The 92,958-nt window shown below is 66.0% G+C and carries 78 protein-coding genes, 2 tRNA genes and 1 pseudogene (1 of these 81 cut by a window edge); 43 read left to right on the top strand and 38 right to left on the bottom strand.

From position 1 onward, the window contains the following. From LJE61_RS06090 to LJE61_RS06045, 10 genes are all read right to left on the bottom strand, one after another. On the bottom strand, window positions 1-539 hold a 539-nt coding region (locus LJE61_RS06090; protein ID WP_296917754.1), incomplete at its 3' end, for a DNA-formamidopyrimidine glycosylase family protein. Then, window positions 539-1,633: a hypothetical protein gene (locus tag LJE61_RS06085; protein ID WP_296913124.1), complete on the bottom strand. Its 1,095-nt coding sequence runs from the start codon at window positions 1,631-1,633 to the stop codon at window positions 539-541. The genes LJE61_RS06090 and LJE61_RS06085, both read right to left, overlap by 1 nt. Next, window positions 1,630-3,003, bottom strand: coding sequence for a GldG family protein (locus tag LJE61_RS06080; protein WP_296917752.1), 1,374 nt, complete (start codon window positions 3,001-3,003; stop codon window positions 1,630-1,632). Before LJE61_RS06080 ends, LJE61_RS06085 begins: the two co-directional genes overlap by 4 nt. Beyond that, window positions 3,000-3,737, bottom strand: a complete 738-nt coding sequence (locus LJE61_RS06075; protein ID WP_296915201.1) for an ABC transporter permease — start codon at window positions 3,735-3,737, stop codon at window positions 3,000-3,002. Before LJE61_RS06075 ends, LJE61_RS06080 begins: the two co-directional genes overlap by 4 nt. After that, complete coding sequence (locus tag LJE61_RS06070; protein WP_296915204.1) at window positions 3,734-4,651, bottom strand: ABC transporter ATP-binding protein; 918 nt, start codon at window positions 4,649-4,651, stop codon at window positions 3,734-3,736. The genes LJE61_RS06075 and LJE61_RS06070 overlap by 4 nt, the downstream gene beginning before the upstream one ends. Before the next feature lie 198 nt (window positions 4,652-4,849). Next, a complete protein-coding gene (locus LJE61_RS06065) occupies window positions 4,850-5,284 on the bottom strand; it encodes a PGPGW domain-containing protein (RefSeq protein ID WP_296915246.1) in 435 nt (144 codons plus the stop codon). A 34-nt stretch (window positions 5,285-5,318) separates the two neighbouring features. Beyond that, window positions 5,319-6,365 carry a hydrogenase expression/formation protein HypE gene (gene hypE, locus LJE61_RS06060; RefSeq protein WP_296915207.1) on the bottom strand — a complete coding sequence of 349 codons (1,047 nt, stop codon included), beginning with the start codon at window positions 6,363-6,365 and terminating at the stop codon, window positions 5,319-5,321. Beyond that, complete coding sequence (gene hypD, locus LJE61_RS06055; RefSeq protein ID WP_296915210.1) at window positions 6,362-7,501, bottom strand: hydrogenase formation protein HypD; 1,140 nt, start codon at window positions 7,499-7,501, stop codon at window positions 6,362-6,364. The genes hypE and hypD overlap by 4 nt, the downstream gene beginning before the upstream one ends. After that, window positions 7,498-7,782: a HypC/HybG/HupF family hydrogenase formation chaperone gene (locus LJE61_RS06050; protein ID WP_296915213.1), complete on the bottom strand. Its 285-nt coding sequence runs from the start codon at window positions 7,780-7,782 to the stop codon at window positions 7,498-7,500. Before LJE61_RS06050 ends, hypD begins: the two co-directional genes overlap by 4 nt. A gap of 38 nt (window positions 7,783-7,820) precedes the next feature. Beyond that, window positions 7,821-8,993 (bottom strand): nickel-dependent hydrogenase large subunit, encoded by a 1,173-nt coding sequence (locus LJE61_RS06045; RefSeq protein WP_296915215.1) that lies wholly within the window; start codon window positions 8,991-8,993, stop codon window positions 7,821-7,823. 396 nt (window positions 8,994-9,389) lie between these two features. Here LJE61_RS06045 and LJE61_RS06040 point away from each other — a divergent pair, with 396 nt between their 5' ends. The 8 genes from LJE61_RS06040 (at window position 9,390) to speE (ending at window position 18,219) form a co-directional block, all read left to right on the top strand. Continuing rightward, a complete protein-coding gene (locus tag LJE61_RS06040) occupies window positions 9,390-9,983 on the top strand; it encodes a class I SAM-dependent methyltransferase (RefSeq protein WP_296915218.1) in 594 nt (197 codons plus the stop codon). A 570-nt stretch (window positions 9,984-10,553) separates the two neighbouring features. Further along, entirely contained in the window at window positions 10,554-11,273 is a 720-nt protein-coding gene (locus LJE61_RS06035; protein WP_296915222.1) for a response regulator, read from the top strand. Next, window positions 11,270-12,637, top strand: a complete 1,368-nt coding sequence (locus tag LJE61_RS06030) for an ATP-binding protein (RefSeq protein ID WP_296915224.1) — start codon at window positions 11,270-11,272, stop codon at window positions 12,635-12,637. The genes LJE61_RS06035 and LJE61_RS06030 overlap by 4 nt, the downstream gene beginning before the upstream one ends. 38 nt (window positions 12,638-12,675) lie before the next feature. Continuing rightward, window positions 12,676-13,140: a peroxiredoxin gene (locus LJE61_RS06025; RefSeq protein WP_296915226.1), complete on the top strand. Its 465-nt coding sequence runs from the start codon at window positions 12,676-12,678 to the stop codon at window positions 13,138-13,140. 99 nt (window positions 13,141-13,239) lie between these two features. Beyond that, window positions 13,240-15,648, top strand: coding sequence for an ATP-binding protein (locus tag LJE61_RS06020; protein WP_296917750.1), 2,409 nt, complete (start codon window positions 13,240-13,242; stop codon window positions 15,646-15,648). 377 nt (window positions 15,649-16,025) lie between these two features. Continuing rightward, window positions 16,026-16,916, top strand: coding sequence for a response regulator (locus LJE61_RS06015; protein WP_296915230.1), 891 nt, complete (start codon window positions 16,026-16,028; stop codon window positions 16,914-16,916). Between the two features lie 32 nt (window positions 16,917-16,948). Beyond that, on the top strand, window positions 16,949-17,287 hold the full coding sequence (locus LJE61_RS06010) for an ArsR/SmtB family transcription factor (protein ID WP_519972676.1): 339 nt from the start codon (window positions 16,949-16,951) through the stop codon (window positions 17,285-17,287). Between the two features lie 68 nt (window positions 17,288-17,355). Then, window positions 17,356-18,219: a polyamine aminopropyltransferase gene (gene speE, locus LJE61_RS06005; RefSeq protein ID WP_296915232.1), complete on the top strand. Its 864-nt coding sequence runs from the start codon at window positions 17,356-17,358 to the stop codon at window positions 18,217-18,219. A 244-nt stretch (window positions 18,220-18,463) separates the two neighbouring features. On the opposite strand, the gene amtB is transcribed toward speE, so the two are convergent. From amtB to LJE61_RS05985, 4 genes are all read right to left on the bottom strand, one after another. Then, a complete protein-coding gene (gene amtB, locus LJE61_RS06000; protein ID WP_296915233.1) occupies window positions 18,464-19,726 on the bottom strand; it encodes an ammonium transporter AmtB in 1,263 nt (420 codons plus the stop codon). A 204-nt stretch (window positions 19,727-19,930) separates the two neighbouring features. Then, window positions 19,931-21,247 carry an ammonium transporter gene (locus LJE61_RS05995; RefSeq protein WP_296915252.1) on the bottom strand — a complete coding sequence of 439 codons (1,317 nt, stop codon included), beginning with the start codon at window positions 21,245-21,247 and terminating at the stop codon, window positions 19,931-19,933. A gap of 23 nt (window positions 21,248-21,270) precedes the next feature. Continuing rightward, window positions 21,271-21,609, bottom strand: coding sequence for a P-II family nitrogen regulator (locus LJE61_RS05990; RefSeq protein WP_296915234.1), 339 nt, complete (start codon window positions 21,607-21,609; stop codon window positions 21,271-21,273). Between the two features lie 79 nt (window positions 21,610-21,688). Further along, window positions 21,689-22,456 (bottom strand): TorF family putative porin, encoded by a 768-nt coding sequence (locus tag LJE61_RS05985; RefSeq protein WP_296915236.1) that lies wholly within the window; start codon window positions 22,454-22,456, stop codon window positions 21,689-21,691. A gap of 374 nt (window positions 22,457-22,830) precedes the next feature. On the opposite strand from LJE61_RS05985, the gene ubiK reads away from it, so the two are divergent. The 5 genes from ubiK (at window position 22,831) to LJE61_RS05960 (ending at window position 29,925) form a co-directional block, all read left to right on the top strand. Continuing rightward, window positions 22,831-23,097 (top strand): ubiquinone biosynthesis accessory factor UbiK, encoded by a 267-nt coding sequence (ubiK, locus tag LJE61_RS05980; protein ID WP_296915238.1) that lies wholly within the window; start codon window positions 22,831-22,833, stop codon window positions 23,095-23,097. A gap of 22 nt (window positions 23,098-23,119) precedes the next feature. After that, window positions 23,120-24,640: a YifB family Mg chelatase-like AAA ATPase gene (locus LJE61_RS05975; RefSeq protein WP_296915241.1), complete on the top strand. Its 1,521-nt coding sequence runs from the start codon at window positions 23,120-23,122 to the stop codon at window positions 24,638-24,640. 45 nt (window positions 24,641-24,685) lie between these two features. Further along, window positions 24,686-26,605 (top strand): ATP-binding cassette domain-containing protein, encoded by a 1,920-nt coding sequence (locus LJE61_RS05970; RefSeq protein ID WP_296917748.1) that lies wholly within the window; start codon window positions 24,686-24,688, stop codon window positions 26,603-26,605. Between the two features lie 103 nt (window positions 26,606-26,708). After that, the gene (locus LJE61_RS05965) at window positions 26,709-27,158 is read left to right on the top strand and encodes a DUF2939 domain-containing protein (RefSeq protein ID WP_296917747.1); all 450 of its coding nucleotides are present in this window, start codon (window positions 26,709-26,711) and stop codon (window positions 27,156-27,158) included. Window positions 27,159-27,411: 253 nt separating this feature from the next. Continuing rightward, entirely contained in the window at window positions 27,412-29,925 is a 2,514-nt protein-coding gene (locus tag LJE61_RS05960) for a glycogen/starch/alpha-glucan phosphorylase (protein WP_296912413.1), read from the top strand. A 181-nt stretch (window positions 29,926-30,106) separates the two neighbouring features. Here the strand turns inward: LJE61_RS05960 and LJE61_RS05955 are convergent, their stop codons facing one another. The 8 genes from LJE61_RS05955 to LJE61_RS05920 all read right to left on the bottom strand — a co-directional run bounded on the left by LJE61_RS05955 (window position 30,107) and on the right by LJE61_RS05920 (window position 39,273). Further along, a complete protein-coding gene (locus LJE61_RS05955) occupies window positions 30,107-31,561 on the bottom strand; it encodes a glycosyltransferase (protein WP_367114910.1) in 1,455 nt (484 codons plus the stop codon). Window positions 31,562-32,115: 554 nt separating this feature from the next. Next, on the bottom strand, window positions 32,116-33,048 hold the full coding sequence (locus LJE61_RS05950) for a Tim44 domain-containing protein (RefSeq protein WP_296912419.1): 933 nt from the start codon (window positions 33,046-33,048) through the stop codon (window positions 32,116-32,118). 120 nt (window positions 33,049-33,168) lie between these two features. Then, window positions 33,169-34,911: a gamma-glutamyltransferase gene (gene ggt, locus LJE61_RS05945; protein ID WP_296917745.1), complete on the bottom strand. Its 1,743-nt coding sequence runs from the start codon at window positions 34,909-34,911 to the stop codon at window positions 33,169-33,171. Next, window positions 34,886-35,137: a YfhL family 4Fe-4S dicluster ferredoxin gene (locus LJE61_RS05940; protein WP_296912432.1), complete on the bottom strand. Its 252-nt coding sequence runs from the start codon at window positions 35,135-35,137 to the stop codon at window positions 34,886-34,888. The genes ggt and LJE61_RS05940 overlap by 26 nt, the downstream gene beginning before the upstream one ends. A gap of 64 nt (window positions 35,138-35,201) precedes the next feature. Next, window positions 35,202-35,678, bottom strand: coding sequence for a pantetheine-phosphate adenylyltransferase (coaD, locus tag LJE61_RS05935; RefSeq protein WP_296912429.1), 477 nt, complete (start codon window positions 35,676-35,678; stop codon window positions 35,202-35,204). 284 nt (window positions 35,679-35,962) lie between these two features. Beyond that, window positions 35,963-36,565, bottom strand: a complete 603-nt coding sequence (rsmD, locus tag LJE61_RS05930) for a 16S rRNA (guanine(966)-N(2))-methyltransferase RsmD (RefSeq protein WP_296912426.1) — start codon at window positions 36,563-36,565, stop codon at window positions 35,963-35,965. After that, a complete protein-coding gene (locus tag LJE61_RS05925) occupies window positions 36,552-37,907 on the bottom strand; it encodes a M16 family metallopeptidase (protein WP_519972960.1) in 1,356 nt (451 codons plus the stop codon). The genes rsmD and LJE61_RS05925 overlap by 14 nt, the downstream gene beginning before the upstream one ends. Next, entirely contained in the window at window positions 37,897-39,273 is a 1,377-nt protein-coding gene (locus tag LJE61_RS05920; RefSeq protein ID WP_296912424.1) for a M16 family metallopeptidase, read from the bottom strand. Before LJE61_RS05920 ends, LJE61_RS05925 begins: the two co-directional genes overlap by 11 nt. Before the next feature lie 247 nt (window positions 39,274-39,520). On the opposite strand from LJE61_RS05920, the gene ftsY reads away from it, so the two are divergent. The 4 genes from ftsY to rpoH all read left to right on the top strand — a co-directional run bounded on the left by ftsY (window position 39,521) and on the right by rpoH (window position 43,928). Next, complete coding sequence (ftsY, locus tag LJE61_RS05915) at window positions 39,521-40,810, top strand: signal recognition particle-docking protein FtsY (RefSeq protein ID WP_296911028.1); 1,290 nt, start codon at window positions 39,521-39,523, stop codon at window positions 40,808-40,810. 12 nt (window positions 40,811-40,822) lie between these two features. Next, window positions 40,823-41,491, top strand: a complete 669-nt coding sequence (gene ftsE, locus LJE61_RS05910) for a cell division ATP-binding protein FtsE (RefSeq protein ID WP_296911024.1) — start codon at window positions 40,823-40,825, stop codon at window positions 41,489-41,491. 2 nt (window positions 41,492-41,493) lie between these two features. Further along, entirely contained in the window at window positions 41,494-42,459 is a 966-nt protein-coding gene (ftsX, locus tag LJE61_RS05905) for a permease-like cell division protein FtsX (RefSeq protein WP_296911022.1), read from the top strand. A 629-nt stretch (window positions 42,460-43,088) separates the two neighbouring features. Further along, window positions 43,089-43,928: an RNA polymerase sigma factor RpoH gene (gene rpoH / locus LJE61_RS05900; RefSeq protein WP_296911020.1), complete on the top strand. Its 840-nt coding sequence runs from the start codon at window positions 43,089-43,091 to the stop codon at window positions 43,926-43,928. 334 nt (window positions 43,929-44,262) lie between these two features. Here rpoH and LJE61_RS05895 read toward each other — a convergent pair. From LJE61_RS05895 to LJE61_RS05870, 6 genes are all read right to left on the bottom strand, one after another. Next, a tRNA-Phe gene (locus tag LJE61_RS05895) sits at window positions 44,263-44,338 on the bottom strand. 239 nt (window positions 44,339-44,577) lie between these two features. Further along, the gene (locus LJE61_RS05890) at window positions 44,578-44,850 is read right to left on the bottom strand and encodes an oxidative damage protection protein (RefSeq protein ID WP_296917742.1); all 273 of its coding nucleotides are present in this window, start codon (window positions 44,848-44,850) and stop codon (window positions 44,578-44,580) included. Further along, window positions 44,847-45,938 (bottom strand): A/G-specific adenine glycosylase, encoded by a 1,092-nt coding sequence (mutY, locus tag LJE61_RS05885; protein ID WP_296911016.1) that lies wholly within the window; start codon window positions 45,936-45,938, stop codon window positions 44,847-44,849. Before mutY ends, LJE61_RS05890 begins: the two co-directional genes overlap by 4 nt. Before the next feature lie 44 nt (window positions 45,939-45,982). Beyond that, window positions 45,983-46,306, bottom strand: coding sequence for a putative signal transducing protein (locus tag LJE61_RS05880; protein ID WP_296911014.1), 324 nt, complete (start codon window positions 46,304-46,306; stop codon window positions 45,983-45,985). Between the two features lie 21 nt (window positions 46,307-46,327). Then, a tRNA-Gly gene (locus LJE61_RS05875) sits at window positions 46,328-46,401 on the bottom strand. 60 nt (window positions 46,402-46,461) lie between these two features. Further along, the gene (locus LJE61_RS05870; protein ID WP_296911011.1) at window positions 46,462-48,279 is read right to left on the bottom strand and encodes an AMP-dependent synthetase/ligase; all 1,818 of its coding nucleotides are present in this window, start codon (window positions 48,277-48,279) and stop codon (window positions 46,462-46,464) included. A 425-nt stretch (window positions 48,280-48,704) separates the two neighbouring features. On the opposite strand from LJE61_RS05870, the gene LJE61_RS05865 reads away from it, so the two are divergent. Continuing rightward, window positions 48,705-49,772 carry an efflux RND transporter periplasmic adaptor subunit gene (locus LJE61_RS05865; protein ID WP_296911009.1) on the top strand — a complete coding sequence of 356 codons (1,068 nt, stop codon included), beginning with the start codon at window positions 48,705-48,707 and terminating at the stop codon, window positions 49,770-49,772. Further along, a complete protein-coding gene (locus LJE61_RS05860) occupies window positions 49,765-53,007 on the top strand; it encodes an efflux RND transporter permease subunit (protein ID WP_296911007.1) in 3,243 nt (1,080 codons plus the stop codon). The genes LJE61_RS05865 and LJE61_RS05860 overlap by 8 nt, the downstream gene beginning before the upstream one ends. Before the next feature lie 96 nt (window positions 53,008-53,103). On the opposite strand, the gene LJE61_RS05855 is transcribed toward LJE61_RS05860, so the two are convergent. Next, window positions 53,104-53,490: a thioredoxin family protein gene (locus LJE61_RS05855; protein WP_296911005.1), complete on the bottom strand. Its 387-nt coding sequence runs from the start codon at window positions 53,488-53,490 to the stop codon at window positions 53,104-53,106. A gap of 176 nt (window positions 53,491-53,666) precedes the next feature. Between LJE61_RS05855 and hemB the strand changes: the two genes are divergently transcribed. The 7 genes from hemB to LJE61_RS05820 all read left to right on the top strand — a co-directional run bounded on the left by hemB (window position 53,667) and on the right by LJE61_RS05820 (window position 61,162). Next, window positions 53,667-54,686 (top strand): porphobilinogen synthase, encoded by a 1,020-nt coding sequence (gene hemB, locus LJE61_RS05850; RefSeq protein WP_296911003.1) that lies wholly within the window; start codon window positions 53,667-53,669, stop codon window positions 54,684-54,686. Between the two features lie 255 nt (window positions 54,687-54,941). Continuing rightward, a complete protein-coding gene (gene aroE, locus LJE61_RS05845; RefSeq protein ID WP_296911001.1) occupies window positions 54,942-55,772 on the top strand; it encodes a shikimate dehydrogenase in 831 nt (276 codons plus the stop codon). A gap of 121 nt (window positions 55,773-55,893) precedes the next feature. Continuing rightward, entirely contained in the window at window positions 55,894-56,769 is an 876-nt protein-coding gene (locus LJE61_RS05840) for an NAD(P)-dependent oxidoreductase (RefSeq protein ID WP_296910999.1), read from the top strand. A gap of 247 nt (window positions 56,770-57,016) precedes the next feature. Next, window positions 57,017-57,703 carry a hypothetical protein gene (locus tag LJE61_RS05835; protein ID WP_296910997.1) on the top strand — a complete coding sequence of 229 codons (687 nt, stop codon included), beginning with the start codon at window positions 57,017-57,019 and terminating at the stop codon, window positions 57,701-57,703. A 17-nt stretch (window positions 57,704-57,720) separates the two neighbouring features. After that, complete coding sequence (locus LJE61_RS05830; protein ID WP_296910995.1) at window positions 57,721-58,371, top strand: NAD(P)H-dependent oxidoreductase; 651 nt, start codon at window positions 57,721-57,723, stop codon at window positions 58,369-58,371. Window positions 58,372-58,374: 3 nt separating this feature from the next. After that, entirely contained in the window at window positions 58,375-60,315 is a 1,941-nt protein-coding gene (locus LJE61_RS05825) for a monovalent cation:proton antiporter-2 (CPA2) family protein (RefSeq protein WP_296910993.1), read from the top strand. Continuing rightward, entirely contained in the window at window positions 60,290-61,162 is an 873-nt protein-coding gene (locus LJE61_RS05820; protein WP_296910991.1) for an HAD-IIA family hydrolase, read from the top strand. Before LJE61_RS05825 ends, LJE61_RS05820 begins: the two co-directional genes overlap by 26 nt. A 45-nt stretch (window positions 61,163-61,207) precedes the next feature. On the opposite strand, the gene LJE61_RS15315 is transcribed toward LJE61_RS05820, so the two are convergent. Continuing rightward, a complete protein-coding gene (locus LJE61_RS15315; protein WP_363306359.1) occupies window positions 61,208-61,402 on the bottom strand; it encodes an AraC family transcriptional regulator ligand-binding domain-containing protein in 195 nt (64 codons plus the stop codon). A 19-nt stretch (window positions 61,403-61,421) separates the two neighbouring features. On the opposite strand from LJE61_RS15315, the gene LJE61_RS05815 reads away from it, so the two are divergent. Further along, window positions 61,422-61,691, top strand: coding sequence for a hypothetical protein (locus LJE61_RS05815; protein ID WP_296917740.1), 270 nt, complete (start codon window positions 61,422-61,424; stop codon window positions 61,689-61,691). Continuing rightward, a complete protein-coding gene (locus LJE61_RS05810; RefSeq protein ID WP_296917738.1) occupies window positions 61,681-62,124 on the top strand; it encodes a hypothetical protein in 444 nt (147 codons plus the stop codon). The genes LJE61_RS05815 and LJE61_RS05810 overlap by 11 nt, the downstream gene beginning before the upstream one ends. A gap of 85 nt (window positions 62,125-62,209) precedes the next feature. Here the strand turns inward: LJE61_RS05810 and nifA are convergent, their stop codons facing one another. Then, window positions 62,210-63,790: a nif-specific transcriptional activator NifA gene (nifA, locus tag LJE61_RS05805; protein WP_296910985.1), complete on the bottom strand. Its 1,581-nt coding sequence runs from the start codon at window positions 63,788-63,790 to the stop codon at window positions 62,210-62,212. Window positions 63,791-63,807: 17 nt separating this feature from the next. Continuing rightward, a complete protein-coding gene (gene nifL, locus LJE61_RS05800; RefSeq protein ID WP_296910983.1) occupies window positions 63,808-65,448 on the bottom strand; it encodes a nitrogen fixation negative regulator NifL in 1,641 nt (546 codons plus the stop codon). A 373-nt stretch (window positions 65,449-65,821) separates the two neighbouring features. Between nifL and rsxA the strand changes: the two genes are divergently transcribed. The 14 genes from rsxA to LJE61_RS05730 all read left to right on the top strand — a co-directional run bounded on the left by rsxA (window position 65,822) and on the right by LJE61_RS05730 (window position 78,925). Further along, the gene (gene rsxA / locus LJE61_RS05795) at window positions 65,822-66,397 is read left to right on the top strand and encodes an electron transport complex subunit RsxA (protein ID WP_296910981.1); all 576 of its coding nucleotides are present in this window, start codon (window positions 65,822-65,824) and stop codon (window positions 66,395-66,397) included. Between the two features lie 88 nt (window positions 66,398-66,485). After that, window positions 66,486-67,019, top strand: a complete 534-nt coding sequence (rsxB, locus tag LJE61_RS05790) for an electron transport complex subunit RsxB (RefSeq protein ID WP_296910979.1) — start codon at window positions 66,486-66,488, stop codon at window positions 67,017-67,019. 133 nt (window positions 67,020-67,152) lie between these two features. Next, window positions 67,153-68,631 (top strand): electron transport complex subunit RsxC, encoded by a 1,479-nt coding sequence (gene rsxC / locus LJE61_RS05785; RefSeq protein WP_296910977.1) that lies wholly within the window; start codon window positions 67,153-67,155, stop codon window positions 68,629-68,631. A gap of 1 nt (window position 68,632) precedes the next feature. Continuing rightward, the gene (locus LJE61_RS05780; RefSeq protein WP_296910975.1) at window positions 68,633-69,724 is read left to right on the top strand and encodes an RnfABCDGE type electron transport complex subunit D; all 1,092 of its coding nucleotides are present in this window, start codon (window positions 68,633-68,635) and stop codon (window positions 69,722-69,724) included. After that, window positions 69,721-70,401: an RnfABCDGE type electron transport complex subunit G gene (locus tag LJE61_RS05775; RefSeq protein WP_296910973.1), complete on the top strand. Its 681-nt coding sequence runs from the start codon at window positions 69,721-69,723 to the stop codon at window positions 70,399-70,401. Before LJE61_RS05780 ends, LJE61_RS05775 begins: the two co-directional genes overlap by 4 nt. Window positions 70,402-70,604: 203 nt before the next feature. Further along, window positions 70,605-71,309 (top strand): electron transport complex subunit E, encoded by a 705-nt coding sequence (locus LJE61_RS05770; protein ID WP_296911026.1) that lies wholly within the window; start codon window positions 70,605-70,607, stop codon window positions 71,307-71,309. Between the two features lie 120 nt (window positions 71,310-71,429). Beyond that, the gene (locus LJE61_RS05765) at window positions 71,430-71,711 is read left to right on the top strand and encodes an RnfH family protein (RefSeq protein WP_296910971.1); all 282 of its coding nucleotides are present in this window, start codon (window positions 71,430-71,432) and stop codon (window positions 71,709-71,711) included. Window positions 71,712-72,036: 325 nt separating this feature from the next. Further along, window positions 72,037-72,702, top strand: a complete 666-nt coding sequence (gene phoU / locus LJE61_RS05760) for a phosphate signaling complex protein PhoU (RefSeq protein ID WP_296917736.1) — start codon at window positions 72,037-72,039, stop codon at window positions 72,700-72,702. 181 nt (window positions 72,703-72,883) lie between these two features. After that, entirely contained in the window at window positions 72,884-73,693 is an 810-nt protein-coding gene (locus LJE61_RS05755; RefSeq protein ID WP_296913151.1) for an MlaE family ABC transporter permease, read from the top strand. A 106-nt stretch (window positions 73,694-73,799) separates the two neighbouring features. Next, window positions 73,800-74,537 carry an ABC transporter ATP-binding protein gene (locus LJE61_RS05750; protein WP_296913154.1) on the top strand — a complete coding sequence of 246 codons (738 nt, stop codon included), beginning with the start codon at window positions 73,800-73,802 and terminating at the stop codon, window positions 74,535-74,537. Next, window positions 74,534-75,649, top strand: a complete 1,116-nt coding sequence (locus LJE61_RS05745; RefSeq protein ID WP_296913157.1) for an MlaD family protein — start codon at window positions 74,534-74,536, stop codon at window positions 75,647-75,649. The genes LJE61_RS05750 and LJE61_RS05745 overlap by 4 nt, the downstream gene beginning before the upstream one ends. 133 nt (window positions 75,650-75,782) lie before the next feature. Next, window positions 75,783-76,427 (top strand): ABC-type transport auxiliary lipoprotein family protein, encoded by a 645-nt coding sequence (locus tag LJE61_RS05740; protein ID WP_296917734.1) that lies wholly within the window; start codon window positions 75,783-75,785, stop codon window positions 76,425-76,427. A gap of 101 nt (window positions 76,428-76,528) precedes the next feature. Beyond that, window positions 76,529-77,806 (top strand): hypothetical protein, encoded by a 1,278-nt coding sequence (locus tag LJE61_RS05735; RefSeq protein WP_296913163.1) that lies wholly within the window; start codon window positions 76,529-76,531, stop codon window positions 77,804-77,806. A gap of 216 nt (window positions 77,807-78,022) precedes the next feature. Further along, complete coding sequence (locus tag LJE61_RS05730) at window positions 78,023-78,925, top strand: EamA family transporter (protein WP_296913166.1); 903 nt, start codon at window positions 78,023-78,025, stop codon at window positions 78,923-78,925. A gap of 56 nt (window positions 78,926-78,981) precedes the next feature. On the opposite strand, the gene LJE61_RS05725 is transcribed toward LJE61_RS05730, so the two are convergent. After that, the gene (locus LJE61_RS05725) at window positions 78,982-83,853 is read right to left on the bottom strand and encodes an nSTAND1 domain-containing NTPase (RefSeq protein WP_296917732.1); all 4,872 of its coding nucleotides are present in this window, start codon (window positions 83,851-83,853) and stop codon (window positions 78,982-78,984) included. A 555-nt stretch (window positions 83,854-84,408) separates the two neighbouring features. Here LJE61_RS05725 and LJE61_RS05720 point away from each other — a divergent pair. After that, window positions 84,409-86,370 carry an SEC-C metal-binding domain-containing protein gene (locus tag LJE61_RS05720; protein WP_296913323.1) on the top strand — a complete coding sequence of 654 codons (1,962 nt, stop codon included), beginning with the start codon at window positions 84,409-84,411 and terminating at the stop codon, window positions 86,368-86,370. A gap of 30 nt (window positions 86,371-86,400) precedes the next feature. Here the strand turns inward: LJE61_RS05720 and LJE61_RS05715 are convergent. From LJE61_RS05715 to LJE61_RS05695, 5 genes and pseudogenes are all read right to left on the bottom strand, one after another. After that, a pseudogene (locus LJE61_RS05715) lies at window positions 86,401-86,544 on the bottom strand (YgiQ N-terminal domain-containing protein); the annotation flags it as partial. Between the two features lie 85 nt (window positions 86,545-86,629). Further along, the gene (locus tag LJE61_RS05710) at window positions 86,630-88,636 is read right to left on the bottom strand and encodes a sodium-translocating pyrophosphatase (RefSeq protein WP_296913172.1); all 2,007 of its coding nucleotides are present in this window, start codon (window positions 88,634-88,636) and stop codon (window positions 86,630-86,632) included. A gap of 114 nt (window positions 88,637-88,750) precedes the next feature. After that, window positions 88,751-89,815: a UDP-3-O-(3-hydroxymyristoyl)glucosamine N-acyltransferase gene (lpxD, locus tag LJE61_RS05705; RefSeq protein WP_296913175.1), complete on the bottom strand. Its 1,065-nt coding sequence runs from the start codon at window positions 89,813-89,815 to the stop codon at window positions 88,751-88,753. A 186-nt stretch (window positions 89,816-90,001) separates the two neighbouring features. Beyond that, complete coding sequence (locus tag LJE61_RS05700) at window positions 90,002-91,489, bottom strand: RsmB/NOP family class I SAM-dependent RNA methyltransferase (protein ID WP_296913178.1); 1,488 nt, start codon at window positions 91,487-91,489, stop codon at window positions 90,002-90,004. A gap of 7 nt (window positions 91,490-91,496) precedes the next feature. Continuing rightward, window positions 91,497-92,958 carry the 3' portion of a RimK family ATP-grasp domain-containing protein gene (locus LJE61_RS05695; RefSeq protein WP_296917730.1) on the bottom strand. Its footprint extends 20 nt past the window's final position, so the window shows 1,462 of its 1,482 coding nt (coding positions 21-1,482); its start codon lies beyond the right edge, outside the window; its stop codon occupies window positions 91,497-91,499.

The raw sequence follows: 92,958 nt of genomic DNA, 5'->3' as shown, positions 1-92,958 counted from the left end.
TCGTTGGCGTAGATATTCCCGATCCCGACGACCACCGCCGCGTCCATCAGGAACGACTTGACCGCAACCCTTCGCTGCCGACTCAGGCGGTAGAGATGATCGCCGTCGAACGCCGCGTCCAATGGCTCGGGTCCCAACCGGCTGAGCAGTGGATGACGAAGTCCGGCGAGCTCCGGCGAATCCTCGCTCCAGAGGAGAAGCCCGAATCGGCGAGGATCGTGGAAACGAAGGCAGTGTCCGTCCGACAACGCCAGATCGACATGGTCGTGCCTCTTCGGCGGACTCTCGGCATCGACCACCCGCAGGCTGCCGGACATCCCCAGATGGAGGATCAGGCTCCCCCGATCGAGTCCGATCAGGAGATACTTGCTGCGTCTCGACAGAGACCCGACAGTCTGCCCGGCGACCAGGGCCGCGGTCTCGGGCGGGATCGGCTGACGCAGTCTGGGCTCTCTCACCAACAAGCGATCGATGCGCCGGCCCTCCAAACGGGGACGGATGCCTCGGAGGGTGGTCTCAACCTCGGGCAGCTCGGGCATCAGGGGACGTCAGGATCCGGCGCAAAGGGATCGAGACCGAAGCCCTCCGGCGGCTCCCTCTCCGGCCCTGCCTCGAACGGATCGTGATCGGACTCAGGGGGGGCCGCCGGAAGGACATCGAACGGACGCAGCCGGACCTCGGGCGCCGGACCCAGCGGAAGCTCGCCCGACAGCGGGGCCTCCGGGTCGATCAGCTGGCCCATGGGGGCATCCGGATCCAGGGGGGCGGCCGAGTCGGGGCCCTCGCCGGCAGCATCGAGCCACCCCTGCGTCTCGTCGGCAACGCCAGGTGCCGCATCCGGATGAGGGAGCGTCTCGGCGGGGGTGGGGTCGATCGCGTCCGGGTCCTCGACGAGCGCGGGTGCCTGCGGGAGCACATAGGTCAGGCCGAGATCCGGACGACTCCAGCGCCGGCCGTCTTCGGAAACCAGGTAGCGAAGCCGAGTGCCTTCCATCGTTCTCAGCTCGAGCGTCGAGCCGGTGAGCGCATCGGCCGCCGGCTCGACGCGCTCCGCCACCAAGGCCCCAAGCCGCGATAGGGTGTCACCGCTCAGCGGAACGTCATCGAGCAGACCGAACGCGGGATCCAATCCGCGCGGCAGGGGGGTGGGCGCCACATAGTCGATCGGGGGCGCGATCAGAAGATGCTGGAAGCGGTCCTCGATCAGGTGCACCAGCTGCTCGCTGCCCACATAGCGCAATTGCGAGACCGGGTCGGTCCCACCGAAGACGAAATCCCTGGCATCAAGACGCAGGCGCAGGCTGACCGGGTCCAGACCGAGCTCATCGAGGGCAGCCGCCCGCGCCGGCATGCTCCGCAGGACCGGCGCCTCGCGCAGCGCCAGCAGGGCCGCAACACGGTCCGGGTCTGCGTCCACGTCCCAGGGGCTGCGCATTCGCCATCCGGAGAGCAGGCGCTCCAGCTCAATGTCCGGCTCGCCCGCGCGCGCGATCTCGATCAGGTACGGCTCGGACGTGTCGTCCCCGCCCAGGGTGGGAGGGATCCGCGTCGCGGCGAGCTCGAGCCGGATCGCCCAGCCGAGCAGGAAGACGGTCAGCAGGAGCACCAGGTTCAGAATCCAGCGGGATCTCACGGGTGTCTCCAGCGCAACCAGCGCATCACGAGGCCGATCGCCAGGAAGATCGCCGGCACCACGACCAGCGACCCGAGGCCGATCGTGAGACGTTGGCGCTCGTCGAGGACGAGCGCCTCGGGTTCGCCCGGTGCCGGCGGCAGCTCGGCCAGCTCGCCCGGGGCGCTCAGCCATGCGATCAGGTTGAGCCCGAGCGCCCGATTGCCGTAAGCACCGATGTGGGCGTTGCTGATGAAGTCACCATCGCCGACCAAGATCACGCGCTGCTCGCGACCCTCTCCCGGGATCGGACGCGTCAGGGCCATGACCACCGGAAGGGGCCCGGGCCGCTCGCCGACGACCTCGTCGCGCTCGATCAGGCCGTCCAGACGGCCGGTCTCGTTCCAGCTCCGTGGGCCCGTGGTCAAATAGCTCTCCAGGGTCCACCCAGGGGCCAGCTCGGTGTCGAAGGCAAGGCTGCCCGGCAGCACGGACGCGGCCTCCAGACCGTCGGCCAAGGGGTGGTCCGGGTAGGAGGCGATCACCGCCACGGACGGCGTGGCGACGCCCAGGGCGGCCGCGTCCGCGTCGACCACGGTCCCGGGCAGGATGGTCAGTCCCAGATGCTCGACCAACGGCTCGAGCCCGTTCAGCGGGCCCGGGTCCAAGAGCCACAGCAGGTTGCCCCCGCGCTCGACATACTGGATGAGGCGCTCGACCACCCCCGGGAAAAGCGGGATGCGGGGGGTGGAGACGACGACGATCCGGGTGTTCAGCGGCACCTCGGCCACACGGCCCAGATCGAGCGGGCGGGCCAAAAACCCCCTTTCGGCGAGCTCGGCGCCAAGGTCCCCGAGGTCCGTGCCCCCCTCCCCCTGGATCGCACGCTCACCGTGACCCTCGATCGCTGCGACCCATGGGATGCGACTGGCTCCCAGCCGCGACAGGGCGGCGCTGATCGAGCGCTCGCTGATCGAGGCGAGGGTCTCGCGGCGCCCACGGTAGTCCAAGACGACCTGACCGGCCATGGTGACGCCTGCCTCCCGTGCACGCTCTGGAAAGAGCTGCGGGTCGACGAAGCCGATCTCCAGACCTGGCAGGGCCTGCCGGTAGCGCATCAGGAGTCGCTCGATGCCCTTGCCGAGGGGGCTTGCGGGGTCGGCAAACAGGGTTGCCCGCAAGGATCCGTCGAGCGTCGCGAGGATCGCCAGGCTCTCGGCGGTGAGGCTGTTGCTGCGCGCCGCCGTCCAGTCCCAGTAACGGTCATGGCGGGCGATCAGCCAGCCGCCGGCGACGACGACGGCGAGGAGCAGGACCAGAAACAGCCCGTCCGCGATCGCCCGGTTGATCCCACCAAGCTGGTCCAGTGTGCCTGACCTCGTCTCTCTCACTGCAGATACCGGTTGGACAGCCGACGATGGCTCAGGGCCAGAAATACGCCAGCAAAGGACAGAAAGTAGGCGATGTCGCTCGCGCGCACGGCCCCGGCCAGGAACCAGAACAGGTGCTCGTTCCAGGACAGCCAGCCGAACAGGGAGAGTCCCGGTGTGGCGAGCGATTCGGCACGGCCGATGATGGAGAAGACCAGCAGGATCGAGAAGGCGACGAGCACGGACGCACCCGGCTGGGTGCTCAGACTCGACGCATAGAGTCCGACCGAGCAGAACATCAGGCCGGCGAGCCAAAGGCCCAGGGTCGCTGCTGCGACCTGACCGGGATCCAGGTCGGCAATGCCCGCTATCCAAGCCAGGTTGAGGATCGGCAGGAGGCAAAGCGGTGTCATCAGGCCAACCAGCGCCAGGTACTTGCCGATCACCAGTTGGCCGATCCGCACCGGGGCCGCGGCGACCAGCTCGAAGCTACCGTCGCGGAGCTCGCCGCTGAGCATCCGCATCGCCATCAAGGGCGCCGCCAGCATCAGGATCACCGCCGCGAACCCGAAGAGATTGAGCGTCAGCTCCAGCGTCAGGCTTGCCACCCGCTCATCGGCCTCCAGGCCCGCGAAGTCATCGACGACCTTGAGAAAGATCCAGGACAGGACGACCTGGCCGCCCCCGAGGAGGATCCAGGGTAGCGGCGTGACGAGGGCGCTGCGCACCTCGCGCCCGGCGATGATCCCGATCATGCCGGATCCCCCGCGCCGATGAGGTCGAAGAACACCCGCTCGAGGTCGGGACGCTCGGGGCCGAGCTCATGCAGCTCCAGCCCGGCACCCACGATCTGACGCGCGAGATCGCCAGAGGTGGCGCCTTCGGTCAGGATCATGCGGTAGCGACCTTCGCCCAGCGCGATCGCGGCCTCGACGCAGGGCAGGCGCGCCATCTGCCCCGGGTCAACGGCCCCGGCGACTCGCACACGACAAAGACCGGCTCGAGGTGCGGCCGACAGGTGCTCGCTGCGCAGCAGACGGCCATGGTGCAGGACCAGGACACGGTCACAGACGGCCTGGACCTCCGGCAGGACGTGGCTCGAGAGGATGATGCCAGAGTCCTTCGACAGCTCGCGGATGAGGGCGCGGACCTCGCGGGTCTGGACCGGGTCGAGCCCCTCGGTGGGCTCGTCCAGGATCAGCAGCCGCGGGCGATGCAGGATTGCCTGGGCGATCCCGAGACGCTGGCGAAAGCCCTTGGAGAGCTTGGCGATCAGCTGGCGCCCGACCCCGTCCAGCCCACAGCGCCGTTTGGCCTCCGCCACCGCCTCCTTCACGCCTCTGCGCGGAACCCGATGCAGCCGGGCGCAGTGGCGCAGGTATTCGTCGACGCGCAGCTCCGGATAGAGGGGCGGACGCTCGGGGAGATAGCCCAGATGACGCTTGGCCGCGACCGGACGGCGGCTCAGATCGATCCCGAGGATCTCGATCTTGCCGCGGCTGGGATGGAGGCCGCCGCTGAGGAGCCGCAGACAGGTGGTCTTTCCGGCCCCGTTGGGACCGAGCAGACCCAGGACCTCGCCCTGCCGCAGCTCGAAGTCGAGTCCGGACAGCGCCGGATAGCGCCCGAACCGGCGGCTGAGGTCGATGGCGCGCGCGAGGATCTCCATGGCGACGGAACGATACCTCCTGCGAGGCTCCTTGCCAAACCCGAGTGGCCGCAATGGACGAGCGGAAGCCGACCCTCGACCCCGCCCTCCAGCGACATCGCCCGAGGAAGGGCTGCGATATCCAGCCTGGGTCGGCGCACCCCGGCCCAAACCCCTCCCTAAGGCGATCGAAAGACCGGGCCGCCCGAAAGCACGCCCTCAATGACCGCCCTCGCCCATCGGCATCCGCGGGGGAAGCAGCGGACGCCGGCCGCTGCGTCTGCGGATCCAGTTGATCGCGCCAAGGATCCGCGGTTTGCTGGCCAAGCGGCGTTCGAGCGCGAACTTGCCCGGAAAATCGCTCAGGACGAGTCCCATGATGATGGTCAGGATCCCTTGGCCGGGGAGCACCAGCATCAGGACGCCCGCGAGGACCAGGATCCACCCGAGCAGGTTCTTCAGCGCCCGCACGGTCACGTAGACCATGGGGTGCAAGCGCCTCAATCGGCTGGCATGGCGCTCTGGGTCGACGAAGTAGTCTTCCGGGATCCGCGCGAGCAGGAACGGAAGGGCGATCAGGGATCCGAAGAAGGTCAGCACCGAGAGGCCGGCCAATGAGAGGAGCCAGACTTGATGGCCCCCGACCCAGCTCATGTCGATCACGCGGGACTCCCCTGGGCGGCGAACCTTAACAGATCCGGGGCAGCTGCTCGCCGGCGAGCCAGTCGACGATCCGGCTGCCGCCGAATCGGGTCTCCATCTGCACGAATCGATGGGGATCCTCGACCACCTCTCCGATGATCGCAGAGTCGGCGCCGAGCGGATGGGCGCGCATGGCAGCGAGCAGGTCGTCGGCTCGGTCGGGCGGGCAGATGCCGATCAGCTTTCCCTCATTGGCGACGTACAGCGGGTCGAGCCCGAGCAGCTCGCAGGCGGCCGCCACCTCCGGGCGGAGCGGGATGGCATCCTCGCGGATCTGCATGCCGACCCCGGATTGCTGCGCCAGCTCGTTGAGCGTGGTGGCCAGGCCGCCGCGGGTCGGGTCACGAAGACAATGGATCTCGCCGACGGCCTCGACCATGGCGGCGACCAACCCGTGGAGGGCGGCGCTGTCGGAGTGGATCTCGGTCTCGAAGCCGAGGTTCTCTCGCTTGGACAGGATGGCGACACCATGGTCTCCGATGCTGCCGCTCACAAGGATGGCGTCCCCCGGCTCGGCCCGGTCCCCGGAGATCAGGATGCCTTCCGGGACCACACCGATCCCGGTCGTGGTGATGAAGACGCCGTCACCCTTGCCGCGCTCCACGACCTTGGTGTCGCCCGCGACGACCGGCACGCCGGCCGCGTTGGCGGCATTGGCCATGCTCTCGACGATGCGGGCCAGCTCGGCGAGCGGAAAACCCTCCTCGAGAATAAAGCCGGCGGCCAGATAGAGCGGGCGCGCACCGGCCATGGCGACGTCGTTGACCGTGCCGTGCACCGCGAGCGAACCGATGTCACCGCCCGGGAAGAAGAGTGGCGAGATGACGTGCCCGTCGGTGCTCATGACCAGACGTCCCGGGGGCGGGGCAAAGAGCGCCTGGTCGTTTCCTTGGGCGAGCAGCGCGTTGTCGAGATAGCGTCGAAAGAGCTCGCCGATGAGTTGCGCCATGGCGCGCCCGCCGGAGCCGTGACTCATGTCGACGGCGCCGTTCCTGACATCGAGCCGGACGGGGAAGCGCCGTTCGGACGTCATCCCGTCGCCGCCCCGGCCCGCGCCGGCTCCCTCAGCCGCCCGTAGCTCCAATAGGCCGCACAAGCCCCCTCGGACGACACCATACAGGAGCCCATGGGGTTCTCGGGCGTGCAGGGGTTGCCGAAGAGCCTGCAGTCCGTCGGTTGCTTGACGCCGCGCAGGATCGCCGGGCACTCGCAGCCCCTCACCTCCCTGGCCGCGGCGACCTGGGTCGGGAAACGCCGCTCGGCATCCAGGTCCGCATAGGCCTCACCCAGGGTCAGGGCGCTGTCCGGGAGGATGCCGAGCCCCCGCCACTCGAAGCGCGCACGCACTTGGAAGACCTCGTCCATCAGCGCTTGCGCCTTGCGATTACCCGCCTCGGTCACGGCGCGGGTGTATTGGTTCTCGACCTCGCAACGACCCTCGTTGAGCTGTCTCACCAGCATCAAGGCGGACTGCATGACGTCCAGGGGCTCGAAGCCGGCGATGACGACGGGGATGCCGAACTCCTGTGCAACGAACCAGTACGGGCGGCTGCCGATGAGCGTGCTGACATGAGAGGGGCCGAGGATGCCGTCGAGCCGAGCTCCCCGGGGTCCGGCGGCACTCAGGATGGTCCTGAGCGCCGGCGGGGTCAGAACATGGTTGCAGAAGACCGAGAAATTATCGAGCCCTTCGCTCCGTGCCACCTTGACGGCGACGGCGGTGGGCGGCGTGGTGGTCTCGAAGCCGATTGCGAAGAACACGACCTGGCGGTGCGGCTGGTGACGCGCAATCCGCAGGACATCCTGCGTGGAGTAGACCATGCGAATGTCCGCACCCTCGGCCTTGGCCTTGAGCAGGGTCTTGCGCTCGCTGGCCGGAACGCGCATCAGGTCGCCATAGGTGCAGAGCGTGACCGGGTGCTGGGTGGCGAGCGCAATCGCCTGGTCGATGCATGCCATCGGCAGAACACAGACCGGGCAGCCCGGACCATGGACGAAGCGCACGTTCGGCGGCATGAGGTGCTGCACGCCATAGCGGAAGATCGCATGGGTATGGCCGCCGCAGAACTCCATCAGCCGGTATTCGCGGCTTGGCTGGGCCTCGGCGGCGATGGTCTTCGCAAGCCGGCGGGCGAGCCGCTGATCGCGAAACTCGTCGATGTACCTCACGAGCGACCTCCGGTCCCCGAGGCAGGCGCCATCTCAGAGAGGCCGGTATCCTGCGCCGGCTCGAGCAGACCCATCTCGCCGATGATTCGAAGGGTACGCTCGGCTTCCTCCTCGCTGATCTTGTTGAGGGCGTACCCCACGTGCACCAGGACGTAGTCGCCCACTGCAGCGCCCTCGACCAGGGCCAAGGAGACATCCTTACTCACGCCGCCAAGCGCGACCTTGGCGGTGTCGGCGGCCACATCGATGGCGGTGATGCGGGCTGGGATGGCTAGACACATAGGGGACCTCGTAGAGATGGCGCGTCCATCGGCGGAGACTAGGACAGCGTCAGCGCGAACGCAACGCAGGGATCGATGGCGGTGATCAAAAGCTCGGCCTGGCGTCGCAGCGCCGTATCCGAACTGCCCGACAAGGCCACCAGGCCCTGCGCGACCAGGCCTCGGGGGTGAAAATTCCACTCGGTCGGCGCCAGGATCCGGTAGTCCCGGACCCGCCCGCCATCGACCCTGACCAGGTGGACCAGCTGCCCGCGCGCAGCGGGCGCACGGCCCAGACCAAGGCCGGCGGCACCCGCGGGTCGCGCGGGCGGATCGGGGTCGGGACCAGCGGGGTCCGGGGTGAGACGTCGCAGGCGGACCGCCACCTCGACCAGCTGGGCAGCCAGACGCGGGAGCAGGCCAGGTCCATGTCGCTCGACCAGCGACGCGATCAACGGCATGGCGAGCCGGCGGGTGAAAGGGCTGGTCTCGCAGGGATGACCGCGCCAAGTCGGCCGGGCAATGAAATCAGCCGCCGCGCTGCCGCTGAGACATGAGATCAGCTCCTCGTCGGGCATGCCCGGCAGAGGGGCGACCGGGGTTTGACCGAGTGATGCCTCGCCTGAATCAAGCAGGGATCGCAGGAGTCGCGCGGCTCGGGTGTCGCTGACACGGCACCAGCGCTCGAAGGCCGAGGCCTCCGCGACCTCGCTTAACCAGGACTCGGGGGACGCGCCATAGATTCGCCGAGTGAGCAGCTCCGTGAGATCGGCGACAAGCGCGCCGAGCTGCGGAGAGGCGGCGGCCGATTCCGCACCCGGCTCGAAGAGGTCGCCCGCGGGATCCAAAAGGCCGAGCACGCGGTTCGAAAGGCCCAGGACGGCGGCCATACCCGAGCGGTCCGGCGTCTCGCCGAGCAGCGCGGGCCAGTCGAGTAGAATGCGCCAGAGATGTTCACGGATCGTCTCGGCGGCAATCGCGGCCTGACGGCGAATCCTGGTGGTGGCGCTGGGGACAACGCCCTGTGCCTGCTCCAAGGCGCACGCGCACGCCCCGGCCTGCGCGCGCGCGCAGATCGCGTACAACAGCGGCAGGCGTTCAGCCGCCTCAGCGGGAGAGAGGCCGATGAAAGCGGATGCGGCGCCGATCGGGCGTGTCGAGCCGATGGCGCAGACGAGCCCACTGGCGCTTCGCCGCAGGTGAATGTCGAGACTTCCGGCCGGATCGGACATACGACTGATGTTCTCCGAAGGGGCATCAAGCGCATTCGGCCCGGCATTGGCGCTCGCAGCGCCGAGGCACATCGGCTCCGGGACCGCGGCCCCGGCCTCTGCCGTCGCGGACGGGCTCGGCGCGCTTCGACACGACTGAGCCTCGTCTCCGATTGCATCCTTGCCACCGTCGCGATCTCCCATGACCGAATCCCAGCTCAAGTCTAGCCGATCCGGGTGCCTGAATGGCCGGTACAGAGCAAGGTTGGCGCCAACGGCCGCGCGAAGGCAGGCCGGCCGGATTGGGGCCCGCCCGCGAGGACGGCGAGCCCCCCAGGACAAGCCCTTTGCGCGCCGGCGCGCGAGAGGGTACAAGGGATGGCGCCGACACCACCGACCTGATCAGATTCTCCTAACGTGCTGACACCGCAACAGCTCGCAGCATTGCGCTGCGACATCGTCTTCACTGCCGAGCTCGGCGGGCAAACCCGAACCTTGCATAGCACGTGGGGACTCTTCTCGCCGCGCGAGATCGACGAGGGCACCCGGCTCCTGCTCGCGCAGATGCGAATCCAACCCAGCGATGACTGCCTCGACCTGGGATGCGGCTACGGCGCCATCGGCCTGGCCCTCGCAACCTTGGCACCACAAGGGCGGACCCTGATGGTCGACAAGGATTTCGTCGCGGTGGAATACGCCGATCGCAACATCACGGAAAATGGTCTGGACAATGCGAGTGCGCAGCTCAGCAACGGGTTCGACCAAATCGACCCTGGGCTGCATTTCGATGTGATCGCGAGCAATATCCCGGCGAAGGTCGGCAAGGAGCTCCTGGCCCTCCTGCTGCACGACGCCCATGCCCGCTTGCGTCGAGGCGGTCGCCTCTACGTAGTCACGGTCAATGGGTTACGTCTCTATATGAAGCGGAACCTGACCGAGGTCTTCGGCAACTATGACAAGCTCAAACAGGGGGCGCATTATACGGTGGCCATGGCCGAGCGGCCGGCCTGAAGCCGGCGCCGGCAAGGTCTGCGGCGGCATGCATTGGAATCCAGCCAACGCCAGCGCAGGATGAGCAACGACCGACCCGGTCTCGGCCTGTCCATGGCCAGCCCGAGCCCGGAGCGCCTCGCCGCGTGCGCGCGCCAAAAAAACGGCCGCGACGGCAGCGGGAAGCGCTGCGGTTGCGGCCCAACTGGCTTGCTGCTCTTTACCCGCCCCGAATCAGCGCCAAGGCGCGTTGCCAAGAGTCTGATCGGAGCCGTCTGTGCGCCGGGGCCGACGCCAAACGCCGTCGTCGCGCTTTGTCAGAGCGATCAGAAATCCGCCGCAGAGCGTGGCGGCGATGAAACCAGTGATCGTGAGTGCGTCGAAGCTCATTCCATCGCCTCCGCTATCGCATGGTGCAAATCTGCTCATACAGAGCGTTCATGAGGCCGGGCATCCGCCCTCGCAGGATGCCTGACTTTCGGCTGTCGCCTATCTTGCACGCAGTTCACGAATAGAGTATTTCAGTTATTCCTAATGTTGTAACAAGTTGTTACAGTCTATTCACCTTCTCCCGGATAGCCTGCCCCCGATATGACTGAGAAGCCGGTCCGAATTTTGGTCGTCGACGATGACGGGGCCTTACGCGCCCTTCTCGGAGACTATCTCGCGAGCGAAGGCTTCAGCGTGGCGAGCGCTGCGGACGGCGTCGCGATGGATGCCTGGTTGGCGCAGAATGAAACGGATCTAATCATCCTCGACCTCATGCTTCCGGGCGAGGATGGCCTCACCCTTGCCCGGCGGCTGCGCGCGCGGACCAATGTGCCCATCATCATGCTGTCGGCGCGCGGAGACGACGTGGATCGGATCGTTGGTCTCGAGGTCGGTGCCGACGACTACATGCCCAAGCCGTTCAATCCGCGCGAGCTGTTGGCACGCATCCGAGCGGTGCTGCGCCGCCGGTCGCCAGACCATCGGCCGGGTGAGCCGGTTGACGCCGACGGAGGCATTCGGTTCGGACCCTACCGGCTGGACCTGAACCGACGCGAGCTGAGACGCGGCGATGAACCCGTGGTGCTCACCTCCGGGGAGTACGAGCTGTTGCGGATACTCGCCGAGCATCCCGATCGCGTCTTGGATCGGGACCGGCTGCTCGACCTCCTGAAGGGGTATGAACGGTCGCCCTTCGATCGCAGTATCGACGTCCAGATCGCGCGTCTGCGCGCGAAGGTCGAGCCGGATACCAAACAGCCGCGCTACATTCGCACCATCTGGGGCAAGGGTTACATGTTTACGCCGGCCGGCGACTCATGAGAATCGTGAAGCGTCTGATCCCGGCGACCTTGTTCGGGCGCGCGCTCTTGACCTTGATCTTCACCTTCGGCCTGTTCAGCGTCATCACCTTCTGGGTCATCGTCTCCTACGCCCTCGCGCCGGTGGCGCAGCGCTCCGCCTCGGATCTGGCAAGCATCATGGTGCTGTCGGCACGCACGCTGAGCCAGCTTCCGCCGGCGCTGCGCGAGGACTACCGGGCAAGGCTGGGTCGGGAGTACCAGATCCGGCTCACCGACGAACGCCCACTCGTCGATCCGAATCACTTCTTTTTCCCCTATCTGCGCCAGGTCACCCTGGCGCTCGAGGAGCGCCTCGGACATCCGATTGAGGTCGTCACCAGCGTCGCCAACAGCGACCGCTGGTTCTGGGTTGCCCTGGATACCGGAGGCGAGACGATCTGGACCGGTTTTCCTCGCAGCCGCGTGGAGACCAGACCGATCGAAGGACTGTCCGTCATCATCGGGGTCGCGGTCGCCCTGATCTTCGGCACGGCCGCGATCCTGGCCGGACGCATCACCGAGCCGCTTAACCGCCTCTCCGCCGCCGCCGAGCAGGTCGCACTTGGCCACTCGCCCAGCACGCTGTCGGAGAATGGCCCCAAGGAGCTTGCCCAGCTGGCCCGTCAGTTCAATGCGACCAGCCGCCAGATTCGCGAGCTCATCGCCAACCGCACCATGCTGTTGGCCGGCATCTCCCACGATCTCCGAACACCGCTCACCCGGCTGCGCTTGGCGGTCGAGATGCTGCCGCGCACGGTGACGCCCACCCTCGCGGCGCGAATGGAGCGCGACATCGACGAGATGAACGCGCTCATCACCCAGGCCGTCGAGTTCGGCAAGACCCTAGGGGCAGGGAACCCCGAGGATGTTGACCTCACCGCGCTGATCACAGATCTGGTCGGCGGCCGGCCCGATATCATCTGGCAGCGGGGACGCCCCTGCCCTTATCGGGTCGATGCGCTGGCCTTGCGCCGGATCGTCGGTAATCTCCTCGAGAACGCGCTGCGCTACAGCGAGGACCTGGTCGAGATCCATCTCGACTGCCAGGCACCCACACCGGTGATCTTCGTACTCGACCGTGGTCCGGGGATCCCGGGACCGGAGCGCGAGGCGGTATTTCGCCCCTACTACCGCTTGGAGGGGTCGCGAAACCGAATGACCGGTGGCACCGGCCTGGGTCTGGCAGTGGCCCGCCAGCTCGCGCTTGCCAACCAGATGGAGCTCCGACTCGACGCGCGTCGCGGCGGCGGAACGGCGGCCAGCGTGCGCCTTCCTCCGAGGGCGGCCGAGCTCGCGCCGCTGAGGACAGCCGCAATAGTTGACGATCCACCTGGGGGTGCCTAAATTCGCCCCTGTCGTCCCCATCACCCGGAGCTTCGGCAATGCTGCAACCAGGCGATCAAGCGCCCTTGTTCTCGCTTCCCAACGCGGACATGGAGCGGGTCAGTCTCGAACAGCTCGTCGGACAACGAAACCTCGTGATCTATTTTTATCCGAAGGACGACACCCCCGGCTGCACCATGGAGGCACTCGATTTCACCGACCTTCAACAGGAGTTCGAGGCGGCCGATGCCGATATCTTCGGCATCAGTCGCGATACCTGCACCAGTCACGGCGCCTTTCGGGACAAATACGGGTTGAGCGTACAACTGCTCGCGGATACCGACGGGGAAGCGTGCGAGGCCTATGGTGTATGGCGTGAGAAGGAAGCCCATGGCGAAAAGCGCATGGGGATCGTGCGCTCGACCTTTATCGTCGACAAGCTGGGTCTGATTCGACACGCGATCTATGACGTCAAGCCCAAGGGCCACGCCTCGCAGGTCCTGGAGCTGGTCAGGTTGCTCTGACCCCTGCAGGGAGCGGCAGATTCAGTGCTCCCAACACCAGCCAACGTGACGCGAGGCGCGCCGGCCGCAGATCGCTCTGAAAGCGGCTCGGTCCCGACCGTGAACAACCACAGCGCCCCACCGCCGCGCGGCGTCAAGCTGCGTGCCTATATCCTGATCTTTCTGCTGATCTTCGGGCTGACCCCCTTGGTGCTGGCCGTCCTGATCAACCTCCCCCTGGTGCTGGATCGCACCGCGATGTTCTACCAGCGCGCCTACCTGCAGAACTTACGCGCCGACTTCCGCGACCTGGACCAGCACCTGGCGAGCCGGCACGAGATGATCCGGCTGCTCTCGAAGCTGCCCGAGCCGGGGCTGATCCTGGGAGAGCAGGGAGATGCCGGGGAGATCGACGTTTCACGTGCGCGCTACACGTCCTGGATCAACCAGATCCTGGCCGATCAGCGCGACATCATCCAGATCCTGTTCGTGGGTGACGACGGTCTGGAGCGGTTCTGGCTGGCTCGCGACCCCCGGACCCAGGAATGGCGGCCCACTGCTTCGCCGCCCCAATTGCCGAACCGGGAATTCCTGTCGGCCGCACTCGAGCTGCAGCCGGGTGCGGTGATGGTCAGCCGCATTCGCATCGACCCGGCAGCGGGCGCCGAGGACCCGCGCCAGCTCATGACACTGAGCTTGACCAGCCGGATTGGCGGCGAGAAGCCTGAGGCCCCCCGGGGTGTGGTGGTCATGACCATCGATGTCGGCGGCCTGGCCCAGTTTTACCGGGATACCCTCTGGGTCAATCATGACGGGAGCTACCTGCGGCCTGGTCAACCGGCGAGCGGCCAACCCGAGGCATTCGAGGATTTTCCCGGACTGGCGGAGCTCTTTGCCGCCGGCAGCCTTGCCGTCTGGAAGGGGCGTCAGGGGCGTCAGCTGCTCTGGGTGCCCATGTTCCTGACCGAGGACGGCGTCCCGCTCTGGGTGGGTAGGCCGGTCGACTCATCCCCGATCGACGAGTTCCGCGACGCCCTGATGTTGCGGGTGCTCTCGATCATCTTCGTGCTGGTGGTGGTGGTGATGGTCCTGGCACGGTCGATCGCGGCGCGGGCCGAGCGTTTCGGCCAAGAGCTCAGAGGCGGTATCGGGCAGGTTCTGCGCGACGGTCGGCCGTTGCGCTTCAGTTGGCGGGGGCCGAGGGAGGTACGCGAGCTCGGCGAGCAGCTGAGCGCGCTGGCGCAGACCCATTCCGAGCACCTCCAGGCGGCCCGGGCGCACACCCGGGAGTTGGAAAAGTCCAACCATTACAAATCGGAGTTCCTCGCCAATGTGAGCCACGAGCTGCGCACGCCGCTCAACTCGATCCTCCTCTTATCGAAGATGCTCGCCGGCGAGACCAGTGGCCTCAATCCGGGCCAGCGGCGTCAGGCACAGGTGATCCATGAGGCAGGGCGCGACCTGCGGGCCATGATCGACAATATCCTCGACATCTCTCGGATCGAGGCCGGGCATGTCACCATGGCGCCCGCCTGGGTGGAGCTACGACCGATGCTCGAAGAGCTGCTCGAGCTAATCTCGCCTCTGGTGGCAGACAAACCGGTTGTGCTCGATTTGACGATCGACCCCCGCGCCGCCCCTAGGATCTACACGGATCGCGACAAGCTCAGACAGATTTTGAAGAATTTCCTGTCGAATGCGGTGAAGTTCACCGACGAGGGTCGGATCACACTCGCCGTCGAATCCACGGAAGCCCGGCCGCATCAGATCGCGCTCAGCGTCGCCGATACCGGGATCGGCATCCCACAAGACAAGCAGGAGATCATCTTCGAGGCATTCCAGCAGGCGGACGGCTCAACGCGACGCCGCTACGGGGGCACCGGCCTGGGACTCTCGATCAGCCGCGAGCTGGCGCACCTCCTGGGGGGACGTATCCTGGTCGAGAGCGCCCCGGGGGCTGGCGCCCGCTTCACCCTCCTTCTGCCGTTGTCGGCCGAGTCGGGCCAGCAAGAGGAGGCACCAGTCGCGCCACCCGCTGCCGCCACCGAGTCGATACAACCAGCGCTGGAGGCAGCTCCGAGCAGGCTCGCTGAGACAACGGTCGCGCGCTCCGAGGGCTGGGTCCTGATCGTGGAGCGCGATGTCAAGACCCTGGTCCAACTCGCGTCTGAGCTATCGCGGCGAGGCCTGCGGATACAGACCGCCGCCGATCTCGAAGAGGCGCTCGAGACCCTGCAGGAGGAGGGCGAAGGCTGCGAGCTGGTCCTGCTCGCGGCCGGGATGTCCGCCTCAACGACCTGTGCTACGATTCAGCGGATACTGAGCCAGAACATGGGGCCACACCCTGCCGTGGCCGTGCTCGGCGATCGCTCGGCCGAGGCCCAGGTCAGTGGTTGTCTGGGTGCTGGGGCCATCGGGTTTTTGTCGAAACCCATCGCTGACGAACAGCTGGAAGCGCTGCTCGCACAGGTCCTGCCAGGCAGGCCGGTCGCACAGGCGCCCAAGCCGATCGACGAGCCGGTCGCTTAAGCAGACGCCGGGTTGCCCCCCCGTCCCCTGGCCAAGGCATCGGCGCGGGACCTTCGTGGGCCTCCTCAGGACACGCTGACGTATTCAGCGTGCCCGGTTCGGGGCAGGAGGCCCCGGCATCTTCAGGCCCCCCAGCGCCTGAAGATGGAGCCTTTCGAGAGTCGCGCCTCTCGGGAGGCGAGCTGATGATGACCAGGATGGCATTTGATCAGCATCTCCCGAAGGCTGAGCCATGCCCAGACGCCATCAGCGCCTGAACAGGAAGCGAGGCGGAGACCCCGTCTTCACTTGCATGATGATGAATTGCCAGGGCCGGCAATGGGTCGGCCTCTCCGTAAGCAGCCCGAGGCCGTTGAGGGCGCAACAGGGCAGATGACATGACCCGCTACGCCGGATTCAAGCTGCTGATCGTGGACGACCACGCGCATAATCTGTTCACGCTTCGCACACTGATTGAAAGTCAGATGGACGCCACGGTCCTCGAGGCGACCTCCGGTCAGGACGCCATCGATCTGACACACCAGCATCCCGACATCGACCTGATCATCCTGGATGTGCAGATGCCAGAGATGGACGGCTTCGAGACGGCCTCAATGCTGAAACTGCGCAAGCGCACACGCGACATCCCCATCATCTTCCTAACCGCGGCATTCAAGTCGGAGGAATTCCAGCAGCGCGGATTCGCAGTCGGCGCCGTGGATTATCTTCTCAAGCCGATCGACGACAACCTCCTGATCAACAAGATCAGCACCTACTTTCGATTGATTGAAAAGGAACGCGAGCTCAATCGCAACTTGGAGCAGATTGTGGCGGCGCGCACGGCGGAGCTCGCGGAAGCACGGCAGTACTTGGAAAATATCATCAACAATATGGGCGAGGCCCTCTTGGTGCTTGATCCGCGCGGCACCATTCAGCTGGCTAACCCGGCAGCGCGGCGCATGCTCGGCTACGGAAACGACGACCTGCTGGGCATGTCCATCGGTGACGTGTTCGAAGAAGAAGGCGACGCCGAAGCCGGTGCCTTCATGGGAACCTGGCTGGAGGCGCTGATCCGAACCGGTGCTTTGAGTCGGATCGAGGCCCGTTTTATCGCGCGTGACGGGCGACGCGTCCCGATCTTGTTTGCACGGACCGCGGTCAAGGATACCGACGGAGACATCAGCGATATCATCTGCATCGCCAAGGACATGACCGGCTATGTGCGGGTTGACCGGGACGCGGGCTCGGCGGCTGGGTTTGGCCGGGCAAAGCAGCTCCGGTCCGGATGACGTCCATGCGATGGGAGTCCGATGGAGGATCGATGATGAGCGAGCCGATTCTCTCGGGGGAACCCGAGGATGAGAATACGACCCTGACCGCTAACGCATTGAAGGCAATGGCGCACCCGTTACGTTGGAAGATCCTGTGCTCGCTCGGGGACAAGGAGCTCTCCGTCGGCGAGATCGTCGATCGAACCGGGACTTCGCAGAGCAACATCTCCCAGCACCTCGAGCAATTGCGCAACAAGAACATCGTCGTCGCGCGAAAGGAGGCCAACCGGATCTATTACCGGATCCGCAATGACCAGCTGCTGGAGCTGATCGGCATCATGCGCGACGTCCTCTGCCCTGCGAATCTCGACGACCGTTTCCCCAAGTAGCCTAAGGCTCGGGAACACCGGTGGCGACTGTCCAGCCCCGCAACCCGTTGCTTACATCAGGAGCGCCCATGCTGGATCCCGATGCCTGGTTCTCGGAGATCGCCGATCAGGACGGCGCCGCCTTCTCTCTAAAGATCAGGGAACGGCTCCACCAGGAGCAGACCCCTTATCAGCTGATCGAGATCTATGCGACGAAGGGGTTCGGCAACCTCATGGTCATCGATGGCTGCACCATGCTCTCCAGTCGGGACAATTTTCTCTATCACGAAATGATGGCGCATCCGGCGCTCTTCACCCATCCCGATCCCAAACGGGTCTGCATCATCGGCGGAGGGGACTGCGGTACCCTGCGCGAGGTCTTGAAGCACCCTGGCGTGGAGCGGGCCGTCCAGATCGACATCGACGAACGGGTGACCCGCCTGGCCGAGGTCTACTTCCCTGAGCTGACGGCGTCCAACGGTGACCCCCGCGCGCACTTGCTGTTCCAGGACGGGGTCCGCTGGATTCAGCAAGCCGCAACCGACAGCCTCGACCTCATCATCGTCGACAGCACTGACCCCATCGGACCAGCGGTCGGCCTCTTCACCAGCGATTTCTACGCCGCGTGCCGCCGTGCGCTGGGGCCAACGGGCATCCTGGTCCAACAGAGCGAATCCCCCCTCTACCACATCCGGGTCCTGCAAGACATGCACGCAGCGATGCACTCGGCGGGCTTCACCGAGACCCGCACGCTGTTCTTCCCCCAGCCGATCTATCCATCGGGCTGGTGGAGTGCGACCCTGGCGGGCAGCGACGGACCGCTCGCGCATTTCCGTATCGAGGATGCGCGCCGAAAAGGCTTCGATACCCGTTATTACAACGCCGAGGTCCACAGCGCTGCCTTGGCCGAGCCGGAGTTCTTCCGACACGCATTGGCTGGATTCAAGCGATAGAGGGCAGTGGCTCGCGGAGCCCCTTGCGACCGTCCGAGGTCAGTCGGGCTGCCCGGAATCAAGGCGCACAGACCGTCATCGGGGTCTGGCCAAGACACCTTCGGAGCAGTCGGCGGGAACCGCTGCTGCGGCTCACAGGCGGACGGGAAGGCCGGTTTCCCGGGCTCACGCCTCAACGAAAAACGCGCGGGGTAATGGGGGCCCAAGGGGCCCCGGTTCAATTCACCACAGCGACAGGCGGCAATCAGGCTCCGCCCCGGGCGCCCACGAACTCGGGATAGGCCTCCAGCCCGCACTCCCCGATATCGACTCCCTCGTACTCCTCTTCCTCGCTGACCCGAATGCCGATGATCAGCCTGATGATCAGCCAAACGACGAAGGAGGTCACGAAGACCCAGCCAAGGATGGTCCCGAGCCCGATCGCCTGAGCCGCGAAGGTCGCATCGTCGTTCGTGATGGGAACGGCCATGAGGCCCCACATCCCAACGACGCCGTGCACCGAGATCGCACCGACCGGGTCATCGATCCGGAGCTTGTCCATGGTGACGATCGCGAAGACGACGATCACCCCGCCGATCGCACCGATCATTGCGGCCAGCAAGGGCGACGGCGTAAGCGGCTCGGCCGTGATCGCGACCAGACCCGCGAGTGCGCCATTGAGGGCCATGGTAAGATCGGCCTTCCCGAACAGCAGCCGCGCCGTGATGAGCCCGAAGGTCGTGCCGGCTGCAGCCGCCATATTGGTGTTCACGAAAACCGCCGCCACCGCATTCGCATTCTCGACAGTCGAGACCACCAGCTGAGAGCCGCCGTTGAACCCGAACCAGCCGAGCCACAGGATGAAGGTGCCGAGTGTCGCGATCGGCATGTTTGCGCCGGGGATGGCGTTGATGGAGCCGTCCCGACCGTACTTGCCCTTGCGCGCACCCAGCAGCAGCACGCCGGCGAGGGCCGCGGACGCGCCAGCCAGATGAACGATCCCCGACCCGGCGAAGTCGAGAAAACCGAGCTCGTCGAGGAAACCGCCGCCCCACTTCCAGTATCCCTGAATCGGATAGATGAAGCCGGTCATGACGACGGCGAACAGCAGGAAGGCCCACAGCTTCATCCGCTCGGCCACGGCGCCGGAGACGATCGACATCGCCGTTGCAACGAAGACCACCTGGAAGAAGAAATCCGCCATGCCCGAGTAGTAGGTCTCGCCGTTGCTGGCCAGCACCTCGTCGAGGCTGTGATCCCCCCCGAACATGAAGCCCCAGTCGATGGTGGGTATGAAGCCGTTTCCACCGGACGGATACATGATGCCGTAACCAACGAGCATGTACATGATTGAGGCGATGGCAAAGAGGGCGATGTTCTTGGTGAGGATCTCGGCGGTGTTCTTGGCGCGCACCAGCCCGGCCTCGAGCATCGCGAAACCGGCGGCCATCCACATGACCAAGGCGCCGGAGACCAGGAAGTAAAAGGTGTCCAGCGCGTAGCTGAGCTGGGTGATCGATTGTTCCACGGGTTCGTTACCTCCGAATCGGGTGAGCGCCCGCGTCCCGCTGCCCGGGCAGCCGGCGGCCGTTCGATTGCAGTTGTGTCGGGTGATGGCGGTGCGCGCCGGAATAACGCCAATGGCACGAAAAGGCAGGCGCGAGACCGGCGCCGGATGGGCCGAGGGGCGATCCGACCGGGGTGCATCCGGTCGGATCGATGCGGTGCGAGGTCAGATGATGTAGCCGCGCTCGTCATGCAGCGCGAGATCCAGACCCTCCGTCTCCTGCTCCTCGGTGACCCGCAGCCCAATGGTGACCTTGATCAGGAACAGCAGCGCCAGGCTGACCAGGCCTCCATACACCAGCGTGGCAGCCACCGAGACAAGCTGGATCCAGACCTGGCCGCCGATCCCGTCCACGCCATCGGCCAGGCCGGCCCCGCCAAGCACCGGGGCGGCGAAGACGCCGGTCAGGATGGCACCGACGATCCCGGCCACGCCGTGCACGCCCCAGACATCCAGCGAATCGTCATAGCCGAGCCACTTCTTGACCTTGGTGGAGGCAAAGTAGGCGAGCAGTGATCCGGCGAAGCCGATGGCGATGGCGCCCATGGGCCCGGCCGTGCCGGAGGCCGGCGTGATCGCCACCAGCCCCGCCACCGCGCCGGTGGCGATGCCGAGCACCGACGGCTTGCCGTGCTCGATCCACTCCGCGAACATCCAGGTCAGGGCCGCGGCGGCAGTCGAGAGCTGGGTCACCGTCATGGCCATCGCGGCGGTACCGTCCGCGGCCAGCTCGGAGCCGGCGTTGAAGCCGAACCACCCGACCCACAGCATGGAGGCGCCGATGACGGTGAAACTCAGGTTGTGGGGCGGCATGGCCGTGGTCGGGTAGCCCTTGCGCCGGCCGAGCATCAGGGCCGCCATCAGCGCCGCGACACCGGCATTGATGTGCACGACCGTCCCCCCGGCGAAATCCAAGGCGCCCATGGCCCCGACCCAGCCACCACCCCAGACCCAGTGGGCAATCGGGATGTAGACCAACGTGACCCACAGGGCCATGAAGATCAGCATGGCCGAGAACTTCATGCGCTCGGCGAAGGCACCGACGATGAGGGCCGGGGTGATGATCGCGAAGGTCATCTGGAAGGTCATGAACAGGCTGTCGGGGATGGTTCCGGACAGGGCATCAACGGTGACGCCGGATAGGAAGGCCTTGTCCAGGCTGCCGATGTAGTCATTCATGGCGCCGCCATCGGTAAAGGCCAGGCTGTAGCCGTAGACGGCCCAGATCAGGGTGATCAGTCCGGTGATCGCAAAGCACTGCATCAACACCGAAAGCACGTTCTTGGAGCGAACCAGTCCGGCGTAGAACAGCGCCAGCCCGGGGATCGTCATGAACAGCACCAGTGCGGTCGCCGTCAGCATCCAAGCCGTGTCGCCGCTGCTCAGGGTGGGGGGCTCGTCGGCAAGCGCCAGCGCCGGTAAGAGCAGCGAGAGCACGGCCAGAGCATGGGTCGCTAATCGTCGCGGTTGCAGACTGTACATCGTTGACATCACCTCCACGCCGGTTAGAGTGCGTCCGAGCCGGTCTCGCCGGTTCGAATGCGGATCACTTGGTTCAGGTCGAAGACGAAAATCTTGCCGTCGCCGATTTTGCCCGTGCGGGCCGCACCGCTGATCGCCTCGATCACCTTATCGACCATGGCATCGTCGACGGCGATCTCGACCTTGATCTTCGGGAGGAAATCCACGACATACTCCGCGCCGCGATAGAGCTCGGTGTGACCTTTCTGACGACCGAACCCTTTCACCTCGATCACGGTGATGCCGGACACGCCGATGTCGCCCAGCGCCTCACGCACGTCGTCCAGCTTGAAGGGCTTGATGATGGCTGCAACCAATTTCATTGCGAATGAGCTCCTGTGAAGGCCAAGGCTTGAGCCTGGGCCGGATGTTTGGAATCCGCGCGAGCGGGATGGTGCGGCTCTAGAATTCCTTCAGCCAGCCGACCCAGATCTTGGGGTCGTCGTCGTAGGTGTCGCGCCCGACCTGATCGTAGTTGAGACTAAAGGTGCCGAAATCGCCGGCCTCGCGACTGATCGACAGGCCCCAGTGGCCATAGTCGTTTCCGCCGTCGTTATAATCGAAATCGTAGTAGCCGCCGTGGACGTCCAGACCGAAGTCCATCGGCAGGTCGATGGCGAAGCTGCCGTAGTAGTACCAGTCGCCTTCTTTGAAAAGCGCCTCGCCGTTTTCTACGCCGGGGGCATCCTCGGCCTGGCCCCACGCGGTGTAGGCAAGACCAAGCGTGACCCATTTCCAGGTTGCGCTGCCGCCGATCTCCGCGAAGTCCAGGTCATCCCCATCCGGATAGGCGTAATAGATGGCATTCAGGTCGAAGCTGAGATCGTCGTTGATGGACTGACTGAATCCGAGATAGACGTCAGCTTCATATCCCGGCGACTTGATCACATCGATGACATTTCCGGACTCGTCCTCCACGTCAACGTCACCGAAGTCGACGTTCGAGACCCAGGTCCCGGCGTAGAAGCCGCTGATGTGCGCGTAATCCACCCCGCCCTGGATCGCCGCCTTGTCGTCGGTCTGCGTCACGCCACGGAAGATGTAGTTGCTGACGGCGCCGATATTGGCGCTGAACGAGTGAACGTCGTCGGCAGAGGCAGGTTGAGACGCCCCCACTCCAATGCTCAAAGCCCCAAGCGTCAGTGCTGTCCCAATGCGTGTTGTCGTCATTGCTGTGTACCTCTCAATAGTCCATGCTTGTCTAGCGCGTCTTCGAAAAATCCGGCTCGCGACTGAAGCGCCGGAATGGCTGCCGTGTTGTGTGGAATAGCGAATGCATTTCATGTGCCAGAACCTGGCGACACGGCCATCTGGAGACATTTCGGCATCATGTGCGAAAGGCACAACAAGGAAGCGCACCAGCGCGGCGCGCGAGCCCCGGCATCAAGGGACAAGCGCACCATCTTGGGTCATTGTCGGGGCCGGATATCCAGGGCCGCTCGCGGCAGAGCCCCGGCTCGAGGACGCGCGGGCGCGGACCCCTGGGTGGCGGCGCCGACATCAGAGCGACGGTTCAGCACCGACCCCATCGCAGAGGAGCCCTCATGTTGGATCCCAAACAGCTCGACGATCTCGTGCAACGCCTCGCATCGGCCATGCCCAAGGGCATCCAGGTGTTGCAGGAAGACATCAATCGCAGCCTTCGCGCGTCGCTCGAGTCGGCCCTGGCGAGGCTCGATCTGGTGACCCGCGAGGAGTTCGACGTCCAGTCTGCCGTCTTGGCGCGGACCAGGGCGAAACTGGCTGTCCTGGAGACCCGGGTTGCTGAGATGGAACGGGGGCTTGCAGGGCAACGAGCGCACACGGACTGAAGTCGCGAGCGCGAGAGAGGGCGTGGCGCTCTGTATCCTGCACAGCCGTGCGCGGGTCGGCATGCATGCCCCGGCGGTCACGGTCGAGGTCCATCTCTCCGGGGGGCTTCCCTCCCTCTCGATGGTCGGGCTGCCGGAGATGGCGGTCAAAGAGAGCAAGGATCGGGTCCGCGGGGCACTCCTGAACGGTCGATTTCAGTTTCCGCTCGGCCGGGTGACCATCAACCTCGCCCCGGCTGATCTCCCCAAAGAGGGGGGACGCTTCGACCTGCCCATCGCACTGGGTATCCTTGGCGCCTCCGGGCAGGTCGCCACCGACCGGCTGGACAGCTACGAGTGGATCGGCGAGCTGGCGCTGTCGGGCGGGCTGCGGCCCGTTAACGGCGTCCTGCCGGTCGCAGTGGCGGCCCGGAAGGCAGGACGTGAGTTGATCTTGCCCATGGAGAACGCCGCGGAGGCATCGCTCGTCAGTGGACTCGAGGTCCGGCCGGCCCGCCACCTGATGGAGGTCTGCGAGCATCTCAACGGGATCCGTCCGTTGCCAACCGTTGCGTCGGGCGCGCTACCGGCCAGCGCGCCCGACTACCCGGATCTGGCGGAGGTCAAGGGACAGGAGCATGCCAAACGGGCGTTGGAGATCGCGGCTGCGGGCGGACACAGCCTCCTGCTCATCGGCCCGCCCGGGACGGGAAAATCCATGTTGGCAAACCGGCTGCCCGGCCTGTTACCGCCGCTGAGCGAGGCCGAGGCGCTCGAGGCTGCGGCGATCCGCTCGGTCAGCGATCGCAACCTGTTCGACCCAGCGCGCTGGCGGGAGCGTCCGTTCCGCGCCCCGCATCATACGGCCTCCGCGGTCGCGTTGGTCGGCGGCGGTAGCAACCCCCGGCCCGGCGAGATCTCGCTCGCACACCAAGGGGTGTTGTTTCTCGACGAGCTGCCCGAATTCGATCGCAAGGTGCTCGAGGTCCTTCGCGAGCCCCTGGAATCCGGCTTCATCCATATCTCTCGCGCGGCACGTCAGGCGCGCTTTCCGGCACGCTTCCAGCTGGTCGCGGCAATGAACCCCTGTCCGTGCGGCTATCTTGGCGATCGGAGCGGACGCTGCCGCTGCACCGCGGATCAGGTCGCCCGCTATCGCGGGCGCATCTCTGGTCCCCTGCTCGACCGCGTCGACATGCATGTTGAGGTCCCACGGGTCGACCTGGCGCGGCTCGCGGCCTCAGTGCGCCCTGACCGGGAGACCACGTCGGTGGTTCGCCGCCGGGTCGACGCGGCGCGCGCCCGTCAGGAAGCGCGCCGCGGCAAGCCGAACCACGCCCTCACGCCTGCCGAGATCGACCGCCACTGCGCGCTCAGCCCCCTTGGCCAGCGGATGATCGAGCGGGCAATCGATCGGCTCGGCTTGTCCGCGCGAGCCTATCACCGGATCCTCAAGGTGGCCCGAACCATTGCGGATCTGGACGGCGACAGGCAGATCGAGCAGGCGCACCTGGGCGAGGCGATCGGTTACCGTCGGCTGGATCGCGGCACGCCGGCACCCTGATCCTCGAGACGGCCGCAGACCCAGCAGCGGATCCAGAGTCCGACCATGTTGCAACTCCAAGCCCTCAGCCTGCGCCGTGGTCCGCACCTCTTGTTGGAGGGGGCCAATCTCACCGTCTACCCGGGGCAGAAGGTGGGTCTGGTCGGCCCCAACGGCTGTGGCAAGTCGAGCCTGTTCGCCCTGCTGCTGGGGGAGCTCCACGCCGACGCCGGTGAAGTCATCATCCCGCCGGCGTGGGAGATCGCCCATGTCGCTCAGCACACGCCGCGGACCGACCGCCCCGCGATCGAGTTTGTGCTGGACGGTGACGTCGAGCTGCGCCGCATCCAGCTTGCTCTCGCGCGGGCAGAGGCCAGGGGTGACGGTGTCCATCAGGGCGAGCTCCTGGGCCGGCTCGAGGCGATCGGGGGCTACGAGGCCCAGAGTCGGGCCAGCCGCCTGCTGCATGGTCTGGGCTTCGCGCCGCGCGATGAGCAGCGGCCGGTCAACAGCTATTCCGGCGGCTGGCGCATGCGTCTGGCCCTGGCGCGCACCTTGATGGGCCGCTCGGACCTGCTGTTGCTCGACGAGCCGACCAACCACCTGGACCTGGATGCGGTGATCTGGCTCGAGGGCTGGCTGAAGGCCTACAGGGGAACCCTGCTGCTGATCTCTCACGATCGCGACTTCCTGGACGCCGTGACCGGCCAGGTCCTACACGTCGAGGGTCGGCGCCTGAACCTCTATCCGGGGAACTACTCGGCCTTCGAGCGCCAACGCGCCGAACGGCTCGCACAGCAGCAGGCCGCCCATGAGCGCCAGCAGCGCGAGATCGCCCATGTCCGCAGCTTTGTCGAGCGGTTTCGGGCAAAGGCCACCAAGGCCCGCCAAGCACAGAGCCGGCTCAAGGCGCTCGAACGGATGGAGCTGATCGCACCGGCTCACGTGGATTCGCCGTTTCAGTTCGAGCTCGGGGCGGCGGAAAGCCTGCCCCGGCCGCTGCTCAGGTTGCATGGTGTCGCCGCCGGCTACGACGAACGGCCGGTCATTGAAGGGGTCACCATCAGTCTCAGCCCGGGGGATCGCATCGGGCTGCTCGGACGCAACGGCGCGGGGAAATCGACCTTTATCAAGATCCTGGCGGGCGAGCTGGCGCCGCTGTCCGGCGATCTGGAGCCTGCGCAGACCCTGAGAGTCGGCTATTTCGCTCAGCACCAGATCGACCAGTTGCACCCGACCGACAGCCCGCTTGGCCACCTGCGCCGCCAGGATCCCGCGGCGACGGAGCAGACCCTGCGTGATTATCTCGGGGGTTTCGGCTTCGACGGCGATCGCGCACTGGGCGCGGTGGCAGCACTCTCGGGCGGGGAGAAGGCGCGGCTGGTCCTCGCTCTGCTCATCCGGCAGCGTCCCAACCTACTGTTGCTCGACGAGCCCACAAACCATCTGGATCTTGAGATGCGCCTCGCCTTGAGCGAGGCGCTCCAGGATTTCGACGGGGCACTGGTCCTGGTTTCGCATGACCGCCACCTTCTCCGGCTGACCAGCGATACACTGTTGCTGGTCGACCGAGGCGCGGTCAGCCCGTTCGACGGTGACCTGGACGACTACCCCGCCTGGCTCGCCGGGAGGCAGGCGAGTCGCGACCCAGAAACCACGCGCAACATGCAGCGTCCGACGTCCTGCGAGCCCGGATCCAACGACCGCCGGCAACTGCGCCGTCAGGCAGCGCAGGCACGCCAAATGCTGCAGCCGTTGCGCCAGCAGGAGAAGGCGCTTGAGCGGCGACTCGAGGCGCTGGCTGCCCGGCGCGCCGCCATCGAGCAGGCGCTCAACGACCCGGGTCTCTACGGGACCGATGCGAAGGCCCGGCTGTTCGCGCTCCTCGAGGAGCAACGGGAGGTCAGCGCCGAGCTGGAAGCGACCGAGGGCACCTGGCTGCAGGTCAACGAGGCCATCGAGCAGGCACAATCGGGCACATCATGAGTACACCGGCCGGATGAGCTTGGCCTCGCGACTCCCGCTTCCGCCCGGCCCGGGCCAACTGCTCGCAGGCCGCTGGCCGCGGCGGCTACCCGGCAGGTCGCTAGTGGTGCTGCTCATCGTGACGGTGGTCTATGGTCTGTGGCCTTATGTCACGCTCTGGTGCCTCAACCAAGCGGTCATCGAGAATGACCAAGCGGCGATCGTGGCGCTGGTCGATGTCGATGCCATTCGCACCGAGATCGCGCGCGCATTGAACAAAGAGCAATCCAGCGCAATCGACGATCTCTCCGACCCCTTCATTACATGGTTGGAACGTGGTCTGCGGCGCCACGGGACGACAATGCTGGATGAGCTGGTCACCCTGGACTGGGTCAGGGAACGACTGCTGGTGCAAGCGGTTCCGGGGCAGGGGTTCGTCCCGGCGGTCTCATACGCGTTCTTTAGGGGGCCGTGGGACTTCCGGGTGCGGATCGGAGAGGAGGATACACAGCCGGTCGCGCTCAGACTCACCTATGTCGGCTTCGGCTGGCGCGTGACCATGCTGTCGCCCTAGGAGCCTGTTGACAATCACCGTTCGCGGTCTGGCGACTGGGCTGATTCAAGCTGACTCAGTCCGCCCTCCCGGCCGGGCCGACGGGGTCCCGATCGGTTGGCCGAAGAGTTGCTAACATATTCAAAGGGCCCCCGAGGAGGCCTCGCCCGATCACCCGATTCCTCTCAACCAAGCTGCCGTTGGTCGTCGCCCATTGCGCGACCACGCCCGACACCCACGTGCAACCTCCATCGATCAAGGACCAAACGGAGCCATGTCACCCTTCAACAACCTCATCCGCAACCGCCCGAACGAGCAATGCTTCGACCTTCCGCCGCTGCCGATGACCGCGGAGGGTCTGGCGCGAGATTTCAAGCACTATTACGCCTTTACGCTGGGCCGGGATCGCGACTGCAAGTCCGCCTACTATCCCTACAAGGCCCTCGCGATCGCGCTGCGCGATCGCCTCATGGAGCGCTGGAAACGCACCCGCTACGCCTATGACGAGGCCCACTGCAAGCGCACCTATTACCTGTCACTGGAGTTCCTGATGGGGCGCACACTCTCCAACGCGATGCTCAATCTCGGGGTCAGGGACGCCGCCACGCAGGGGCTCTACGATCTGGGCGTCGCACTGGAGGAAATCGCCGGGAACGAGCCCGACGCGGGACTGGGCAATGGCGGCCTGGGCCGACTGGCGGCCTGTTTTCTGGACTCCTGCGCAACACTTCAACTCCCGGTCCGGGGTTACGGACTGCACTACGAGTACGGCATGTTCCGTCAGGTGATCGAGAATGGTGAGCAGATCGAGGAGCCGGACCACTGGCTGCGCGACGGCAACCCGTGGGAGCTGGAGCGACCCGAGTTCACGCAACGGATCCCCTTCGGCGGTCGTACCGAGACCCACAAGAGCCAGGACGGGCGCGAGGTCGTGCGCTGGGTCGACACCCATGACGTGCTCGCGGTGCCCTACGACATCCCCATTCCCGGCTATCGCAACGATACCGTCAATACGCTGCGGCTCTGGAAGGCCGCCGCGACCGACGAGTTCGACCTCGGCGAGTTCAACGCCGGGAGCTACCCTGAATCGGTCGAGCAGAAAAACGCGGCAGAGCACATCACAATGGTGCTCTATCCAAACGATGCGAGCGAAAACGGCAAAGAGCTGCGGCTGCGGCAGCAGTTCTTTCTCGCCAGCGCCAGCATCAAAGACGTGCTCCGGGATTGGATCCGCCTGCACGGCCGCGACTTCACCACCTTCGCCGAGCGGAACTGCTTCCAGCTCAACGACACCCACCCCGCCGTCTCCGTCGCCGAGTTGATGCGACAGTTGGTCGACGATCACCACCTGGAGTGGAATGATGCCTGGGCCATCACCTCCAAGACCATGGCCTACACCAACCATACTTTGCTACCCGAGGCACTCGAGCGCTGGCCCGTGCGGCTTTTCCAGCAGCTGCTGCCCAGGGTCCTTCAGGTCATCTACGAGATCAATGCCCGTTTTCTCGCTCAGGTCGCGACCCGCTGGCCCGGCGACAACGACCGGCAACGGCGCATGTCGCTGATCGAGGAAGGCCACGAGCCCCAGGTGAGGATGGCCTATCTGGCGATCGTCGGCAGCTTTTCGGTCAACGGGGTCGCGGGCCTGCACTCCCAGCTCCTGGTCGAGGGCCTGTTCCGCGATTTCTACGAGCTCTGGCCACAAAAGTTCAACAATAAGACCAACGGCGTCACCCCCCGTCGGTGGTTGGCCATGTGCAACCCCGGTCTGCGCGAGCTGCTCGACGAGACCATCGGCACGGAATGGGTGCGTGAGCTCAGCCAGCTCGAGCGTCTCGCGTCCTTTGCCGAGGATGCCGATTTCCGGGAACGCTGGCATGAGATCAAACAGCAGAACAAACGGTGTCTGGCGGAGACGGTCGCGCAGGTCTGTCGGGTCGATTTCCCCATCGATGCGCTCTTCGACGTCCAGGTCAAACGCATCCACGAATACAAGCGCCAGCTGCTCAACGTCCTGCACATCATCCATCTCTACAACCGGATCAAACGGGGCGACACTCAGGAGTGGACACCACGCTGCGTGCTGATCGGCGGCAAGGCCGCCCCCGGATATCTGATGGCCAAGCAGATCGTCAAGCTGGTCAACAACGTCGCGCGGGTGGTCAACGGCGATCCCGAGACGGAAGGCCTCCTTCGGGTTGCCTTCATACCTGACTATCGCGTTTCACTGATGGAGGTGATCGCCCCGGGGACGGACCTCTCCGAGCAGATCTCAACCGCCGGCAAGGAGGCCTCGGGCACCGGCAACATGAAGTTCATGATGAACGGTGCAATCACCATCGGAACCCTGGACGGCGCGAACATCGAGATCCGCGAGCAGGTGGGCGACGACAACTTCTTCCTCTTCGGCTTGACCGCCGCCGGGGTCGAGGCCCGCCGCACCCACTATGACCCCAACGGCATCATTGCCGGCGACTCGGCGCTTCTCGAGGTGATGAGCTTGCTTGAATCCGGCCACTTCAATCAGTTCGAGCCAGGCATCTTCGACCAGATCATCCTCTCCATCCGCAACGCCCACGACCCTTGGATGACCGCAGCAGATTTTCGCAGCTACATGGAGGCACAAGAGCGGGCCGCGGCGGCCTATCGGGACCGCGACCGCTGGTTACGCATGAGCATCCTCAACAGCGCTCATAGCGGCCATTTTTCATCGGACCGCACCATCACCGAGTACAACAGGGACATCTGGCACCTGGAGTCGCTCCCGCCGCAGGCGCTTGCCGGTTGACGAGCACGGGTCGGGAGGCTTCACCAGGGGCTTCCCGACTCGGAGCCCGGCGGTCGGTCCCTCCTTCGATGATGGGCCGGCCCAGACAGGGGTCCGGCCCATCCCAGTCAAGACTCACCGTTGCAGCTTGGGTCGATACTGGCCTCCCGCGAGACCCGATGCTCGCGTCCACGCCAGCCTCCTAGGGCCCCGCGCCCGTTTGCTTCGACAGAACGCGCCCATCCAGGAACTGCAGGGTCCCCACGCCCAGCAGGCCGCCGATGACCATGACCAGGTAGAAGACGGAGAAGGGCTGCTCGAGCAGCGCGAAGCCCAGAAGCCCCGAGCCCGCGCTCAGCTCCAAGAGCCCGTTCGGCCAGCGGAACGCCCGCGGGGTGACGGCCACCGAGGCCTTCGGTGTACGCACGAACTCACTCCGGTGTCCAACAAGGGCCTCCAATCCGGCCCGCGCATTGGAGAGCAGGAGCCCAGTGGTGAGAAAGAGGGCCCCGAGGACCTCCTTGGCCGTCACCCGGAACCCGGAACCGGCGCCCGCCAGGGTCAGAAAGCTGATCGGTGCGGCGAAACCGAGCATGGATGTCATCATGGCGGCCCGGCCCATCGTCTCACCGGCGACCGCGGCACCCGCGATGAATGGCAGTCCCAGGACCAGGCAGCTCGCACCGACGAGGAATGCGAGGGGCTGGGCGATCTGGAGGCTGATCATCACCTTCTGCCAGCGCGGGAGTGCGGTGCTCGCCCAGATCGCCGGCGTCAGCTTGACGAAGCATTGGACGAATCCTTTGGTCCAACGGAACTGTTGCGTGCGCCAGGCCCGCGTGGAGACGGGCAGCACGCCGGGGACCGGGAGGTCGTTGAGGTAGGCCGAGCGCCAACCGCGCAGCCGGGCACGCAGGCTCAGGTCGAGGTCCTCCGTGAGCGTGTCGCCCTGCCACCCGCCGGCATCCTCGATCGCGGCGCGCCGCCAGACTCCGCAGGTGCCGTTGAACGGAACCGGCAGACCCAGGCGCCAGCGCGCCTCCTGCTCGACGCGGAAGTGGGAGTCGAGCAACCGGGCCTGGGCGCGTGTAAGCAGACTGTCGTCGCGATTGATGTGCGCCCAGCGCGCCTGGACATAGGCCAGCTCAGGCTGCACGATCAAGGCGCCCACGGTCCTCTTCAGGAACTCGGGCGGGGGCATGAAGTCTGCATCGAAGACGGCCACGAAGGCGGCATCCGAACGCTCGAGCCCCGCCGCCAGCGCGCCGGCCTTGAAGGCGGTGCGCTTGATGCGATGCAGGAGCTCGATCTGGACCCCTTCTTGGCGCCGCCCGGCAACGGCGCGCTGACTCAGGCTGCGCGAAAACCCGTCGTTGCTGTCGTCGAGCACCTGGATCTGCAGCCGGTCCTTCGGCCAATCCAGCGCCATGACGGCATCGAGGACACGCTCCACGAGCTCACCCTCGTTGAACAGCGGAAGCTGAACCAACACGGTCGGCAGGGGGGCGTCCTCGGGTGGCATCGTGATCAGGCGCCGGGACGGCATCAGGATGCGCCCAAGCGTCAACCCGACAAGATTGAGCGAAGAGATCGCCAAGAGGACGAGGCCGAGCGTCAGGAGCAGCTCGACAAGGGGTTCCGCCGCGAGCATGGGCATGTGTCCGTTAAGGTCCAAAGCAGTTTAAAGACAGGGTTCGCAGCCCGGGGCCGGGCGTGCGGAGCCGGGGATGGGTTAACGTATCCTGGTTGACATCCCTGACGAAGACCCTCGTCCAGACAAGGGGTCGGTCCCGGCCTTGGACCGGCATTCATACCCGTCACCGAAGCATGTTCCGACGCGACGCACGTCTGTCGGGCACCACAAGCGTCCCTCGCGAACCGCAAAATCCACATGAACGGGTGTAAACAAATCGCGCCGCGCGCGCGACAGGATAGAACCCCCCTCGAGTCACGGCAAGGCCCAAGAGGATCGTTTAGCCAGCCGCGCGTGAGTCAGTGCGGCGGATTCTGTACACAGCAGTGGGGCCGTTCGGTGTCGATCGACCTGGCGGTGACCGCGGCCGGCCGGCCCCGCCGGCATCGCGGTTGCGGTCTTCAGCGACACGGAGGGCAACCTCCAGGCCCTGCTGCTGCGTTCTGTGGTCGGTCGGCGCAATCCATCGTGCCCTGTCCAGGGCGCGGCGCAAGACAGCCTGCGACCGGCGACTCGTCTCAGACATCTTCGAGTTGCTGGATCCCGGCGATATGCCAATCGCCCGCGGCAGCGTCCCAGTCGTGCTGGACGTGCCAGATCTCACGAAACGCCTCGGCCACGCCCTTCTCGTCCTCCCGGATCAGACCGGAGAAGAGGACGCTCGCCACGACCAGGTCGCCCTCGCGCCGGACCCCGACCAACTCGGCGTTGAGACGCACCACCTCCGTGTACTGGCTCCCCTCGGTGCGTTGACGCTCACGCTGCAGCTCGGCGAACAGCTGTGGTGTGGTGTAGTCGCGGATATCCCGGAAATCGGACTGGTCCCAGGCCGCCTGGAGACGGATGAAGTGGGTCTTGGCACCCTCCAGGAACCCGGCATCGTCGAACCAGGTCGGCGCATCGGCGTCGCCAGCCGATGCGCCCGCCTGGTCACCCATGCCGGGGTGCAGGAGGCTGCTATCGGGCCGCTCGGCAGGGTGTGCGGACTCCGGTCGCCCGTAGGCCTGCCGCGGAAAGACGCCGCCGGCAGCGGCCGGCGCCGCAGCGGGTGCCGCCTGCTGACGTCGCCACATCCTAAAGAGCACGAAGCCCCCGACAGCGAGCAGGGCGATCAGGAGGAAGTCCATGACCTGAAGGCCTTCGAAGGCGTCGCCGAATAATAGCGACGCCAACAACCCTCCGGCCGCGAGACCGGCCAAGGGGCCGAGCCAGCGGCTTGCACCGCTTGCGGCTGCAGCTGGACGCTGCCCGGGCGCCGTCTGCGCCTGGCCCTTGGCCTGCGTCGGCCGCTGAGCCTGGGCGGGCGGCCTTGCCTGGCGCTGCATGCCACTTGACTGCTTGCCGAGGCTCATGCCGCCTCCGAAGCGTTTCGCCTCGACATCGGCTGGCATCGAGAGAAGGCCGACTGTGATCATGGTGACCGCGGCGGTCACGAGCGTATTGAATCGCATGTTGATGCCTGCTCCTGGGATGGCTGTGTGGATCGTGGATAATGAAAGCCCACCGGTTGGGCCATAGTCCGGGCGGCGCGGCGGAAATCAATTCGAAGTCGGGCTGCGGAACCGGCGGTTTTATCGGACCTCGGCGTGGCCTGACCCCCGCGGATCACTGGCCGCCCGAACCTGATCGCCGGCGCGGTCCCAGAAGATCGCCTGGAGGTCCCCGATCGGGCGCTCCAGCGGCGCGAGCCGATGCCCCTTCGCGGCCAGATCACGTTGCTCCGATTCACTCAACGCTCCGTTCTCGAGCTCGAGACGATCCGGCAGATACTGGTGGTGAACCCGTGGCCGGGCGATCCACTCCTCCAGCGGGACGCCGTCGACGACCGCCAAGACCCCCTGCAGGACCATGGTAATGATACGACTACCCCCCGGTGTTCCGAGCACGGCCACGCCGTCGGGGGACTCCAGGAAGGTCGGCGACATACTCGAGAGCATGCGTTTGCCCGGGGCGATCGCGTTGGCCTCGCCACCGATCAGGCCGTAGGCATTCGCGACCCCGGGTTGGGCGGAAAAGTCATCCATCTCGTCGTTGAGCAGGACGCCCGTCCCTGGTGCGACAAAGCCGGAACCGAAAGGGTAGTTGATGCTGAGGGTCGCGGCGACCCGGTTCCCCTCGCGGTCGAGGACAGAGAAATGGGTGGTGGCACGGCCTTCGGCGACGGCGTCCTCGGTCCCCGGCGCGGCCGCCTGACTCGGCGTGGCGCGCTCTGGGTCGAAGTCGCGGATCAGGCCCGCAGCATAATAGGGGTGCGTAAGGCGCCCGATCGGCATTGCCACCTGATCGGGATCGCCGAGATACCGCGCGCGGTCTCGATACGCCCGGCGCATGACCTCAGTGAGCGCATGGATCCGCTGACTTCCGGACATGGACTGCACCTCGAGCGCAGAGAGCATGTTCAGCATCTGGACCAGCAGCACGCCGCCGGAGGAGGGCGGTGCTGCGCTGACAAGACGCCAGCCGCGGTACTCCCCGACGATCGGCGCGCGCTCGACGGCTTGATATCGGATGAGGTCCTCGTGGGTCCAGATACCGCCGGCCGCACGCACGCCGGACACGAGTCGATCGGCCGTGAGGCCCCCGTAAAAGCCGGCGTGGCCGTAACGGGCGATCCGCTCGAGGGTCTCGGCGAGGTCCGGCTGGACCAGCCGATGGCCCTGGGGCGGCACCTCGCCGTCGACCAGGAACTGGGTGGCTGCGCCGCGCAGGGCCGGCAGGCGCCAGGCGGCAAGGCGGCGGTAGGTCTCGTTGACCTCGAAGCCATCGCGCGCATGTCCGATCGCAGGCGCCAGGACCCGGGGCAGCGGCAGACGTCCATAGTCTGCGGCGAGACGAACGAGGGCAGCGGGCGTCCCGGGAATACCGGCCGACAGGGGCCCGGCAAGCGCCAGCTCGGGCACGAACCGACCCTCGGCGTCGAGATAGAGTCCGGGATGAGCGTGCAACGGCGCGCGCTCGCGCCCGTCCAGCATGCTCTCATGGCAGTCCTCCGCGCGATGGAGCAACCAGAAACCGCCGCCGCCAATCCCGGATCCGTATGGCTCAACCACGCCCAGCACCGCGCTGATCGCAACCGCCGCGTCGAAGGCATTGCCGCCGGCCTCAAGGATCGCGAACCCGGCTGCGGTGGCGAGGGGATGCGCGGATGCGATCGCGGCTCGAGGCGGTCGACCATCGGAGTCGCCGCAGACTGCGCCCGCGACGGCCGGCAGGACCAGGAGGGATGCAGCGATCCAGACCCGCCAGCGCGTGCGGGCGGGGTTGCAGCTGCCGGCGAGTGACGCGTCCTCAGGCCTCGCCGGTGATGCGCTCATACTTGGCCCGGAGCTCCTCCTCGGTCTCCTCGTTGTCCGGGTCCTTGATGATGCAGTCGACAGGGCAGACCTCGACGCACTGCGAGGTCTCATAGTGACCGACACACTCGGTGCAGAGCGCGGGGTCGATCACGTAGATCTCGTCGCCCTGCGAGATGGCGCCGTTCGGACACTCGGGCTCGCACACATCGCAGTTGATGCATTCGTCGGTAATGAGCAGTGCCATGAGATCACTCCTGATATGGGTTTGGCTGGCTGTGCCTAAGGGCTTCTATGGGGATGCGCGGATGTTATCCAAACCGGTCCCTGAGTGCAGCCTGTACCGCGGGCGCAACAAAGGTCGAGACGTCGCCGCCGAGCCGGGCGATCTCCCGCACCAGCGAAGACGAGATATAGGAGTAGGTCTCGGCGGGAGTGAGGAACACCGTCTCGATGTCGGGTGCCATGCGTCGGTTCATCCCCGCCAACTGGAACTCGTACTCGAAGTCCGATACGGCTCGCAGCCCCCGCATGATCACGCTGACGCCCAGTCCCCGGGTGAAATCCACGAGCAGACCCTGGAACGGCATGACCTCGACCTTGTCCTGGGGCCCGAGGGCATCGCGGACCAGGCTCACCCGCTCGGCCACGGAAAACAGCGGCGCCTTGGCGGTGTCGACGGCGACTGCGACCACCACGCGATCGTAGAGACGCGCCGCCCGCAGGATCAGATCGGTGTGTCCGTTGGTGACGGGATCGAATGTTCCCGGATAGACCACGCGTCGCACGCCTTTGTCCTCGAAGAGATAAAGTCAACCGCGCGCCGAGCAGCACACAGTCAAGGCATGGCGCAGGCGATTGGCAGGGGCGACGCACGCGCCGCCAGACCGCGACCGACGCGTCCGCAACGGGTCCCCGCGAGGCGGATGCGGACTCCGGCGGTCGGCACGATAACACAGCCTGCGGCCTGTTTGGGAAACGCTGAAGCGCAACAGCGTTTCCGGTACGGCCTGGCAGGACCGTTAATCAAAATGTGCTTCGGGAGACGGGATGAGCCGATCAATGGCCCTGTTCAGCCCGCCGCGGCCACGATCGCCTCGCCCGTCGCGCTCAGCTGGCGTACGACCACGAGACCGTAGCGCACCTGACCGGCGGTCTTGTCACGCACCAGGTGCCAATCCGGCGGAAGGTCTGGAAAGCCGGTCCGGAGCGGAGCCTCGAGATAGACGCGGGTGCCATCCTTGACCCAATCGGCTCGCGCCAGGCGAGCGATGGCCGATGACCACAGATGCTGAGCGAAGGGCGGATCCAAGAAGACGATATCGAACGGCCGCCCGTTGCCGCCGAGCCAACGGAGGACGTCGCCATGAACGATCTCGATCCCCTCGGCACCCAGTCGTTGCAGATTGGCCTGCAGCTGACGAACGACCGCGGCAGCGGATTCGACCAGAATGACCTGGCCCGCGCCCCGTGACGCGGCCTCGAATCCCAGCGCACCGCTGCCGGCAAAGGCATCGAGGCAGCGTGCACCCGGCAAGACCGGGGCCAGCCAGTTAAACAGCGTCTCTCGAATGCGGTCGCTGGTCGGCCTCAGACCGGGCTCGGTCGGTACGGGCAGCCGGCGTCCGCGGAAGCGGCCGCCGACGATACGGAGCGTCCCCTTAACTGTCGCCACCGAAGCCTGCGGTCCGCTCCCCGACGCCGCGCCCGCCGACCACCACGGTCGCCAGCCGATCCGGGTCGAGCCGGCGCGCGAAGGCGTCCTTGATCTGCGCGGCGGTCACCGCCTCGATCCGGTCGGTGAAGCGGTCGAGGTAATCCAGCGGCAGACCGTAGAAACCGATCATGGCGAGGTACGCGACGATATCGGAATTGCTCGCAACACGCAGCGGAAAGCCACCGGTGATGTTCCTCTTGGCCGCGGCCAACTCAGCCTCGCTCGGGCCCTCATCGATGAACCGCCTGAGCGTCGCAAGCATGATCTCTCGCGCCTCCTCGGCCTGCTCGTTCTTGGTCTGCAGTCCCATCAGGAAGGGGCCTGGTTGGGCCAAGGGCATGAAATAGCTGAAGGTGCTGTACGAGAGACCGCGCTTCTCGCGGATCTCTTCCATCAACAGCGAGACCAAGCCACTGCCCCCGAGGATATGGTTGCCGACGTAGAGGGCGAAGTAGTCCGGGTCACCGCGACGCATGCCGGGTTGACCAGCCATCACCGTGGTCTGGCTGGATGGAAAGGAGACCCGCTCCATGACCGGCGCCTCCAGATCCACGACGCCCGGGAGCGCCGCCGCGCGCCCTCCGGGTGGCAGCCCGGCAGTCATTCGCTCGGCGAGCTCTTCGGCCCCGGGTCGGTCCAGGGCGCCGACGATGGCGACCACCGCGTTCGCGGCCGGGAAATGCCGTCGGTGGAAATCGACCAGGTCGTCGCGGGTGATCGCAGTGACCGTCTCGGCCGTCCCGGAAGGGTCGGACCCGTAGGGATGACTGCCGAATACCCTCCGGTAGAGCGCTTTCTCGCCCACAGAGCGCGGCGATTCCTCATCCTGCCGCAGCGAGATGAGGCGATTACGACGCAAGCGCTCGAGATCCGCTTCGTTGAAGGTCGGGGCGCTCAGCAGGGTCGAGAGCGTCTCGATGGCCATCTCCATCGCCGGCTGGCGTGTCAGTGTGCGCATCGACACGGCAGTCGTGTCGCGATCTGCACTCGCACTGAGCTCGGCGCCGAGATTCTCGAAGCGCGCGGCGATCTCGTCAGCGCTCCAGTCGCCGGCGCCCTGGGTCAGCATCGCGGCCGTCAGAGAAGCCAGACCCGACCGCTCGCCGTCCCGGGCGCTCCCGGCATCGAACACCACGCGCACGTCGACCATCGGTAGATCCGGGGCGGCCACAAAGAGAACCCGGGCACCGCTGGCAGTCTGCCACGACTGGATCTCCGGGCCGGCCTGGGCCATGCCCCCGGAGCACAGGAAGAGCGCAAAGAGGATCCAGAGGGCGGATGGACAAGGATTAGGGGTCATTGGCGCGTATCTCCAGTGCCACAGGCGAGGGTTCGGTATGGGTGTCGTCGATCGGCTGCGGATCCAGCATGCCGACGGTGAGCCTCGCTGGGACCAGGTACTTCTGAGCGACCGCGCGCAGCTGCTCGGGTGTGACCGCGGCGAGTCTGTCGACATAGACATCGGCGAGCTCCCAGCCTAAGCCGACGGTCTCCAACTGGCCGAGCACCATGGCCTGGTAGAAGAGGGAATCCCGCTCGTAGACCTTTTGGGCGATCAATTGGTTGCGGACGCGTTCCAGCTCCTGGTCGTCCACGAGGTCGGTCTGGACACGTTCGATCTGCGCCCGAAGTGCCGCTTCGAGCTGCCCGACGTCGTGGCCCTTGGCGGGAACCCCGCTTAGCAAGAACATCCCGGGCAGGCGACCGAAGGCGCTGTAGCTCGCGCTGGTCGAGGCCGCGACCTGGCTGCCCCGGACCAGCTCGCGTGACAGACGGGCGCTGCTGCCCCCATCGAGCACCGAGGCTAGCACCTCCAGGGCATAGGGCTCCCACTCCTCGGCCGCGTCAATCACTGCGGGAGCTTTGAAGCCCATCAGCAGATACGGCTCCAGGGCGGGCGCCATCACGCTGAGACGTTTCTCCCCAAGCTGCTCGGGTTCGGGCCGGCTCTTCGGAGGGCTGATCCGCTCCGGCTCGAGCGGTCCGAAGTGCTCCTCGGCGAGGGCAAAGACCTGCTCGGGGTCGACGTCGCCCGCAACCACGAGGGTCGCGTTGTTCGGCGCGTACCAGAGCCGATACCACTCACGGAGGTCCCCGATCGTGAGCTGATCGAGGTCACCTGCCCAGCCGATGACTGGGTTGCGGTAGGGGGACGCATCATAGGCCGCGGCATTGAAGCGCTCGAAGGTCAGCGACTGGGGATCGTCATCGGTACGGGTCCGGCGCTCCTCCTTCACGACCTCCAGCTCCTTGGCGAAGTCTTCTTGAGCCAGTGAGAGCTTGCGCATCCGGTCGGCCTCAAGCTCGAAGGCGATCGCCAACCGGTCGTTGGCGAGATTCTGGTAGTACGCGGTGTAGTCACGCCCGGTGAAGGCATTTTCCTCTCCCCCGTTCTCTGCGATGATGCGCGAGAACTCGCCGGGGGCAAGCCGCTCAGTGCCCTTGAACATCATGTGCTCGAGCACATGGGACACCCCCGTGACCCCGCCGTATTCGTAGCTCGACCCCACCTTGTACCAGACCTGGGAGGTCAGGATGGGCGCTCGCCGATCCGGCTTGACCAAGACCTTGAGGCCGTTGTCAAGTGTACGCTCGTGAACGGCTTGGTCTGCGAGCGCAGCAAGTGCAGGCAGGAAAAGGAGCAGGCCGAAGAGGATTCGTCGCATGGAGACTCCGATCAAGTGCAGACGGAAAGCAGAACCTTATTGGGCTACGCGAACGTTGGGGCAGACGAGGGGCGTTGGTAGTTCCCGAAAGATGACGGTTTGGTAAACCCGGGCACCAGCGGACGACGACCGCCGCGATCTGATAGGATTGAGAGGGCGTCGGCGCGGCGTTGAATCAGCCCCGATCGAAGCGCCGGCAGATCACGCGCCTGTCCTGCGCCGACCATCCCTAACAGGCATCTCTACTATGTTCGGTTTCGGGAAAAAGCACAGGAAGGCAACGTCACCGCAGACCGAGCAGGCAGTCATGCCCCAGTCGTCGCCCCCCGCCGACGGCGATGGGACGGCCGTGTCGGCCGGTGCGTCTCGCCCCCGTGGGCCGGTGGTCGCCGAGACTCGACACCTGCCGCCGACAGCACCGCCCACTGCGAGGACCATCGCCCCGCCCGATCGCGAGTCGGCGTCAGGTCAACCGCCGACCGAGTCCGAGCCCCGGACGCACTGGTTTCGCCCAAGGCGCCGGCCTGAGGAGGCGGAGGCATCGCGCGCGCGAACCGCTCCGAGCGAGGTGGATACGAGCGGATGGGGCTCCACGCGTGTAGACGAACCCTCCGAGAAGAAATCCGGCGTCTTCTCGCGGCTGCGCGAGCGGCTTTCCCGCACACGGGCTCAGCTTGGGGACGGAATCGGGACACTCGTCGCCGGCCGCAAACGCATCGACGACGATCTCATGGAGGAGCTGGAGACCCTGTTGCTGACGGCGGACGTCGGCGTCACCACCACCGCCCGGATCATGGATGACCTGACCAACCGCGTGAAGCGTAAGTCGCTCTCTGACCCTCAGGCCCTCCTCCAAGCGCTCAAGGCAGAGCTGCGGGACATCCTCATATCGGCCAATGCCCCGGTGCGTCAGCCCGCACCCGGCAAGCCGCAGGTCATCCTCATGGTCGGCGTCAACGGCGCGGGCAAGACCACCACGATCGGCAAGCTGGCAAAGCGGCTCCAGGAGGAGGGTAACCAGGTCATCCTCGCCGCCGGGGATACCTTCCGGGCGGCTGCGGTGGAGCAGCTCCAGACCTGGGGCGAACGGAACCGGGTGACGGTGGTGTCGCAGCAGAGCGGCGCGGATTCGGCCTCCGTCATCTTCGACGCCTTGCAGGCAGCCACGGCGCGGGGGGCGGACGTCCTGATCGCCGACACCGCAGGGCGTCTGCACACCAAATCCAATCTCATGGACGAGCTGACCAAGGTCGCCCGCGTCCTCAAGAAGATCGACCCCGACGCCCCTCATGAGGTCATGTTGGTCGTGGATGCCACGACCGGACAGAACGCGCTCAATCAGGCGCTGCATTTTCATCGGGCTGTCGGCCTGACCGGGATCACCCTGACCAAGCTCGACGGCACGGCGAAAGGCGGGATCCTGTTCGCGATCGCGGACCGCCTCAAGTTACCGATCCGATTCATCGGTGTCGGCGAGACCATCGATGACCTGCGCCCATTCGACGCGGACGAGTTCCTCGACGCACTGTTGGGCTGAGGGGCCGGGGCAGTGATCCGTTTCGAGCATGTCTTCAAACGCTATCCGGAGCGCGGCGAGGCATTGAGCGACCTGAACTTCGAGATCGACGCGGGAGAGATGACCTTTCTCACCGGGCACTCCGGGGCCGGCAAGAGCACGCTGCTGCGCTTGATCGGGCTGTTGGAGCGGCCCAGCCGAGGCCAGGTGATCGTCAACGGACGGAATCTCGCGGCCCTGCCCAGGCGCAAGATCCCTTATCACCGACGGGAGGTCGGGATGATCTTCCAGGACCATCGGCTCCTGCCCGACCGAAGTGTCTTCGACAATGTCGCCCTGCCCCTCGTGGTGGCGGGACTCGGGCACAAAGAGATCGGTCGACGGGTGCGCGCGGCGCTCGATCAGGTCGGGTTGCTCCCGCGCGAGCGCGCGACCCCGGTCGCGCTCTCAGGCGGCGAGCAGCAGCGGGTTGGAATCGCTCGCGCGGTCGTCGGACGCCCGCCGGTGGTGCTCGCGGACGAGCCGACCGGTAATCTCGACCCGGACCTTTCGCGCGAGATCTTCGGATTGTTCGAGCGCTTCCATCAGGTGGGAGTCACCCTCCTGATCGCCACCCATGACCTCGGCCTGGTGATGTCCATGCCCTACCGGACCTTGACCCTCACCGAGGGACGCCTGGCCAATGACTCGGGGGCCTGGTAATCATGTCCAGGCACAAGGCCCGTCGGCGGCGCTCGCCAAACCTGCTCGATCTCCCGGGCCTCTGGCTAAATCATCATCTTCAGAGCGCCATCGCAACGCTGGGGCGCCTGATGCGCACCCCCTTGCCGACCTGGATGACGATCGCCGTCATCGGGATCTCACTGGCTTTGCCGGCCGCCCTCTACGTCGTGACCGAGAACCTGCGCACGATGGCGGGTGGCTGGGACCAGGCCGCTGCAATCTCGCTGTTTCTCCGACATGAGATCGATGATGCGGCAGCCGCGCGCATCGCCGAGGAGCTGCGCAGCCGCCCGGAGCTCGCGCAGGTGCATCTGATCAGCCGCGAGCAGGCGCTGAACGAGTTTCGCGCCCTGGGCGGATTCGAGGAGGCCCTCTCGCAGCTCCAGAGCAACCCGCTGCCGGCGGTCCTCGCCCTCTATCCAGACGGCGCCCATTCCACCGCCGCGCGTCTGGAGGCACTCCAGACAGAGCTGCTGACCTTGCCCGAGGTCGACTTCGCGCGGATGGACACACTTTGGGTGCAGCGCTTTCAGGCAATACTCGACTTGGCACAGCGCGCCGTGCTGCTGCTCGGGGCCCTGCTGGGTGTCGGGGTCCTGCTGATCGTCGGGAACACCATTCGACTGGAGATCCTGAATCGGCGCATCGAGATCGAGATCATGGAGCTGGTCGGCGCGACGGGGGGCTTCATCCGCCGCCCCTTTCTCTATGCCGGGGCCTGGTATGGCCTGCTTGGGGCCTTGACCGCCTGGCTGCTGGTCAGCATCTCGGTGCTGCTGCTACAGCAACCTGTGTCGCGTCTGGCGACACTCTATCGCAGTGAATTCCCGCTCTCCGGACTCGGCCCTTTGGCGATGCTGGTCGTCTTGCTGGGCAGCGTCCTCTTCAGCCTCATCGGCAGCTGGATCGCCGTCAACCGCCACCTGCGCGACGCCGGACCGGCCTGAGTCGAAGCCGCCCCTGGTCCGTGCCGAGCGCGACCGCCCAATCGGGCGACCAGTTGCCGACACCGACGCCCGTGCAGCGGCCCGGCTTGCTGCTCGGCCCAATCGTCTTTCTTGTTCCCCCATCGGCGGAGATCCCTGGCTTGGGGGCAGCGGATGCTCGCCATCCTTCCGCCCGCGGCCGGCGACTGTGCTGCCTTGTCGAACGCCGTCATCATCCTCTGTCCGGGCGCCTCCTCGCGGTGGGGGAGCCCATCACTCTTGGCGCAGGACGCAGCGAACAAAACCCCAGCCCGAAGCGGGGGCTGTCTGAACATTGAACAGGTCTTTGGCTTTGAATACCATTATTGTCGAGGGTTTTTCTGGCTCGCCGCTCGCCTGGTCATTCCGAGGGAATTCTATATCAATCTGTTTTTAATATACTTTTTTGAATAATCAGCATTGACGATGGGAATCATCGGAACATACGATCCCGATTTTGAAGACTTTGCCTTGTACGATGCAGCGACCTCTCCTACAGTCGCCTGAACTTTTGTCGCGGTCTGGGCTCCAAAACCCCGCCAAAGGTGCTGGTGAAATCCCGAGCGTCATGCTAGGATATTTTTCCAAGTAACAAACTCAGGTATTGGAACATGGCCAAAGAATTTGCACTCATGCCGACAGGTACGATCGATGCCTATATTAGCGGTGCCTATCAGATTCCGGTCCTGACGCCGGAAGAAGAGAAGGCACTCGCGACACGGTTACGTGACCATGGAGATACGGAGGCGGCGCGTCGGCTCGTAACGTCGCACCTGCGCTTCGTCATCCGCATCGCTCGCGGCTATCTCGGTTACGGACTCCCGCTGCCCGACCTGATCCAGGAAGGAACCGTCGGACTGATGAAAGCCGTTCGCCGTTTCGAGCCGGACATGGGCGTGCGACTGGTGTCCTTTGCCGTGCACTGGATCCGCGCTGAGATCCACGAGTACATCCTCCGAAACTGGCGCATCGTCAAGGTCGCGACCACCAAGGCGCAACGCAAGCTCTTCTTCAACCTGCGCAGCGCGAAGAAACGGCTGGGATGGTTCACGCGGGAAGAGGTCGAGGCAGTCGCCGCTGACTTGGGCGTCAAGCCGGAGACCGTGCTGCAGATGGAATCGCGCCTGGCCAACCAGGACCTGTCCTTCGACGGCCTGGAGGATGACGACGACGACGCGCCTTCGGCGCCCTCGACCTACCTGCCCGACATGAGCATGGAGCCAGCCAAGCTTCTGGAGCGCCAAGATACCGAGCGTAACCAGCGCGAGCGTCTCTACGCCGCGCTGAAGGGTCTGGATGAACGCAGTAAGACGATCCTCCGCGAGCGGTGGCTGGCCGAGAAGAAGCAGACCCTCCACGAGCTGGCAGAGCAGTTCGGAGTGTCCGCGGAACGGATCCGTCAGATCGAGAAAAACGCCATGAAAAAGCTGCGCCTGCAGTTGGAGTTATAGTCAGGCGCTGAGGCCGCAGTCCGTTTCAACAAGGCGAGCTGCCCGACTCGGCTCGGCGTCCTGAACAAGGGCGGAGTGCCCCACCCGGGGGCCTCCGCCCTGTTTGCACGCAAGGCACCGCCCGAAGGCGCGCGTCAACGGCCATTCGTCAGGGGGGAGGGAACACAGTGCCGAAATCCCCTGGCTGAGCTCGATGATCCGGACCGATCAGGCTGGCCGCACAGCGGGCAAGCGTTGAGAGTCTGGAGGGGCTCTTTCGGCGCCAATCGAGTGGATGAGGGCGGCGGGGAGATCCATCGCAGGCGGGAGCGCTGCCGGAGTCCTTATACAAAGGTGGTGCCCAGGGGCGGAATCGAACCACCGACACGAGGATTTTCAGTCCTCTGCTCTACCAACTGAGCTACCTGGGCGAGAGTGCCTACAACCTTGCGGCACCAGGGTCGCCTATTAGAGCCGCGCCAAGGGGAACCGTCAAGAGATCCCGGCGATCAAGCGTCGGCCGGGGATCAATGATTGGCCTTGTCAAGACGTTACACGAAATGCGGTTTCAGCCACCATTCCCTGCCGTCAACGTCCGATTCGCCGCGGGGATCCCACAGTAGCTTAGAAGGCTGCGCCCGAGGACGTGCGTGCCAGTATCGCTCCTCGGCTAGCTCTTCGGCGGGACGTAACCCTCCGGCAACACAGCACCTTCGCCGAAGAAATACCGCTCCATCTGCTCCTCGAGGAACTTCCGCGACTTCGGATCCATCGGGTTGAGCCGGTTTTCGTTGATCAGCATGGTCTGGTGTCGGAGCCAATCCTGCCACGCCTGCTTGGAGACCTGGGCGTGGATGCGTTTCCCAAGCTCGCCCGGATAAGGTGGACGGTCGAGGCCGGGGGCTTCGCGACCGAGCTTGATGCAGTTGACCGTATGAGTCATGAGACGTCTCCTTGCTGCCCCGGATGACCGCCGGGCAGCGCATCCAGGATCGATTTGACGGGGGCGGGAATACCCAGGGTGTCCAGATCGGCTCGGCAGAGCCAGCGCCGGGATCCGGCATCGTCGCCGACACCGTCAGGCGGGGTATCCAGCTCAAGGTATGCAACCCGGATGTCCAGCCTGAAGTGGGTGAAGGTGTGACGGCGCCCCGCACGCATTTCAACCCGCCGCGGTCGGACACCGAGCTGCACCAGGCACCAGTCGAGCGGGTCGGCGGCCGGCGGAATCTCCGGCAGACTCCATAGACCGCCCCAGATCCCGCTTTTCGGCCGGCGCTCCAGCAGGGTCTCCCCGGAGGAGTTGACGAGGATCAGCATCAGGGTGGCACGCTCCGGTATGGTCCGCCGCGGCCGCGGCGTCGGGAGCTCGGCCTGCCGGTTTCCCAGCCGAGCGACACATTGCTCGGAGACCGGGCATCGATCACAGGCCGGCGCGTGCCGGGTGCACAGCGTGGCACCCAGATCCATCATGCCCTGATTGTAGGCGCCGACGCGCGTCTTCGGCGTCAAACGCTCGGCCAACGCCCAGAGCTCGTCGAGAACCGCCTTCTGACCAGGCCAACCCGCGACGCCGAAGGCACGCGCCAGCACCCGTTTGACGTTGCCGTCGAGGATGGGGTGGCGCTGGTCCGAGGCGAGCGACAAGATGGCCCCTGCAGTGGACCGGCCGATGCCCGGGAGCGCCAGGAGCGCCTCGATCGTCGAGGGGAACGCCCCGGCGTGCCGATCCCGAATCAGGCGGGCGGCACGCTGGAGGTTGCGGGCACGGGCGTAGTAGCCCAGACCGGACCAAAGCGCCATCAGGCTGTCCTCCGGAGCCTCCGCCAGATCGGATACCGTCGGAAAGCGCTCGAGGAAGCGCTCGAAATAGGGCGCCGCCACACTGACTTGAGTCTGCTGCAACATGATCTCCGACACCCAGACACGATAGGGGCTCGGCTCGCGCTGCCAGGGCAGATCCTTTCGACCGTTGCGCTCGAACCAGTCGAGAACGGCCTCCGAGAACCACTTGACGGAGCGAGCCGTCACGCCCGGCAGCGATCGGCGGGGTCGGCGAGATGACTGGACAGGGCTCAGTTCCCGGCGGCGGGCTCAGCGCGTTCCCGTCCGCAGTTCCAGCAGCGGTCGAAGTCATCCTCCACCCTCTCCCCGCATCCTGAGCAGGTCCAGGTCGAGGCGGACCCTCGCCGCGCGCAATCCGCTTGGAAACGTGCGAGCAGATCGCGCCCGCGCTCAAGATCGTCGTCCTCGAGGATCCAGACCGTGGGATAGATGTCGGCGGGAAGCCCCCCGGCGGCGCCCGAGAGATGCTCTCCGAGCACGACGGCCCGAACGAGGTGCCGATCGAGGAAATCCCGGAGGAGTTGGGCCTCAATGCGATCTCGTGCTTGATACAAGGGATGCATGCGACCGGGGATTGGAGCGGGTGATGGGAATCGAACCCACGTTATCAGCTTGGGAAGCTGAAGTTCTACCATTGAACTACACCCGCGCTGGTCGCTTAGTGTAGGCGCTGGTCGGCATGCGTTCAAGATCGCTGCCGATGGCACGGTCATGCGTCCATGCGGTACATCCGTTCGATGGCCTGCTGATAGCGCGTCATGACCGTCGATCGCTTGACCTTCAGGGTCGGCGTCAGCAGGCCGTTGTCGATCGACCAGGGCTCGAGCGTCAAGGTCGCCCGGCGAATCTTCGCGTAGCCCGGAAAACCGTGCAAGGCCGAGCGGATGCGTTTGAGGACCACTTTGTTCAGGCGCGGATCCTCGAGGCTTTCCGGCCGCTCCGGATCCAGGCCGAGCTCTTGGGCGAGAGCGGGCCAGAGATCGGCATTCAGGACCAGCAGAGCCGCCAGGTAGGAATGGCCCTCGCCGAGCACCACCACTTGCTCGAGCAGCGGATCCATGGTGATCGCCATCTCCAAGTCCGCAGGCGGGACCTTCTCGCCGTTGGACAAGACCAGGATGTCTTTGAGGCGCCCGGTGATGAAGAGATGCCGGCCTTGCAGGCGCGCCTGGTCACCGGTGCGCAACCAGCCGTCCTGCGACAAGACCTGGGCGGTTGCCGCGTGGTTGTTCCAGTAGCCGAGCATCACGTTCTCGCCCTTCACCAGGAGCTCGTCGTCGGCACCGATGCGCAGCCGGATCCCACGCAGTGGGACTCCGACGCTCTCTGGGATGTTGTCGTTGAGCGGATTGAAGCTGATGACCGGACTGGTCTCGGTGAGACCATAGCCCTGCAGCAATGGCAGACCCAAGCCGATGAAGGTGCGCGCGACGTCACCGGGCAGAGCGGCGCCGCCGCTGACGGCGACGCGCAGCTGGCCGCCCAACTTCGAGAGCACCTGAGCGGCGACCTTGCGACGCAGAAGCGGCCAGAGCAACAAGAGCGGATGCCACCCTCCGCGTCCTTGCTCCCGCAGAAAGACGCGCCAACCCGACGCGACCGCGAGCCGCAGCGACCAGCGTATCGGCGCCGGCCGGCTGGCCATCTGATCCTGGATGCGTCGGTGAACGCGCTCGAACACACGCGGCACCGCGATGATCACGGTTGGCCGGATCTCCTGCATGTCCTCGGCGAGTTGAACGACGGAGCGGGCGAAGGCGACGCTGGCACCTGCCATCATCGGCAGGTAATAACCGGCGGTGCGCTCGAGGGCATGGGACAGGGGCAGGAAAGAGAGAAAACGATCCTCCTGGTAACAATCGATGGCGGCCAGGGCACCATGCGCGTTGCCCAGGATGTTGCGATGACTGAGCATGACGCCCTTGGGGCGTCCCGCAGTGCCAGAGGTATAGACGATGGTCGCCAGTCCATTCGGATCGCCATCACGCTGCACCAGCGCGGGTGCGGCATCCGGCAGCCAGCCCGCGGCGACGACCACACGCGGGTCCGCCGCCGCAAGCTCATTTGCGGCCGGACTCGCCTCGAGGATCACCACCCGCAAGGGCCACGGCACATCACCGAGCACCGCCGCCAACCGCCTCCAACGCCCGGCGTCCTGGATCACCAGGAGCTTGACCGCGGCATCGCGGAGGATGAAAACCGCATTCTCTGCTCGATCGTCGGTGTACAGGGGCACGGTGATCAGGCCCAGCGACAGCGCCGCCTGGTCGAGCACCACCCACTCAGGGCTGTTGCGCAGCAGGATCGCCACCCGGTCGCCGAGCTCGAGCGCCTCCTGCGCGAGCGCTTGGTGCCAGCGAGCCACCAAGCGGCCCATCTCGGCCCAGGTGAGCTCGCTCCAGCCGCGATTCCGCTCAAAATGACGGTAGGCGACGCGGTCGGGCGAGCGCCTGACGCGCTGAACAAACAGGCCGTCCAGCGTCTTGGCGCGATCGATCGGGATCAAGTCCTCGGACCAAGCGCTCACGCGGCTCTCCTCATCGCATCACCTTTGGAAGACGAAGGCGGGACGTCGCAACAGCCCCTCTGCCGCGAGGGAGGGATCCGCCGCGCCCGGGCGGCCCAACGCTCGAGATGCAGACGCCTGGCATCCGGCTGCGCCATTGCGCACCGGGAAAACCCTGCGACCCGTGCCGGAGGCCTATTCGACGGATATTGTCCATCGGACTCGGATCTGGGACCAGCGTATGCGGGGATCTGCAGGGGGGGCGATACTCGGAATAACCTCCGGATGGCGGTTAGCTTTGTTATCTTGTGCCCCACTGCGAGACGCGCGGCTCAGCATGAGGGTGACCGCGCGGGTGCTCCGGCCCCGCAGAGACATCAACAATTTTATTTTTCTATAAATTGAGATAATATAAGCGACATCTAATATTCTTGGATACCGTCAACATGCATCTGATCCGAGTGCTCGCGGGTGCAACCCTGCTCGTTGCCGTGAACAGTCAAGCGACCGGGCCGGGCGCGCTCGAAACCGCCCCCGTGGAATACCGCACCCTACCGCGAGAATACCGTCTGGACGGCGTCGTCGAGGCCGTCAACCGCACCACGGTCTCCGCGCAGACCCAGGGCCAGGTTCAAGAGATCCTATTCGATGTCGACGACTTCGTTGAAAAGGACATGGTCGTGGTGCGCTTGAAGGATACCGAGCACCGCACCCGGGTTGCGCAAGCCGCGGCCGATCTCAAGTCCGCAACGGCACGCCTCGAGCAGGCGCGGGACGAGCACGACCGCATCCGCGGTCTGTTCGAGAAGAAGAACGTCTCCGAGTCGGCCATGGACCAGGCCACGGCGGACCTTGCCTCCGCCCAGGCCGAGCTCGAGTCCGCCGGGGCGCGGCTCGAGCAGGCGCAGGAGCAGTTGGACTACACGCAGATCCGCGCACCCTATTCGGGCATCGTAACCCACCGCCATGTCGAGGTCGGTGAGATCGCAAGCCCAGGTCAGCCTGTCATGAGCGGGATCTCGTTGGAGGAGCTCCGGGTGATCGTGGACGTGCCGCAAAGCGTCATACCCTCGGTGCGCCGCGGCGGCAGCGCCCGCGTCTATACGGACTCGGGTGAGACGATCCTCAGCAAGCGGATCACCGTGTTCCCGTTTGCCGATATGGGCTCCAACACCTTCACCGTTCGACTGGACCTGCCGGAGGGCACCCGGACACTCTTCCCCGGGATGTTCGTCAAGACCGGGTTCGAGATCGCTGAAAAGGCGGAGCTGGTGGTCCCCGCCGATGCCGTGGTCCATCGCTCTGAGGTGACCGGAGTATATGTCGTCGCTGACGACGGCGACGTCGGCTTCCGTCAGATCAGGCTGGGTCGCGCGTTGGAGGACGCCTTCGTCGTGCTCGCCGGCATGAGCGAGGGCGAGCGGGTCGCACTCGATCCGATTGCGGCGGGCGTGGTCTTGAAGTCCCAGACAGCCGCGGATCGCCGGGGCGCATCGGAGCACGGCGATGGCTGAGCGACTCGGCATCTCGGGCCGCATCGCCGAGCGCTTCCAGAACACCGAGATCACCCCGCTGCTCGCCCTGGTGGGGGTGCTGCTCGGGCTGTTCGCAATCCTGATCACGCCGCGCGAGGAAGAGCCGCAGATCGATGTCACCTTTGCGGACGTCTTCATCCCCTTCCCTGGCGCCTCGGCGACCGAGGTCGAGCACCTGGTCGCCGGACCGGCCGAGCAGGTGCTCTCCGAGATCAAGGGGATCGAGCATGTCTTCTCGGTCTCGCGCCCCGGCATGGCCGTCGTCACCGTCCAGTATGAGGTCGGCGAGGACAACACGGACGCCGTGGTGCGACTCTTCAGTAAGGTTCTCGCCAATCAAGACTGGCTGCCGCAGAACCTTGGCGTGGGAACACCCATCGTCAAGCCGAAAGGGATCGACGACGTCCCCATCATCACCGCCACCCTCTGGTCTCAAGATCCGCGGACGGGCGCCTTCGAGCTCGGGCAGGTCGCACACGCGCTCGAGCAGGAGATCAAACGGGTCCCGGGCACGCGGGATGTCTACACCGTCGGCGCGCCGGCTCAAATGGTCCGAGTCTTACTCGATCCGCAGGCGCTCGCCGGCTTCGGCATCGATCTGACCGATCTGAAACGCGCACTCCAGGCCGGAAACCTGATTCGCGACAACCTCAACCTGACGTCCGACAACCAGGAGATCCTCGTCCAGGCCGGGACCTTCCTCACCAGCCCGGAGGAGATCGGTCACCTGATCGTGGGTCTGCACGGCGGACGACCGGTCCATCTCAACGATGTCGCGAGCATCGAGCGGGGTCCGGAGCAGCCGGAGAGCGCTGTCCGCACGAGAACCGGACCGGGCGCGGCAGAGACCGGGATCGATCTGCTTGAGGGCACGCCGGCCGTCACGATCGCTGTGGCCAAGCAGGAAGGCGTCAATGCGGTCGCCGTGGCCGAGCGGGTCATCGAGCGCTTCGCCCAGCTGGAAGGCACCTTCATCCCGGACCGGGTCCAGGCCACGGTCACCAGAAACTATGGCGAGACGGCCGACTACAAGGCCAAGAAGCTGATCAGCAAGCTGGTCTTCGCCACGGCATCGGTCGTCCTCCTGGTATGGCTCACGATCGGCTGGCGCGAGGCCATCATCGTCGGCGCGGCGGTCGTGGTCACGCTCGCTCTGACCCTCTTCGCCTCCTGGGCGTGGGGCTTCACGCTGAACCGCGTCTCGCTGTTTGCACTGATCTTCTCGATCGGGATCCTGGTCGACGACGCCATCGTGGTGGTCGAGAACATCCACCGACACATGGCGATGAGCAAGGCGAAGCTCCTCGAGCTGATGCCCAAGGCGGTGGACGAGGTTGGCGGACCGACGATCCTGGCGACCTTCACGGTCATCGCCGCCCTGCTCCCCATGGCCTTCGTCAGCGGCCTGATGGGGCCATACATGAGTCCGATCCCAATCAATGCCTCCATGGGGATGCTGATCTCTTTGGTCGTGGCCTTCGTCTTCACGCCCTGGATGACCAACGCCATGCTTGGAAAACGACATGCCGCAGGGAGCGGGCATGCGCACCTCGGCGAGTCGGACGCAGGGAGCGCCGGGGGCCGCCTGACCACCCTCTTCAATGCCGTCATCGGCCCCTTCCTGGTCGGGAGGACAGGGATCGTCAACCGCTGGCTGCTCCTGGCCGGGATCCTGTTCCTGATCGCGGCCTCGGTCTCGCTCGCCGTCGGCCGGGTGGTGATCCTCAAGATGCTGCCGTTCGACAACAAGAGCGAGTTCCAGGTTGTGCTCGACATGCCTGAGGGGACCAGTCTGGAGCAGACCGCACGGGTGCTGGGTGAGATGGGCGACTTTCTCGCCGGCGTCGGGGAGGTGGCCAACTTCCAGATCTACGCCGGCACCGCGGCACCGATCAACTTCAACGGACTGGTGCGCCAGTATTATTTGCGTGAGGGCGCGCACCTGGGGGACATCCAGGTCAACCTGGTCGACAGCCACCACCGCGACCGCCAGAGCCACGCCATCGCGCTCGACATGCGCGAGCCCTTGAGGGAGATCGCGCGACGCCATGGGGGCAACGCCAAGATCGTCGAAATCCCGCCGGGTCCGCCGGTGCTCTCGCCCCTCGTCGCCGAGGTCTACGGGCTGGATTACGAGGGTCAGATCGAGGTCGCCCGCGAGCTGCGCAACGTCTTCGAAACCACTGCCGATATCGTCGATGTCGACGACTCGGTGGAGTATCCGTCGCGGAAGCTCGTGGTCGTCGTGGATCGCAGCAAGGCATCGCGTCTGGGTGTGCCGCAAAGCACCATCGCCCAGGCCCTGGCCACGGTGCTCGACGGCGAGGACATGAGCTATCTGCACGGCGCCAACGTCAAGTACGCCGTGCCGATCCGGGTGGAGTACAGTGAGGCCGACAAGGCCGACCTGGAGCAGGTCCTCGCGCTACGCGTGCTCTCGCTGTCCGGCTCACTGGTGCCGCTCTCGGAGATCGTTGAGGTCCAGGAGACCAAACGCGCACACAGCATCTACCACAAGGATCTGATGCCCGTGGTCTATGTCACCGCCGACATGGCCGGGAAGACCGACAGTCCGCTCTACGGGATGTTCGCGATCGCCGGCCGTCTGGGAGAGGAGCTCGGTCTCGAGCAATGGTTCATGCGGCAGCCAGCCAATCCCTACGAGTACAGCCTCAAATGGGACGGCGAGTGGCAGGTCACCTACGAGACCTTCAGAGACATGGGCATCGCCTATGGCGTGGGCCTGATCCTCATCTATCTTCTGGTCGTCGCGCAATTCCGCAGCTATCTCGTGCCGCTGGTCATCATGGCCCCCATCCCGCTCACCATCATCGGCATCCTGCCCGGGCATGCCCTGCTGGGCGCGCAGTTCACCGCCACCTCGATGATCGGGATGATCGCGCTTGCCGGGATCATCGTACGTAACTCAATCCTGTTGGTGGACTTCATCAATCAGCAGGTACGAGCGGGAAAACGGTTCGAGGACGCGGTGATCAACTCCGCGGTGGTTCGCGCCAAGCCGATCGCCCTGACCGCCGCCGCGGCGATGGCCGGGGCGGTGTTCATCCTCGATGACCCGATCTTCTCGGGGCTCGCGGTCTCACTGCTCTTCGGGCTGTTCGTCTCGACCGTCCTGACCCTGGTGGTCATTCCGGTGGTCTACTACGGTGTCATGCGCAAGCGCGTCGAGTGGATCCGCACCGCAACGGGCTGAGCTCGACCGGTCGGACCGCGGAGCCCATCGTCAACGCGGCACGGCATCCAGGTGCTGGGCGGAACCCTCCGAGAAACCGCCGACTGACCACGCTGCTCAGGACACAGCGGACCCCACGAGCCCGTCGGGGAGATGCGTGCGCAGCCAGTCGAGGATTTGATGCCGGGAGCGTGCCCCGCTGAATCGGCCGAGCTCCTGGCCGTCGTGGAAGAGGATCACGGTCGGGAAACCTCTGAGCTGGTAGCGTCCCGCCAGCTTCATGTTGTCGCCCTCGTCGACCTCGATCTTGGCTAGACGCACCCGCCCACCGAGGTCCGCGACGACTCGCCCCAGGTGCGGCGCCAAGGCGTGGCAGGGAGCACACCAGTCGGCCCAGAAATCCACCAGGACAGGACCGGCCTCGGAGGCTTGGATCACCTCGCGCTGGAAGCGCTCGGTATCGACGTCGAAGATATGGTCGGAATGCTCGCCTGGGCTCGCCATGTCGGGACTGGACCGTCGGTGCGTGACAAATGGCCGATGCGTGACTGTATCAGAATTCACTTATTCGCGGCGCCGGCGCCGCCGGACTGGAGCCGCGCCACCGCCCTGAGATATTGTATCGCCCCTGAGCGCCGGGGCGGTCCCGGCCGCGCCGGACCCGACCCCGAGGCCACCCCATGCCCGATCGTGATACTCATCGTGCCGCCTTCCCCGTGACCCGCATGCGCCGAATGCGTCGCGACGGTTTTTCGCGACGCATGATGCGCGAGACCCACGTGACCCCGAACGACCTCATCTACCCGGTCTTCGTCCTGGAAGGCTCCGGGCAACGCGAGGCGGTGGCCTCCATGCCGGGGGTCGAGCGCCTCAGCATCGACCTGCTCGTCGAGGATGCGATCGAGGTCCAACGGCTCGGCATACCGGCACTGGCGCTGTTCCCGGTCACCCCGCTGGAGGCCAAGTCGCTCGATGCAAAGGAGGCCTTCAACCCCGACGGGCTGGCCCAGCGCGCGGTGCGGGCACTGAAGGAGGCGCTTCCGGATCTCGGGATCATCACGGATGTCGCGCTCGATCCCTTCACCACGCACGGTCAGGACGGCCTGATCGACGAGAGTGGCTACGTCATGAACGACGAGACGGTCGAGGTGCTGGTGCGCCAGGCGGTCTCCCATGCCGAGGCGGGAGCCGACATCGTGGCCCCCTCGGACATGATGGACGGACGGATCGGGGCGATCCGCACCGCGCTGGAGGCGGAAGGCCACATCCACACCCGCATCCTGGCCTACTCCGCCAAGTATGCCTCGAGCTACTACGGTCCCTTCCGCGACGCCGTGGGCTCTGCCGCCAACCTCGGCAGCGGCAACAAATACACCTATCAGATGGACCCCGCAAACTCGGACGAGGCCCTGCACGAGGTCGCCCTCGACCTGGCCGAAGGCGCCGACATGGTGATGATCAAACCCGGCATGCCCTATCTGGACATCGTCCGGCGCGTCAAGGACCAGTTCGGTGCACCCACCTTCGTCTATCACGTGAGTGGCGAGTATGCGATGCTCAAGGCCGCCAGCCAGAACGGTTGGCTCGACGAGCGCGCCGTGGTGCTCGAGGCCATGGTCGCGATGAAACGGGCGGGTGCGGACGGCATCCTGACCTACTATGCGAAGGACGTGGCGCGCTGGCTGGCGCAGGGTGAATGAGGCGTCTGGGCTGCCCCTTTGGTGCGGCGTCACGTCCGCGGGCCTTCGGTGCGGTGGCGGAAGCGCTGCCCTTACCCATCCTCACAGAGCGGCTAAGGCGAACTGATCCATCCTGGAGACGCACCGGACGCGTCGCTGCCTCCTGCCCCGCGCGGAACGCTCGCGCATTGCCGTACCCTCCTGTTTTTGGCAAGGATGGCCACAAAGATCAGGGCCTCCCAAGACATCTCAGAGCAGGTTGATCAACCGCATCCCATGCCGGATCAGTACGCCGTCATCGGCAACCCGATCGCCCACAGCAAGTCCCCGCAGATCCACGCGGCCTTCGCGCGCGAGACCGGGCAGGATCTCGTGTACGAGCGCATCCTCGGCGATCCTGGCGACTTTGCCGGTGAGGTCCGGCGCTTCTTTGCTCGGGGCGGCCGCGGCCTCAATGTCACGGTCCCGTTCAAGGAGGCGGCGTGGGCGCTCGCGGATGAGCGGACCCAGCGCGCCGAGATTGCCGGCGCAGTCAACACCCTGTCCCGACTCGAGGGCGATCGACTGCGCGGCGACAACACCGACGGGGTCGGCCTGGTGCGGGATCTCGCCAGTAACCACGGCTTTCGTTTTCAAGGGGCCAGGGTCCTCCTGCTGGGGGCCGGTGGGGCGGCGCGCGGGGTTCTGAACCCGCTGCTCGAGAGCGGAATCGACCGCTTGGTCATCGCCAACAGAACGGTCTCCAGGGCCGAGCAGCTGACAGGTCTGGGAGCGCCGTTCGGCCACGTCGAGGCGCGCGGCTTCGATCAGTTGGACGGCGAACGATTCGACCTCATCATCCATGGGACCGCGGCCGGCTTGAGCGGCGTCGTCCCGGCGATTCCGGATGACTGTCTGGCGCCGGGCGGCTGGACCTACGACATGCTCTACGGCGACACGCCCACGGCCTTCCTTCTCTGGGGACGGGATCACGGCGCTGCTCGCGCGATCGACGGAATCGGGATGTTGGTCGAGCAGGCCGCCGAATCCTTCTGGTCATGGCGCGGCGTCCGCCCGGATACTGCCCCGGTCATCGCGATGCTGCGCCACGCTCAAGCAGGGCGCTGAACCGCGCAGGTTCCCTGCACCGGCAACCCTCCGCCTCACCAGAGGCGGGCGGCCGGGCACGCTGAACCGAACGGGCTCGGTATGCCGAGCACTGCGACAAGCACCAACGGGAGCGCATGCCATGAAGATCTCCGTGTTAGGCCTGGGTCTGATGGGTGGCGAGATCGCCGTGCGGCTGCAACGGCAGGGACGCGAGGTCATCGGATGGAACCGGGGCGCGGCTCACCGCGAGGCGGCCGCACAACAGCGACTCAACCTGGCCGCGACGCCTGCCGAGGCGGTCGTCGCGAGCGACCTGATCGTGCTCGTCCTGAGCGACGCCAACGCAATCGAGCAGACCCTGTTCGCCCACCTCGATCCGTCTGCAATGGCGGGGAGGACCTTCATCCAGATGGGCACCATCGCCCCTGGCGAGAGCCGCGAGATCGCCAAACGGGTCGAGGGCCGCGGTGGTGACTACCTCGAGGCACCTGTGCTCGGCAGTCTCCCCGAGGCGCGGGAGGGCGCTTTGATCCTTATGGCCGGGGGCGACCGCGGGCTCTACGAGCGCTCGCTGCCCGTCCTCAAGGACCTGAGCGCGAACCCTCAGTGGATCGGCGCGGTCGGACAGGCCGCCGCGCTCAAGCTCGCCATGAATCAGCTGATCGCCGGACTGACCTCCAGCTTCGCCTTGAGTCTCGCGTTGGTCCGCCGCGAGGGCATCGATGTCGACCAGTTCATGGGCCTGCTGCGAGGCAGTGCACTCTATGCCAAGACCTTCGACAAAAAACTCGATAGGTACCTGAGCCATGCCTACGGGGATGCAAACTTTCCGCTCAAGCATCTGCGCAAGGACGTCCGTTTGTTCCAGCAGGTGGCCGAGGAGCGCGGTTTGGACATCACCCTCATCGCTGCGATGGAGCGGATCTGTGCTCGTGCAGAGGCAGCGGGCCTCGGTGACAAGGATTACTCTGCGCTGTATGAGGCACTGAGCCGCGAACCAAGCCCTCAGGGATGACTGTGCGCGTCCCAGCCGGCGAGCCGCGGTGGAAAGCATGGAGGAGATGAGTGCCCGAGGACATCCGGGGGGTTGGCTGCCCCTGCCCAGGCAATGCGCGAGCAGGAAACGCGGTATCCGTCTCGCGTCGTCGAATCGGTCGGTCACCTCAATCATACGGCCCCCCGGTCGTGCCTCGCGGCTCCCGTTCTTGCTGTCGAGATGGTGGCCCTTTCCTGCCCCCTCACCTGGACCTGGCTGACCACTCATGGAGCTTCCCTTCACCTACAAGCCGGGGCGACGCGAACGCCATCTGCGACGTCGCCATGAGAACCCACTCTTTCATTGGCCGCCGCAAGCCGTTCCGCCAGAGGCGCTGCTGGCTGCCCAGAAGGCCGATCACGAAGAGATGGAGTCCTTTCGCGAGCGCTTTCGCGCACTCGTCCAGCGCGCTGTGGAGCTCCCGCCGGATGCCGGCAGCGAGCCTGTCCTGGAACTGAAGGCGGCGCTTGAAAGGCATTATGAGCAGTCCTTTGGACTGCCCGAATCCCATGCCGAGGAACGCGCGGCGATCCGCAGGCTGATCGGCTTGATCATGCAGGCCGTCAGGCGCACGGCCGGCGCCGATCCACTCGCCAGTCGGGAGTTGGCAGAAGAGGAAGAGGCGCGTCAGATCCATTTTCGCCTGTTGGAGCAGCCCCTGGTCGCGGACCTCCTGCATCCGGAGTCGCCCATCGGGCCGGAGGAGCTGGCCCCGGCCGTGCTCTCCGCGTCCTTGGACGAGGTCGCGGCCGTGCTGGAGCTCTTCGACACCGGCGAGTGTGCAGAGCTCGCGGACCAAGCCGTTCGCCTGCTGGAGGACCGAGCGGCCTGCGGCCTGGATGTCACCGCGGCGCGACAACGGCTGACGCTGATCCTGGCAGCTCTGGGGACGGACACCCCGTCTCGGCACTGAGCAACGAGCCCGCTAAGATGAAAGAGACGCCCCGCGCCATTGGGTCCGCCCCGTCCCCCCGACGCCGGATCCTCGTGCTGTTCGCGCACCCTTCGCCGGACCGCTCCGAGGTCAACCGTCCGATGGCGCGAGCGGCCGCCAACCTCGAGGGCGTCACCCTGGTCGATCTCTACGGCGAGTATCCGACCTTCACGATCGACGCAGACCGAGAGCAGGCGAGGCTCCGCAGCCATGAGGTCATCGTCTTCCTGCACCCGCTCTATTGGTATTCGACCCCGGCCATCCTCAAGGAATGGCAGGATCTGGTTCTGGAGCACGGCTTCGCCTACGGGTCCGGCGGAACCGCGCTGCATGGGAAGATCTTCTTCAACACCTTGAGTGCTGGCGGACCCGAGGCGGCCTACCGTGCAGAGGGCTACAACCACTTCACGCTGCGCGAGCTGCTGCAACCCTTCGAGCAGACCGCGATGCTGTGCGGCATGATCTATCTTCCCCCCTTTGCCCTGTTCGACGCCCGCAACGCGGTCGAGCAGGGCCGGGTCGAGGCCCATATCGCCGACTGGATGCGGGTGCTCGCCGCCCTCCGCGACGACCGGCTCGACGTCGCGCGGGCGCGCCGCGCCCCGCGTCTGAACGCTGACCTGGCAGGCCTGATCCGGGAGGCATGAACGATGGGCGGACTCCTGTTTCATGCCTTCGTGTACCTCTGCGCCGCGGTCGTGGCGGTGCCCATCGCCAAGCGCCTGGGTCTGGGATCGGTCCTGGGCTATCTGATTGCCGGCATCCTGATCGGGCCGGTCTTCGGGCTGGTGGGCTCGGAGACCGCAGAGATCCAGCATGTCGCGGAGCTTGGCGTGGTGCTGATGCTGTTTCTCGTCGGACTGGAGCTGGAACCCCGGCTCCTGTGGGAGATGCGGCTCCGGCTCCTGGGGCTGGGCGGGCTCCAGGTCACCCTCTCGGCTGGGTTGATCGGTGCCGCCGGGATGCTGCTCGGCTGCAGCTGGACGACGGCACTGGCGATCGGTCTGATCTTCTCGTTGTCTTCGACGGCGATTGTGCTCCAGACGCTCGGCGAGAAGGGTCTGACCAAGGTGGAAGGCGGCCGCGCGAGCTTCGCGGTGCTCCTGTTCCAGGACATCGCGGTCATTCCGATGCTCGCCCTGATCCCGCTCCTCGCACTCCCGGAGCTCGGCGCGCCTCCAGGGGTCGACCCGGGCAGCCATGGCGAATCCCTGAGTCTGGTCGAGGGCCTCTCTGGCTGGACCTATGCCATGGTGGTCGTCGGCGCCGTGGTGCTCGTGGTCCTGGGTGGACAGTTCCTCACCCGCCCGCTGTTTCGCTTCATCGCCGGCTCGCGGCTGCGCGAGATCTTCACGGCCAGCGCGCTCCTGTTGGTCGTCGGGACCGCACTGCTGATGACCCTGGTGGACCTCTCGCCCGCTTTGGGGACCTTTCTCGCCGGTGTCGTCCTGGCCAACAGCGAGTTCAAGCACGAGCTCGAGGCCGATATCGAGCCTTTTAAGGGTCTGCTCCTGGGTCTTTTCTTCATCACGGTCGGGGCCGGGATCGACTTCGATGTCCTGTTCGCGGATGCCTTGACCCTGATCGGCTTGACCCTGGGGGTCATGCTTCTGAAGGCGGCTGTTCTGCTCGCGCTAGCCCGCCTGTTCCGGCTCACACCCGGCGACGGCTGGCTGTTCACCCTGGGCCTGGCCCAGGCCGGTGAGTTCGGCTTCGTGCTGCTGAGCTTCGCCGCTCAGAACCACGTCTTGACGCAAGACCTCACGAAGACGCTCGCCCTCGTGATCGCCCTCTCGATGCTCCTGACGCCCGCCCTATTCATCCTGTACGAGCACCTGATCGAGCCGCGCCTGCGCGCCGGCGGCACCCGCGAGCCGGACGCCATCGATCAGCGGGGCACCGTCGTGATCGCTGGAATCGGCCGCTTCGGCCAGATCGTCAACCGCCTGCTGGTGGCGAGCGGAGTCCGCACAGTGGTCCTGGACCACCAGGCGGGCCAGGTGGAAACCATGTCCAAGGTCGGCATCCGCAGCTACTTCGGCGACGCCTCACGCCCCGACCTCCTCCTCGCGGCCGGTATCGACGAGGCCCGTGTCCTGGTCGTCGCCATCGACGACCGGGAGCGCGCGGTGCAGCTGGTGGCACACGTGCGCCGCCACTATCCGCGGGTCAGGATCCTGGCCCGCGCGTTCGACGTCGATCACCTCTATCTGCTGCGGCAGGCGGGGGCGGACGTCGCCATCCGAGAGGTCTTCGACGCTTCGCTGGCACTCGGCGCAGAGGCCCTGAAGGCGTTGGGTCTGCATCCGTTCAAGGTGGAGAAGATGACCCGCGCCTTCCGCCGCCACGACGAGCAAGGCCTGGACGAGCTCTACGAGCTCTGGGACGCGGACCGCGACCTCTCGACCAATCGCGCGCTGCTCGCCGGGATCCATGCCCATCGCCAGAATCTGGCTGAGGTCCTGGCCGCCGATCGCCTGCAGCTCCACGATCGCACCGACCGCGGCTGGACCCCTCCGCCCCGGGACTATGCACGCGACCTGGCAGAGCCGGAACCGGCCTCGGATGACACATCGCCGCCTGATGCCTGAGTCCGAACGTCCGCAAACCCCGGACCTCGACCAGCTGATCGCCGAGTATGACTGCTGGCTGCTCGACGCCTATGGCGTGCTGCTCGATGACGCCGGCGCGCTTCCGGGCGCCGTCGACCTGCTGCGCCGTCTCGACGCCGCCGGAAAGCCCTGGCTGGTGGTCACCAACTCGGCCAGCCGCCTGCCCGAGACCCTGTCGCATGACTGGGCCGCGGCAGGGATCGTCATCGACCCGGCTCGCATCCTGACCTCCGGCAGCCTGCTCGCAGGCTATTTCGCGGCGGCCGGGCTGTCTGGCGCGCGCTGCCTTTTCCTTGGACCGCCCGAGTCGCGCGCCTATGTCGAGCGCGCGGGAGGCCAGCCGGTTCAGCCCTCGCCCGCGGCGGATACAGAGGTGGTCGTAGTCGCCGACCAGAAGCAGGTGCGCTGGCCCGAGGACCTCGATGACACGGTCTCACTGATCCTGCGCCGGGTGGATGCCGGGCGCCCCCTGCATCTCCTGCTCTGCAACCCGGACCTGATCTACCCAGTCGCACCGGGTCGATACGGATTCACCGCCGGGGGAATCGCCTCCATGCTGGAGGCCGTCATCCGCGAACGTTACCCGACCAGGAAGTTGGGCTTCACTCGTCTCGGCAAGCCGTACCCACCCCTGTTCGAGAGGGCCCGGGAGCGCCTGGGCAGCGGGCGCCTGCTCATGGTGGGAGACCAGCTGGGGACCGACATCCAGGGGGCGGTCCACACCGGCATCGACTCCCTGCTCGTCTGCACCGGCCTGGCGCCGCGCGGCGACCCCGCGGACTGGCCGGTCCGACCCACTTGGGTCCTGCCCTCGCTCGCGGACTGAGTCGCGGGAGGAGACCGGAGCAGGTGCTTCGACCGCTCAGACCTGTTAGTCGCCGCTGCCACGGTCCGCTCGTTTGGTGTCCGAAGGAGACGGAGAGACGGCATCTCGCGACCGGCGGTGAAGCAGCCGATCCGCGCTCATGATCGGGTGATCCAGCCATCGGGTTGGGAACGCCACGGCGCTCTGCTCCGCGTCGAAGCGCAGGGGCGCCCCGAAGAACCGCCGATACGGCTCCGGCACGAAGGAGGATGATGCCCAGGTGCACGCACTCCAGGACGCCTTCGACGTTCGCCCGATCAGCGCCTCGGGCAAGGACTACAGGCCGCCGAAGGGCAAGGTCGATCCGTCGATCGACATCAAAACCGCGCTGCGCAAGCAGGTGAATGGCCTGGACGCCGAAGCGTTCTTCGACCGGTTGACGCGACTGACGGCCGACAACCGGCCGCATCCCGCGGACCAGGAAATGGTCGCGCGTATGGAAAAAATCGGCGTCGTGCCTGGCCAGGTGCCGCCGGCGGATGCGTTCTGAGATCTGGGACAAGATCACGCCCGAGTCACTCAAGTCGCAGTGCGAGGTCACCGGCATCGTCAAGAACGGCCCTCGGCACTGGACGGTCGACTCCATTGACATTCCCGCCAGCCCGGACGGTACGCCCCGGGTCATTCAGGCCTGCACGACGCTCGTCGATCCCGATCTCGACGATACAGGACTGAAGACGCTTGGCGACAAGCTGAAGCTCGCCGATGGCTTGTCGTTTCGTGTGAAGGCGCTCGACAAGCCCTTAACGATCAGAGCTGTCGATGGCATCACGACCATCGTCCAGGCCGCCGAGGGTGAAAAGACCCCCGAGATGGCCGATTTCCTATTCGTGCAGAACGCCCGCGGAATCGGCTTGGCTTTACGTCGCGGATGGCGCTCGAACACAATCCGGTGCATGCGCCGAAGCAATAATCCGGGGTAGTGGCGTCTATCCTGAGAGAGACGCGCGCGGACCGGGCTGGTCGCTGGGTTGACCCTCGTCAACGCGAATCCACAGGCGACGCGGATCAGAACTGCCTTAGCTTGATGTTGAGCGTCTGGATCCGGTACGCGATCTGGCGCGGCGTCATATTCAACAGGCGCGCCGCCTTGGCCTGGACCCACCCCGCCTCTTCCAGCGCAGCGATGACCCGTTCGCGCTCGTCGAGGCTCGGGTCGTTGAAGTCGATCGTCGGTGTCTTGACCGGACTGCCGGGCAGGGGCTCGGCCGCCAGGTCGGCGACGTTGAGCCCGGTGAGCTCGATGACATCGCGATCGATGACCCCCTGCTCGCTCATCACCGCGGCACGCTCCATGCAGTTCTCGAGCTCGCGCACGTTGCCCGGCCAGGCGTGGCGCATCAGGATGCGCAGCGCGCTGTCCGTGATCGACAACTCCCGGCCCTGCATCCGGGCGACCTTGGTGACGAGGAAACGGGCGAGGTCCGGGATGTCCTCGATGCGCTCGCGCAGCGCGGGCATGCGGATGGGCATCACGTTGAGCCGGTAGTAGAGGTCCTCGCGGAAGTCGCCGGCCCGCACCTCGGCCTCCAGGTCACGGTTGGTCGCCGCGATCACCCGGACGTCCACCTTGAGGGTGCGGCCGCCGCCGACCCGCTCGAACTCCCCCTCTTGCAGAACCCGCAGCAGCTTGGCCTGGAAGGCCGGTGTGAGCTCGCCGATCTCGTCGAGAAACAGGGTTCCCCCGTCGGCCTGCTCGAATCGCCCCTTACGGAGGCTGATCGCACCCGTGAAGGCACCCTTCTCGTGTCCGAAAAGCTCGGACTCCAAGAGGTTGTCCGGCAGCGCCGCACAGTTGAGCTTGACGAAAGCGGCACGCGAGCGCGGGGAATTGTAGTGGATGGCGTTGGCGATCAACTCCTTGCCCGTGCCGGATTCGCCTCGAATCAAAACGGTGGTGTTCCACTTCGCGACCTGGCGCACCTGGTCGAAGACCAGGCGCATCGCATCGGTGTGACCGATGATGCTGTCGAAGCCATGGGTCCCCTTGACCTCGCGGCGGAGCTTGTCGCGCTCCTCGCGCAGCGCCCGCTGATCGGCCTCGACGGTGCTTGCCAGGCGCACGGCTTGCCCAATCAGATTGGCCACCATCTCGAGGAACCGGGCGCGCTCGGCGAGCAGGTCGTCTGAGACGGGCGGCTGGGCCGCAAAGACCCCGACCGCACCCCCGTCCCCAAGCCGGATGGGGACGCCGATGAACGGGAGATCCGGATCATAGAGATTGAGCCGATCGAGGAACCGCGACTCGTCCGCAACGCGCGGCAGGATCCAGGATCGATTGCGCGCGAGGATGCTTCCGATTACGCCCTCGCCCGGCTGATAGGCGACCGCCTCGACCGGGTCTGCATCATCCGTATGGAGCGCGCTGATCAGCAGCTCACCCCGGTCCTCGCTCAACAGGCTGACCAGGCCGTGCCGAAGACGCCCGCGATGGTGCAGGACCGCCAGGACCTCGCGCAGGGTCTCGCGCAGGTTGAGCGATCGGCTGAGCACGCTGCTCACCTCGAAGAGCGCGGCCAACTGGGACTCCAGCAGATCCAACCGGCGGGCCTGCGCGGCACCGCCGGCGGTATGGTGGTCGGCGTTCATGAATGCTTCGGGCAAGGTCAAACGTCGGCGATGACGGCAGTCAATGACAGACGGATCCGGCAGCCATCGCTGAAGCCCGGGTCAACCTCGATCCCGCCTCCGTGCGCATTGACGATCTCCTGGCTCAAAGCAAGCCCCATACCCGCCCTGCCCCGGCGGTTGCGCCAACCGATGGAGAAGGGCTCGAACACGCGATAGCGATCCTCGGGCGGGATCCCCACGCCGTTGTCCTCGATCTCGACCTCGACGCCCCCGTCGACCGGTCGGGTGGTCAGACGCAGCTCGCGGTGCGCGCGACCCGATTCACACAGAGATTGAATGGCGTTGTCGATCAGGTGCTTGAAGAGTGCGCGCAACTGAGTCTTGTGGCCCGGCAGCTCGGGCAAGACATGCGCCGGCCGCCAATCGACCACGATCCCCGCCGCGAGCAGTCGATCGGTCTCCAGCTCCAAGACCTGACGCAGCAGCTCATTGACATTGACCATGACCCCGGCTTCGCGCTGCTCCTCGGGAAGGGCCGAGGTCAGGGTCGCGAGCGCCTTCTCCCCCGAGGTGCTGATGTGGTCGAGCATCCCGGCGAGCGTGTCGGCGTTTCCGGCCCCGCCGCGCAGCATCGTCGCGGCCGCGTTGATCACATTGAGCGGGACCTGGATCTGGTAGATGGCCGCGGCCAGGGCCTCGCGCATGCCATGCATCAATTGCTGCTCGGCGAGACGCGCGCGCAGGTGCTCCAGATGTGCGCGGTCGATCTCGCGGCGCCGCCCCGTCACCTCGTTCGCCAACAGCAAGAGCCGCCGATCCGGCGACGCCTGGCGACGAAAATAGCTCCTGGCGCTGGCGTCGGTCTCCTCCACCGGCGTCCCCGAGCAGGCGAACCAGCGCGGTCCCATGCCGCCGGGGATCTCGATGCTGACCTCGACATCCTTGAAGCCGCACCCGTTAAGACACGCGTCGAAGGCGTCCCCGCCGATCTGCTCGCTGACCGCCGCACGCAGGACCTCAGCCGGCTCCTTGCCGCGCAGGTCGCCAAGCAGCTTCTTGTACTCCTGATTGTCGAGGATGATCCGACCCTTGCTGTCGAGCAGCACCACGATCACGGGTGCCGCGTCGAGGACGGTCTCGATCCGTGCCTTCTGTTGGCGCAGCGCCCCCTCCAGCTCGTGCACCTTGGTCACGTCACGGTGCATCCCGAGGAAGTACTGGAGGTCCCCGTCCCGATCCAACACCGGAGAGATGATCAGCTCAGCCAGATAGTCGCCGCCCTGCTTGGTGCGATTGACCAGTGTGCCGGTCCAGGTCTCCTTGCTCTGGATGGTCCGCCACAGATGCTGATAGACGCTGTCCGGCGTCGCGTTGCTCGAGAGGATCGCCTCGTTCTGGCCCAGCACCTCCTGGCGATCGTAGCCGGTGAGGGTCTCGAAGGCCCGATTGGCATAGAGGATGGTCGCCCTGGGGTCCGTGATCGAGATCGCGACGGGCGATTGCTCGACGGCCTCGAAAAAGAGCCGCGGCGGGAGCGGGTCCGAACCATTCCCGCCCATCAGGGTCAGCGCCTCCACGACCTCGATCGGGGTCCCGTCTGGCGGCGACGCGAGAAACGCGCCGAGGGCGTTCATGACGACCTGGTGGACGGGATCCGGGGCTTCTCGGACCGGCACGGCATTCTCCTGACGCGGATACGGATTACATGATTCAGCAAAATCGATGCCGCCAGCGGCTCAAGCGTCCGCTCTTGACCGCACGCTCATCGGCGCAGCAGAAGGCCTTCCGGCCTTGGCTGGCGCCCGGCCCCGGGAGCGGTCGTCCAGCGCTTGATCGCGGCTTTCGGACGGCCTCCCCCTCAAGCCCGGGGCATGTCCTTGTCAGTTTTGCGACATTTGCACTGCACGGCAACAAGGATTTCTGTTGTCACCGCGACAGCTCGAGGACCGCCGGCCAGCCTGAGTACGAGTCCGTGCGCACCAGTCGGGACATGGCACTGCGTTTGCTGCGGGCTACCCATCCAGGTCGATTCTCAAGGACGTGGCACAGATGGGAGAGTATGTCTTGTTGATTCTCGGGACCGCGCTGGTCAACAACGTGGTGCTGGTCAAGTTCCTGGGACTCTGTCCGTTCATGGGCGTGTCGAGCAAGGTCGACTCAGCCCTCGGCATGGGACTGGCCACCACCTTCGTCCTGACCCTGGCGGCGGTCGCGGGCTGGCTGCTCGAGCGCTTCGTTCTGGGGCCGCTGGACATCGGGTTTCTGCGGATTCTGACATTCATCCTGGTGATCGCGGCGGTCGTTCAGTTCACCGAGATGGCGGTGCGGAAACTCTCGCCGGCCCTGCATCAGGTGCTGGGGATCTTTCTCCCGCTCATCACGACCAACTGCGCGGTTCTGGGTGTGGCGCTGCTCAACGTCCAGGAGGATCACGGTTTCCTCCAAAGCGTGCTCTACGGCCTCGGCTCGGCCCTGGGATTCACCCTGGTGATGCTCCTCTTCGCCGGGTTGCGTGAGCGCCTCGCGCTCGCCCGGGTCCCCGCGGCATTTGCCGGTACCCCGATCGCCTTTGTCGCCGCCGGCCTGCTCTCGCTCGCCTTCATGGGGTTCGCGGGGCTCGCCTAGACCGCGCCTCCGGTCGCGACAGGATGAATCTTAGAGACGCGATCGCCGGCCACACCTGCAACCGATCCCCAGACGAGATGACCGATACATGATCGCCGCGATCTTCAGCCTCACGACACTCGGCCTGACCCTTGGCTGGCTCCTCGGGGTCGCTGCCCGTTATCTCAAGGTCGAGGGCAATCCCCTCGCCGAGCAGGTCACGGAGCTCCTGCCGGGCTCCCAGTGCGGCCAGTGCGGCTATCCCGGATGCGCGCCCGCAGCCGAGGCGATCGCCTCCAGGGCGGCATCCGTGACCATCTGTCCGCCCGGCGGGCGTGCCTTGGCGGAACAATTGGCGGGCCTCCTAGGCGTCCCGGTCGATTTGTCCGGTGTCGTGGACAAGGCGCCCGTGATCGCCCACATCCACGAGAACCTCTGCGTCGGCTGCACCAAGTGTTTCAAACGCTGCCCGACCGACGCGATCATGGGCGCCAACAACATGATCCACAGCGTGTTCGCCGACGCCTGCACCGGCTGTGAGCTCTGCTTCGAGGTCTGCCCCACCGAATGCATCGAGATGCGCACGGTGACGCCGACCCTGCAGACCTGGTATTGGCCAGAGCCCAGCGTGCTCCCGGCCTGAGCACGGAGTCGAACACAGGTCTCTGCATGATTGAGCAATCCTTGCTTCCTCGCGGCCGGGCTGCTTCCCGCTGGACAGCGCCGGTGAGGCCGGGACCCGAACGAAACCGACCGATCAGACACGGCGATCAGGAATGAAACTCTTCAGGATCCGCGGCGGCGTGCACCCGCACGATCACAAGCACCTCGCAGCCGAACAGGCGATCGAGGACCTGCCCATGCCGGCGCTGCTGCACGTCCCGCTGCAGCAGCACATCGGCGCGCCCGCCAAACCAGCGGTCCGCCGCGGCCAACGGGTCGCCAAGGGCGATCTGCTAGGGCTCAGTCAGGGCGCCATCTCGGCGCCCGTCCATGCGCCAACATCAGGCCGCGTGATGGGGGTCGGAAGCTACCCGGCTCATCATGCCTCCGGACTCTCGATTCGAACCGTCACCCTGATGCCAGACGGCGAGGATCGTTGGTCGGAAAAAGTCCGGAGTATATCCGACCCCTTTGCGCTGGCGCCGGAGGAGATCGCAACCCGGGTGGCCGAGGCGGGGATCGTCGGGATGGGTGGGGCGACGTTCCCTTCCGCCGTCAAGCTCAACCTGCGGACCCGCTACCGGGTGCACACCCTGGTGGTGAATGGCGCGGAATGTGAGCCCTATCTGACCTGCGACGACCGCCTGATGCGCGAGCAGGCGGACGCGGTCGTCGACGGGGTCCGGATCATGGCACATGCCTTGGGCGCGGAGCGGATCATCATCGCCATTGAGGAGAACAAGCCCCAGGCCCAGGCGGCCATGAGTCTGGCCGCCGCCGTCGACCGAAGGATCCGGCTCGCCCGCCTGCCCACGCGTTACCCGATGGGCTCGGAGAAGCACCTGGTGCAGGCGCTGACCGGTCGCGAGACCCCGGCGCGGGGGCTGACCGCGGACATCGGCGTGGTTGTCCACAATGGGGCGACCGCTTTCGCGGTCCATGAGGCCTTGCGGTACGGCCGACCGCTCATCTCGAGGGTGGTGACCGTCAGCGGCGCCGCGGTCGCGCGGCCACGGAACCTGCGCGTTCCCCTCGGTGCACGGGTCCAGGACCTGCTCGACTATTGCGGCGGCTTCAACGAGGAGCCAGCAGGGCTGATCAGCGGCGGACCCATGATGGGTCAGCCACTGCCGAGCACCCGGGTGCCAATCGTCAAGGGCAGCAACGGGGTGCTGGCGCTGACCAGGCGCGAGATTGACCGGCAGGCGCCCATGCCCTGCATCCGCTGCGCGAGTTGCGTCGAGGCCTGCCCCTGCGGGCTGGTGCCCCTCGAGATGGCCGCGCGCACCCGCTCCGGAGATCTGGAAGGTGCCGTCGGCCTGGGTCTGATGGATTGCATCGGCTGTGGATCCTGCGCCTATGTCTGCCCGGCGCATCTCCCACTGGTGCAGTTTTTTAACTATGCCAAAGGCGAGATGGCGGCGCGTGGACGCGCCAGGCAGAAGCTCATGGAAACCAAGCGGCTGGCGGAGCAGCGCAGCGCCCGCATGGAGGCGATCAAGCAGGCCAAGCGCGAGGCGATGGCCAGACGCAAACGCGAGGCGGCCGCAAAGGCGACCGATCAGCCGACGGCCAGCGTGTCGGAGTCCTGAGATGCAGATCGAGACCCCGGCCACGAGCGCCGGCCCCTTCGCCCACGCGCCGACCAGCATCCAGCGCACCATGGTTCTGGTGATGCTGGCCCTGCTGCCAGCGACGGTCTTCGGCTTCTGGCAGTTCGGCTGGCCGGCGATCTTTCTCTTCCTCACCACCCTGGGCACGGCCGTCGCTGCGGAGTGGGTCTGTCTGCGGATCGCCGGGAAGCCCCAAAGACGCTACCTGCTCGACGGCTCGGCCGTGGTGGCCGGCTGGCTGTTGGCCCTGAGCCTGCCGCCCTGGGCACCCTGGTGGATCGGTGCCATCGGCGCCCTGATCGCCATCGTCGTGGCCAAGCAGGTGTTCGGAGGACTGGGACAGAACATCTTCAATCCAGCCATGGTGGCGCGGGTCGCGCTCCTGATCTCCTTTCCGTTGGAGATGACGAGCTATGTCCGGCCGCTGCCGATCTTCTCGCCCGAGGCCCCCGGTTTTTGGCAGGGCATCTCGATCAGTCTCGGTCAGGGCGGCTTCGACGCAGTCACGGGCGCCACGCTCCTGAGCCATGTCAGGACCGAGCTGAGCCAGGGGGGGACCCTGTCCGACATCCTGCCAGGGATGGCCCACCTCTTCTCGGGTGCGATCGGCACGATCGCCGGCAGTATGGGGGAGACCTCGGCCCTGCTGATCCTGCTCGGCGGAGGCTTTCTCCTGCTGAAGCGCGTCATCAGCTGGCATATTCCGGTGGCCTTGGTCGGTAGCCTCGCCCTCATCGCGACCCTGATGAACCTCTACGATGCCGACCGCTACGCCGGTGCCCCGTATCATCTCGTCTCGGGGGCAACGCTGCTGGTGGCCTTCTTCATCGCGACGGATCCGGTGACCTCTCCGGTGTCCAAGTCGGGTCAGATCCTCTTCGGGGCCGGCTGCGGCATCCTGGTCTATGTCATCCGCACGTGGGCCGGTTATCCGGAAGGCGTGGGCTTCGCCATCCTGCTCATGAACGCCTGCACCCCGACGATCGACCACTATCTCCGCCCACGGGTCTACGGGCGTGATCGCCGGGGCACGCCGATCGAATACGCTGATAACGCCGAGATGCGCAAATGACGACCGTCGCCGAACCCAGCTATCGCAAGCGCGTCGGCTATCAGGCCGGTCTGCTCGGTGGCTTCACACTGATCGCCGCCGCCCTCCTGGTGCTGGGCGATCTGGCCACCCGCGACACCATCGCGCTGCGCAAGGCAGAGGATCTCAAGGCATCTCTGGCCGAGGTGATCCCGCCGTCGATCCATGACAACGACCTGCTCGCCGATTCCATGCCCATCCAGGGCCTGGACGGCGCACCTCTGACTGTCTACCGCGCACTCAGGGGGCTGCAGGTCACCGGGGTCGCCTTTCGGGTTCGCGGCGTCGGTTACGGCGGAGAGATCGAGCTCCTGCTCGGCCTCGACGCCACCGGCAAGGTCCTGGGCGTGCGCGTCCTCTCACACGCTGAGACGCCGGGTCTCGGCGACAGGATGGAGGTCGCCAAGAGCGACTGGATCCTCGCGTTCGACGGCTTGAGCCTCGGCAATCCACCGGCGCAACGCTGGGCGGTCAAGAAGGATGGCGGGGATTTCGACCAGTTCACAGGGGCCACCATCACACCGCGCGGAATCCTCGCCGCCCTGCGCGGCGGGCTGGAGCTCTTCGCCAGCCACCGCGACACCCTCACCGCGCCTGCGGTCGTCCAGGTCGACGCACCAGACGCGGCGCGACCTCGAACGGGCGAGCGCAGGCCCTGAGTCTGAGCTTCAACCCGAGGCCGTGACTCGACAACTCAAAGCCGCAACGAGCGCAACGGTTTTCCATGGGTTGAATCTAGCACCGTGATCACTGGATCAGGTGAATCAGCCGACAATCGCAGTGCATGATTTCATTGACGTCCTTGATCTTCTTCGCGGCTCAACCGCGTTTTCTGGAACAAGTCCATCGCACCGGGGACCACATGAGCATCGCGGCAGAGACAAAGAATCGAACCCAATGGGCCCGGATTGCCAGGGACGGCCTCTGGAGCAACAACGTCGTGCTCGCCCAAGTGCTCGCCTTGTGCCCGCTGCTCGCGGTCACGGGGACGGCCACCAACGGCCTCGGGATGGGACTCGCCACCACGGCGGTCCTGGTGGCTTCGGGCCTGCTGATCTCCATGCTGCGCGGTCTGATCACGCCGGAGGTCCGGATCCCTGTGTTCGTCTTGATCATCGCCGTATTGGTGACCCTGGTGGACCTCGGGCTCAACGCCTGGCTCCACGATCTGCATAAGGTCCTGGGGCTGTTCATCCCGCTGATCGTGACCAACTGCGCCATTCTCGGGCGGGCCGAATCATTCGCGTCGCGCAACCGGGTGATGCCTGCCGCTTTCGACGGGCTGGCGATGGGCTTGGGGTTCACCTGCGTGCTGGTGGTGCTCGGCGCCATCCGCGAGATCATCGGCAGCGGCACACTCTTCGCCAACGCGGCGACCCTGCTGGGCGAGCGGATGTCGTTCATGGAGGTGACCCTGATCCCGGACTACCGTGGCTTCCTGCTCGCCATCCTGCCGCCGGGCGGCTTCCTTGCGCTCGGCTTCATGCTCGCGGGCAAGCGCCTGATCGATGCCCGGATCGCCGCGTCAAAGCGACGTGAAACCGGGGTGCAAGCCGCAACCGCGTAGCTCTGTCCGGCTCCGAGGCGCAAAGGCGCCGGGGAGGCCAGGAGCCCGTCATGGACGAGCCCGCGGTTGGATTGGCGAAGCCTGAGCCGATCTACCAACCCTTGATTGAGGATTCGAGCAATGCATGTTGGCGTCGCCTACGCAGACAAGTTCAAGCAGACCTGGCTCAAGCTCGATGTCCCGGAGGGGAGTACGGCTCGTGAGGCGATCGAGCGATCCGGTCTGCTCGACCAGTTCGCCGAGATCGACCTGTCCGTGAACAGGATCGGCATCTTCGGGCGGCTCGTGCAGCTCGACACCCGCCTCAACGACGGTGACCGAATTGAGATCTACCGCCCCATCACGGCCGATCCGGAGACCACCCCCCGCCGCGACGATCCAGAGGCCGGTCAGAACGACTGATCTGCGCCCCTTTCTCAGCAGCCCCGGCGCCCATCCGAACGGAACGGGTTTGCGCCCCCGCGGACGCAGGTCCAAGCGCGGGTGCACCAGTGGTAGGGCAGATTGCCTCTCACCCGACATGCACCGCTTCGGACGGGCAGCAGGCCGTCTTCGCAGGAAAAGGACTCCGCCTCCGTCCGCGGCCGGGCAGGGTCGCGCCGTCGCAGCAGATCGGTCTTCAGTCCGCCAGGCTCCTAGGCAGATCGGCATCCCTGTGCTAGCTTCAGCGGCCAAGCCGTCCGGTGGGCATTCGGAGCAGCAGGCACAGGCCAGAGAGGACAAAGGAATGAGCGAGCACATCAACCTGGCACAACGCCGGCGGGCGGAGCATCAGGCGGCCCTTGGCGAGTTGGGGAGACTGGTGATGGATGCCTTGCGCCAGTCGGTGATGTGCCTGACCGAACACGACTTGGAGCTGGCCGGATGCATCATCGAGGCGGATGCGCGCATCAACCAGCAACGGCGCGTCCTCGAGCAGGAATGCCTGGTGACACTCGCGGCCTTCAAACCCGCTGGAGCGGATCTACGCGCCATCGGGGCCTGCATGGAGCTCGCCTCGGAGCTGGAGCGCATCGGTGACTACGCGGCGGACGTCGCCCGCATCCTGCAGAAGGCGGGCGAGACGCCACTCCCGGCCGGCGCGGTCGAGGCCATCACCGAGGTGGCGGAGGATGCCATCGCCATGCTCGGGGAGACCCTCGACGCCTTTACCAGCGGGGGCGACGAGCAACGCGCGCGTGCGAGCATCGCACGCGAAGACATGATCGACCGCAACGAGGAGGCTGTGATCGAGCGACTCCTCTCGATGATGGGCGCCGATTCCGGTTTCGCGACGACCGGGACCTATTTACTGTGGATCGTCCACAACTATGAGCGGGTCGCCGATCGCGCGACCAATGTCGCCGAGCGGGCGGTCTATGTTGCGTCCGGAGAGACACCGGATCTGGACTAGCGCACAGCGCATGGGATCCGCACGCGCAGCGCCTGGGAGGCACAGTCAACGAGTCTCGACAGCCGGCCGTTGAGACTGAAGGGCAGGAAGACCATTCCCCTTTCAGCATCGCAACCGAGACGGCACGGAGGCTTCGAACGGACGGCTTTCACGCTAAGATGCATAGACGCCAATCCAGGGCATGACCTCGGTTGATATGGGTGTCGACTCGAGAGACACCGGTGCCTTCGCAGGAGCCACCGGCTGGATCGAAGAGATCGGGTTCGCCGCGATGACCCTGGCGAGCTGCCTCGCCCTGTACCTGCGGATCCTGCTTGGGAAGGCCAGGTTGGACGTCCCGGCTTTCGCGGCATCCCTGCGCCAGGCCGGTCTCTCCATCCTGCCCGCGATTACGCTGGTGACGGCCTCTGTCGGCCTGATCATCGGTCACCAGATCGAGGCAATCCTGAATCAACTCGACTTGCCCGGCCTGATCCTATTGACGGTCACCTATGCCACTGTCTTGGAGCTGGTGCCGATCCTGGTCGGGATCCTGGTGGCGGGGCGAGCGGGAGTCGCCCTGGCCGTCCGGCAGGCGACCCTCACGGTCACAGGTGAGATGGACGGCTTGTTGGTGAACGGCATCCACCCGATCCAGTTCACGGTCGGCCCGGTCCTCCTGGCGATGCTGCTGATGAGCTTTGCCTTCGTGATCTGGGGAACGCTGGTCACCTTTGCTGCAGCCGGATTCTGGCTCTGGGGCATGACCGGGGTCTCGCCAGCCTTGTTTCTGGAGGCGCTGAGGCGGGCGCTTGATGTCCCCACCCTGATCGAGGCATTGGTCAAGCCCCTGCTCTTCGCGCTGCTGATCGCGCTAATCGCAACCGTTAACGGAACTGCAGCCGGCCGCAATCCGGAGGGCATTGCCCGGGCCGCGACCCGCACCATGATCGGGGCGGTGGCGGCGATCCTGGTCACCGATCTCCTCTACATCCTGCTGTTACGAGTCTGATCTTGACCCAAACCACCCGCGACCCACCATCCCCGAGCCGTATGCCCGGCGGGCGCACGGTCGGTCCTGCCGTCTTGGCGCTGCCAGAGACTTTTCGGGAGCCGCGATGCCGGCGGCCCTGACGCTCGCGGGTGTCTACCAACATGTCGCCGGCCGCATGGCGCTGGATGACATCCGACTTTCTTTGCCCGAAGGGGCCTGGCTGTTGATCTGCGGACCAAACGGGGCCGGCAAGAGCTTGCTGACCCGTTTGATCCTGGGACTCGATCGGCCCTCGGCAGGCACGATCCGGGTCCTGGGACAGGACCTTGACCGGATCGGCGGGGTCGCAATGGCGCGGCTCCGTCGTGAGATCGGGGCGGTGCTCCAGCGCGGGTCGCTGCTATCAGGTCACACTGTCCTCGACAACCTGCTGCTGCCCTTGCGCGACACACCGATGAGCCGCAGCGAGATGGCCCGTGCGGCGCGATTGGCGATGACACTGCTTGGCCTCGACGGACTCGAGAACCACTTGCCGCGCGCACTCTCGTTAGGCCAGCAGCGGCGCGTGGAGCTCGCGCGCGCACTGATTCACCGCCCTAAGCTGCTGGTGTGGGATGGACTTTCCGACGGGCTCGATCCGAGCGTGGCGCGCGAGACCCTGGAGGTCTTGCACGTTCTGAGGGAAAACCAGAATCTCACGCTCGTCGCCACTGACAACCGGCTGGATGCGCTGACCGGCACGAGCGATCGGACTGCGGTCCTGGAGCGCGGGCGGCTGTTGTTCGAGGGCACGCCCGCGGAGCTTGAGGCAGCGAGCGCGACCCGCCTGGATCTGCGCGCAGCGCTTTGGGGACATCCATGACCGACAACCCGAGTCCAGCCGATCGCCGGCTCGATCGGCTCTATGCGCCCCCCGAGATTGGGGCCCCGGGCAAACGTCGGGCAAGGGCCGAGCGCCGCGATCTCCTCTACTCGGGCATCTTCGTCATCGCGATGGCAGCCGTTGCCTTGACCGCACTCACGGCGGTCCTGCCCGGGCTGGTCGGAAGGCCCAATCGCCTGCAGGCCTATTTCCTCGATGCCGCTGGGCTGGACACGGGGATCCAGGTCGTCCAGGAAGGCTATGTCATCGGTCTGGTCGAGAAGGTGGCGCCGGTCTTTCCCGGGACCGATGCCTATCTCCGCCATTGTCCGCCGCCATTGGCCGGGGGTGCGCCGCGCTCGCCGAGCCAGCCCTGCTTCCGCGCGACGCTGCGCATCCGCAAGCACTGGCCAGTCCCCCTCGACAGCACTGCACAGCTGGCCCCGCTGGGCCTTTTGAAAGGAAACGCCATCAGGATCGAGGCAGGCAGCTCTGCCGAGCTACTCGCCAACGGGGCCGTGATCGATGCCAGAGAACCGCAGGCGGACCTGACCGAGCGCCTCGCCGACCTCACGGATACGCTCCGCATCGTGGTCGAAGACAGCATTGCACCGACCCTTGCAAGCATCCGCGACCAGGTCAAGACGATCGAGCTGCTGATCGGGACCGCAGACGACCAAGGCGAGAACCGCGATCGGCTCGCGGGCGCCTTCGAGCATCTCCAGACCTTGTCGCAGAATCTGGCCACGGCGGTCGACCCTGAGGCGATCGGCGCCATCCTCGAATCAGTCAGAGAGACGTCGCAGGGCCTGGCCAAGATCACCAGCGACATGACGGGGAGCACCGAAAACGTCCAGCGCGCAGTCGCCGACTACAGCGAGCTGGCGAGGGATGTCCGCGGGCTGATCAACGAAAACCGCCCGGCTCTTCAGCGCTCCCTCGACGATACGCAGTTTCTTTTGCAGTCTCTGTCCGCGTCACTCACACCGATCTTGACGAACATCGAGGACGCAACCCGCAACCTGTCGGCCCTCTCGCGTGACCTGCGCAGCGATCCGACCTTGATCATCAAACAACGTCGGCAGGAGGAACAGGCGCCTTGGTTCCGGTAACGGCTCTCGCCGTCGCCGCCGGTCCGCGCGTTGACTCGCACCGAGACCCCGGCAGAGGGGCCGCTCGCCGAGGCAACACCGCCATTGCCAGGGTCGACTGGGGGAATCCGATCTCCCTGATGAGGACTAACCCATGACTCAGCACAGCCCGCACGGACGCCTGGGCATCATCCTGACGCCGATTCTGACCCTGCTCCTCGTCGTGAGCGGCTGCGGCTCGCGGGAACCCTTCAGATCGGACCGGTTCTACTCGCTCGCCCCGCTCCCTTTGGAGGCACCCGCGGGTCCCGCGGTGCAGGCAACGCTCCTGGTGAACGAGCTGTCCGCGCGGGGTTTCCTCGGCGGTCGGCAGATCGTCTTCCGGACCGCGGAGGAGCCCTTGCTGGCTCAGCGGTATCAAGACCTCCTCTGGGAGGAGCCGGTTCCGCGTGCCATGGCTCGGGCATTGGTCGATGCGATCCGCGCCGCGGCGGCCTTTGAACGCGTCCTGACACCGGCCAACCGGGCACGCGCAGACTATCTGCTCGGCGGCGAAATGGAGCGGTTCGAGCACCTGCCGACCGCACAACCGCCGCGGGTCGTCGGGACGCTCAATTTGGCGCTTCTGCGGGCCGCTGACCGCAGATCGATCTGGAACCGCCAGTACAGCGGCGAGGTCTTGGTCGAGGGGGCGACACCAGCGGCGATGGCCGAGGCATTCAACCGGTTGGCCGCACGCTTGGCGGCGGACGTCGTGCGGGACCTGCGGACACTTCGGCAACGGCCCGGGACGCTGTGAGCCTCTTGTCGACGAAGGATCCGAGGCCCTCGCCCGCAATCGGACAGGGGCGGCCCGACCGGTTCGCACCTCTGTATCCACCGGACTTGGATCGGCTGAGAGTGGCCTGGGCGCACCTGCGCATGGCGGGACCGCCGGCCGATTACGCCCTGACCCGGCCCGAGGTCGACCATCCGGACCCGCGGCGGCGTTTCGCCCGCCGAACGATTCAGGAAATTACCTGCAACGGCGACCGGTTGGCCCTGATCGACAAGGTCTCTCCCCATAGCCTCCACGACCTCATGGTGACCGAGGTCTCCACGCCAACCAAGGCGACCCCGGACGCGGTCGAGCCGCTCACCGGGCGTTGCCTGTGGAGGACGGGCCTGAATTTCGTCCGGTTCGTGTCCGAGCCCGAGGTTATGAATGGCTTTGGCCTGGTCGATGGCCAGCTGCATCTCGCGCTCAACTGTGATCCCAATACGGGCGACAGGGAGAGCGTCCAGGCCGCGAAGCAGTTTCATCTGCATCTACTCTACTGGGAGGATGCGGTGCTGGAGGCCCTGCGCGGCGCCGAACGACTCGCGCCCGTCACCGATCCCCGGGTGCGTCGCCAGGCCATCGACCCACTCACCTTCCTCGGTGCGCACCTGATCTACGAGGCGATTGCCGGACTCGATCTGGGCATCCGTGGCGCGCGCCTGGTGAGACCCGACGACGCGCTGACGATCAGGGGTCAGCGTCCGATCGGCTGTCTGATCGAGCTGCCCGGGTGGGAGGTGCTCGCAAACCCTGACTTCGAGGACCTGATCCGGCGCCTGCATCGGCACCTGGACAGGATGTCCGCAGACCTGCTGGAGGTTTTCACGGGGCAGCGAACCCCCCCGCCGCCCTGGCGGCGACATGGACTGTTGCCACCCATGGAGATCGCTGCCGGCATCGCATCACTGCCCCTCTCGGCTGAGGTCCAAGCCGGCCTCCGGCACCTCGCCCGCGCCCTCGAGGATCTGCCTGAAAAGGTCGCGCGCCGCTTGCGTGGCGCTGGACCGGCGCGACGGAGGCATCTCATGACGCTCAACCTGCCCGCCTACGCGATGAACCTGTATGCCCCGATTCGCAATCGCCGTGGGGCCCCGCTCGGTCAGGCGTCCAGGGTCCACCTGACTCTTCAGCCGAAGCTTTTCTCCGGCATCGGTGGCGCGGGACTGCTCAGCCTCGGTGGAATCCCGAGCGTGCGGGTCTTGCGGAACGCGGGGAGACTGACCCCTCGCGAATGGCACCGTCGGACGGCATTCCAGCGCCGCTTCGCCGCATTCAACCAGACCCAATGCGATGACGATCCCGCGCTGCGTTTCGAGCCGATCCGGCACTTCGCGAACCCTCATCTGGGTTGGGTCTGAGAGCAAGGGGGCGCAGGGCGCATCTCGTGCGGCCTGCTCGACCGGCTTGGGGAGAGCGCCTTTTCCGGGTCGGAGGGCCCATGCGTGCGCCTTTGTCGGTGTATGATCCTGAGCAGTCGCCAAAGCTGATCGACTCAGCCATGTCGGATGGGCGTGGCACAACATGCGCCAGCTTGGCGCCCGTATCCAGGCCGAGCCTCACTGCACTCCCACCGGATGGACCTGTCTGCATTCGCCCACCTCTGGATCCTGTTCTCGCTGGCCTCGGCCTTCTTTCATGCCTCCCGCCTCGCGGTCACCAAGCACCTCGGCCTCAGCTTCTCGGCCGAGGTCCTGACCTTCTATGTCAACCTCATCAGCCTGGCGATCACGCTGCCGCTGATCGTCTGGAACCACCAGTTCCCGTTTCACGAGCCCCGGTATCTGCTGGCCGTGCTCTGCGGCGGGGTGCTGTCCGCCTTGGGTGGTTGGGCGCTGAACGCCGCGATCCACAAGAGCGAGGTCTCACTGGTGGGCCCGATGATCACGTTCACACCCGGTTTCGTGATCCTGATCGAGTGGGTCCTGACCGGCGTGCTGCCCGGCGCAGTCGGCGTGCTTGGCATCGCCTTCCTGGTCGCCGGCAGCTATATCCTGAGCCTCAGCGACCGTCGGGTAGGCTGGTCGCTCCCGTTCAAGCGACTCGTTACTGACCCCGGCAGCCGCCTCGCCGTGTGCGCCGCCGCCTGTTTCGCCGCGGCCAGCGTCTTCGGACGCATCGGCATCCAGCTGAGCGACCCTTTATCCTTCGCCGTGGTCGTCGCAATCGTCAACCCATTGGTGCTCTTCGTCCTGTTCACGCTTCACGATCGGGGTTTCTATGCCCGGATCTTCACCGACCAGACGCGACACCAAGCGCGCCCATTGCTCGTGCTTGGCGGCCTGTTCGCCTTGATGCGCATCGCCGACCAGATCGCGCTCAGCCTGACCCTGGCCTCCTATGCCATGGCGGTCAAACGCACGGCCGGCGTCTTTTCGGTGCTGCTCGGACGCCGGTTCTTCCGTGAGACCCATCCGATCGCCAAGCTGATCGGATCGGCCGTCATGCTGCTCGGGGTATTGGCACTCACCCAGGGTTAGGGAAACGTTTCAGTGTTCAGAGGTTGCCGGTCGGAGGATGGAGGTCGAGGGTCGATCTAATCGGTCGAGCCGGCGGCTGGACCCGTGCTCGGATCGAGCCGGTTCTCGCTCCGGAAGCGGTTGGCCTCGCGAATCAGGGCCAGGCGTGCGCGGTCGCGGCCCCACAGAGACACCAGCGCTCGATCCGGGGTCCCGGCCTCGTTCCAAAGCCGCCACAGGAGGGTCGCGTTCTCCCAGTAGGCCGCGGCGAGCGTATGCCCGTCGGGGCTGAAGCCGGCGTAGGCTACCCCGCCCAGGTCCGCCGCCAGGGTCAGATAGGACCCGACCGGCTCGGTGCTCGGAGTCGTCGGGCGCTGCCAGAGGCGCACCGAGCCGTCTCGCGAGGCGGTGAGCAGCCAGCGACCATCGGGGCTGAACTCTGCCGCATAGATCCGATCCTTGTGACCGGAAAGCTCGGCGAGAAGGGCACCGTCGAGGCTCCAGACATGCGCCTTGGCCGCGAAGGCCGCGGTCACCAGTGCCGCTCCGTCCGGCGCAAAGCGCACGCCGTAGAGCGCTCCGGCCTCGGGCTCCAGATAGCGCGGGGGACCGCATCGCCCGGCGGTGAGGGACACCAAGGCAGCCCGCCCGTCCTCACTGGATGAGGCGAGCGAGCCCCCATCCGGTGCAAAGGCGACCTCGGTCACCGCCTCGCGATGCAACTGCTCCGAGCACACCTGAACCCAATCACTCCCGGGTCCGGCACGCATCACACGCACCCCCCCGCCGTCGTCTCCGATCGCCACCTGGGTCACTCCATCCTGTCCCACCGAGACCGCCCCTGCCTGCGCCGCGACCCCGCCCTCGGCCCACCGCGGTGAGTCCACCAGCGGTCCACAGGCCCGGGGATCCCAGAGACGCACCGGCTGCCGCGGATCGCTGGACGTGGTCAGCAACCAGCGCTCATCCGGTGAAAAAAGGACCTGGTGAACATAGGGACAGGCGCGACCGCCATCCGGTCGGCACGCAACCCCTTCGGCCGCCACCGGCAACCGGCAGCCCCCGCCGGTCGTCAGGTTCCAGACCCAGGCTGCACCGTCGTGGCCGGCGCTGGCCAGGTACTTGGCCGATGGCGAGAAGGCGACACGGCGGACTCGTCCTTGATGACCCGACAAGCTCCAGATGCGCACCGGCGGCAGGGTCTCGGCACGCCGATCATGGATCCACACCTCTACACGGCCGTCGAAGGCAGCGGTGGCCAGCAGGACGGTCATGGGGCCGTCGGCTCCCGTGGCCATTGCCAGATGCCAGACATGATCTGCGCTGGGAAGACGAGAGGCCAATGTCTCGGTCGGCTTGACCGACCAGAGCCGTGCGGAGCCGTCGAGATCCGAGTAAGTCAACACACGTGTCCCGTCACGACTGAAACGCGCCTCCGAGACCGCAGCATCATGACTGAAGACAGCGATCTCCTTGCCGGTCAGCAACCCCCAGAGTCGCGCCGTCTTGTCGAGCGATGCGGTCAGGATCAGAGGCTCGGGGCTGTCGTCACCGCCCCTGGTCGAAATCCGCACATGCTCGACACTGAGACCATGATGGCCGAGGATCTCCGCCTGTCCGCTCTCCAGATCCCAACGGACGACCTGCCCTCCGTCATCGCCGGCGACGAGATACCGGCCAGTCGGCGAGAAGGCGGATTCCCGCACCGCCGACTTGTGGACTCGCAGACGGCTGCCGTCGCGGGTAACGACGCCGAGGTCGGCGAGCTGCCGGCCATCAAGATCGTAGACGCGGATCCGCTCGTCGGCCGAGGAGACCGCGACCCGCTGTCCGGTCGGGTCAAATTCGGCGTGGTTCACCGGCCGCCCCAGGGGACCGCTTTTCGGCAGCACCAGGCGTTCGGTCCCCGTGAGAGTCTCGAGCACCCGCGCCGATCCATCCCGCGAGGCCGTGACCAGCAGAGCCCCCCCCGGCTCGAAGGCCAGGCTGCGCACCTGGCTCGCATGCACAGACCGGTCCCAGAGGACCTTGCCGGGTTCATCCAGGGCCAAGACGCAGATCGCGAATCGATCGCGCGGAGCCTCATGCGAGAGTGCGAGGAAGCGCCCCTCTGCGTCGAGTGCGATCGGGCTCTCCGCCGGTGCACCACAGGTCCAGTCCGCCGCCTGAGCGGACTCGAGCGGGAGCCGCCAAACCCCGGTCTCACCGATGCCGAGGATCAGTTGAGCCTCCCCGTCACCGACGAAGCGAACCGAGTGGATCGGTGTCTCCGGACCGAACAGGCGCCTCTGCGGCTGGAAGCTCTGCTCGCGCAGCGCCCAGAGCTGCGCACCCTCGCCCCGGGCTTGCGTGACCAGGCGCTCGCCGTCGTCACGAAACGCAGGCCGCTGGGGTTGATCGCCAGGCAGGACCTTGGACTGGACCATCGCGATCAGCCGGTTCGTGGTGAAGGCGCGACTGAGGGTATCGGTGGCCTCCTCCGGAAGGTAGGGACCGGCATTCAGGGCGAGGCGGACCGCCTCAGGCGTATTGCCCCATGCGATGGCCAGATCGGCCGCCTTCAGGAGGCTGCGCTGCAGGTTGACCGTTGCCTCACGCGAGGCGTCCCAGGCCCAGAAAGCGGCCGTGGTGGCCAGAACCAGCAGAGCGACCAGAGTCAGACCCAGGATCCGCGCCCAGCGGTTGCGACGTCGCTGAAGCAGGAGATTTTCGTGGGATTGCTCCAAGAGCTCCTGCTCCAAGGGTTCCAACTCGTCCGCGTGGGCATCGGCAAAGCGACGCGCCGCTGCGAAGCCGGCCTCCCCCAGCAGATATTCCCGATTGCAGTCGGTCCGTTTCCAGAGACGGGCCTGGCGCGAGACCTGGTAGCGCAGGATGAGGTCGCCCCGGTTGTCTGGGTTTGCCAGCCAGTCACGCACGGGCCGCCAGCGCTCGAACAAGGCCGGGTGGGCAAAGCTGGCGATCGGACGATACTCGTCCCACCGCGCAACCCCTTCGGCGCCGGCGGCGGCTTGGACCGATCCTGCCGTCCGGAGCTCGGTCTCGACCAACGGCTCCCGCGCCGAGGATGCATCCCCGACACGGAATCGCTCACGCCAATCATCGCCGGTCCGGATGAGGAGATGCCTCAGGTCATCCAGCAAGCGCGGCGCGCTCCTGGGGCAGCCAAGATGACTCGGCGGATCGGCTACGCCGTCTGCGACTACCAGGCGGGCGGCGATCAAGGATTCAATCAACATCCTGGCCCTGGCGTCGCTTGTCAAGGTGCGCAGATCGCCGCTGCGGGCGCTGGGCGCTGATGCGCCGCCCGCTTCGAGCGCGATCAAACCCCGGCACAGGATCGGCAGGGCATCCTTCACCTCTTCCTCCAAGCGCTGCCAGAGGGCCTCCGCGCGCCTCAGGAGCGATCCCGAGAGCCCTCCGACGCTCCGATAGTCGCGAAGGGTCAGAAGCTGCGAGTGGGATCTGTCCGCGTCCCGGGATCGTGCGAGTGCCAGTCGATAGATCTCGTCCAGCGCCGGCTCCAGCGCGGCGGGCCAATGCACCAGCCGACTGGCCTCGGACTCCAGCTCCTCGACCAGGCCTCGCCCGCTGCCGCCCGCCATCCCTTCATACTCGATGCCGGCGACCCGCGCCGGGATCTCGATGACCTGGCGAATCCTCGACGGAGGCGGTGGGTCGAGCCGAAACCAACCCTGATCGTCCAAGTGGGCGGCGAGAGCGGGGATGTCCGCTATGTGACGAAGGTGATCGCTGCGCAGCGTCGAGATCACCCAGATGCCGTCCTGGGCGGCGAGCAGCGCCAGAGCGGCGGCGAACGCCTGGACGCGTGGGGTCGGCAGAATCGGCTCGCGGAACAGCCGATCGAGCGGATCCACGACGACGGCGAGCTGCTGTTTCCCGCCTACACCGTCATCCGGCGGCGCGCCATCATCGGCAGCCTGCAGCAGGGCGGCCCGCATCTGCTCACCGGCCACCTGCGGCTCGCTGACCAACAATCGTCCCAAGCCTGAAACGTCGAGCCCGAAAGCAGTCAGCGCTGGACCCAGCATCCCAGCGGTGGCGATCGCGGCGGCAAGCGACTCGATCGGATCCCGATCATCCAATTCGACGAGAGACCAGCGGCAACCGGAGATGCCCGAAAACAGAAAAGGCCTCCCCAGACGGGGCAAGACCCCGGCGCGGATCAGGGAGCTCTTGCCGACCCCGCTCGGGCCCGACACGAGCAGAAGTCCGCGGCCGGGACCCTGCATCGCCTCAAGTCGCGCGAGCACCTCACGGGTCTCCGTCTCGCGGCCGGTGAAGACGCGATCGTCACCCAGCTCGAACGGTCCCTCGGCTCGAAAAGGACTGCCGTGCCAGCCGCCGGCGGCGGAAACCAGCCGCCGTTCGGCGGTAATGCGACGATTCAGAAGCTTGCGCAGTTGAGCATCAAGGAGATCCCGTAACGCACGATCATTGCCGAACTGGCGGAAGGCACGGCTGAAGCTCCCATCGGGGTTGAAGAAATGCGCGCGGAAGAACTCATCCAGCCGGTGCCGGTCCGCCAATGCCTCCCGGGTCGCCTCGGTGTTGTTGACGTCCACCAGACGCGGCGCGGCCTTTTTATAGACCAAGACCTCCGGGCTGCCGCTTCGCGAAGAGGCCCTGACCGCATCGATGAACTCCCACTCGGTCCCGGTCATCCCTCCGTAGGGATCCTCCGCGAGCGGCGTCCCGAGCCTCGACCAGAGCATGACCACCACGATCTCGCACTCCGACGGCCGCAGCAGTCCGGCCTGAAAGCTCTGCGCCGCGGTCAATGCCTCCTCTTCCCAGAGGATCGACTGGAGCTTGAAATAGGGGAGGTACTCTTGCGCGAGCGCATCGATGACATCCTTGACCAGGGCCCGCTCATGGTCCAGATCCGACGGCGAGGAGACGAAGATTCTGACCTTGGGTTCAGTCATCGGGGCGCCGCGGATTATTCAGGGCCAAGGTCTCGCGCAGTAGCTCAGTCAGGCGGATCCAACTGGGGCCGGGATGCGTGCAGATCCGGAACGAACGCCGGGTGGCCTCTGCGATCATCCGACGTGCCTGGCGCTGGCCGCGAATCCCGAGCGGCACGCCCCGCGCCGGAAGCGCTGACCATTCTCAGCACTTCCCTCAGAGTCGCCCCCGGGCGCTGACCGACGACGCCGGGCCGCGGCGGTCGGGTGACGCCGGACATGACATTAGCACGTTTGCTGCCCATCACGCCGTTTCCACACGGGGACGTCCAGACCGCCCATCGCTGTCAGATCATCGAGAAATCGAGACCCTTAGGGTTTACAATCGGGTCAACGTCCGATCGGCCAATGATGCGTTGACGTGGCACGACGAGCGTCTGAAGTCGCGCCTGGACCGTGACAACGTACCCGAACTCTTGATACACGCTGCAGCGGTGCGGTCCCAGCCGCGGGGCGATCGTCAGGCAGGCGATGGGCGGGTCCCAAGATTGCCTCCATCCAGCGGAGGAGCTGATGATGTCCGATTACGAGACCGCCGATTCCGAACGCTTCGAGGAAATCATCCAGCGCTCGGTGCGACAGATCCTGCTCGCCCCGGATCCAGACCGCTTTCTCGACTGGGCACGCGATCACCTCCCGGAGATGCTCGGACTGGCCGCCACCCCGCTCGACGACGTCGAGCGTCGGCGGCTCGCCAACCTGCTGGCCGCCGCGATCTGGAACGCCACGCCGCAGCCTACACAGGCCTTCCAACCCCAACCCATGGTGCCACACCCGGCCGACGCCCCCTGCCCCTGCGGCTCAGGCAGCCGTTACCGTGACTGCTGTGGCGCCATCGAGGACCTGCCGGAGCTCTCGACCGACCTCGTTTGGGAAATCCTGCTCGACGAGCTTCCCGAGCATGGGCTCCGCGAGGCATTGTCTTTGGATGCAGTCCCGAAACCCTTGCTCGCGCGCATCGCGGATCGCTGGCTTGAAGAGGACCGCCCGAAGCGTGCCGTGGCGCTCCTGGAGCCCCTGTTTTCGGATCGGCTCGATGTGCTCGGGGAAGCGCTCGAGCCGGCCGTCGACATCCTCTGCGACGCCTACGATCGACTCGACCATTGGCGGAAGAAGCAAAGGTTCCTGGAGCGGATCTGCACCGAGGGCGCCCGCCCGCTGCAGGCCGCGGCCTGGCAGCGGCGCTGCACGATGGCGATCGACGAGGGCGATCACAGGCGGGCGGACGCGGCCTTCACCGCGGCACTGAGAAGTGACCCGGACAATGCCGGCACCGCCATCTTGGAGATCACGCTCCTGGCAGCGCAACATAAGGACTGGATCGCTCGCGAACGGGCCCGAGTCTGGTTGCACCGGTTTCGCCGAATCGGGTTTGATCACCCGGGCGTCATCCATTTCCTGACACGCGCATCCGACGACCCCCAGAACGCGCTGGTCGACAGCCATTCGGATGTCCTGGACCCTCGGATCCTAGAGTTGCACGACTGGTGCACCCTCATTCAAACCCGCTCCTTCCCGGATTACCGCTTGACCCCCCTTGGCGCATCAGGGGCCGCCCGGCCACCGGGTCAGCTCGCCTTATTCGACGACCCGGCTGGTGCGATCCCGATCACGCATCCCGACGAGGCGACCGACGCACAGGCGGGCCATGCGGCGATTCCGATGCAATTGAGCACGCCGGCCTCGATCTCTCGTCTCGAAAGGACCTGGCAGGCCGTCTTCCCGACCGGCAAGCCCCATTCGACCCATCTCACTCCGGCCGGAGACGCCGCACCATGGGCCGACCAGGACTGGCTCGCGTATCTGTTCGGGCACCCGCAGCTCGCTGACAGCCTGGAAGCCCTCGACGATCTGGCCACGGCGCTCTACGTGCACCCCGAGAGCGCCCTGCCCTGGATCTCGCATGTCTTGCTGCGACCTCTCTTGGAGCGTGCCTGGTCGATCCTGGATCGAGTGCTCCCACCCGATACGCCTTACCAGATCCCTTGGTCGTCACCGCGCAATCGACCGGCCCTGCGTCTGCTCTTCCGACTCTATCTCTGCCAGGTCGAGGAAGGTGAGTCCGAGGACGCCGCGCGGACCCTCGAGACCTTGCTGCGGCTCAACCCTCAGGATAACCACGGCGTGCGCGCCGAGCTGATGAACCACTACCTGCGCGACGGTGAGGACGAGCTTGCGCTGGCATTGGCAAGACGCTTCCCGAACGACGCGCTCGCCGACCTGGCCTACGGCGAGGTGTTGGCGCTCTACCGTCTCGGGCGACAAGACCGTGCCCGCCTGGTGCTCACGACCGCCGTGCACCGCTTGCCCCGCATTCCTCAGTACCTGACGCGAAAGCGCATCAAGCGACCGCGCCTGGGTCCTGGCGGCCTCACCCCCGGTGGCGACGACCAGGCCTGGATGTATCGAGAGGCGATGCGCGACGTCTGGGAGGCAGAGCCGGGCATCCTGGCCTGGCTCAGGCGCCTCACCGCATGAGCGCAGGATATCCGTTACCGCAAATCCTCGTGCGGTACAGTCCGGCTGGGCGATGATGCCGAGACGAGACCCCTGCGCCTCCAGCAGGCGCCCGGCGATCGCCACTCCGAACGAGGGATGATCGACGTAAGCGTCTCCCGTCAGGATCACGACATCACCACGGTCCCACACGAGACCGGACGCTCTCATGCCTGACGCGGTTCAACCACGCAAAGGGGGGCCAGGCGCCCCCCGGGCTCAAGACCGCGGCTGAACGCCTTCAGCCCAGCAGCGGCGCGATCGTCAAGCTGACGATGGCCATCACGTTGATCAGGATGTTCATCGCGGGACCGGAGGTGTCCTTGAAGGGGTCGCCGACGGTGTCGCCGACCACGGTGGCCGCGTGCACCGTCGATCCCTTGCCGCCGAGATTGCCCTTCTCCACGTACTTCTTGGCGTTGTCCCAAGCGCCGCCTGAGTTGGCCATGGTCAAGGCGAGCAGCACGCCCGCGAGCAGTGCACCGCCCAGCATGCCGCCCAGTGCCTGGGGTCCGATACCGAATCCGACCAGCGCCGGTGCGCTAACCGCGATCACGCCGGGCAGGATCATCTTCTTGATCGCCGCCGTGGTGGCGATATCGACGCAGCGCGCGGTGTCCGGTTCGCCGGTGCCTTCCAGCAGTCCCGGAATCTCATGGAACTGGCGACGGATCTCGTTGATCATGGCGAAGGCGGCATCACCTACCGCGGTCATGGTGATCGCAGCGATGAGGAACGGAATCGCACCGCCGATCAGCATCCCCATCAGGACGTTGGGATCGCCGAGGCTCAAGGAAAAGTCCGGGATCTGCGCGTGCAGCGTCTCGATGTAGGCGGCAATGATGGTCAAGGCGGCGAGGGCCGCCGCCCCGATGGCGAAACCCTTGCCGATGGCGGCCGTGGTATTGCCCAACTCATCGAGCGAGTCGGTGATGCCTCGGGTCTCCGAACCCAGACCACCCATCTCGGCGATACCGCCCGCATTGTCGGCAACCGGGCCGTAGGCGTCGATCGCCATGGTGATCCCGACCGTGGCCAGCATGCCGACAGCGGCGATACCGACCCCGTAAAGGCCGGCCAACTGACTGGAGACAAAGATGATCAGCGCGATCGTGAAAACCGGGATTACGACCGATTGCATCCCCACCGCCAAGCCGGAGATCATGACCGTCGCGGTCCCTGTCTCACCCGACTTAGCGATGCGGCGCACCGGCGCAGCCGAGGTATAGTACTCGGTCACCAAGCCGATGACGATGCCGCCGAGCGCGCCGGCGAGAACAGACCACCAGATGTGATTGGAGACATCGACGAGCCACACGACCAGATAAGACGTCCCGATGAAGAGCAGGCTGGCCCCGATGGTTCCGGTGCGCAGGGCCGTCGCGGGCTTGGTCGCCGAGACCGCCTTGACAAGAAAGACGCCGGCGATCGAGCAGAGCAGTCCGACCGAGGCCAGCGCCAGCGGCAGAAACATGAGCGCCGACTGGGAGCCCAGCACCGCCAGGGTCGCGGCCGACATGGTCGCCGCGATCGCAATGGTGGCGATCTGGGCACCGCAATAGGATTCGAAGATGTCCGATCCCATGCCGGCCACGTCGCCCACATTGTCGCCCACATTGTCGGCAATGACCCCCGGATTGCGAGGATCGTCCTCTGGAATACCGGCCTCGATCTTACCGACGAGGTCGGCCCCGACATCCGCGCTCTTGGTGAAGATACCGCCGCCGACGCGATAAAAGAGCGCGACTGACGAGGCCCCCACACCGAAGCCATGGATGGCGTGAGAGGTTTCGGGATCACCGCCGAAGAGCAGATAGAGAAAGCCGAGACCCAGCAATCCCAGTGACGCAACCAGCAGACCCATGACCGAGCCGCCGAAGAAGGCGACGGTGAGTGCTTCCGGGGCGCCCCGCCCATGCGCGGCGGTGGTGGTCCGGACATTGGCCTTGGTCGCGGAGAACATTCCAAGGAACCCGGCGGTTGCGGATGCCCCTGCGCCGATCACGAAGGCCAAGGCGGTCTTCCAGCCAAGGAAGTAGAGCAGCAGGATCAATACGACAACGCAAAAGACGCTCAGGAGAAGCAGCTCGCGTTTCATGAACACCATCGCCCCGAGATGGATTTCATCGGCGATCTTTTTGATCTTTTCCTCGCCTTCCGGATACTGCAAGACCAGCGTATAGATGTAGTAGGCCGCCCCCAGCCCGAGCATGCCGAGCGAGAGTGGGATCAACGCGTTGAAGGACATTGGGTCTCCTCAGTGCAGCAGTCGTATTGGTGATAAACCCGTACGGTTTATAACAAATATCAGGGGGGAAAGCGATGCGACCGTCATTGGCCCGTCATAGACAGACCATTGAGGTCAATCGCCAGCGACAGTCCGGGATGCCTCTTCCAGACTCGCTAGGCGGGCTTCCAGCTGATCGATCGTCTGCTGCTGACGCTCCATCTGCCTCAGTGCACCCGGAAGCCGAGTCAGTGCGGCGCTTTCGCGCAACGCCTGCTTGAGCGGGCGCGCGGGCGTCCCGAACATCGCCGCCATGGCGGGCACGTCCTTGACCACGCCGGCCTGCCCCCCGATCCGAGCGCCGTCTCCCACCTTCAGATGGTCCGAGATCGCCACCTGGCCGGCCAGCACAACACCCTGCCCGAGGGAGGAGCTTCCCGCGATTCCTGATTGGCTGACCAGAATGCTGTGCGGGCCGATGGAGACGTTATGGGCGACCTGCACCAGGTTGTCGATCTTGGTGCCGCGCCCGATCCGAGTGATGCCCAGCGTTGCCCGATCGATGCAGCTGTTGCATCCGACTTCCACGTCATCCTCGATGACGACGCATCCGAGCTGGGGCACCTTCCGGTGGGCGGTCCCGTCCCATCGATAACCGAAACCATCACCGCCAATGCGCGCGCCCGGATGCAGGATGCAGCGGTCCCCCAGCACCGATCCTCCCAGCACGGTGACATTGGCGCCGAGCAGACAGTCGTTCCCAATCCGCACACCTGGGCCCAAATAGACGCCGGGACCGATGCGGGAGCCGGACCCGACCCTGACTCCCGCGGCAATCACGGCACAGGCGCCGACCTCCACACCGGTGCCGAGCCTGGCATCCAGGTCGATCACCGCAGTCGGATGAACGCCCTGATTGATCGAGTCAGGGACGAACCGCAGAGCGATCTCGAAGAAGAGGTCACGCGGCGCCGAAACGCGCAGCAGCCGCTTGCCGGGGATCTCCGGGAAACCCTCGCCGACAAGCACGAGCAAGGCTGCGCTCCTGGAAACCGCGTCTGCCTGTCCGGCGTCCTCGGCGAAGCAGAGATCCTGGGGGCCGGCATGCTCCAGGCTGCTGACGCCGCGGATCTCGATGTCGTCCTGGACCGCCAGCGGGATCCGCAGCAGCTGATAGAGACCTTGTAGGGAGAGTGTCATACGGCCTCGAACCGGTGATGTATCGTGACGGATCGGCGCGGGGGCCGGGTATCGGAGGCGATCTTCGGCCGGCCATCAGCCGCGTCGTAGCCACACCGATTCGCCACGCCCCGGATCCTTGGCCCTGCGACGGGATTAAACGGTCACGCCATCAGGACGGCGCCCCGGCGGCGAATGTATCTTAGCTTAACCCGCCGATGTGCATCCGCTCCAGCGGCGGGGAAAGAGGCTCTCGATCACCCCGGAGCGGTGCAATACCGCCACGCCCAGGACGTAACCGCGGTAGGTCACGACGATCTGGCCCGGCGGCATGGCGGCGCGCTGCGCGGGGGTCGGGGCGAAGGTCTCGCGGCGCAGGTACCGATCTCGCTGCTGGGTGTCGAGCGCGACCCGAAAGCGTGTCGCGTCGCGGCCAAACAGCATGGCGCCGCCGGTGCTGGGTTTGGGTGGGCGGACGCTGGTGCGGTGAAAGAACAAACCACTCGACTCCGCGCGGGGCTCCGATGGCGGGGCGTGGTCGGACGCCATCAGGTGGAGTCCGCGCCGGGTTTGACGGTGGGCACGGAAGCCCGACCAGTAGGCGGCGCCGAGGCCGTATTTGGCGTCCAGACCAGCGAGCCATCCAGCGGCCTCGGCGGTGTCCAGCCGGGCGAGCTCGGGCGGAGACTCCGTCAGGGATCGAACGTCCTTCTCGAGTACGGCCATGAAGAAGCCGCCCGTGTCCTGATGATGGGGCCAGACACGGAGGCAGCGGACCAGCTCGGGCGGCATCTCCCGTCCCTGCCAAGCGGTGACACCCGGCTTGGTGATGAACCCGGGGATCGTTGCGGGCAGGAGGCGGACCCGGCCGGGGAGCTCGGCCAGGATGTCCGCCACCACCAGCTCGTTCTCCTCCGGGGCAAAGGTACAGGTCGAGTAGAGAATACGCCCCCCGGGGCGACAGCGCTGCACGGCCTTGCGCAGCAAGGCGCGCTGGCGCGCGCCGAGACGTGCAGCCATCGCCGGATCAAGACGCGCCAGCAAAGACGGGTTGCGTCTCAGGGTACCCTCGCCGGAACAGGGCACGTCCACCAGGACGCGGTCGAACTGCCCGCCCGCGGCGGGCCAGTTGGCGCCGTCGCAGCAGGTCGTGGTCACGTTGACGACGCCCAGACGGTCGAGATTACCCTGTAGCGACTTGAGCCGCCCGCTGGCGATGTCATTGGCGACAAGGGTTCCGCGATTGCCCAAGGCAAAGGCGATCTGGGCGGTCTTGCCGCCTGGAGCCGCGCAGAGATCCAGCACCCGATGCCCCGGCGTCAAGTCCATGAGCCTGACCGGCAGTTGTGACACCTCCTCCTGGGCATGGGCCAGGCCGGCGCAGTACCACCAGTGCCGGCCGGCCTTGGTTTCGGCGGGCAGTCGCAAGGCGTCGGGAAGGCCGGCCACCGGATGCGGCTGCAGTCCCTGCTCGGCGAGCAGCTCGGCGAGCTCGGTGACCGAAATCCGGCTCGGATTGGCCCAGACACAGGGCGGGAGCGGCCGGCCGAGTGCTGCGGCGAAAGCGTCCCAGTCATCGATCAGCGGACGGTACCGCTCCAGGGCCGAGGCGGCGATGTCAGCGGGGGCAAGACGGGGCGCGGCTTGCGCGCGCGGCAGGCGCTCGGCGCTGGCGGTCGGCGAAGGGGATGACATCCGAGGATCAGCGCTTGCCCGCGCGCATCCGCTCGAGACGCGCAACGAATTCACTGATCAGGCGTGCGTAGAGCTGGTCGCCCAGCACCTTGTCCTCGACCCCCGCATCCAGGCTCGGATTGTCGTTGACCTCGATCACGACCGGTCCGGCCGGCGTCTCCTTGAGATCGACCCCATACAGGCCGTCACCGATCAGATCGGCAGCCTTCAGGGCGGTCTTCAGGACCGTTGGCGGGACCTCCTCCACCGACAGCGTCTCGAACCCGCCCTGCTCGTGGCGGCCATCGGACCGATGTTTGACGATCTGCCAATGATCGCGGCTCATCAGATACTTGCAGGCATAGAAGGGGTGGCGGCCGAGGATGCCGATGCGCCAGTCGAACGGCGTGTAGAGATACTCCTGCGCCAGTATCAGATCGGACTCTTTGAAGAGTCTTGCGGCGATCCGCGTCAGTCCGGCGCGATCCTCCGCCCTGAAGACCCCCCGCGAGAAGGACCCCTCCGGGATCTTGAGCACGACCGGATAACCGATCCGCTCCTCGGCCTCCATCAGGTTCTCCTTACGCAAGACCAGGGTCTTGGGTCGCGGGATGCGATGCGCGGCCAAGAGCTCGGCCAGATAGACCTTGTTCGTACACCGCAGAATCGAGTCCGGGTCGTCGATGACCACCATGCCCTCGCTGTCGGCCTTTTTGGCGAAGCGAAAGGTATGGTGACCGATCCGCGTCGTCTCGCGGATGAAAAGGGCGTCGTACTCGGCGAGTCGGCTGTAGTCCCGGCGCTGGATAAGCTCCACGTTGACACCCAACGACTTTCCGACCTTGACGAAGCGCTGCAGCGCCTTCGCGTCGGAAGGCGGAAGCTCTTCGGCAGGATCCTGGAGGACGGCCAGATCGTATCGGTAGGAGAGGCGCGCCCGCGGCTGGCGCCAGCGCTGCGACAGATAGCCCTCGAGCGCGGTGAACAGAGGGCCTTCGCCGTGGGCTGGAACGGCGGCCAGCGGCAGCGCCTTGATGGCACCGATGCGCCAGGTTCCGTTAAGCCGAAAGTCCACGCGCAGGATCGGGCAGCGGAAGGTCTCGAAGATCTCGCGGGCCAGGTGCTGCAGCTCCTTGACGTCACACTGGCCGAAGCAGATGGTCAACTCATAGGCCGTGGGGGCGAGCGCGGAGGTCTTGCGCCGCCCCAGCAAGCGCTGCACCAGTCCGTCCAGCTCCTCGGTGGAAAGGCTGTAGAGCTCTCGGCTCGAGAGCTCCTGGATCGTCCGCACGGTCGGAATCACCTTGTGGCCCCTCGCCTCAGCCAGCAGCGAGCAATAGTAGCCGACGGAGAGATAGCGATAGCTGCGGCAGAGATTGATGACTCGCAGGTCGCGCTTGGACGCCAGCTCTCCGCCGGCGAGATAATCGCGCGCCGTGACCACAGGCAGACGCGGAAAGCCCGGCTTCCAGTCGGCCTGTTGCTCGACC

Origin of the sequence: Thiocapsa sp. (assembly GCF_022340925.1) — a bacterium.
In the GTDB taxonomy this organism is placed as follows: Bacteria; Pseudomonadota; Gammaproteobacteria; order Chromatiales; family Chromatiaceae; genus Thiocapsa.
The sequence above is the reverse complement of the archived record's forward strand: the minus strand, read 5'-3'. Positions and strand labels throughout refer to the sequence as shown.

Excerpts from the sequence above, each read along its gene's own strand:
- LJE61_RS06075 (WP_296915201.1), bottom strand. The coding sequence starts at position 3,737 with ATGATCGGGATCATCGCCGGGCGCGAGGTGCGCAGCGCCCTCGTCACG.
- LJE61_RS06070 (WP_296915204.1), bottom strand. The coding sequence starts at position 4,651 with ATGGAGATCCTCGCGCGCGCCATCGACCTCAGCCGCCGGTTCGGGCGC.
- LJE61_RS06065 (WP_296915246.1), bottom strand. The coding sequence starts at position 5,284 with ATGAGCTGGGTCGGGGGCCATCAAGTCTGGCTCCTCTCATTGGCCGGC.
- hypE (WP_296915207.1), bottom strand. The coding sequence starts at position 6,365 with ATGACGTCCGAACGGCGCTTCCCCGTCCGGCTCGATGTCAGGAACGGC.
- LJE61_RS06050 (WP_296915213.1), bottom strand. The coding sequence starts at position 7,782 with ATGTGTCTAGCCATCCCAGCCCGCATCACCGCCATCGATGTGGCCGCC.
- LJE61_RS06045 (WP_296915215.1), bottom strand. The coding sequence starts at position 8,993 with ATGTCCGATCCGGCCGGAAGTCTCGACATTCACCTGCGGCGAAGCGCC.
- LJE61_RS06035 (WP_296915222.1), top strand. The coding sequence starts at position 10,554 with ATGACTGAGAAGCCGGTCCGAATTTTGGTCGTCGACGATGACGGGGCC.
- LJE61_RS06030 (WP_296915224.1), top strand. The coding sequence starts at position 11,270 with ATGAGAATCGTGAAGCGTCTGATCCCGGCGACCTTGTTCGGGCGCGCG.
- LJE61_RS06025 (WP_296915226.1), top strand. The coding sequence starts at position 12,676 with ATGCTGCAACCAGGCGATCAAGCGCCCTTGTTCTCGCTTCCCAACGCG.
- LJE61_RS06015 (WP_296915230.1), top strand. The coding sequence starts at position 16,026 with ATGACCCGCTACGCCGGATTCAAGCTGCTGATCGTGGACGACCACGCG.
- LJE61_RS06010 (WP_519972676.1), top strand. The coding sequence starts at position 16,949 with ATGATGAGCGAGCCGATTCTCTCGGGGGAACCCGAGGATGAGAATACG.
- speE (WP_296915232.1), top strand. The coding sequence starts at position 17,356 with ATGCTGGATCCCGATGCCTGGTTCTCGGAGATCGCCGATCAGGACGGC.
- LJE61_RS05995 (WP_296915252.1), bottom strand. The coding sequence starts at position 21,247 with ATGTACAGTCTGCAACCGCGACGATTAGCGACCCATGCTCTGGCCGTG.
- LJE61_RS05990 (WP_296915234.1), bottom strand. The coding sequence starts at position 21,609 with ATGAAATTGGTTGCAGCCATCATCAAGCCCTTCAAGCTGGACGACGTG.
- LJE61_RS05985 (WP_296915236.1), bottom strand. The coding sequence starts at position 22,456 with ATGACGACAACACGCATTGGGACAGCACTGACGCTTGGGGCTTTGAGC.
- ubiK (WP_296915238.1), top strand. The coding sequence starts at position 22,831 with ATGTTGGATCCCAAACAGCTCGACGATCTCGTGCAACGCCTCGCATCG.
- LJE61_RS05970 (WP_296917748.1), top strand. The coding sequence starts at position 24,686 with ATGTTGCAACTCCAAGCCCTCAGCCTGCGCCGTGGTCCGCACCTCTTG.
- LJE61_RS05960 (WP_296912413.1), top strand. The coding sequence starts at position 27,412 with ATGTCACCCTTCAACAACCTCATCCGCAACCGCCCGAACGAGCAATGC.
- LJE61_RS05955 (WP_367114910.1), bottom strand. The coding sequence starts at position 31,561 with ATGCCCATGCTCGCGGCGGAACCCCTTGTCGAGCTGCTCCTGACGCTC.
- LJE61_RS05950 (WP_296912419.1), bottom strand. The coding sequence starts at position 33,048 with ATGCGATTCAATACGCTCGTGACCGCCGCGGTCACCATGATCACAGTC.
- ggt (WP_296917745.1), bottom strand. The coding sequence starts at position 34,911 with ATGAGCGCATCACCGGCGAGGCCTGAGGACGCGTCACTCGCCGGCAGC.
- LJE61_RS05940 (WP_296912432.1), bottom strand. The coding sequence starts at position 35,137 with ATGGCACTGCTCATTACCGACGAATGCATCAACTGCGATGTGTGCGAG.
- LJE61_RS05925 (WP_519972960.1), bottom strand. The coding sequence starts at position 37,907 with ATGACCCCTAATCCTTGTCCATCCGCCCTCTGGATCCTCTTTGCGCTC.
- LJE61_RS05920 (WP_296912424.1), bottom strand. The coding sequence starts at position 39,273 with ATGCGACGAATCCTCTTCGGCCTGCTCCTTTTCCTGCCTGCACTTGCT.
- ftsY (WP_296911028.1), top strand. The coding sequence starts at position 39,521 with ATGTTCGGTTTCGGGAAAAAGCACAGGAAGGCAACGTCACCGCAGACC.
- ftsX (WP_296911022.1), top strand. The coding sequence starts at position 41,494 with ATGTCCAGGCACAAGGCCCGTCGGCGGCGCTCGCCAAACCTGCTCGAT.
- rpoH (WP_296911020.1), top strand. The coding sequence starts at position 43,089 with ATGGCCAAAGAATTTGCACTCATGCCGACAGGTACGATCGATGCCTAT.
- LJE61_RS05890 (WP_296917742.1), bottom strand. The coding sequence starts at position 44,850 with ATGACTCATACGGTCAACTGCATCAAGCTCGGTCGCGAAGCCCCCGGC.
- LJE61_RS05865 (WP_296911009.1), top strand. The coding sequence starts at position 48,705 with ATGCATCTGATCCGAGTGCTCGCGGGTGCAACCCTGCTCGTTGCCGTG.
- LJE61_RS05860 (WP_296911007.1), top strand. The coding sequence starts at position 49,765 with ATGGCTGAGCGACTCGGCATCTCGGGCCGCATCGCCGAGCGCTTCCAG.
- LJE61_RS05855 (WP_296911005.1), bottom strand. The coding sequence starts at position 53,490 with ATGGCGAGCCCAGGCGAGCATTCCGACCATATCTTCGACGTCGATACC.
- hemB (WP_296911003.1), top strand. The coding sequence starts at position 53,667 with ATGCCCGATCGTGATACTCATCGTGCCGCCTTCCCCGTGACCCGCATG.
- aroE (WP_296911001.1), top strand. The coding sequence starts at position 54,942 with ATGCCGGATCAGTACGCCGTCATCGGCAACCCGATCGCCCACAGCAAG.
- LJE61_RS05840 (WP_296910999.1), top strand. The coding sequence starts at position 55,894 with ATGAAGATCTCCGTGTTAGGCCTGGGTCTGATGGGTGGCGAGATCGCC.
- LJE61_RS05835 (WP_296910997.1), top strand. The coding sequence starts at position 57,017 with ATGGAGCTTCCCTTCACCTACAAGCCGGGGCGACGCGAACGCCATCTG.
- LJE61_RS05830 (WP_296910995.1), top strand. The coding sequence starts at position 57,721 with ATGAAAGAGACGCCCCGCGCCATTGGGTCCGCCCCGTCCCCCCGACGC.
- LJE61_RS05825 (WP_296910993.1), top strand. The coding sequence starts at position 58,375 with ATGGGCGGACTCCTGTTTCATGCCTTCGTGTACCTCTGCGCCGCGGTC.
- LJE61_RS05820 (WP_296910991.1), top strand. The coding sequence starts at position 60,290 with ATGACACATCGCCGCCTGATGCCTGAGTCCGAACGTCCGCAAACCCCG.
- LJE61_RS05810 (WP_296917738.1), top strand. The coding sequence starts at position 61,681 with ATGCGTTCTGAGATCTGGGACAAGATCACGCCCGAGTCACTCAAGTCG.
- nifA (WP_296910985.1), bottom strand. The coding sequence starts at position 63,790 with ATGAACGCCGACCACCATACCGCCGGCGGTGCCGCGCAGGCCCGCCGG.
- rsxA (WP_296910981.1), top strand. The coding sequence starts at position 65,822 with ATGGGAGAGTATGTCTTGTTGATTCTCGGGACCGCGCTGGTCAACAAC.
- rsxB (WP_296910979.1), top strand. The coding sequence starts at position 66,486 with ATGATCGCCGCGATCTTCAGCCTCACGACACTCGGCCTGACCCTTGGC.
- rsxC (WP_296910977.1), top strand. The coding sequence starts at position 67,153 with ATGAAACTCTTCAGGATCCGCGGCGGCGTGCACCCGCACGATCACAAG.
- LJE61_RS05780 (WP_296910975.1), top strand. The coding sequence starts at position 68,633 with ATGCAGATCGAGACCCCGGCCACGAGCGCCGGCCCCTTCGCCCACGCG.
- LJE61_RS05775 (WP_296910973.1), top strand. The coding sequence starts at position 69,721 with ATGACGACCGTCGCCGAACCCAGCTATCGCAAGCGCGTCGGCTATCAG.
- LJE61_RS05770 (WP_296911026.1), top strand. The coding sequence starts at position 70,605 with ATGAGCATCGCGGCAGAGACAAAGAATCGAACCCAATGGGCCCGGATT.
- LJE61_RS05765 (WP_296910971.1), top strand. The coding sequence starts at position 71,430 with ATGCATGTTGGCGTCGCCTACGCAGACAAGTTCAAGCAGACCTGGCTC.
- phoU (WP_296917736.1), top strand. The coding sequence starts at position 72,037 with ATGAGCGAGCACATCAACCTGGCACAACGCCGGCGGGCGGAGCATCAG.
- LJE61_RS05755 (WP_296913151.1), top strand. The coding sequence starts at position 72,884 with ATGACCTCGGTTGATATGGGTGTCGACTCGAGAGACACCGGTGCCTTC.
- LJE61_RS05750 (WP_296913154.1), top strand. The coding sequence starts at position 73,800 with ATGCCGGCGGCCCTGACGCTCGCGGGTGTCTACCAACATGTCGCCGGC.
- LJE61_RS05745 (WP_296913157.1), top strand. The coding sequence starts at position 74,534 with ATGACCGACAACCCGAGTCCAGCCGATCGCCGGCTCGATCGGCTCTAT.
- LJE61_RS05740 (WP_296917734.1), top strand. The coding sequence starts at position 75,783 with ATGACTCAGCACAGCCCGCACGGACGCCTGGGCATCATCCTGACGCCG.
- LJE61_RS05730 (WP_296913166.1), top strand. The coding sequence starts at position 78,023 with ATGGACCTGTCTGCATTCGCCCACCTCTGGATCCTGTTCTCGCTGGCC.
- LJE61_RS05725 (WP_296917732.1), bottom strand. The coding sequence starts at position 83,853 with ATGACTGAACCCAAGGTCAGAATCTTCGTCTCCTCGCCGTCGGATCTG.
- LJE61_RS05720 (WP_296913323.1), top strand. The coding sequence starts at position 84,409 with ATGTCCGATTACGAGACCGCCGATTCCGAACGCTTCGAGGAAATCATC.
- LJE61_RS05710 (WP_296913172.1), bottom strand. The coding sequence starts at position 88,636 with ATGTCCTTCAACGCGTTGATCCCACTCTCGCTCGGCATGCTCGGGCTG.
- lpxD (WP_296913175.1), bottom strand. The coding sequence starts at position 89,815 with ATGACACTCTCCCTACAAGGTCTCTATCAGCTGCTGCGGATCCCGCTG.
- LJE61_RS05700 (WP_296913178.1), bottom strand. The coding sequence starts at position 91,489 with ATGTCATCCCCTTCGCCGACCGCCAGCGCCGAGCGCCTGCCGCGCGCG.